Below are 82,407 nucleotides of genomic sequence, written 5' to 3'. Positions count from 1 at the left end.
CGGACCGCACCACCCACGCAACGCAACTCCGCCCAACGCAACAGGCGTGCCATCAACCCGCGTGTGGCGTGGACCCCCAGATCAGATTGGCGGGGGTCTGGGGGCAGCGCCCCCAGGAAACGCACGCAACAGGACTCGCCGCCCGCAAGGTGACCACCCTCAAAGCCCGCGGACCAGCAAAAGCCGCGTCACCACCGCCCAAGCAACAACGCCCCGCCACCCACCAGCGCAGCCGCACTAACGACCCCGAACAACGAAACCCACCCCAAAGCCGGCACCCCGGTCAACCAAGCCAGCTGATCGGCATCACTCCGAGGCGCCTGCCTCCGCCACCTCTTGACCTGCAACTCCCACACCGGCCGCACCCCACCAAGCAGCAAAAACCAAGCAAACACGTACGCAGCAACGTCCCGAACCTCAGCCGAGGCGTAGAACGACACCACCAGGAACGCCCCACCGGTGACGATGATCGACAACACCCCGAACACGTTGCGAATCATGATCAACATAGCCGCGAGAAACCCGATGCTGATCCACAGCATCAGCTGAATCTGCTCGTTGGTGATCAACACAGCCGCCCCGAACCCGAGCAACGACGGCGCGACATACCCGGCCAGCGCGGTGAACACCATCCCAGGCCCGCGAGGCTTCCCCCGCGACACAGTGAGCCCACTGGTGTCGGAATGCAGCTTGATCCCGCTCAACCGCCGCCCGGTCAGCACAGCGACCAACGCATGCCCACCCTCGTGAGCAATCGTGATCACGTTGCGCGTAACTCTCCAGATCCCGTGCAACGCGACAGCCAGGAACGCGGCCAGCGCGGTTCCCCACGTGATCAGCACTTCATGGGTGAGCAACTCAGAAGGCATCGCCACATCGAAACAGACGCCCTGTTAGAGCCGCATGTGGGCTCCAAACAGGGCGTCTGCACCGGACAGGGGGACCATCCGGGGGCCGAACAGCACTCGTGGTGCTCAGATCTGCCTAATGCTTGATCTTGTCCTTGCTCACTCGCTCGGTCTTCGGGTCGACGACCGCCTGCTCCTTGGTGATCGGCTCCCGCTCCCGCGGACTGACGGTCGGATCCATCTCCTCGATCCGGTGCTCACGGGTGTCGCCGCCACGGCTGTCACCAATTCGGCTGTCACGGTTGTCGTCAACCCCGTCGAACGCCGCCGACCGCTGCTCCGGCAGCACCGGCTCCTCCTCCTCGATCAGCTTGCGGCGCGCGGGCAACACCGCGAGCAGCAGGCCGAAGAGCGCGAGGCCGAGGTACAGCCAGTTGTCGTTGGTGTTGAGCGCCAACGGGTTGCCGAACTGCTCGGCCGGGTTCTGGGCCAGGATGCCGGTGATCATCAGGCCCCACACGAAGATCGCGGCGGATCCGATGAACAGCAGCCACCCGTACAGCCGGGCGAGGCCCGACCCGAGAGCCATGAGCAGACCGAGCACGCCGACGGCCACGAGCACCAGGTTGTGCAGCGGGTTCACGGAGAACCCCAGCACGAACGACTGGGCGGCCCAGTCGCCGATCCCGGTGCGGGTGAATCCCACGACGCCGAACACGATGAACGCGATACCGGCCAGCGCGGCCAGCAACTGCACCGGTTGAAGACCGGCGACCTTGACTGTGACGCGGTGGGTCATGACGCCCTCCAGGCTCCGTACTTGTCGCCCGGCGGACTACCCTGTCGCGACCTTCGCCAAACCGTTCACGGAGACGTCGGGCATGCCGTTGCGCGCCACGACGACGTTGCGCTTGCCGATGTGGACCACTCGCGCACGCGCCGGGTTGACCAGGACCGTCATCTCGGCGTTCTGCTCGTTGTACGCCCTGACCTCGACCTGCGTACCCCGCGCGGCGGCGTTGCGCAAGGCGGCGGCCAGGGTGTCCAGGTTCCACGGCTTGACCAGGCGGAACTGGAACTCGTCCACGTTCAGGACGGCCCAGAGCTCGGTGCTGGTGGGTGGATCGATCGGATTCATGGTAAATCCCCCTCGAGAACAGTTGGTGGGCTCCGGGACGCCGCGCCCACCGCTCGGCGCCCCGGATCTGTCCGCAACAAACTGACTGCGGCAGCCGGATCACGAACGCCCGCGGTGGCAGCGGCGGCTCCGCCCCGCAGGAGACAGCCCGCTGGAGACAGCACGGCCGCGAAGCGCTCGATGGTTCATCCGGATCTCCTGCGGCAGGTTTTCTGTTGCCCCTCAATGAGAACCCGGACGGCACCATCCGCACATCCAGAGCAATACCTAGGTTTGGTCGCGGGCCTGGTCGCGCGCGATCCGCGCCGCCTCCGACCTGTTGCTCGCGCCGAGCTTCGCCAGCACGTGCGACACGTGCAGGCCCACGGTCCGCACGCTGAGCACGAGCTCCGCGGCGATCTCCTTGTTGGTGCGGCCCCACCCCAGCAGCTCCAGCACGTCGCGTTCGCGCGGGGTGAGCGTGCCGAGTTGCGGTTTGTCCTCGTGCAGCAACGGAATCCGCAACCGCCGGGCCTGCCGGTCGATCATCTTGGCCAGCGGCAGCGCGCCGAGTCGTTGCGCGGTGCGGTCCGCATGACGCAGCGCTTCCGGTTCGCCAGAACGGGTTCGCGCGTACGCGGCCTGGTACGGCATCTTCAGCCGATCCCACTCGACGGCGATCTCGGCCCACGAGTCCCGGCCGGCCTCCGCGAACGCGACCCTGCGCCACACCTCGTCCTCCGGCCCATGCGGCATCGGCAGCCGGGCCAGCAGCTCCTGTTCCGTCGCTTCCGGATCATCGAGTCTGGTCACCCGGCCGCCCGCCGCCTGCAGATCGCGGGCCGCACCCAGGCCTTCCACGCACAGCCGCAGCACCTCGCCGCGGGTCAGCGCCTCCGGTGGATCGGCCACGGTCTCGCGGCACAGCTCGACCGCCGCCCGGTACTGCCCTTTCGCCCGCGCCGCAACGGCTTTGGCGTACGCGCACTGGGCGGCGAACAACGCGTCCGGCCCGTCGACGGCCTTCGCGGCCTCCTCGATCAGGTCGTCCGGATCCCGCCCGCGCAACGCCGCCGCTTCCGCCTTGCACAGCAGGATCCGCGCGGCCTTGTTGCCGGGGATGGCGTCCGGGACCTCCACCTCGTCCAGCTCCTGCCACCGTCCGAGGGCGAACAGGCTGGTCGCGAGGTTGTAGCGGATCACCGCGCTGAACGTCGGCGCGAGACCCTGAATCCTGAGGCGGGTCAACGCTTCCTTGCCGATGCGCGCGCTGCGTTCGTGCTGCCCGGCGCTGCCGAGCACGTAGGTCAGATTGCCCACGGCCCTGGTGAGCTCCCGGACGCTGCCGCTGCGATGCGCGGCCGTGCGTGCCTCTTCCAACGTGGCGATGCCGAGTTCGACATCGCCGAGGAACGCCTCGCACACGCCTCGGACGCTCAACGCATAAGAGCGGATCTGGTCGTCTTCGCTGACAACGGAACCGGCGAGCGTGATCGCTTCGCGGTACTCGCCCTGGGACATGAGCCAGCTGGCCTCGGCGACGGCGACGCGCCCGACCATCGGCCCCGCGGCGAGTCCCTTGGCCTCCAGCAGGGTCTCGAACGCCGCCGCCCGGTCGCCCATGACGAACTGGCAGTCCCACAACAGGTACAGCAGCTCGCACCGGTCACCGGCACCGGCGAGCGCCTTGCGCAGCTCCAAAGCGGCGTCGGCCGGCCTTCCCGCCGACCGCAACGCCTTCGCCCGCTCCAGCGCGTCCCGCACATTCCCTTAGGACGCGCGAAAGAGCTGTCAGATACGGCCCTTGCGCCCAATGCCGACGTACGCGCCAGGCACGACGGCCGGCGACTCGATCAGCAGCCCTTCCATCAGCTGCTCGACCGGGGCCGGATGCGACACCACCAGGAACCCTCCCGCCGGCAACGCGTGCCGGTACCGGCGCACCACCCGCCCTGGCCCGGTGGCGTCGTCCACGTATCTCAGGACGTCGACCATCAGCACGGCGTACGGCTCACGCAGGTCGAGATGGGACACCACGCCCGGATGCCGCAGCACCTGCTCCGGGCGGCGCAGGTCTGCCTCGATCGCGCACGTCCGCGGCTCGCCGCGGAGCAGCCCGCGGGAAAACGCCACTGTCACCGGGTCCGAGTCCACGTACACGACACGGGCGTCGGGCAGCGTCTGGTGCGTCGCGCCGCACGTCGGAATGCCCGAACCGAGGTCGAGGAACTGACGCACGCCCGCGGCCCAGCAGTGCCGGACGGCCTGCCGGAGGAACGACCGGTGCGCCCGCGTGACGAGCGGCAGTTCCGGGTCGATCCGGACCGCCTGCTTGGCGAACGCCCGGTCGGCGGCGTAGTTGTGCGCGCCGCCGAGGTAGAAGTCGTGGATCCGCGCGGCGTTCGGCCGACGTACGTCGACCTCGTAGCGTGCGAAGGCGGGGACCGCAGCCATTCGCAGAGCGTAACTGGCGCCTAGACCATTCGGGCGAAGTTTTCGAAGATTCTTTGGGTCCGTCTGACATGGACCCGGCGAGAGCGGGCCCAGTCCACCCCACGAAGACCGGGCCACGTAGCGCGTACGGGGATCGAACCCGTGTTTCCGGAGTGAGAATCCGACGTCCTGACCACTGGACGAACACGCCAAGAACGAGCATTGACACAAAATGCTCGCAGAGAATAGTAGAAAGTGAACTAGCTGGTCACAGCTTCGAGGGCGCTCCGGCCCATTCCTCTGCGGTAATCATGGAACAATGATGACCGAGGGCATGCGCACATCGCAAAGCAATTAATCGAGCCACGTGAGCGCGAGCCACAGGGCAGCTCTCGCGTCGGCCGCCGAGAGGTCCCGGCCGAGCAGGCGTTCGACGTGGGCGATGCGGTGCCGGACGCTGTTGCGATGCACGCCGAGGACCGTCGCGGCCCGGTCCCAGCTGCCGTGCTGCCCCAGCCAGGCCCGCAGCGTCTCGATCAACTCCGGGCGTCCGAGCAGTCCCGCGAGCTCCCTCCGAGCGAAGGCGCGGGCTGCCACGGGGTCCACGAGAGAGGCCAGATCAGACGCCGGAAGCGCGGGAGATCCGGTGGCGAGAGCGCGCGGCAGCAACGCCGTGGCCTCCTCCACGGCGGCATCAACGCCCTCTTCCGGGACTTCTGAGGAGACCCCGACCGGCCCCGACACCTCGAACCCCGCCGGCACGAGTGCCAGGAACCCGTCCCCGTCCTTCGACACCAGCGGCCCGTACCGCTGCGCCAGCACGTCGTAGTCCGCTCGCGACTGTCCAGCCACCACCCGGTACGGCCCCGCTCCCAGCACGTTCCCCACCCCCGTCACCCGCGAGCGCAGCAGCGCGGACGCCGCGAGCCGGGCGATCCTGCCGCGTTCGCTCGCCAGGTCGCGGCGCAGCAGCCCGAGCAACGCCAGCGCGACCGCGACCACGGCCCGTTCGGCGGGCGACAACGGCGTGGGTCGGCGCACCACGAGGACTGCGGACTCCACGGGGTCCAGCGTCACGTGGTCTTCACCCAGCTGGGTCGAGGCCGAACGGGGTCCGGTACCGGACGCGACACGTGCCACGAGAGAGGAGAGCTCTGACGGTGCGGACGTGCGATCCACAAGATCGGCCTGGCAGTTCAGCACCACGGCCAACGTCGTCAGCACCGACTCAACGGGACGGACGCGGGTGGCCGCACGGGTCAGCGCGCGCTGGCTGTCCGCGAGCATCCGCTGTTCCCGCACGGCGATCTCGGCGAGCAGCGCCCCGAGGGCCTGGGACACCGCGAGGAAAGGCGTCGACGGCGGCACCTCCAGCAAGGGCATGCCCTGTGCCTCACACGCCTGCACCAGCGAGGACGGCACCTCCGGGAACTCCGGCTCGACGCCGAACCCGATCGCCGAGACACCGGACGCGACCAGACCGGCCACGTACGCGGGGACGTCCGACGGGAACCGCACGCCGGCCGTGAGCAGCAGCTCCTCGCCGACCAGGTACGGCGTCGGGTCCTCCAGCTCGGACACGTGCGCCCAGCGGATCGGCCGGTCCAGCGCGTCGGCTCCACCCAGGACCTTCAACCCGAGATCGACTCGCGCGACAAGATCCCTGAGTGGGACGGTTTGCACAACCATAAGTCCAGGATTGTGCACAACGACCACTTACCAGCGCCAGCACGCGTTCCTACTGTGACCTGCAACCCAAGGAGGTCCGACAGTGGCTCTCGACTACGCGGTGATCGCCGCCTACGTGCTCGGCATGATCGGCATGGGCTGGTGGGGCATGCGCCGCGCCACCAGCAAGAGCGAGTACCTGGTCGCCGGACGCAGGCTCGGCTTCACGATGTACTCCGGCACCATGTCCGCTGTCGTGCTCGGCGGCGCGTCGACCATCGGCGGCGTCGGGCTCGGCTACAAGTTCGGCATCTCCGGCGCCTGGATGGTGTTCGCCATCGGCCTCGGCATCCTGTTGCTCTCCGCGTTGTTCGCGCGCCGGATCGTCAAGTTGAAGGTCTACACCGTTTCGCAGATGCTCGATCTCCGGTACGGCGGCAACTCCAGCATGATCTCCGGCCTGGTGATGGCGGCCTACACGCTGATGCTCACCGTCACGTCGACGATCGCGTACTCCACCATCTTCAACGTCCTCTTCGGACTGCCCAAGTCCGTCGGCGTGATCATCGGTGGCAGCATCGTGGTGCTGTACTCGGTGCTCGGCGGCATGTGGTCGATCACGCTCACCGACATCGTGCAGTTCGTCGTGAAGACGGTCGGCATCCTGTTCCTGCTGCTGCCGATCAGCCTCGCCACCGCGGGCGGCTTCGACGGCATCCAGCAGCGGCTCAACGACCCGGCGATGTTCGACGTCGGCAACATCGGCGCCAGCACGATCATCACCTACCTGCTGATCTACGTGTTCGGTCTGCTGATCGGCCAGGACATCTGGCAGCGCGTGTTCACCGCCAAGTCGCCGAAGGTCGCGACGTGGGGCGGCATCACGTCCGGGCTCTACTGCCTGGTCTACGCGGTCGCGGGTGCGTTGATCGGCCTCGCGGGCAAGGCGTTGTACCCCGGCATCGCGAACAAGGACGAGGCGTTCGCGACGATCGTGGAGAACCTGCTGCCGACCGGTGTGCGCGGGCTCGTGCTCGCCGCCGCGCTGGCCGCGATGATGTCCACGTCGTCCGGCGCCCTCATCGCGTGTGCCACGGTGGCGTCCAACGACATCTGGCGTCGCAAAGCCGAGAAGAACGACAACGCTGCTTCGGACGTGCACAACAACCGGATGTTCACGCTCGCGATCGGTGTCGTCGCGATCGCCATCGCGGTGGCGCTCAACGACGTCGTGGCCGCGTTGACGGTCGCCTACAACATCCTCGTCGGCGGGCTGCTGGTCGCGATCATCGGCGGTCTGGTGTGGAAGCGCGGCACCCGGCTCGGTGCGATGGTGTCGATGGCCGTCGGGTCGCTGACCGCGATCGGGTTCATGGTGTTCGTGGACGTGTACGCCAACGAAGCCATCTACTACAGCCTCGGCGCGTCGTTCGTGACGTACGTCGTGGTCAGCCTCGCCACCCCGGCCACGGACGCGGCCGTGCTCGCGAACTGGGACCGCCGCGTGGCCGGTGAGGGCTCTGACGAAGAGGAACTGGTGCACGCATGATCGGCCCCGTCGACTCCTCGAAGGTCCCGCGCTACGCGGGCCCGGCGACCTTCGCGCGGCTGCCCCGCCTGGACCAGGTGGCGCACGCGGACGTCGCGGTGGTGGGAGTCCCGTTCGACACCGGCGTCTCGTACCGGCCGGGCGCGCGGTTCGCGCCCACGGCCGTGCGCGAGGCGTCCCGGCTGCTGCGGCCCTACAACCCCGGCCTGGACGTGTCGCCGTTCGACCGCATCCAGGTCGCGGACGGCGGGGACATCGCGGTCAACCCGTTCCACATCGGCGAGGCCATCGAGACGATCGAGCAGGCCGCGGCGGACCTGCAGGCCGAGGGCACCCGGCTGGTGACGATCGGCGGCGACCACACCATCGCGTTGCCGCTGCTGCGGGCTGTGTCACGGATCCACGGGCCGGTGGCGTTGCTGCACTTCGACGCGCACCTCGACACCTGGGACACCTACTTCGGCGAGCCGTACACACACGGGACACCGTTCCGCCGCGCGGTCGAGGACGGCATCCTGGACACCGAGGCGATCTCGCACGTCGGCACGCGGGGTCCGTTGTACGGCAAGAAGGACCTCGAGGACGACCGGCGGCTCGGGTTCGGCATCGTGACCTCGTCGGACGTGATGCGGCGCGGGGTGGACGAGACCGTGGACGCGTTGCGGCAGCGGATCGGGTCACGGCCGTTGTACGTGTCGATCGACATCGACGTGCTGGATCCGGCGCACGCGCCCGGGACCGGGACGCCCGAGGCCGGCGGGATGACCTCGCGGGAGCTGCTGGAGATCGTGCGCGGGCTGCGGGGGTTGAACCTCGTGGGTGCGGACGTGGTCGAGGTGGCGCCTGCGTACGACCATGCGGACATCACTTCTGTGGCAGCCTCGCATTTGGCGTACGACCTGGTGAGTTTGCTGGCGTTGAAGGAGGGCGTGTGAGCACCGACGCGGTGACTCGCAACGGCGGCGATGTTGTTGTCGAGACGCTCGAAGCGCTCGGCGCACACACCGTGTTCGGCATTCCCGGTCAGCACGCGCTCGGGCTGTTCGACGCCCTTCGCCGGTCCGACCTGCGGTACGTCGGTTCGCGGACCGAGGTCAACGCCGCCTTCGCCGCCGACGGGCACGCGCGGATCACCGGTTCGGTGACGCCGTTGCTGGTGTCGACCGGGCCAGGGGCGTTGCAGACGTTGGCCGGGCTGCAGGAATCCGCCGCCGCCTCGGCGCCCGTGCTGGGGATCTCGTCGCAGATCCCGTCGGCCGGGCTTGGTGGCGTGCGCGGTGGGTACCTGCACGAGCTGACTGATCAGCTGGCGTCGTTCCGGGACGTCGTCAAGCACGCGCGGGTGGTGCGGCACGCGTCGCAGATCCCGTCGGCTTTGGCTGAGGCGTGGGAGATCGCGCTTACCGCGCCGTTCGGGCCGGTGTGGGTGGAGATCCCGCAGGACGTGCTGCTCGGGCCGGCCTCGGTGCCGCCCGTGACCTCGATGTCGTGGTCGGCGCGTGAGCTTCATCCGCGGGCCGAGCTGGTCGCCGAGGCCGTTCGGTTGCTGGACGGCGCTGCCCGGCCGGTGATCCTGGCCGGTGGCGGTGCAACCGCTGACGAACTGCTGGAGCTGGCCGAGAAGCTGCGGGCGCCGGTCGTCACGACGTTCGGCGGCAAGGGCAACTTCCCTTGGGAACACCCGCTTTCCGCGCAGTCGTGGCTGGAGGACCGGCACACCACGGAGTTCCTGGCCGACGCCGACGTGCTGCTGGTGGTCGGTTCCGGGCTGGGTGAGCTGTCCAGCAACTACCGGACGTTCCGGCCGCGCGGTGCGGTGATCCAGATCGAGGCCGACCTCGGCAAGCTCGAGTCGAACTACCCGGCGCTCGGCATTCACGCCGATGCCCGGCATGCGTTGCGCGCCTTGGTGTCCGGAGTGACGGCCCGGCCCGCGGACGGTGTCGCGGAAGCCGCGGTTCGCTCGCTGCTCGACCGGGTCCGGGAGCGGTTGAGCGCTCAGGAACTGGATCTGGAGTGGCAGGTGCTGTCGGCGCTGCGGTCGGCAGTGCCCGACGGCACCCCCACCTGCTGGGACATGACGATCCTGGCCTACTGGGCCTGGTCGGCGTGGGATCCGCGTGGTGGCGCGCAGTTCTCCGCCCAGGGTGCCGGCGGTCTCGGGTACGGCTTCCCGGCGGCGCTGGGAGTCGCGGCGGCGGTCGAGGGGCCGGTGCTGGCCGTGTCCGGTGACGGCGGTGCGATGTACGGGATCTCGGAGCTGGCCACGGCCGCCCAGCACGGTTCGCGGGTCGTGTGGCTGATCGTCGACGACGGCGGCTACGGCATCCTGCGCGAGTACATGACCGACACGTTCGGCCAGGCCACCGCCACCGAACTGGCCCGCCCGGACTTCGTGGCGCTCGCCGAGGCGTTCGGGGTGCCCGCCACCCGCAGCACGCCCGAGTCGCTGCGCGAAGATCTCGCCAAGGCGTTCACCGGGGACGGCCCGCACGTGGTGGTGCTGCCCGCGGTCCTGCGCATGTTCGCCCCGACGCATCTGGAGCACACGTGACCGTCGCGAACTTCATCAACGGCACCTCGGCCACCGCTGGGGAGACCTCGGCGTTGGTCGACCCCGCCACCGGCGAGGAGTTCGGCCGCGCGGTCATCTCCCGGGCCGCCGAGGTCGACGCGGCGGTGCGAGCCGCCGAGGCCGCCTTCCCCGCGTGGTCGCGCACCACCCCCGGCGAACGCCAGCTGGCGTTGCTGAAACTCGCGGATCTGCTGGAAGCCAACGCGGACGCTGTTGCCGACGCCGAGATCCGCGAGACCGGCAAGATCCGCTCGGTCGTGCTGGACGAGGAGATCCCGCAGTGCGCGGACCAGATCCGGTTCTTCGCCGGTGCCGCCCGCGCGCTGGGCACGGCCGCCGCCGGCGAGTACATCCCCGGCGCCACCTCGTACCAGCGCCGTGAGGCGGTCGGCGTGATCGCGCAGATCACGCCGTGGAACTACCCGCTGATGATGGCCGTGTGGAAGATCGCCCCGGCCCTCGCGGCAGGCAACACCGTCGTGCTGAAGCCTGCCGACACCACGCCGTCGTCGTCCGTGCTGCTGGCGTCACTGGCGGCCCAGGTGCTCCCGGCCGGCGTGTTCAACGTCGTGCTGGGCGACCGCGACACGGGCCGGCTGCTGGTCGAACACCCCGTCCCCGCGATGGTGTCGCTGACCGGCTCCACCAGGGCCGGTGTCGAGGTCGCCCGCAGCGCCGCCGCGACCGTGAAGCGCACGCACCTCGAACTCGGTGGCAACGCGCCGGTCCTGGTGTTCGACGACGTCGACGTGACGGCCGCGGCGGAAGGCATCGTGGGTGCCGCCTTCTACAACGCGGGCCAGGACTGCACAGCCGCCACGCGCGTGCTGGTGCACTCGGGCGTGCACGACGAGTTCGTCGCGGCTCTGGTGAAGGCCGCGTCCGCCCAGGTGCCCGGCCAGGACTTCGGGCCGTTGAACAGCGAAGCCCAGCTGGAGCGGGTGCTCGGTCTTCTCGGCAGGTCGTCCGCGACGGTCCACTGTGGAGGTAAGCGGCACGGTTCGGCCGGGTTCTTCCTGGAACCCACCGTGATCTCCGGACTCGCGCAGGACGACGAGCTGGTCCAGGAGGAGGCGTTCGCGCCGGTGGTCACCGTGCAGTTCTTCGCGAACGACGACGAGGCGATCGCGCTCGCCAACGGGGTGCCGCAAGGGCTCGCGTCCTCGATCTGGACTCGCGACACGAGCCGGGCCGCGTCACTGACCGCGCGGCTCGACTTCGGCATCGTGTGGGTCAACACGCACGGGCTCGTCGCATCCGAGATGCCGCACGGCGGTTTCGGCGCCTCGGGTTACGGCAAGGACCTGTCGATGCACGGCCTTGAGGACTACACGCGCGTCAAGCACGTGATGATCGCGCACTGACCATCGCCCGGTATGGCATCGGGTAGTGCAGCAGGCGGGTCGGGACGACCGCGGAGACCAGGCGGATCGTCCTGATCCACCGGCCCAGCCTGCGCTCGTCGCCGTCCGTCCACTCCAGACCGAGCTTCGCCCGCAGCTCACGCGGCAGTGTGCCGACCGCGAAGTCCGGCAGCACCCGTGCCGCGACGGGCCGGACGAACGGCCACAGCGCGCTCGGCAGGTGCTCACCTCCCGGTGCCCTGCCGGTCCGCAGTTCGAAGGCCTCCAACAGGTCCCGCACGCCGTCGGTGGGCGTCAGCTGAGTCGCGATCACCTCGTCGACGTACTCGTGCAACGCCGCGATGTCGCTCGGCATCGACCTGATGCCGAGCGACCGTCCGGTGTCCCGCCACTCCCGGTACAGCCGCTCTTCGTGGATCGCGGGCAGCCGGGGACGCAGCAGCCGGTACGCCGTGAGCAGCGAGTCGAAGCTGGTGGCGTGCACCCAGCGGAACAACTCCTCGTCCGCACCCGGAATCGAGGCGTGCGTGCGCATCAGCCGTTCCGCTTCGGCAGCGGCCAGTTCGCCGCCGAACAACCGCAGCTGCGACGAGGTGATCGTTCTCGTCAGCCGCGCGAACGGGTCGGCGCGGTAGCGGTCGCTCACCGCGGTGGCGATCACCGGGTGGGCGACCTGCATCAGCACCGCCCTGCCCAGCACCACCAGCTCGAACCGGGTGTACCAGCCGAGCCGCCACGTCACGGAGTCAGGTCCGAGGGTCACGACCTTGATCATTTCGTGCGTCGGCGCCTCTGCCGAGAATCCTTACCCGAACGAGTTAAGCGGCGCGTTTCCCGTTCCTGCCGAGCAATCCCGACACCACCAGGGCCAGCACCACCACGCAGGCCGTTGAGATGAAAACGGGAGCCAGCAAGTTCACCGGTGAGGACGACCTGGTGCTTACGCCGGCCCAGAACAGAGCAACGGCGAACACGACCCCCAGCACCCACCCTCGCAGCACCACCGCGCCGCACGCGGCGGGCATCGCCGTGACGGCCAGCACGGGCACTGCCATGCCCACCAGCACCACCAGTGTTCCCACCACCTGCACCGGCAAGGATTCGCCATGCCTCCACAACACCCAGAGCACAGGCCCGAACCACCCCGCCGCTGCCACGCTCGCCGCCACGACGAGGCTCGCCCGCCTCCGTGCACCGCCCGTGCACGTCAGCACCGCGGCCGCGACCGTCGCCACCGCCATGAGCCCGAACGGCACCAGCACCGCCGGGACCTCCTCGCTGAGCACCAGCGCCGGGACCAGGAGCGTCAACCACAGCGAGGACTGACCCGCGAACGCGTCCTGCCGCCACGCGTGGTGCCGCCGTCCCATCAGGTCCCACGCCGTCCAGAGCTGGTTGATCGCGAGAAAGCCGACCAGCAGCACCGCCACGACACCACCCACCGGCGGCATCAGGCCCAGCACACCGCGTGCCGAAAACGGTCCGCCTCCGCCGGCCGACAGGTCGCCGACCATCTCCCACAAGATCCAGGCGCACAGCGCCAGCACCACCACCAGCAGCCCCAACCCCGCCGCCAGCGCCACGGTGCCCAACGTGAACAGCTTCGGGTCGCGGTGGGTCGGCAGTGACGACGAGTGCAGGTGGAGGTCCCTCATCGACCCGGACTGCACGACGTTGCCGTGGACGTTCCCGCGCATTGTGTTGTGCGTTCGCGTTTCCTCGATCTCGGACATCGGCGCGCCCCCTCGCCATCGGTGGGACCGCACCCTAGGGACGCATCACCCGGGGAGGGGAGGGAAGGGCGACCGGGTCCCCCGGTTGCTTGACCTCCAGTTAGGTGGAGTTCGTAGCGTCGTCGGCATGTTCGCGATTCGGCAGTACGAGTTCGGCCCGGCTTCGCACCTGCTGTTCGAACAGGTGCCCGACCCGGAGCCCGCCGCGGGTCAGGTCCGCATCACCGTGGCCGCCGCCGGTGTCCACCTCGTCGACACCACCATCCGCAAGGGTGGCTTCGGTCCCGTCGACTTCCCGATGACGCCCGGCCGTGAGGTGGGCGGTGTCGTCACGGCGCTCGGCGACGACGTCTCCCCCGACTGGCTGGGCCGCCGCGTCGTCGCGCACCTGGGCCAGGCCAACGGCGGTTACGCCGAACTCGCGGTCGCGGGCGTCACCGCACTGCACCCGTTGGCCGACAACGTGTCGTTCGCGGCGGCGGTGGCCATGATCGGCACCGGTCGCACGGTCGTGGGAGTCCTGGGAGCCGCGAAGCTCACCGCCGACGACGTGGTTCTCGTGACCTCGGCGGCAGGAGGCATGGGCGCGCTGTTCGTGCAGGAAGCGCGCAACGTCGGCGCGCAGGTGATCGGTCTGGCCAGTGGTTCGAAGCTCGACCACGTGATGGACAACGGCGCCGACGCCGCCATCGACTACACCCGGCCGGACTGGGCGGACGGACTCAAGGACATGACCGTGGTGCTCGACGGCGTCGGCGGCGAGGTGGGCGAGGCCGCGCTGAAGACGCTCGGGGTGGGCGGCCGGCAGATCATCTACGGCTGGGCGTCCGGGGCGATGACCCCGATCAGCACGGCGGCGTTGTTCGCCAACAGCCTCACCGCGACCGTGGCGCTCGGGCCGGGGCTGATGCGGCGCGGGCTGCGGGTGCTCGAGGACGAGTCGATGGCGGGGCTCGCGAGCGGGCGGTTCGTGCCGCTGATCAACCCGGCGTTCGCGCTGAAGGACGCGGCGAAGGCGCACGAGGCGCTGGAATCCCGTGCCACGGTGGGGAAAGTGGTGCTGAAGCCCTAACCGGCCTCCACCTCGAAGCCGCGCCAGCGCTCCGCCATCTCGATCAGCTCGTCGACTACCGGCACCAGGTACTCGCGCACCTGCGGGTCGGGCGCGGCCAATGCCTCCGCACGGAGCTTCGTGCGGATCACCCGCACGATCTCCTCGGAGGCTTCGGCGCCGTAGGTCCTGCCGTAGTCCTCCACGAAGACGAGCCCACTAGAGAACGCCCTGAGGTCGGTCGCGACACCAGGAAAAGATGGACGGGGCCGTCCACAAGGGACGACCCCGTTTCTCTTACCCCTCGGTCACGCCTGTACGGGCACCTCGACGAACTTCTTGCCGGCGAAGTTCTCGACCACCACCGACTTGACGTCGGCCGGTGCCACGAGCGCGGAACCGTCCAGGTTCGTGCCCTCGGCGGCGCCCTTCTTGGACACCACCCAGGAACCCGCCTCCTGGCGGCTGCCGTCCTTCGAGACGACGAAGATCCGGCACTTCTCGCCCTCGGGGATACCGCTGATCGCCATGTTCGTCCGCACCCAGCCCGCGGCGGGGACGATCTTGACGACCATGGACGCCTTGGTCACGGGGTCGGTGAAGTTGGCGAGCTTGGTTCCCGACGGATCCGGTGCCACGGTCGGAGTGGGAGCGGCCACGTTCGCATCGGGCGAGGTGGCCTTTCCGACGAAGACACCGGCGCCGAGCACCAGCGCGGCCACGACGGCCGCCGCGGCACCGAGAGCGAACTGACGGCGACGAGCGACGCCGCCTCGTTCGCTGCGCACCTGACGCAGGGTGCGCTGCAACAACAGATCGCCGCCCTCCGGCGGCCCGTCCAGCATGGCCTCCGGCGGCACTTCGCCGAGGAAGGCCTCCATGTCGCGGAGCTCTTCCAGTTCACGCTTGCAGTCAGGGCAGGACGCCAGGTGCTGGTCCATGGCATGCACCTCCTGCTCGTCCAGTGCTCCTAGAACGTAAGCACCGAGCAGTTGCGGGTCGTGCTGCGTGGTCATCCGGCCACCCCCTTCAGTGCGACCTTCTGACCGCCAAAGGTCTCCCTCAAGGCTCGCAACGCGTAATACGATCTTGATTTCACGGTGCCCGGTGGTACCCCGAGCGCCTCTGCCGCCTCCGTCACACTGCGACCGCGGAAGTAGATCTCCATCAGCACGTCGCGGTGGTCCGAGGACAACCTGTCGAGCGCTTCCAGCACCACCACCGAGTCGACGACCTGATCAGCGTGGTCGCGCTCGATCGGTGGCGTCGCCGGAGACTCGGCCACCTCCTGCGGGCGCGCCGCCTTGGCCCGAACCCGGTCGGTGACGATGTTGCGCGCCACTGTCAAAAGCCAGCCGCGCACCGATCCCTTGCCGTTCACGAGGGCGTCGGGGTGGCGCCACGCTCGGACGAGGGTCTCCTGGACCACGTCCTCGGCAGCCGCCCGATCACCGGTCAACCGCGTCGCGTACGCCAGCAGTGCCCGACCGTGCTCCTCGTAGAGCGACCGGATCAGTGCCTCGTCGGCCGCGGTCTCCCGTTTGCGGGAGAACAAAGCCGCCATCCACCCACTCCTCCCCGCCCGCGGAGTACTCGTGCGGGCGCTCTTTTCCCAGACCTCAGCCCAGACACGAGCAGAGACGGGCTTCGGTTCAACGAAAGTGGACTAAAAGATCGTGCGGATGTTAGCGGGAGCGGTTGAGGTGCCCGACCAGCTCACTCATCAACGCCTCCGGCATCACGTTGATGAACATCGCGTGGTCGGTCGCCGGGTCGCGCAGCTCCTCGGGGAAGCTGTCGATCGCGAACGGGCGGCCGGCCGGAATGTCGTAACCAACGGTGACGTGCAGCCGCGGGATCGGGAACGTCCGCGGCGGGCACGCGCCGCCCACCAGCGGAAAGACCACGTGCGTGCGGTGTGACGCGCTGTCGGTGTTGTTGCCGTCCCAGCAACTGCCGAAGTCGTAGCTGCGCAACGTTGTCGCGCTGCCGCACAACGGATATTTCGTCGTGTACCGGCCAGGTTTGTCCGCGCAGCTCCACCGCGCCCGCGTTTTCTCGCCGTAGTTGTTGGTGAACGCCATCGGATCGCCGGTGATCAGGCGCAGGAACCGCGGCATCGGCAGCACGGAGCTCACCGGACTGCCCTCGTACCGGATTTCCACGCTCTTCGGCTTCAGCACCTCGCCGGTGTTGCCGTGCATCCCGCCACCGTCGGCGTGCACGTCGTGGCCCGTGCCGTCGGTCAGGCGCAGCACTGGCCAGTAGTACGTGGACAGGTCGTTCTTCTCGCACGTGCTGGGCGCGGCCGCGAGAGAGGCGTCCGTCGACATCGCGCCTGCCGACTTGTTGCCCACGTACTCGTGCGTGTGGTGCGCGCCGAACGGGATGCCCGGCGAGACCACCGGGTTGTCCGCGTTGAGGTGTCGCTCCTCGTTGGTGCCGCAACGGATGACCACGTTCGGCGTCTCCGGCTCGTTCAGCACCTGGTCGAGCTCGCTGACGTACTGGTCAGAGGCCGGTTTGCCGCTGGACGTGCCGCAGAGCAGGACCGCGGAGACCCCCATGACGAGGACCACGACCGCCGCGACTGCGAGGGTCGTCGGTTTGTTCGGGGCCACGGCTACAGCTTGCCAAGCGGCGTGGTGAGACCAAAGGGGGGTGTCTCAGTTCGGGCGTTCACAGACGATCCGGGCCGGTCTCCTGACACGGCCCGGATCTCCTGCTCTCTAACTGGCGGTCACCAGCGGCTGGTGATCGTGGTTCATCACGCTGACCCCGGCCACGTCGCCGGCCCGCACCATCGCGGACCCGGCCAGAGTCACTTCACCGTCGTGCGCCCTCCACGAGCCCGCGGTGAACTTCCTTCCGTCCTTCGTGTGCACGACGAGCCAGCAGGCTTCCCCGTCCTGCATGCCGTCGACCGTGGCGACCAGCCTCAGGCCGCCCTCGGTGTCGGTGACCTTCACGGCCAGATGCGCTCCCGCGGAGGAGGTCCCCTGCAGGGTCTCGCCGTCGGCGCCGATCTCGCCGACCCCCATGCCCTGACCCATCCAGACGCCCCCAGCGAGCACTCCGGCGACCACGAAGGTCGAGGTCAGAGCTGTTATGCGGCCGCGACGGAGCACGGCCTGGTGTCTCTCCTCGCGGACCGTGCCCAGCGCACGCCGGAGCAGGTGGTCCGCGTTCTGCGGAGGGCCGTCGAGTGCGGCCTCCGGTGGCAGTTCTTCCATCAGCATGTGTCGATCTCGTTCAACTCGTTGGTGCCCAGGGACGTTCGGTGCCTTGCGCTGGCGGACGCGGCAATGGACACGGTCACGCGGAACGATGCACTCATTTTCTCCTTCTCCAGTCCCGCGCTCTTGCGGTGACCGACACCTTCAAAACGAGCCGGCGAGGAACTTGGTTCAAACCAGATACATCGACGTTGCGCAGCCCACAGAAGACGGTTGACCTGGGCCTCCAGCAGCTCCTAAGGTCTCATATATGATGTATGACCGGGCGGAAGCGCCTCCTGCGTCGCGCACGGACTTTGTTCTGGAATCGATCAAAGAAGCGATTCTCAACGGAAAACTGAAGCCCGGTCAGGCGCTCGTGGAAACAGATCTCGCGGCCACGCTCAACGTCTCGAAGACGCCCGTGCGCGAGGCGCTCAAGACGCTCGCCGGCTCAGGGCTCGTCGTGATGAGCCCGTACAAGGGCGCCGCGGTCCGCACGGTCGACGCCGAGATGGCCGCCTCCGTCTACGACGTGCGCATGCTCGTGGAACCCGAGGCGTTGCGCCGCGCGATCCTGCTGGGCGCCTCGTTCGACGAGGCCGCGCTGGCGTTGGAGGACGTCTCGGACCTGGCCCGGCGCTCGCTCGCCAACCGCCGTTTCCACCGCGCGCTGTACGCCGGGTGCGGCAACCCGTTGATGATCCAGATCCTGGACGGCCTGCGCGACCAGGCCGCGCTGATCACCGTCGCCGGCTGGGGCATCTGCCCGACCTGGGACGACGAGGCCGCCGAGCACCGCGCGATCCTCGCCGCCGCCGTGCAGGGCAAGGGCGACCTCGCCTTCGAACTGCTCCGCCGCCACATCCGGACCTTCGCCGACCGAGTAGTTGAGGAGCTTCCCGATGGCGTTCGATGACCTCTCCGAACGGCTCGCGTCCGTCGTGGCGATCACCGTCACGCCGTTCGACGCCGACGGTGCGATCGACGAGAAGAACTACGCCGCGATCGTGGACCGGATGGTGGAGGGCGGCGTCTCGGTCGTCACGCCGAACGGCAACACCAGCGAGTTCTACACGCTGTCCGCTGCCGAGACCGAGCGCGCGCTGTCCATCACCGTGGACGCCGTCGGGGACCGTGCCTCGATCATCGCGGGCGTCGGACATGATCTCGGGTCGGCGGTGGCCGCCGCCCGGTTCGCCGACCGGGCCGGCGCGCAGGGAATCATGATCCACCAGCCCGTGCATCCGTACGTGTCGCTGGACGGGTGGGTCGACTACCACCGGGCGATCGCGTCCGCGGTGCCCGAGCTGAGCGTGATCCTGTACGTGCGCAACCCGCGGATCGGCGGCGCGCAGATCGCCGCTCTGGCGGACGCCTGCCCGAACGTCGTCGGGGTGAAGTACGCGGTGCCGGACCCGGTTCGGTTCGCCTCGGTGGCCCGAGATGCAGGCCTGGACCGGCTGACCTGGGTGGCCGGGCTGGCCGAGCTGTCCGCTCCCGGGTACTTCGCGGTGGGGGCGACCGGGTTCACGTCCGGGCTGGCGAACGTGGCGCCGCAGCTGTCGGTGCAGATGTTCCGGGCGCTGCAGGCCGGTGAGTTCGGTGCGGCGATGGAGTTCTGGGAGTTCATCCGCCGGTTCGAGGAGCTGCGGGCGTTGAACGAGTCCGCGAACAACGTCTCGGTGGTGAAGGAGGCGCTGGCGCAGCTGGGGTTGTGCCGCCGCGATGTCCGGCCGCCTGCTTCTGTGCTGTCGGAGGCTGATCGTTCCGCGGTGGGTGTGCTGCTGAACTCGTGGAGCCTGCTGTGACACCTCCCGACAAAGGCCTGCGCAGCGCGGAGTGGTTCGAGGGTGAGGGGTTGCGGGCGTTCTCGCACAACGCCCGGATGCGCCAGCTCGGCATGAACCCCGAGGAGCACCTCGGCAAGCCGGTCATCGCCATCCTGAACACGTGGAGCGGCATCAACCCGTGCCACATGCACTTGCGCGAGCGGGCCAAGCAGGTCGAGCGCGGTGTGTGGGAGGCCGGCGGATACCCGTTGGAGTTCCCCGTTTCCACGCTGTCGGAGACGTACCAGAAGCCGACGCCCATGCTCTACCGGAACATGCTGTCGATGGAGACCGAGGAGATCCTCCGGTCCTACCCGGTCGACGGCGCGGTGCTGATGGGCGGCTGCGACAAGACCACGCCCGCCTTGCTGATGGGCGCCGCTTCCGCCAATCTGCCCACGGTCTTCGTGCCCGCCGGGCCGATGCTGCGTGGCAACTGGCGGGGCGAGAAGCTCGCGTCCGGCACCGACATGTGGCGGTACTGGGACGAGAAGCGCGCGGGAACGATCTCCGGTGCGGACTGGACGGAGATCCAGTCCGGGCTGGCCCGCTCCCCCGGCACGTGCATGACGATGGGCACGGCGTCGACGATGACCGCCGCGGCCGAGGCGCTGGGGCTCACTTTGCCCGGGGCGTCGTCGATTCCGGCCGTGGACTCGGCGCACTACCGGATGGCGGCCGCGTCAGGCATGCGGGTCGTGGACATGGTGCGCGAGGGGCTGACGATCGGTGACGTGCTGTCTCTTGACGCCTACGAGGACGCGATCCGGACCGTGCTGGCGTTGGGTGGATCCACCAACTCCTACATCCATCTGATCGCGATGGCCGGGCGGTCGCAGATCTCGTTGTCGCTGGACGACTTCGACCGGTTGTCGCGCGAGGTGCCGGTGCTGGCTTCCGTTCAGCCCGCCGGGACCTATCTGATGGAGGACTTCTACTACGCCGGCGGGCTGCGCGGGTTGCTGTCGCGGTTGCGGGATTCGTTGCACCTCAAGCGGATCACGGTGACCGGGCGGACGTTCGGTGAAGATCTCGAGGGTGCCGAGGTCCACGACTCCTCGGTGATTCGTTCGATGGACGACCCCATTTCGGTGGAGGGCGGGTTGGCCGTCCTGCGCGGGAACCTCGCGCCGGACGGTGCGGTGATCAAGTACGTCGCCGCGGAACCCGCGTTGTGGAAGCACACCGGGCCCGCCGTGGTTTTCCACGGGTACAAGGATTTGCAGGCACGGATCAACTCGCCGGACCTGGAGGTCACGCGCGATTCGGTGATCGTGCTCGCCGGTGGTGGCCCCAAGGGCGGGCCCGGCATGCCGGAATACGGGATGCTGCCGATCCCGGACAAACTGCTGCGTGAGGGTGTCCGGGACATGGTGCGTGTCTCCGACGCGCGGATGTCCGGAACTTCTTATGGCGCCTGCGTTCTGCACGTGGCACCGGAAGCGCACGTCGGCGGGCCGCTGGCGTTGGTGCGGGACGGCGACCTCGTGACGCTGGACGTCGAGGCGCGGGTGTTGCGCGTGGAGATCTCCGACGAGGAGATGGAACGGCGTCGCGCCGCGTGGACCGTGCCGCCGCCGAAGTTCGAACGCGGTTACGGTGCCTTGTACTACGAGCACATCACGCAGGCCAACGAAGGCTGCGACTTCGAGTTCCTGTCACGGCCCGGCGCGAACCCCGAGCCCAACGCGCACTAGTTCTTGGACTCGACGTAGCCCGTGGTGAACTTGGCCTCCTGCCAGTCGTCGGTCCCGTGCAGCCGGCTGCGCAGGTACGCCGTGGTGAGCCGCTGCACGTCCGCGACCCGCTCGGGGCTCTCGTCCGTGGTCTCGGCGACGTCGTACCCGGAGACGCCGCCGAACCCGTGCTCCGCGCCGAACAGCACGAGCAGGTCCTTCGGGCCGGGTGCCAGGTGGTACGGGTCCATGTGCCACTCCGGCCCGTTGGTCGTGAGGTGTTCCGACGCGTCCTTGTCGCCGGCCACGACGAGCGCCGGGGTGGTCATGTCGCTGAAGTCCGGGGTCAGCATGAACGAGTAGCTTCCCTGGACGATCTCGGTGAGCCCGTCGCCGCGGCCCGTCGAGCCGAGCAGCACGCCGGCCTTGATCCGCTCGTCCTTGAGGCTGACGCCCTCGGTCGTCATGCCCAGCAGCAGGCTCGCGGTGTGCCCGCCCATCGAGTGACCGACGACCGCGATCTTCGTGCGGTAGAGGCGGTTCCGCAGCTGTGGCACGGCCTTCTCGATCTCGTCGAGCCGGTCGATGATCGCCGACATGTCCTCGGCGCGTTCCTTCCAGAACATCGGCGCGCCGGGAACGTCCGCGAGGTCCAGGGTCCGGCTGCTCAGGTGCGTCGGCTGCAGCACCACGAAGCCCTGCTCGGCCCAGTGGTTCGCGAGCGGCGCGTAGCCGTTCAGGGAGGAGAGGTGGTTCGAGTAGCCCTGCCCGTGGGACAGCAGGATGATCGGCAGCTCGGTGCCCTCGACCGGCGCGGAGACCTTCAACTGCAGGTCAACGGGCCTGCCGGGAACTTCGAGCACGACAGGGCTCACCGTGAAGACGGTCATGGGATTCCCTTCGAGTACGCTTGCGTCGTCTAAGTGGAGCGACGTTCCGGAACGATACGGAGCGCTGTTCCGTTTTGTCAACAGACCCGAGGGGAGCGCGCGTGCCACCACGCAAGCGGGCCGACGCCGTGCGCAACGAGCAGACGCTGCTCGCGGCGGCGGCCGAGGTGTTCGTCAGGTCCGGCGTCGACGCGCCGATCCGCGAGATCGCGGCCGAGGCGGGCGTCGGCATGGGCACGATCTACCGCCACTTCCCCACCCGCGCGGACCTGGTGGTGGCCGTCTACCGGCACCAGGTCGAGGCGTGCGCCTCGGCGGGGCCGACGTTGCTGTCCACTTCGAACTCACCGTTCGCGGCGCTGCGGGCGTGGGTCGACCTGTTCGTAGACTTCCTGGTGACCAAACACGGGCTCGCAAACGCTTTGCAGTCCGACAGCAGCGGGTTCGAGTCGCTGCACGCGTACTTCATCGACCGGCTGGGACCGGTGTGCGGCGAGCTGCTGGAGGCGGCGGCCGCGGCCGATGAGATCCGGGACGACGTGCGGCCGATCGAGCTGATGCGCGGGATCGGCAACCTGTGCATCGGGCGCGACGACGACCCGCGCTACAACCCGCGCCGGGTGATCGAGCTGCTGCTGAACGGGTTGACGGTCAGAAGATCTTGACGATGCGGTCGATCCCGTTCTCGTCCCGCACCACGAGTTCGTTGCCCTCACGCATCTGCGCTTCGACGAACTCGTAGAGTCGCACCGCGCGGTTCACGATGTCGACCTTCTTCATGCCGGTGCGCGCCTGGAGCTTGCCCAGCGCGGCGGCGGTGTCGGCGATCAACGCGACGTTGACGCGCTCGACGACGGCCGGCTTGCGACGGACCATGCGCAAAGCATGTCGCTGCCGACCCGATCCAGGCAGCGGAGAGGCATGCCGTCTTGGCATGTGCGCGACGCGATGGTTGGGCAGGAATGAACATCGCCGAGGTCTCCCGGTCGCCGCGCTCAAGGCGGGCGCAACAATCCGCATCCGGCTGAGGGAAGCACTTCCCATGACAACTGTTGAGACTTCGACCTGAACCGACTCGATGTCGCTGACCATCGCCACCGTTGGTGGCGTGGCCGGGCCGACGCTGGCGTTGGCAGCGATTCCCGAGGGAACGCCGGTGTGGGTGACGGGTGCCGTGGTCGGTGCACAGCTGGTGTTTCTGGCGTACGTGGTCACGACGATCGTCGTGCGCCGCCGGCGGACACGGTCCGCCTAGACGCTGAGGGGCACTCCACCCGGAGTGCCCCTCAAGGCATTTTCCTAGCCCATCAAGAACTTCGCGGCCACCGCCGCCCCGTCAGCCCGGACCTCTCCTGCCACCTCGGCCGCACGGGCCCGGGTCTCCGGAGCCAGTGCGATCTCGAGCGCGGCGGACAGGGACTCGAAGGTCGGCGTCGGGCCGTCGTGTGCCGCGCCGATGCCCAGCTCGGCCACCCGGCGCGCCCAGAACGGCTGATCCACGATCTGCGGCACCACCACCTGAGGCGCACCGCCGCGGGCCGCGGTCGTCGTGGTGCCACCGCCGCCGTGGTGCACGACGGCGGCGACCCGGCGGAACAGCTCCTGCTGGTTGACCTCGCCGACGACGAAGCAGTCGTCACCGGAGTCGATCTGGGCCAGGTCGGCCCAGCCGCGGGCCAGGAGCACGCGGCGGCCCTGGGCGCGGACCGCGTCGACGGCCACCTGGCCGATGTCCTTCGAGGTGTGCATGGGCATGCTGCCGAAGCCGACGTACACCGGTGCTTCGCCCGCTTCGAGGAACGCGACCAGGTCGGGTGCGAGCGGCCGGGTGTCGGGCAGGATCCACGCGCCGGTCTGGGTCACCTCCAGGTTCAGCAGTTCCTCCGACGGCCACAGCAACGGATCCGCCGCCAGCAACAGCTCGCCGGTGTAGACGTGGTCGCGGACGTTGTCCACCGGCGGCAGGCCGAGCGCCTCCCGGTGGGTGTTGAGCGCCGGGCGGTACATCGCGTCGACGTTCTCCGCGTCGATGGCCCACAGCACCCGGTTGTCCGTCTCGTCCGGCGGGAGGGGCTTGCCCGGCCGCCCGGAAGGCCTGCGGTGCGGCGACGGCAGGCTGATGGTGTGGAACATGGCCAGCACGTAGCGCAGGCCCAGGTGCTCGGCCACCGTCCGCGCGCCCGCCGGCATCAGGCCGGTCGCCACCAGCACGTCGCATCCCCCGGCCGCGCGGGCGACCGGGCCGAACCACTCGCCGACCAGTGCGGCCGCGACCGTCGGCGGGTCGGCACGCCCGCTCGTCACCAGCTCGCGCACCGCCTGTCCGAAGGGGACGAACGGCACGTTGTGCTCGGCCAGCCTGTTCTCGAACTCCTCGTCCGGTGGCACGCAGACCACCGCTTCCGCGCCCGCGGTGCGCAACGCCACCGCGAGTGCGATCAGCGGTTCGACATCTCCGCGCGAACCCCACCCTGCCAACAGAACACGCACTTCGCGACTCCCCAGTGTTCGCTGATTCCTGCTGAGGCCGCAGAGTGTGCGTCATGAACGGGGTCTTGCCGCAAGGCCCCCCGTGCGCTATATGTTGAAGTGGGAAGAGGCCCCGGACATCGCGTCCGGGGCCTCTTCCGTTCGTTCAGCTAGTTCAGCGCCACCTTCAACAGCTTGGTGTTGCTGTTGCCCGCGGTGGAGTCCTTGTCACCGTTGGACGTGGTGACCCACAGCGAACCGTCCGGGGCGGGTTCGGGCGTCCGCAGACGGCCGTAGGTGCCCTGGAAGTGCGACGTGGTGGTGCCGAGCGACGAGCCGGTGATCTGCATGCGGTACAGGCGTTCGCCGCGCAGGGCGGCGAGGAACAGCACGTCGTTCACGATCGCGAGGCCGGACGGGGACGCGGAGCCGACCGAGAAGGTCTTCTTCGGTGCCACGAAACCGCCGCACGAGCCGGACGTTCCCTCGCAGGAGGGCCAGCCGAAGTTGCCGCCCTTCTGCAGCAGGTTGACCTCGTCCATGTTCGAGTTGCCGAGCTCGGCCTGCCACATGCGGCCCTGTGAGTCCACGGCGAGGCCCTGGACGTTGCGGTGGCCGTATGTCCAGACGTAGCGCGCGTTGCCGCCCTCGCTGAAGAACGGGTTGTCCGACGGCGGGGTGCCGTCCGGGTTCAGGCGCAGGACCTTGCCGCCCAGGTTCTGCTTGTTCTGGGCGTTGTTGCCGTTCTGGCCGTCGCCGGTGCCCGCGTAGAGCTTGCCGTCGGCGCCGAAGCGCAGGCGGCCGCCGTTGTGGAACTTGTTGCGCGGGATGCCGGTCAGCAACGTCGTCCAGCCCGTGAGCGAGTTGCCCTCGATCTTCGCCCGCACGATCCGGTTGTCGCCGGAAGCCGTGTGGTAGACGTAGATCAGGCCGTCCGAGGCGAACGTCGGCGACAGCTCGATGCCGAGCAGGCCGCCCTCGCCGTTGGTGCCGGAGACGCCGGGAACCTTGCCCAGCGTCGTCTTGGCACCGGACGGGGTGATCCTGACGATGTCCTGCGCGTCGCGGCGCGAGTAGATGCCGTCGCCGTTGGGCAGGAACGCGAGGCCCCACGGCACGTCGTTGTCGGTCGCGATCTGCGTGACGGCACCGACCTGGTCGCCGCCGGACTTGGTGCGCGCGGCGAGCTCGTTCGACGCGGGCGAGGCGTTGCCGACGGCGTCGAAGGCCTTGACGGTGAACTTGTACTCGGTGTTCGCCTTCAGGCCGCCGATGGTCGCCGACGTCGAGGGCGAGTCACCGATCTTGCTGCCACCGCTGTAGACCTCGTAGCGAGTCACGCCGACGTTGTCGGTCGACGCGTCCCAGTTCAGCGTGATGCTGTTCGCGGTCTGCGAGGGCGAGCGCAGGTTCTTCGGCGCGGTCGGCGGGATCGGGTCGTCCTGCGCGGGCGGCGTCTTGAACTCCGCCGTGTTGGACGCCTGCGAGATGTTGCCGGCCGCGTCCTTCGCGTTGACGTAGAAGCCGTACGTGACGTTCGGCTTCAGACCCGTCATGACCGTGGAGGCCGGCGTCGCGGGCACGGACTTCACGAACTGGCCGAGGTTGTAGATCTCGTACGAGGTGACCGCGATGTTGTCCGTCGAGGGCGTCCACGTCAGCTTCGCGGAGTCGGACTTGACGTCGGAGGCGACCAGGTTCGTCGGCGCTGACGGCGGCTCACCGTCGACCGGGCCGCTGTTGCCGAAGACCTGGAACTCCTGCAGGGAGTAGCCGTACGAGGTGCCGGTGCGGCAGCGCGTGGTGCCGTAGACGCGGACATAACGGCCCCGCCCGGCAACCGTCAGGTCCTCGACACCTCCCTTGCCGTCGGACGTGGTGTAGACGGACGTCCAGCTCGAGTCGTTCTCAGAGGTCTCGACGCGGTACGCCTTGGCGCACGAGAGGTCCCACTGCAGCCGGACCCGGCTGATGTTCGCGGACGCGCCGAGATCGACGCGGATCCAGGCCGGATCGGTGTTCGACTTGCTGGCCCAGCGCGTGGCCGTGTTGCCGTCGACGGCGTTCTTGGGCGCGTAGTTCGCGCCGCCGGACGCCGACTCGGTCGTGGGCTTGCCTTGGGACAGCAGGACATCGGCTGCCACCGCCGCGGGTGCGGCGGAAACGAGCGAGGTCACCGCCACTGCGAGCGCAGTGGCCAGGATGCCGGTTCTAGCGACCGGCAACCGCCGTGAACGGGGTGCCACAGGAGCCTCCCACTTTCGTTGGGGATGGGTGGTGCGGCGGCATTGCGTTCGACCAGGCGGCGGGCCAGTCATCGGAGGGATGACTTCCAGCTGTTGACTCGCTGTGGAGTCCAGGTGTAGTCATTCGACCGTTACAGAAAAACCGTAAACGTTTTCGCGCGCCAGGTCCAGAGTCAGTTAGGGAGCCACGAGATGCGCTGGACAAGGAAGTTACAGCTCGTCATCCCCGCCCTGTTGGTCGTCACGGCGTGTGGTGCGCCGGAGACCCCGCAGGCGCAGAACGCACCCACGACAATCCCGGACAAGCCGTCGAAACCGGTCGAGCTCAACGTTCTCGACGTGGCCGGCAACCTGCAGCTCACCCAGGGCATGATCGACGAGTTCGTCAAGGCCAGCCCCGACTTCGTCAGCAAGGTCAACTACACCAAGGCGACCGCGCCGGACATGCCGGGCAAGCTCAAGGCCGAGCAGAACTCCGGCACCTCGCAGACCCACCTGGTTCTTACCGGAACCGACGGCCTGTCGTCGGTCATCGAGCAGAAACTCGTCTACGAACTGCTCCCCGGATATTCGGCGAAGCTGCCGGACCTCGAGAAGACCTACCTCCCGCCCGCGTGGGAGATGCAGAAGCTCGCGCAGGGCCAGGGCGTCGCCGTCACCTACTACCCCGCGGGCCCGCTGCTCGAGTACGACCCGGCGAAGGTCCCGACTCCTCCGACGTCTCCCGCCGAACTGCTGGAGTGGGCCAAGGCGCACCCCGGCAAGTTCCAGTACGCGCGGCCCGCGAACTCCGGTCCGGGCAGGACGTTCCTGATGGGACTGCCGTACCTGCTCGGCGACTCCGACCCGAAGGACCCGGAGAAGGGCTGGGACAAGACCTGGGCGTACCTGAAGGATCTGGGGCAGTACGTCGACAACTACCCCGGCGGCACGACCGACGTCATGAAGAACCTGGCGAACGGCACGTCGTGGATGGTCGCCTCGACCACGGGCTGGGACATCAACCCGCGCGTGCTCGGTTCGGTGCCGGAGGGCATGAAGATCTCGACGTTCAAGGGCTTCCACTGGGTGACCGACGCGCACTACGCGGTGGTGCCCAAGGGAGTGTCCTCCGACGTGCTGGCGGCGAACCTGGCGCTGATCAAGTTCATGCTGGAGCCCAAGCAGCAGGCCAAGGCCTACGACAAGGGCTACTTCTACCCCGGCCCCGCGGTCAAGGACGTGACGCTGCAGATGGCGCCGCAGGAGTCGCAGGACGCGATCGCGAAGTTCGGGCGCGGCGAGTACGACAAGCTGATCGCGGACAACCCCAAGGAGACCTCGCTGCCCGCGGCCCAGCAGGTGAAGGCGTTCCAGCGCTGGGACAGGGAGATCGGCAAGAAATGACGGGACAGCGGTTTGCCGAGCTGCATCTGGATCACGTGCAGCGGGCGTTCGGGGACACCGTTGCCCTCGAGGGCATGGACCTGACGATCAAGGGCGGCGAGTTCGTCGCCCTGCTCGGGCCGTCGGGCTGCGGCAAGTCGACCGCGCTCAACTGCCTGGCTGGTCTGCTGCCGCTCACCGGCGGGCGGATCACGCTGGACGGCAAGCGCATCGACGACCTGCCTCCGGAGAAGCGCGGGTTCGGGATGGTGTTCCAGAACTACGCGCTGTTCCCGCACATGTCGGTGCGACGCAACATCGCGTTCGGCCTGTCCATGCGCAAGACGCCCAAGGCCGAGCTGAACCGGCGGGTGGACGAGGCGGTGCGGCTCGTCCAGCTCGAGGAGCACCAGCACAAGTTCCCGGCCCAGCTCTCCGGTGGCCAGCAGCAACGTGTGGCCATCGCACGCGCCATCGTGCTGGAACCACCGCTGGTGCTGATGGACGAACCACTGTCCAACCTGGACGCGTCTCTGCGGCTGGAGATGCGCACCGAGATCCGCCGGCTGCACCAGTCGCTCGGCCTCACCACCGTCTACGTCACGCACGACCAGGAGGAGGCGCTGGCCCTCGCCGACCGTCTCGTGGTCCTGAGACTCGGCGAGGTGCAGCAGGTCGGGTCGCCGGAGGAGGTCTACGCGCATCCGGTGAACCGGTACGTGGCCGGATTCATGGGCTACCGCAACATGATCTCGGTGACCGTGGCCGACGAGGGTGACGAGCACGCGACCGTCCACACCGAAGCCGGCGTCAAGCTCGTCGGCGTCAAACGGGAAGCGCTCGGGCCGAAAGCCGTGGCGGCGGTGCGGCCAGAGGACTTCACGGTGGTGAGCGAAGCCGGGGACAACACGCTCGAAGCGGTGGTCGAGATCGTCGAGTACCACGGGCGTGAGCAGGCGGTGGAGGCACGGCTGCGCAACGGCGAGCGGCTGCACGTCCGCACCAACTCACGGCTGGCACCGGGCGACACCATCGCGCTGAAGGTGCCGGTCGAACGCGTCCTGGTGTTCGCATGACCGCCACCCAATCGCCGCGCGACGCGAGATCACTGGAGAAGCCCGCCCTCGAACAAGCGTCGCTCAAGCACCGGCTGGCGGAGAAGGGCGTCGACCGCGTCCTCTGGCTGCTGGTGCCGGGCGCGGTGTTCGTGGTGCTGCTGTTCGTCTACCCGTTCCTGTACGGGTTGCAGCTGTCGTTCCAGCCGAAGGGCGGCGGCGGCCCGTTCCAGAACTACATCACCTTCTTCTCCGACGAGTACCTGGCGGAGACCGTCTGGATCACGCTGCGGCTCGGGCTGCCGGCGGCGCTGTTCAACGTGCTGGCGTCCATCCCGATCGCGTTCCGGATGCGCGGCAGGTTCCGGGGCAAGAGGGCGCTCACCACGTTGCTGGTCATCCCGATCACGCTCGGCACCGTGCTGACGGCGGAAGGACTTCTCGCGTTCTTCGGGCCGACGGGGTGGTTCAACCGCATCCTGCTGGCACTGGGCGCGGACGAACCGGCGAAGCTCACCCACAACTACTGGGGCGTGCTGTTCAGCCTGATCATCACGGGCTTCCCGTTCGCGTTCCTGCTGACGCTGTCCTACCTGTCCGGCATCGATCCCACGCTCGAACAGGCGGCGGCGACGCTGGGAGCGTCGAAACGGCAGCGGTTCCGGACGATCACCATGCCGCTGCTCGCTCCTGGTCTGGCGGTCACGTTCTGTCTTTCGTTCGTGCTCGCGTTCTCGGTGTTCCCCTCGGCGGTCATGGTCGGCAACCCCGCCGGCGAGACGCACGTGATGTCGATCGCCGCGTATGAGACCGCGTTGCGGGACAACGACTTCGCGATGGGCTCGGCGATCGCGATGCTGATGGCACTGGTGATGCTGATCGTGATCGGCGTGGTGCTCATCTGGCGCACGACGCTCTACCGAGGCGCGACAGGAGGCAAAGGATGAAACTCACTGCTCGCCCTGTCGTGTGGCTGACCTGGGGCGCGTTGATCTTCTTCATGCTCAACCTGGTGGGCATCGTCGGGGCGGTCGTCACCAACTCGTTCGCCGAGTCGTGGTTCGGCACGTGGTTGCCCAACGGCTACACGGGCAAGTGGTACGGCGAGGCGTGGCGCGACTACCGGCTGCTGGACGTGCTGGTGGTGACGTTCCAGGTCGCGATCGCGGTCGTCGTCATCTCCGTCCTCATCGGAGTTCCTACCGCCTACGCGTTGGCGCGCCGCGACTTCCCCGGCAAGAAGCTGCTCAACGTGCTGTTCCTGCTGCCGATCCTGATGCCGCCGATGACGTACGGCATCCCGCTCGCGACGGTGCTGTACAAGTTCCAGCTGGCGGGCAGCATGTTCGGCGTGATCGCGGCGAACCTGGTGCCGGCCGTGCCGTTCGTGGTGCTGACGATGACGCCGTTCATCGAGCAGATCGACACGAAGATCGAGTCGGCGGCCCGGATGTGCGGGGCCAACACGTTCGCCATCTTCACCCGCGTGCTCGCGCCACTGCTCGTACCGGGCATCCTGGCGGCGTCGATCCTGGTGCTCGTGCGGACGGTGGGCATGTTCGAACTGACGTTCCTCACGGCGGGCCCGACCAGCCAGACGCTGGTGGTGTCGCTGTACGAGGCGATGTCGTCGGCGGGCATCAGACCACAACAGATGGTCGACTCGATGGCCGTGATCTACACCGGGTCGATGCTGCTTTTGCTGGTGATCGCGCTTAGGTTTGTGAACCCGACCCAGCTCGTCACCAGACTCAAAGAACCGTCCTGACGCCTGACCCGTCATGATTGTTTCAACCGGCAGTTGAGGGTGAGGTAACCAGTGGCAGTCACCATCCGCGACGTGGCTCGCAGGGCGCACGTATCGGTCGCCACCGTTTCGCGTGCGCTGACATCCCCCGAGCTGGTCCGCCCGGAGACCAGATCACGGGTGCTGGCTGCTGCCTCCGACCTCGGCTACCAGCCCAACAGGGCGGCTCGAGGGCTGATCACGGGCAAGACCGGCAACATCGGCATCGTCGTGCCCGACCTCGACAACCCGTTCTTCACGGGCGTGCTCAAGGCCGTGCAGGCGCGGGCGATGCAGGCCGACTACGCGGTGTTCGTGGCGGACAGCGACGAGGACCCGGTGGCCGAGGCGAAGCTCGTGCACGCGATGGCCAAGCAGGTCGACGGCGTCGTGCTGTGCGCGCCGGGCCTGGAGGACTCGCAGGTCTACGAGGTGGCGGGCGCGACGTCGCTGGTGCTGCTGAACCGGCGCCTGCCGGGCGTGCCCGCCGCGTTGATGGACTCGGCGGGTGGAATGCACGCGATCGTCGACCATCTCGTCGCTTTGGGACACCGGCGGATCGCCTACCTGAACGGGCCGCGCACGTCGTGGTCCAACCAGGAGCGTCGCCGCGGGCTCATGTCGGCCGTTGCCCAGCACGGCGTGGACCTGGTGGACCTCGGACCGTTCGCGCCGCGCTACGAAGGCGGTTTGCAGGCCGCTGATCTGGCCGTGGCGGCCGACACGACCGCGATCATCGCCTACAACGACATCATGGCGCTCGGCGTGCTGGCGCGGCTGAGGGACCGCGGCATCTCCGTGCCTGGTGACGTGTCGGTGACCGGGTTCGACGATCTGACGTACGCGGCGCTGTGCTCGCCGGCGTTGACAACGGTGGCGATGCCCGTGGCGCAGGCCGGCCGCACCGCCGTGAACCTGTTGCTCGACTGGCTGGACTCGGACAACACCGAGGTGCCGCAGATCGTGGCGGAGACGCAACTCATCGTGCGCGGGACGACCACGCCGCCCAGGCGGTGAAGGTGAAGGGCTGGAGATGAAGGCGGCCCCGGCAAGGGCGTCTGGGGGGAGTACGCCGTAAGCCGGGGCCGCGAAGCGGCTGGGCCCGAGGGGGGAGGGGGCCTGGCACCGCTTGGTGTTCCACTCTGCCCTGAGCGGAAGAAATCCGCCAGGGTGGATGTACCTGTTTTTGGATTTCTCGTACGTACGGGTTACTCGTAGAGGCCTTCGTACAACCCAGAGTGAAGGCGGTGCACCACGTTGCGCTTGACCTTCAACGTCGGGGTGAGCTCACCTTCCTCCTGGGACAGATCGCGGGTGAGCAGCACGAACTTCTTCACTTGGGAAACACTGGCGAAGTGCGAGTTCGCTTCGTCAACAACTTGCTGCACCAGCGTTCGCACTTCCGGGTGACCCACCAAAGATTCGATGTCAGACGGCAAGCCTTTGGCCGTCGCCCACGGCACGATCTCGTCGGCGTCGAGTGTGAGCAGGGCCACACAGTAGGGCTTGCGGTCGCCGAACAGGACGGCGTGCGAGATCCAGCGGGACTGACGCAGCACGTTCTCCACGTTCGCCGGCGCGATGTTCTTGCCACCGGCGGTGATGATGATGTCCTTCTTGCGCCCCGTGATCGTGACGAAACCGTCCGCGTCGATCTCGCCGAGGTCGCCGGTGTGCAGCCAGCCGTCCTGGATCGTGGCAGCCGTCGCCTCCTCGTTGCGCCAGTAGCCGGCGAAGACGTGCGGGCCGCGCATGAGCAGTTCGCCGTCCTCCCCCAGCGACATCTCCAGGCCCGCCACGCCGGACGCGCCGACCGAGCCGAGCTTGAAGCGGCCCAGCGTGTTGATCGTGCCGACCGCGGTGGACTCGGTCATGCCGTAGCCCTCCAGCACCGGCACACCGGCCGCGTGGAAGAACTGCAGCACCTCACGTGAGATCGGCGCGGCACCAGAAAGCGCCTGCACGAGCTGACCGCCGAACACCGCGCGCACGTTGGCGAACAGCGCGTCGACCTGTTCGAACGCCGCCGCCATCTCGGCAGGCACGGGCTCGCCGGCGGCACGCCTGCGTCGCACCTCCAAGCCCAGGGTGACGGCCTGCGCGAGCTGCTCCGGCGGCACGGCAGAGGTGACGAACGTGTAGATCTTCTCGAAGATCCGGGGCACGGAGGGCAGGAAGGTCGGCCGGACCTCGGCCAGCTCCGGCACGATCTTCGTCATGTCGCCGCCGAAGTAGGCCAGCGTCCCACCGCGGTACATGGTGCCGAACATGATGATCTGCGCGAAGACGTGCGCCAGCGGCAGGAACAGGTAGACGGTGCCGGTCATCGCGTCGATGCGGGCTTCTTCGGCGACCCGGCACAGCGCGACCCAGTTCGCGTTGGTGAGGATGCAGCCCTTGGGCGGGCCGGTGGTGCCCGAGGTGTAGATGATCAGGCTCGGGTCCTCCGGCTTGATCGCGCGGCGCCGGTCGTCCAACTGGTCGGCCAGCGGTGAGGTGCGGCCGGTGTCCTGCAGCTCGGCGATCCTGGGGCGGTCACCGGCGGGGTCGATCGTGAAAACTGTTCGCAGCTCTGGGAGTTCGGGGGCGACCACTTCGACCTTGACGCACTGGGCCTCGTTCTCGGCCACCACGATCGACGCGCCGGAGTCGCCGACCACCCAGGCGATCTCCTCCGACGTGCTGGACGGGTAGATCGGCACGACGATGCCGCCCGCCGCGAGCACGGCCAGTTCGATCGCCGTCCACTCAGGACGGGTGTTCGCGAGCACGCAGACCCGGTCGCCCGCCCGCAGTCCGGCGTGGACGAACCCGGACGCGAGGTCCAGCACCAGCTCGGAGACCTCGGCGTAGGTCTGCGTGCGCCACTCGCCGTCCTGCTTGAACCGCCACGCCACCGCGTCGCCGTACGCCTGCTCCGCGAGGAACGGCAGGTCGGCTATCCGGCGGACGGTCTGCACCGCGTTCGGGATGGTGACTCCAGCGGTCATGGCGGCTCCTGCACGTCGGGGGAACGGATCAGGCGGGCACGACCTGCACGCGGGTGCCGTTCAACACGGCCGTGCCCGAGAGCGGGTCGATGCGGAGGTCGTCGGTGAGGAGGTTGACGTTCACGCCGGCGTGCTCACTGGCGACGGTGAGTCGCGTGCCCGGCAGGTCGTGGCCCCAGCCGTGCGGCATCGACACGACGCCGGGCGCGATGTCGTCGGTGACCTCGACCTGGACCTCGATCTTGCCGACGCGCGAGGTGACCTGGGCGGTCGCGCCGTCGGCGAGGCCGATCCTGGCCGCGTCACCGGTGTTGACCAGCAGCGTGCACAACGGCTTGCCCTTCACCAGCGCGGGCACGTTGTGCATCCAGGAGTTGTTGGTGCGCAGGTGCCTGCGGCCGACGAGCACCATCTCGGTCTCGGGGTTCTCCAGCGCTTCGAGCACGCGCGGGAAGTCGTCCACGATCGGTTGCGGGGTCAGTTCGACGCGACCGGACTCCGTGCGCAGGATCTCCGGCAGGCGCGAGGTGAGCGGGCCGAGGTCGATGCCGTGCGGGTTGTCGAGCAACTGCCGCAACGACACCCCGTACGGGCCGGTGCGGAGTTTGAGGTCCAGCAACCGTTCCTCGCGCGTCTCGCCCTCGGGTTCGAAGTCGACGCCGGCCTTCTGCTTCAGGCCCGCCAGCTGCATCGCCGCGATGGCGTCGAGATCGGCCTCCGCGCCCAGGCCGCTGAAGATCGTGGCGAGCCGGAAGAAGATGTCCGTCTCGTCGACCCTGCCTTCCTCCAACGGGATCGCCGCCCGCGAGTACTTCGCGACGTTGCGCACGGAGTTGTTGAGGAACGCGATGTCGTAGTGGTCGCGGCGGGACGGCGGCGGCGTCGGCAGGATGACGTCCGCGTGCCGGGTGGTCTCGTTGAGGTACGGGTCGACGCTGACCATGAAGTCCAAACCGGACAGAGCCTCGTTCACGCGGGCCGAGTTCGGCAACGACAGCGCGGGGTTGCCGCCGATCGTGAACAGCGCCCGCACCTGGCCGTCGCCGGGCGTCTCGATCTCGTCGACCATCGTGACGGCCGGGTACTCCCCCATCACCTCGGGGTGCCCCTTGACCCGGCTGTGCCAACGGCCGATGCCGAAGCCCTTGCCGCGGCCGGTGCCGCGCTTGCTGTGCGCGGGCAACGGCCACATCACGCCGCCCGGCCGGTCGAGGTTGCCGGTGAGGATGTTGAGCGTGTCGACCGCCCACGACGCGACCGTGCCGAACTCCACGGTCGTCGTGCCGATACGGCCGTAGACAGCCGCGCGTTCCGCCTCGGCCAACTGCCGTGCGAGTGCTCGGATCACGTCGGCCTCAACGCCCGTGCGTTCCGCGACGGCCTCCGGGCTGAACGGCGTGACGTGCTGACGGATCGCTGTGTGGTCGGTGACGTGCTCGGCGAGGTCCTTGAGGTCGACCAGGTCCTGCGCGAACAGCTCGTGGATCAACGACAGCAGCAGGAACACGTCCGTGCCCGGCCGGATCACGACGTGCTGGTCGGCGGCCGCGGCCGTGCGGCTGCGGCGCGGATCGACGACGACGAACGCCCCGCCGCGCTTCTGCAGGTCCTTGAACCGGCCCGGCACGTCAGGGACGGTCCACAGGCTGCCGTTGGACGAGAACGGGTCCGCGCCCAGCACCAGCATGAAGTCGGTGCGGTCGATGTCGGGCACCGGGATCGAGAAGATGCTGCCGTACATGTGGCCGCACTGGACGTGCTTGGGCATCTGGTCGACGGTGCTGGCGGTGAAGACGTTGCGGCTGCCCAGCGCCTTGCGCAGCGGTCCGGCGTAGAGACCGCCGGCGAGCGAGTGGACGACCGGGTTGCCCAGGTACATCGCGACGGCGTTGCGGTCCGGGAAGTCCTTGAGCCGTTCGTCGATGTACCGGAAGGCCTCGTCCCAGGTCGCCTCCTGGAACTCGCCGTCGCGCTTGATCAGCGGCGTGGCGAGCCGGTCGGGATCGGCGTCGAGCGTGCCGAGCGAGGCGCCCTTGGGGCAGATGAAGCCCCTGCTGAACTCGTCCTCGCGGTCGCCGCGCACCTTCGTGATGCGATCGCCCTCGACCGTCAGCTCCAGCCCGCACGTCGCTTCGCACAGCGGGCAGGTCGTGAACACGGTCCTCATGGGTCCCCTCACACAGCTTGTTACTAACGGGTACTAGTTGTCGGCGGTCGGGCGCAATCGCCCAGCCGAGGTCAACCCGAACAGCTCACTGACAGCCCTCGCGATCATGTCGGGCCGTTCGAGGGTGTGCTCGAACCGGAATCCGATGACCGCGCGCGAGCCGCCGAGCAGACCGGTCAGCTTGACGGATTCGTCCTGGTCAGCGCCGTAGCAGACGATCCTGCCGAACGGCGCGAGGGCGTCCAGCGAGGCCTGGAGAGCGCCTCCTGGATCGAGCACCACGTCGACCTGTTTGCCCTCGTTCGCCTCGATCAGCCGTTCGGCCAGACCGTCTCGATCGGATTCGACGGCGACGTCGGCGCCGAGCTTCATCGCCCTGCGCCGGCGGGCCTGGCTGGAGTCGGTCGCGATGACCCGGCCGGCGGCGAAACTGCGGGCCAGCTGGACCGCGATCGCGCCGACCTCGCTCGCGGCGTCGTGTACGACGATCGACTCGTCCGGCCTGAGGTGCGCGCACGTGCGGAGGAGGTGCCACGCCGTTGTGCCTGCTCTGGCCAGTGTCAGCGCCTGGGCGTCGGTGACTCCCGCGGAGACCGGGAGGTGCAACCGGCCGGCGACCACCACCACGCGACGTCCGCCGTCCTCCACCCGGACCTCGTCGATCGCCTCGGCTGTGCGCATGTCGTCCATCTCACGTTCTCGCGGCGACGGTCTGTAGTGAGGCTTCCACAACAGCTAAGAATCCGCGCTGCTCAGAGGCTCGGCCCGCGATCGCGACCTACGGGTGAGTCCGAGTGGGTACGCCCTGGTGCGGGGTCTGGCGATCCTGTGTGCACGGGTGGAGCATGTGCCGGTGAACGCCGCACTCCGCACCACCCTCACCATGCTCGCGGTGGCGGTCGCCTACTACGCGACGGCCAGGGTGGGACTGGTCCTGGCACTGGTCAAGGGCCAGGTCACCCCGCTGTGGCTGCCGACGGGCATCTCGGTCGCGGCGCTGCTGATGTCGGGCCCCAAGATCTGGCCGGGCATCGCCCTCGGCGCGCTCACCGCCAACCTCGCGCTCGGCGCGGGCCCGTTGGGGATCGTGATCATCACCATGGGCAACACCGCCGCCCCGCTGGCCGCCTGGTACCTGCTGACGCGGTTCGGGTTCCGGCCCCAGCTCGACCGGTTGAAGGACGCGGTGCTGCTCGTCTTCGCGGCCGCGCTGGGCGCGATGCTGATCAGCGCGCTGGTCGGCACGGCGGCGTTGAAGGTCGGCGGCGACATCCCGTGGCACGACGTGCCGGCCGTGATGGCGGTGTGGTGGACCGGTGACGCGATGGGCGTGCTGGTGTTCACGCCTCTGCTGCTCACGCTGCCCCGGCAGTGGAACGCCCCGCCGCGCAAGCTCGCGGAGGCTGGCGCGCTGCTGATCGCAACCGCGAGCCTCGCGGTGTTCGTGACGATGGCGGAGCCGCGGTTGCTGTTCCTGGTCTTCCCGATGCTGATCTGGGGAGCGCTGCGGTTCCAGCACGCGATCGCTGCCCCGTGCGCGGTGATCATCTCGGTGGCCGCCGTGATGTCCGCGGCCGGCGGGCACTTCGCCACGAACGACCTGCTGACCACGATGATCGTGCTGCAGGCGTTCAACGGGTCGGTGGCGCTGACCGGGTTGATCCTCAGCGCGATCACCAGCGAGCGCAACGAGGCCAGGCAGGCCATCGAGCGCGCGTGCGAGCAGCTGGCCGAAACCGTTGCGCGCTATCAGGAAGACGGCGTGCGCAAGCGGCTCGGCAAGGTCGTGCCGCCGGGATAACGCTGCTGGGTCAACGCTGCTGCATGGCGTCCAGCACGCGGGCGAGCTCCAGCCGTGACGAGACGTGCAGCTTCGCGTAGATCCGCGACAGGTAGACCTCGATCGTCCGCGGGCTGTAGTGCAGGGCGGAGGCGATGTCGCGGTTGCGCATTCCCTGCTGCACCAGCCGTGCGACGTTCTCCTCGGCCTCGGTCAGCAGGCCCGGCGCCTTCGACCGCGCCCTGGGCACCTTGGCCCCCAACGTCCGCAGCCGGTTGCCCGCCTGGCGCCGCAACCCGTGCGCGCCGAGCCGTTGGAAGGTCGTGTAGGCCTCGACGAGCACCGGCACCTCGTCGGCGGAGACCTCCCCCAACGCGAGCTGTGCGCGGGCCTTCTCGAACTCCAGCCCACCGAGAGCGGCCTCGGACACCGCTTCCTTGAGCAGGTCCACGTCCTGCCTCGCCACCCCGGACACCCTGCGGATCGTGGTGCGCGACCACGGCGAAACCCGCGTCGCGGACACCTCGGACAGCCGGTCCAGCGCTTCCTCGGCCTCCTTCGTGCGGCCGCGTTCCAGGTCGAGTTCGATCATCCTCGCGACCAGCACGCAGGAGTAGGCGGCCTCGAGCCGTTCGCCCACGGCGTCCGCGAGCAGGTCGTAGGCCTCGGTCAGCTCTCCTCTGGCGATCAGGTACTCGGCCAGCGCGATCGCGTGCAGCTTCGAGATGTTGATCGACTGCGGCGCGGGCATCGCGGCCAGCCGTGCCGCCACGTCCAGCTCGCCGCGCCAGGTGCGGATGGACAGTTCGATCGCGTGCAGCACGCCGAGCGCCTGATCGGCCTGGGCGGCCTCGACGTCGGGCAGCCAGCGGCCGATGCCATCCAGCGCCGCGTCCCAGTGCCCGCCCAGCCAGTCCAGCGCCACCCGTGACGCGGCCCGTTCGGCGCGAAATCCGTGCGAGCCCACCTGATCGACGAGTTCCTCGGCCCGCCGCACCCGCCACGACGCGTCGTGCACCAGCCCGGCGAGAGCCGTGATCGACGCGCAGACCGAGAGCGCCTGGAGTTCGAGCATCGGCTGCCCGTCACTGCACAACAGGGCGCGGTTCGCGTACTCGACCGTCTTGTCGTGCTGGAACAACAGCGACGTCAGCATCGCCAGGTGTTCGAAGACGATCACGCCCTCTGCTGGCGAACTGATCGGCAACGCCTCAATGCGCGCGACTTCCTTCGCCGCGTCCTTGTACCGGTCGTTGTAGAGGAACAACACGGCACGCTGAGCTTCCAACGACGCCGGTACCGACCCGCGCGCGACCTCAACGTCTGCCAGTTCCATGGCTTCTGCCGTGCGCCCCACCGAGAAGAGCGACGAGATCACCGCCGTGGCAACACGCGCACGTTCCGGCCCCGCTTCCAACGACTCCAACGCCGCCAGCCCCGGCTCGATCGCCAGCGCCGGCCGAGAAGCCCGCGCCAGCACCCGGCACTGCAACGCCAGCAACTCGGCACGCTCAGGTGCGTTGCGCGGCAACAACTGCAGAGCCCGAGCACACAACGCGGCAGCCGTCTCAGGCGCCGTAGCCCGAGCCACCGAGGCCGCCTCGGCAAGCACTCCCACAGCCACCCGATCACCAGGCGCCGCGGACTCGGCCAGATGCCAGGCGAGTTGCAGAAGGTCGACAGACAACCCCTGCGCCCGATCCTCCAACAGCCGCGCCGAGATCAGCGAGTGCAGGTGACGCCGTTGCGCCGGCCCGACCTCGTGATAGAGCGCCTCCCCGACCAAAGCATGCGAGAAGCGATAACCCCGCTCGTCGTCGTGCACCACGATGTGCGCACGCAACAACTCGTCGAACGCAGCAACCACAGTCTGTTCCGGCAACGACGCAACACGCGCCAGAAGAGAAATCTGATCAAGCCGAACCCGCCGAAACACCGCCACCGCACGCGCCACCAGCCGCGTGTCGTTCTCCAGCGGCGCCACTCTCCTGAGCACCGCCTCGCGACGCGTCAACCGAATCGCGTCCGGCGACACCGCCAGCCGCGCCCGATTCCCGTCGACCGTCACCAGATCGAGCTCTCTCAACGACCGCGCGATCTCCGTGACGAAGAACGGATTCCCGTCGGATCGCTGCTGGACCTCACGCGCCAGCCCTTCGTCCACCGCCGTCTGCAACACCGACTCGACAATGCGCGCGACGTCCGCACCGGACAGCGGCGCGAGGTCGATGCGCATAACCTCGGCATGCTGCTCAACGCGATCCAACAAACCTTCAGCCCCAGGTTCGCTGATGTGCGAACGGCTAGCGGTGACCAGCACCAGCGGCGCGGCCGACACCCGCCGCAGCACCAACGTGAGCAACGCCAGGGAATCATCATCGACATGGTCGAGGTCGTCGATCAACAACGCCGCCGGACGCGTGGCCGTCAACTCGGCCAGCAACCGCACCACCCGATCACACGCACGCCCGAACCACGCCCCGGAATCCTCGGCAACCGAGATCTCCAACGCCGCCAAGGCATCCGACCGCCCCTTGTCCGCCCCCAACGACCGGATCAACGCCACCACAGCGCCATACGGGATCCGCTTGCCCAGAACATCCGACGCCGACGTCAACACGGCACAATGCCGCTCCCGCAACCGCCGCGCGATCTCCGCGAGCAACGACGTCTTCCCGATCCCCGGCTCACCACTGACCTGAACCACCACAAGCCCGGTGGCAGGCGCTTGGTCCACACACTCGAGCACAGCGCGCAGCTCCGGTTCCCGCCCCCACAACTCGGGGACAGCACGGAGCGGAGTGTCGGCGATGACGGCCTCCCGGCAACTTCAGCGGAGCTGCCCAGAGTCTTCCATGTGGGTGTCCATCCAAGCCAAGACCCGCGTTCCGTACCGGATCACTCACTCCGCGTAACAGTTTTCCCTCATACGAGGCCCAACACGTTAGCCACTGAGTGTTCCCTACTAATCCGTGGTTCCTCTCAGTGATGCCCTAAAGGGGCCCAGCCGCCGCCCGAGGAGGGTCAATGTCGATCCAAGGAACCTGCGCCCCGCAGTTCGCCGAGGTCCGCACCGAGTTCGAACGCAACTTCGCCGAACGCGGCGAGGTAGGCGCCTCCGTGCACATCACCCTCGACGGCACCCCGGTGGTAGACCTCTGGGGAGGCCAAGCCGACCCCTTGACCGGCCAGCCCTGGTCAGAAGAAACCATCGTCCACGTCTGGTCCTGCACCAAGGCCGCAACCTCCCTCTGCGCCCACATCCTCGCCTCCAGAGGCGCCCTGGACCTCAACGCCCCAGTAACCCACTACTGGCCCGAATACGGCGCCGAAGGCAAAGAAACCACCCTCGTCCGCCACCTCCTGTCCCACCAAGCAGGCCTCCCGGCAGCCACCACCTGGCTACCAGCCAACGCCTTCTACGACTGGGACCTCATCACCTCAACCCTCGCCGCCCAAAAACCCCTCTGGCAACCAGGCACCCGCCACGGCTACCACGGCCTGACCTTCGGCTTCCTGATCGGCGAGGTGATCCGCCGCACCACCGGCCTCTCACTCGGCCAGTTCTTCGAAAAGGAAGTCTCCGGCCCCCTGGCCCTGGACTTCTGGATGGGCCTCCCCGAAGACCTGGAACCCCACGTAGCCCCAACAATCCCAGTAGACCCAACCCAACCGGGCATCCTCCTCCCGTCCCTCTTCATCACCGCCATGACCCAACCCGAATCCCTCCCAGGCCTGATGCTCCTCAACAACGGCGGCTACATGGCCCCAGGCGAATCCGACTCAAGGTCCGCCCACACAGCCGAAATGGGCGCAATCGGCGGCATCAGCAACGCCCGAGGCCTAGCAGGCATGTACCGCCCCCTAGCCCTGGGCGGCACCTACAACGGCGTACGCCTGGTAGAAGAATCCCAAATCCCCCAGATGTCCATCACCGCCGTCTCCGGCCAAGACGCCGTAGTAGGCGTCCCCTCCCGCTTCTCCCTGGGCTTCCAGAAACAGGTCAACAACTCCCACCTCCCGCCAAACGACGCCGAGGGTCTGCAAATGCCAGAAGACGCCTTCGGCCACACCGGCATGGGCGGCTCCCTCGGCTTCGCCGACCCCAAAGCGCGCATCTCGTTCGGCTACACCATGAACAAGCAGGGCCCAGGCCTAGCCCTGAACTCACGCGGACAGTCCCTAGTGGACGCTCTCTACCGCTCACTCGGCTACCACCAAAGCAACGGCACCTGGTACGCCTAACGCGATGCCGCTGCCCTCACCTCCATGGCGTCTGCAAGTACTACCAACTCAAGATCATCCAGCACTTTCCTACCACCAACTCGCCGACCCCGGCCGGGTTCCAGGGCAGTTGGGTGTAGTTAGGGGCGATTCGATCAAGAGTTGGCGGTACTTGCAGACGCCAACAGCGCCATCCCCTTGGAAGCAGCCTTCTAGAACGGCTTGGTCTCCGCAGCGATCTCTCCGAGGATGTCGCTCAACGGGCGAGAAGACTGCACCGAGAGCGAAGCGGCCTGACCCGGCGGCACAGTTTCCGCAACATCCGTCCCAGCACAGGTAACCCGAGACGCCGGCAAGATCCCCGACACCAAGTACTTGTTGACCAACGCATCCACACACCCGTTGCGCCGCAACGCATAGTGCCCATGCTGCCCATCATTGGCCACACTGATCAACGGCTCATTCAGATGCTCAGCCATGACCCGCCCATTGGCCAACGGAGTCTGAGTGTCCCCATCAGAGTTGACCACGACCCCAGCCGGGTACTTCCGCGTGATCGCCGGAATCTTCTCCGGCCTCTGAAACGCCCGGAACGTACAGTTAGTAGGCGCCATGTAGTCCACCGTGCCACCGAACGGGTTCGTGTCCCGCCACCGCTTCATGTCGTTGTAGTAGGTAGTGACATCACTGAACCAGTCCCACTCACACGTAACAGCCTGGTACGTACCGGCCGAGGTCGGCTCAATGTCACCCTTCTTCAGAGCAGCGACAATCGCCGAAGCCTCCCCAGAGTCAGCAGACCCAGCCACGACCGACGCGATGTGCCGCGAGAACGCAGCCCAAGACCGCCGATACCGAGTAGCCCCAACCGCATAGTCAAACGAGCTCACATCCGCATACCCGCCATACGGACCAGCCTTCAACTTCTCCGCGATCGCATCCAACTCACCACGCACCGCAGCAGCAGTGGTCCCAAGCCCATACGTCCCATGCCGAGCCGCAGTCCACTCAGTCCACTTCTTCAAGTTGTCCGTGATCGCATCGACAACATCGACATCCTGCTCATGCCAAGTCTTCAACGGATCCAACGCGGAATCCAACACACTGCGATCCAACGACTTGGGGAACAGAGTCCCGAACACAGCCCCGAGCTGAGTCCCGTACGAGTACCCGACGTACGAGACCTTCTTCTCCCCCAACGCCCCGCGGATCACATCCATGTCCCGAGCAGTGTTCATAGTGGAGACGAACCGCCGCATCTCCCCACCACCACGCTGACAGTTGGCCTCAACCGCCCGCGCGTAGTCCGCCCAGTTCGCCAACTGCGAATCCTTAGGCCGCGTAGGAAACTCGTCATCAGACGGCGTAGAGATGCACCTCAGCTGCGTGGACCGCCCAACCCCACGAGGATCCATCCCGACAACGTCATAAATCTTCAACACCTCAGCCTGAGCGTTGAACCAGTGCACAGCCCCGAGCCCAGACCCACCCGGCCCACCGGGGTTCGTCAGCAACACCCCTCTACGCCGAGCCGGATCAGTAGCCTTCTTCCGCGAGATGGCAACTTCAAGATTCCCGTTGCCAGGATTCTTGTAGTCCATCGGCACGACAACGGTGGCGCACTCAACGCCAGTCGACGGTGTGACCCACCCAGCCGGACACTCAGCCCAGGCGACGGTCTGCCCATAGTATTCGTCCAACGGCCCGGGAGCCGCCTGAGCCGTTCCCACCAAGGACACGAACAACGGAGCGACCAAAGCCGCCGCGCCCCAACGCTTGTTCACCGCGTACCCCTCCCGATCGGTCAGCGGCTGACGCTTCCGCAGCAGCTGACCCGATCGACACCCCCGAAGGTCGGGTGAATTTCACCGCACCTCGCACACTTCGTAGGTGAGCTCCAAACCCTCAAGGACGCCCTTCGCGACCGCCTGCACGCGGTTCAACCAGCGGTAGCGGTCGTCGCCGGTCTCGAAAAGGGGCGCCGCGTACAACGGCGCGTCGAAGCCATTCGAGACGTCAACCCGTCCTGAGTAGTGCAAGAACACGTACGCGCCGTCATAAGTGCGCAACACAGACCGCACGTCCAACGTCGCGGTGCCGTCCGGCCCGATGGTCAGCCAGTCCGCGGTCGAGGTCCCGTGCATCTCCCCGCGCAACCGGTCGCCGACGAACGAACCAGACTCGACCTCGTAGATCAACCGATCACCAACGGGCGTTTTCGGGAGCAGGTAAGGCTTTCGCAGCCGGGCAGTCATCGTCCCCAACGGCACGAGCTCCATCACGCCACCGTCCCGCCGTCAACCACGAGGATCGAACCGGTGGTGTAAGCAGCAGCCGGAGAAGCCAGATACGCCACCGCGCCGGCAACTTCGCACGCCTCACCCACTCGCCCCAATGCGGTCTTGGCGACGACCGACGCGTGCAGCCGCTCATCCCCTACGATCGCGGCCGAAAAATCGGTCCGGATCACCCCCGGCGCCACGGCGTTCACCCGGATCCCAGCCGGACCGAGCTCACGAGCCAACGTCCGGGTGGCGCTGATCATCGCCGCCTTGGCCGCCGAGTACAGCCCCATGAACGGCTCCGCCTTCAGCCCGGCCGCCGACACGATGTTGATGACCGACCCACCCCCAGCACCCAGGCCGGCCGCGACCGCAGCTCGCGTCAACGACAGCGGCGCCCGCACGTTCACCGCCATGATCTTGTCGAACGCCTTCGCCGAAACGTCGATCAACGGCCCGAACGGCGGCGCCGCACCAGCGTTGTTGACCAGCACGTCGATCCGCCCGAAACGATCGACAACAGCCGACACGACACCAGGAATCTCATCTTCGTGCCCGATGTCGGCGACCAGTGGCAACGCCTCGACCTCGAACTCGCGCTCGACCGCCGCCGCGACCTCCTTGGTGGTCTCAGCAGTGCGCGCGACGACAGCAACGCTCGCCCCAGCACGAGCCAGCGCGCGCACCGACTCCAGACCGATGCCACGGGTGCCGCCGGTGACCAGTGCGACGTGTCCGACCAGCGAAAACGGGTTGCTCGACATACTGGCGAAATTATTCGACACACTGTCGAGAAAGCAACGAGCACCGCTTATCTACTGGGGAACCCCATACACGGCCCGCAGCCACACAGCAGTCAGCGTGTCGACGACTTCACGGTCGCGAGCGGCCGACTTCCGGGACAGCGACAGGCTGTAACACATCGACTCGTTCATCGAGACCAGCACAGTCGCCAGAGCCCGCGCGGTCGGCGGGCCAGACACGGCAACACCGGCCTCACGTTCGATCTCGATCTGCGTCGCCGTCGACTCGATGAACTTGCGGGCGACCCCGGACCAGAACCCGCGCACCAGCTCACTCGTGTCGCGAGCCCGAACCGCCGCGCGCAGGACGGGACCGTGCGCCCGCCACAACGAGACGGTCCCCGCGATCGCCCGCCGGATCGAGTCCGCCGGCGGTTCACTGCCGCGCCGCAACCACAGCGCCGCGGAGTCGTAGAGGCTGTCCGCGACCCGTTCGGACAACGCGAGGAGCACCGCCTCGCGCGACTCGAAGTGGAAGTAGAAGGTGGACCGGGAGATTCCGGCGCCGGAGGTCAGCTCGTCGACGGCGATGTCGTCCAGCGCCCTCGTCTCCAGCAGCTGCTCCGCGGTGTCGAGAATGGCCTGCGACGTCAGGTCACCCTTGCTCCGCTTGCGCCGCGAGCCGGCTCGGTTCATGGCGGACATCATTGTTGATCGATGCGTCTCCAACAACAGAAGGCGTACCGGGAGTCGATGAGGTAGGAAGAAGTATGGATCCGGTCAAGGCGTTGAAGCAGGTGGCATTCCACCTCGAGCGGGCGGGCGAGCCGACCTACCGCGTCCAGGCGTTCCGCAACGCGGCCGCCGTTCTCGCCGATCTGGACCCCGCTGACGTGGAGAAGCGCGCTGAGCTCGGCACGCTCACCGACCTGAAAGGCGTCGGGAAGTCCACCGCGGGCGTGGTCCAGGACGCGCTCGCGAACCGGGAACCCGCCTATCTCGCGAAGCTCCGGCACGTCGACATCACCGGCGGCGAGGAGATGCGCGCGAAGCTCAAGGGCGACTGCCACGTCCACTCCGACTGGTCCGACGGCGGCAGCCCGATCAGGGACATGGCAGAGGCGGCTCGCGATCTCGGCCACGAGTTCATGGTGCTGACCGACCACTCGCCGCGCCTGACCGTCGCGAATGGACTGACCAGGGAACGTCTGGAGAAGCAGCTCGAGGTCGTCGCGGAACTGAACGTGGACCTGGCACCGTTCCTGATCCTCACCGGCATCGAGGTCGACATCCTCGACGACGGCTCGCTCGACCAGGACGAGGACCTGCTGGCACGGCTGGACGTCGTGGTCGCGAGCGTCCACTCGAAACTGAAGATGCCCAGGGCCGACATGACCAAACGGATGCTGAACGCGGTCGCGAACCCGCACGTCGACATCCTCGGTCACTGCACGGGACGCCTGGTCGTGGGCAAGGGCCGGCCGGAGTCGCAGTTCGACGCGGAACGGGTCTTCGAGGCCTGCGCCGAGCACGGCACCGCGGTGGAGATCAACTCACGGCCCGAGCGGCTCGATCCGCCGCGCCGGCTGCTCAACCTCGCCGTCGACGCGGGCTGCACGTTCTCGATCGACAGCGACGCGCACGCGCCCGGTCAGCTGGACTGGCTGAACTACGGCTGCGCGCGGGCGGAGGAGTGCGGCGTCACGCCGGACCTCGTGATCAACACGAGGTCCGCATCTCAGCTGCTGTCCGGGTGAGGTGCTCGTACCAGGAGACCAGGGGCCCGGTGTCGGCCAGCGCGCGGGTCAGGGCGACCCGGCACAGGTCCCGGACGGGCTCGGGGTCCCACGAGGACACCAGCTCGTCCATCGACGGCCCCAGGGCGCCCAGCGCGTACCGTTCCAGCCCGGCGCAGATCGGCACGACGGTCCCGTCCGCCTTGACCACCAGCGGATCCACCCGCACGAACGCCGCCGGATCCGCCCGCAGCAGGGCGGCGGACGTGACGTCGAACTGGACTTCGATCGCGTCGTCCTCAGCGACCCGGTTCAGTTCGACGGCCGCGTAGACCAGATCGATCCGATCCACGCCGTACGGCCGCACCCGCACCTTGCGCGCGCCCTCGCCCACCGCCTCGGCTGCCATACCCCGAAGCAATGGCACGGTGTCCGGCACGAGGTCGATCAACACCGTCGCCCGGTGCCCGTTGGCAGCGCATTCCCCCACCTCGTCCAGCCCGACCACGAGCTCGGCGCCCGGCACGGCCGTGAGCCAGCGAGGATCGTGGACCTCGACTCCCATACTCGGTAGGAGCGTCCATTCGGCTGACAAATACCTCCGTACCGCTCACCGGTCCATTTGGAATTTCCATCTGGCTGTATCACGGCGACCGGCGCTTCCATCAGAGTGCAAACGACCTGTCGCCCACGCCCGCCGGCGGGGGCGAATGGGCCGATCAGGGGACTTGCCGTCACACCATCGGGAATGCCGGAAACGGGTGCTGACGCGCGGACGACGTCATAGTTGGAGGGGAGGCAGCATGCGCCGCCAGTTCATCGTGCCCGCGGAGTCATGCGCCAGGAGTGCCGCAGAGGCGCGCCGCACAGTGCTGCGCGACCTTCACGACGGTGTCGGCCCATCACTCGCCGCGGTCGCACTCGGGCTGCGGTCGGCACGGCAGCTGCTCACCTCCGACCCCACCGGCGCGGCCAGGCTGCTCGCGCTGCTCGAGGACGAGATGCACTCCGCGATCGGCGACATCAAGGCGCTGGTCGCGAACGAGAGCCCGTCCTCGGTGACGAAGCTCGGGCTGGTCGGCGCGGTCGAGCAGTTCGTGGCCGCCCTGCGGTCCAGGCTGCACGTCGCGATCGACGTCGTGGTGCTCGGCGAGATCCCGCCGCTGCCCGACGCGGTGAGCGTGGCGGCGTACCGGATCGTCCGCGAGGCACTGACGAACGTCGTGACGCACGCCGACGCGCGCACGTGCCAGGTCCGGCTGTGGTTCGACGTGGAGCTGCACGCCGAGGTCGTCGACGACGGTGTCGGAACCGCCGAGGTGTCGCACGGCGTCGGGCTCGCGTCGATGCGGCAACGTGCCAGCGAGCTCGGCGGGAACTGCCGGGTGGAATCCGGCCGCGACGGCGGCACCAGGCTCGCCGCGGCGATACCCCTCAGATGAAAGCGCGGTCATGACCTTGCGCGCACTCGTCGTGGACGACCACCCGCTCTTCCGCCGCGGCGTCATGGCGGCCCTGACCGACAGCGGCATCGACGTGGTCGGCGAAGCTTCCGGTGGCACGGCGGCGATCGAACTGGCCGAACGGCTGCAACCGGACGTGATCGTGATGGACCTCAACATGCCGGACCTGGGCGGGATCGAGGCGACGCGCCGGATCGTGGCCGCACGGCCGTCCGCTCACGTGCTCGTGCTGACCATGTTCGAGGACGACGAGTCGGTGTTCGCCGCCATGCGTTCCGGGGCGCGGGGCTATCTGGTGAAGTCCTCGCGGCCTCAACAGATCGTGGACGCCGTGCGCGCGGTCGGCGAGGGTGAGGCGATCTTCAGCCCTGCCGTCGCCACGCGGTTGCTCGACTTCTTCGCCACGGCACCACGTCCGAGCACGCTCCCGGAGCTGACCGGGCGCGAACGCGAGGTCGCTCGTCTCATGGCGGCGGGCAAGGGCAACGCCGTGATCGCCAAAGAATTGTTCCTGAGCACCAAAACCGTGCGCAACCACGTGTCCAACATCCTTCGCAAGTTGCAGGTCGCAGATCGCTCGCAGGCGATGAACCTGTTCCGGGACAGTTCGGGATAACTGCCCCTGCCAGCCGGGACATCCCGCGCAGGATGATTGCTGTGATGCCTTTTTTTGGGCCGACGTCAGAAGGGGAGCTGATGAACGCCGAACCCGTAACCGTTGTCCTGCACGCCGCCGACTCGATCACCCGCGCGGGCGTGATCGTCGCGTTGCGCTCACGTCCGGAGATCCGGCTCGTCGAACCGGAGACCGCGGAGAGCTGCGTCGCACTCGTCGTCGCCGAACGCCTCGACGAGAACGTCCTGCAACTGCTGAGAAAGCTGCAGTGCCAGCCCAATCCCGGCATCGTCCTCGTCACGGGCGACGTGGCCGACTCCGAACTGCTCGACGTCGTCGGCAGTGGTGTGTCCGCCGTGCTGCGCCGCGCCGAGGCCACCCCGGACACGCTGGTCCGGCTGATCCGCGCCGCCCACGTCGGCGAGGGCTCGTTGCCAGCCGACCTGCTCGGACGACTGCTCGGCCGGGTGTCCCAGCTGCAGCGCAACGTGTTGCGCCCCAACGGGCTCAACCTCGCCGGCATGTCCAGCCGGGAGACCGAGGTGCTGCGGATGATCGCCGACGGCCTGGAGACCAGGGAGATCGCGGAGCGGCTGTGCTACTCGCAGCGGACGGTGAAGTCGATCCTGCACGACATCACCAACCGCTTCCAGCTGCGCAACCGCGCCCACGCCGTGGCCTTCGCGCTGCGTGAGGGCCTGATCTAGGGCGAAGGCCTGATCTGAGGTCATTCCGCCCGCCCGTTGAGGACGACCGAGGGCGTGCAAGCGCCCTTCGGTTGCGGGTTCTGGCAGCTCACCCGCAACACGATCTTCTCGCCGGGCTGGAACCGCAGCGGTTCCTGGAAGTGCTCGTCGCGGTCCCGGAAGTTCCCGAGCCCGATGACCCTGATCACGCTGCGGGTCCCGCCCGCGTCCCGGATGAGCTGGGCGGTGCCCGTGTCGCCCTTGGCGTTCTCGAAGAAGATGTCCTTGAACAGCAGCGTCTTCTTGTCGTCCGGCGGCGTGAAGGTCACCTCGGTGAACGCACCGGCGTTCGCGACGATCGGTGAGGTGGCGTCGATCCGGAACGTCACCGGATCGCCCTTCTCGGCGGGCTTGGGCAACGTCGGTGTCGAGCTGGTGTCGCCCGGCTTGATGCCCAGTGCGTCCAGGGCCTGACCGGCGTTGGCGGCCGCCTGCTTCGACTCGTCCTTGGCCGCACCGGCCGCGCTGGCCGCCTCGTCGGCCTTCTCCTTGATCTCCTTGCTCTCCTGCTGCATCGCCTCGCGGGCCGCCGACTTCACCGCGGGCGCCAGCACCGAGAACCACAGCGCCACCAGGGCTCCCGCGAGCAACAGGAGCGCGATCAGGGCCGGCAGCAACCACCTCGGCAGCAGCTGGCGCTGGACCATGCTGCCCTGGGCGACGAGCGGCTCGCCCTGTTCCGGGGTGATCTCGACCTGGAACGGGTGCCGCTTCGGCTCACCCCGCAGGAACGTCTTGCGCGGCCTGGCCTGCAGCCGCACGAACGTGGTGGTGCCCGGCGGCAGCGAGATCTCGGTGCGGTCCAGCCGGAAGTCGAGCTCGTCCTCGGGATCGACGGCTCGCAGCCGCAACATCGCGGGCGCGTTGCCCACGTTGTCGACGGCGACCTCGTACTTGGCCTTCCTGGCGCCCTCCGCCTTGGCCGGCACCAGTTCCGCGGCCACGTCGGTGAAGGCGCCCACCACCACGACGCCCTCTTCGACGACTGAGCCGTGCGGATCCTCGCGTGAGATGACCCGCACGCCGAACGGGACCGGGCCCGCGTGGACGCTCGCGTCGCGGGGTGGCGCGAACCGGATGAGCACGGGCGCGGACTCACCGGGGTTGAGGTTGACCGCGGCGGGTTCGGCCTGGCTCCACGACGTGGCATCGCCGACGACGTCGATCGTGAACTGGTCCACCAGCTCGCCCGCGTTGCGCACCATCACCTGGCAGGTGACGTCCCCGCCCGGTGCGACCGCGAGGTCCGAAGTGGACAGTGTCGCTGTTGCTCCCATGACTTGAAGTCTCCTTCTTCTGCTCTGCGGTCGCAGTGGCGGTTCAGGCGTGACCGGGTGCGCTCATCACTGCCCGTAGGTGCAGTTGAGGTGCGGTTCAGCCGCGCTCGACGAAGTTCGACGGCTGCGAGGTGTTCGGCAGCGCGAGGAAGTCACCCGACTTCACCTCGCCGAACCGCGTGCCCTCGACCGTGATCGCCTGCGCCTGCCGGACGCCCTCGGTGTCGTTGTGGAAGACGAGCATCTGCGTGGTGAACGTGCCGTCGGCGGTGGTGATCTCCCCCGGTGTCTCGGAGATGCCGATCGTCCAGCCGAGCCGGATCTTCGCTCCCGGCGGGAAGTCCTTGCCCTGCAGCGAGACCACCCCGCCGAGCGGCCCTGCCTGCTGGTCGGCGGTCAGCGTGGGCTGCTTGATCACGATCTGGGTGGATGCCACGTTGTCCAGCGAGTTCTCGTCCGGTCCGGTCGCGATCACGACGCCGACCAGCTCCCGGTCGACGGCCTGGGTGGCGGGGATCGTGAACTTGACCTCGGCCTGACCGTCGGGCCCGAGCGTGCCGACCGGGCAGTCCGGCTGGCAGCCGAACGCGGAGGCGACCACCCGCACGTCGGTCAGCGTCGAGCCGGAACTGTTGAGCAGCTTGAAGGTCACGCTCACGTCGTCACCACCGACGAACGCCGGCCGCGGGCCCGCCGACAGCGCGAGCGAGAGGGATCCGGTTCGTTCCAGGACTTTCACGGTGACGCGGGACGTGATCGTGCCGACCGCGGCCGTCACCACGTGCTCTCCCGCCGTGACACCGGTGGCCTCGCCGCTCACGACTTTCCGTTCTCCTGGGGCGATCGGGCCGAGGTTGGTGCTGGCCGGTCCGCCCTGCAGTCCGGGCGGCGTCGTCACGGTGAGCGCGGCGGGTGCGGGCGCGAAGCCGGAGTTCGTGACGGCGACCTCGATCGTCGTCCTGCCGTTGAACGGGATCTCGGCGGGGGTCGCGGTGGTGGTCACGGCGAGCCTGGGCAGTCGTCGCACGGCGGGCTGGCTCGCGTTGCGGGTCAGCAGCCGCGGGGTGCCGTTCTGGACGGCGACGGTCCACAGGTCCGGTGGCGCCTCGCTGTCGGAGGACTGGAACACCAGCCTGGTCCCGTCGGGCAGCCAGGCGGCGTCTCTCGGACGGACGATGGTGCCGACGTCCTCCACGATCACGCGAAGGCCCGTGCCGTCCGCGTTGACCGTGCAGATCCGCTCGTCCTGGGTGAACGCCAGGCTCTTGCCGTCCGGGGACCACGCCGGGAACTCGTCGTCGCGGCCGCCGCACGGGTCGTCGAAGCGTGACGACAGGTCGACCTGGTTGGTGCCGTCCGGTGACACCAGCCAGATCTGGGAGCCCTCGGGATTCTGCGCGGTGATGGTGATGACGGCGGTGTCGGTGCCGGTGTTGCCCTGGGCGTCGGTCGCGGTGCAGGTCACCGTCGTGATGCCGATCGGGAACCTGGTGCCGGACGGCGGCGTGCAGACCGGGGTGAGCGGCTGGCCCTGGCTGGTGGTCGCGCTCGCCTGGTAGGTGACGGTCGCGCCGGTGCCGTCCTGCGCCTGCGTGGTCACGTTGTCGATGCGCACCACCGGTTCGACGAGGTCGGCGACGCGGACGGTGACGGTCTGGGTGTGGCCGGGGCGTGCCTGGGGCTCGTTGTTGAGGCGGAACTCGATGGTGCAGCGCAAAGTGCTTCCGGGCGTGGCGGTCGCGGCCACGCTGAACTTCTCGGCGAACTTCACGTCCTCACCGCTCGGTCCGGTGGCCGGGCCCGGCGGGGTGAGTTCGACGGTGAGCCCGGTGTCGCACTTCGGCACCGGGGTGACCGTGATGTCGAGGTCCTTGATGCCGTCGAGGATCGCCGTCCGGATCTGCTCGGACCCGTTCTTGACGTACTTCTGCAGCGATCCCTTGGGATCCACGATGATCTGGCTGATCTGGCCGCGCGAGTTGAGGCCGACCTCCGCGCCACCGCTGTCGACGCCGACCACGCGGACGTTGGCGCGCTTCAGTTCGGTGATGGCGTTGGCGACGGTGTCGTTGCCGGTCACCAGTCCTTCCTCGGTCGGCTCGTCGCCGATGATCACGAAGACCTTGCTGGCGTCCGGGCGGAACTCGAACGCGCGGGTGGAGGACTCGATCAGCGCGTTCGCCCAGACCTCCCTGGAGGTGAGGTCGGTGACCAGGTCGATGTCCTTGACGGCCTTCACCGCCTCGTCGACGCTGCCGGTCAGCGGGATGTCGACGGTGAACACCTTGCCCTTGTTCTCCGCGCCGGCGTAGGTGGCGACGCCGAACCTCGTCTCCGGCTGCTGCGTCTTGACCTCGCCGATGATGCTTCCGAGCTGTTCCTGGACGCCCACCAGTTCGTCGCGCATCGAGCCGCTGATGTCGATCAGCAGCACCACGTCCGGCTTCGGCGGGACACGCGGTGTGTGCACGACCTGCTCGAGGTCGAACGTGCTGCCCTTCCTGGCCGGGCGGTCGGTCTCGGGCTGGGTGATCTGCGGCGGTGGCGGGGTCTTGTTGCTGGAGCGGCGGGTGATGGCGATGGTCTTGCCGTCCGGTGACCAGTCCGGCTGGGTGTCCTCGGCGGTGAGGTGGTCCGGGATCGGGATCCCGCCCGTCTTGACGCCGTCCGCCGAGCGGTAGATCTCGATGAACGGGCGTTCGCCGTCGCCGTTCGGGATCCAGGTGACGAGCGCGATCATCGTGCCGTCCGGGGACCACGCCGGTTCCGTCTGGGTGAGCGTCTCGTTGTTGAGCCGCTTGGGGTTCGTGCCGTCGGCGTTGGCGATCACGACGCGGCCGCCGTCGACGTAGGCGAGCTTGGTGCCGTCGAGCGAGAACGCCGGGTCGTACTGCTCCTGGCGCGGGCTGTTCGTCAGGTTGGTGCGCGCGTTTCCGGAGCTGTCGACGGTGAAGAGGTCGTTGTCACTGGTGAAGCCGATGGTGAACGGCTCTGGTTGCGGCTGGGCGAGGGACACCGGGTTTGGCGCCGCCAGCAATGCCACCAGCAGCAACGGAAGTGCGCGCACGGTCATTTCACCTGCTTCTCGAACAGTTCGATCTCGCTGATCACGGTGTCGGTGCTGTCGGCGGACGGGTAGACGCCCGCGATGAGCACCTGGACCTGTTTGACGCCGTCACCGTTCTTGATGGAGTGCTGTTGCTCGTCCGGCTTGTCGGTGAGCGTGATGTCGTGGGTCTTGCCGGTGTCGAAGACCAGCGTCAGGCGCTGCGGCCGCTGGGAACCCAGGTACTTCTTGGGGTCGCCGCTGTGCACGATCATCCGGCGCAGGTCCGTGACGCGGTCGAACTGGATGGTCAGCGCCGCGGTCTTCGAATCGGTCTGGGCGGCCCAGAAGGTGGCGGTGTTGTTGTCCATGGCGAGCTCCGCCGGATGGTCGGGGAGTTCCCGCCCGGCCGAGATCGAGCTCTGCCGCACCGGCACCCAGTCCTCGAGGAAGATGCCGGCGACCGTGTCCTTCGCCTCGACCACTCGGGTGTTGACGTTGGTGCGGAACGGTTGCGAGAACCCGTACAGGCCACCGAACAACAGCACCGCGATCGCCAGCATCCACCGGAACGCCATGCCGATCCCCTGGCGGATCTTGGCCGCTCTACTGGTGCGGCGCGGACGACTGCCGTGTTCCCTGACCTTCGGGCCTTTGGCAGGCAGCCAGCGCTTCCACCACGGCTGCTTCTGCGTGATCGCGTCCTGCAGCGAGTGGCCGCAGACGTTGCAGAAGTTCCTGGTGGGCACGTTGCCGGACCCGCACTGGCCGCAGATCAGGTCACCGGGCTGCGGCTGGCGTCTCGCAGTCTGTTGTGGACGGTGGTGCGGCTGCTGCTGCGGCGCGGCGTCCGGGCGCACTGGCCCGGCCTGCACCTGCGCCCCGGTCCACTTCAGGAAGTCGCCGCAGTTGCCGCAGAACTCGGCGTTGGGCGCGTTGTGCTCCCCGCAGGTCTGACAGACGATCATGTGGTCACCTCGATGGTCGTGGCGACGTGGGCCGGCACCATCCGGCGCACCGCCGCGGTGATCCGCGCCCGGTCCACCGCTTCCGGGTCAGCCACCCGAATCCGGATCAGCACGTGCGCGGGCGAACTGCCCGGCATCGGCCCGTCCGGACGCGAGGACGTGGAGATCCCGCCGCTGTCCGCGATGTCGACCCGGCCGCCGGTGAGCAGCCAGACGTGTTCCGCCAGCCCCCGCCTGGTGCCGCGGAACCGGTGCAGCCGCACGGCGCGTGCCACCAGCTCGCGGCGCTGGCCCGCGGACCAGCTCTCGTCCAGGTCGAGCGCCACCCAGCCGGCCAGCCAGTCGACGAAGTCCGCGGGCGCGAGCCGCGGGTCGAGGTAGGCGGCGAAGCTGTCCAGCACGGTGAAGATCGGGGCCAGCACGCCGTCCAGGGCCTGGGTGAAGCGCTGGGCGAAGTCGTCGTCGGTGTAGACGGCGGGCATGCGCTCGCCAAGGGGGTGCGGGGAGATGAGGTCGTCAACCGCGGTGCGCATGGTCAGCCCTTCACCACCCTCACCTGATGTCCGTACGAGAAAGCCAGCCCGTTCGGCGGCAGCTCCACCCGCTGCACCGCCTGCCCGCGCTCCCCCGTCACCAGGTTCGCCGCGAACAGCCGGACGTCCTCCACCAGCTCCACACCCGCGATCCGTTGCAGCACCGCGTAAACCTCCCCGGAGTGCACCGGCCGCCCGAACGGCCACCCGTCGCCGTCCGCGCCCCCGCGGATCGGGTCGAGGTAGTTCCCCAGCGCGTCCATCGCCCTGGCGCGCACGGCCTCGGTCGGCGCGCCGGTCCGTGCCTTGAGGTCCGCGACCACCGTGATTCCCTGGTAGAACGGCGGCTCGACGCTCACCCGTGCCCCCACACACCGCCGTGCATCGAGGTGACGCGCGATCCGTTCGAGCGTCTCCTGATCTACCTGGAGGGCCGCGAAGTTCGGTTCCTCGTGCTCCGGAACGGCCGGCACGATCAGCACGCGCACCCCGTCGTCCCCTGGCGCGCAGCGGACCCTGGCGACTTCCGGGGCGGCCTCACGCGCGAGGATCTCGTAGTCCTCGGCCGTCACCGCCCGATCCCGCGTCCGCAACGACAGCGGACCTCGCAGGGCCGCGTCCTCGACCGACTCCCCCGCGACACCACCACGCCCGGCCTTGCGGTTCGTCACGTTGCTGACGAACGGCACCGGGTCCCGTTGCACGACCACGAGGTTGCGTGCCACGTTGCCCCGGACCCCGCCTCCGGTGCGGTACTCGGGGACGCGGATCGCCGCTGACTTCGCGGGTACCGCGCCGTAGTGCCTCAGCGTCCCGTCCTGCTGGCGGACGGCCGGGCCGAAGATGATCTGGCCCTCGATGTTGTCCAGCAGGAAGTGCCGGTCGTCCGGGCCCGACTCGACGAACGTGGGGACCTCGGTCCACTCGTCCCAGCCGTCGGTGGTCGCGACCTCCACGGTGATCGGCGCGCCCGCGACGACCGGGGTGCGCGCGAGCGGGAACCGTTGCCCGGCCACGCCTTCCGAGACACCGATGGTCTCGGCCTTGACCACGTCGGCGTGCACGGCCTCGGTGGTGCCGCCGATCGTCGCGGCGGTGACGTCGCGGATCTTCGGTGAGCGCTGGTAGAACGGCTGGTCCTGCCACAGTTCGGCGGCGCGGCAACGCAGCCAGCCCGCGCGTTGCCTGACCAGGATCGACGTCGTGTGCTCCGGCGGGACGTGCACGACGACGTCGCCGGAGGAGTTGAAGCCGCCGTTGGTGAAGTGGTCGACCTCGCAGGCGGTCCAGCCCTCGCTGGTCCAGGCCTCCCACACCCACGGCGGGTCGGCAGGGTTGATGCCGGAGCCCATCGGTTCGCAGTCGAACCTGAACAGCACCGCGCAGCCCGGGATCGCGGCGGACAGGCCGAACAGCACGGCGTCGCCCGGTTCCGGCTGTTCGCTGAACGCCGCCGGCTCCTTCAGGGCCTTGAGGTCGTCGGTGCGGTCGATCGGCTGGCCGTTCGCGGTGGCGGTGGCCAGATGCGTGAGCTCGCAGGACACGATCGTGAGCGGGCGGTCGACCGTGAACACCACCGCGTCCTCGAGGCCCTTGCGCTGGGTCGCGACCTGGTTGCCCAGCGGGACCTCGACCGGGGCCGGCTGGGGTGCCGAGAGCCAGTAGGTGACGTCCACGCGTGCGGCGGTCGGGGCGAACAGCTCGACGCCGATCAGGTCCAGGAACTTGAGGTAGTGCAGTCGCGGCACGCGGTTGAGCCGGTACATCAGCTCGTCGACCATGTGCGCGAAGGCCTCGATCAGCGTGACGCCGGGGTCGGAGACGTTGTGGTCGGTCCACTCCGGACAGTGCTGCTGGACGCGGCGCTTGGCCTCGTCGACGAGCTGCTGGAAGCGCCGGTCGTCCAGGTTCGGCAAGGGAAGCGGCATCACGCACCGTCCTCGTGCGGCGGGATGACGTAGAACGGGAAGACGAGGTTGCGCGGGTCGTTGGTGGTGCGCAGGGTGTAGCGGATGTCGATCAGCAGGGTGCCGTTGTCCGCCTCGGCGAAGTCGACGACCACGTCGGTGACGTCGATGCGCGGCTCCCACCGCTCCAGCGACTGCCGCACCTCGTAGGCGATCTGCCCGGCCGTCGTGGAGTCGGCGGGCGCGAACACCAGGTCGTGGATCGCGCAGCCGAACTCGGGCCGCATCGGGCGTTCCCCCGGCGCGGTCGCGAGGATCAGCCGGATGCTCTCCACGATCTCGCGATCGCCGCCGACGAGCGCCACCGAGCCCGTCGCGTCGGTGCCGACGGGAAAGCTGAGGCCCCTGCCGATGAAGTCCACTTCACCCTCCAATGAGGACGGTCGGAGCGCCGGGCGGCAGGATCGGCGCGCCACAGCCGCTCATGTCACCGACGCGCGCCGCGGGCTTGCCACCGATCAGCACGGTCGGGCAGCCCGGCGGGATGATCGGCGTCGGCGGGTGCACGGCGGGCGGCGGGAACGAGCACGCGTGCATGTCCCCGACCGTCGCCGCCGGCTTGCCGCCGATGAGCACGGTCGGCACACCGGGCCCGGTGATGACGCCCGGATGCCCGGTCAGGTCGCCCATTCTCGCTGCGGGTGGCATTTCGCGTTCCCCTAGTTGATCTTCACGATGGCGCCCTTGACCGTGAGCGGGCCACTGGCCGTCACCTCGGTCTGCGCCTGGCCTGCGATCTTGACCTGGGCGCCTTCCGCCTTGAACTCGGTCTGCGCCTTCACGGTCACCTTCTGGCCCTTGAGCTCCAGCGGCCCGGTGCCGGCGTCGACGGTGATGCCGTTCTGCGCCTTGACGGTGATGGACTTGCCGCTGGTGATCTCGATGTGCTGAGCCTTCTGGTCGAGCTTGACGACGAACTTCCCGTCACCGCTGGAGATCACTACGCCGTCGTCCTCGACGAACTCGACCTTGTGCCCCTTGCGGCTCACGAACCCCCTGGCCGCGATCTCGCCGCTGGCGCCGTCGACCGGAGGTTTGGTCAGCTTCGGCGGCTTGTCCTTGCCGTTGTGGAGGCCGCCGAGCACGTACGGCGCGTCGAAGTCGCCGTGCTCGAAGCCCACCAGCACCTCGTCGCCGACCTCCGGCAGGATCATCGTGCCGCGGTTGGCGCCGGCACCCTGTTGCACGGTCCTGGCCCAGACGCTGGTGAAGTCGTTGGCAAGCCAGGGGAACTTGACCTGGACGCGGCCGAGTTGCAGTGGGTCCTTCGCGTTCGTGACGATCGCGGGAACGAGTCCGTTGAGCTGCTTGGTCTTCGTGCTGTGGACCAGTCCGTAGAGCGAGCGTTCCTGCCTGCCGGAGACGGTGAACTCCGTGGTGTAGCCGACGTGTTCTGCGAACAGGTGCCGGGTGCTGGTCAGCGTGTACTTGCCCTGGAACGGCTCGCCGACGTTGGTCAGCGCCACGGCGGTTCCGGCCTTCAGTTCGGGGTTTCCCTTGGCCACGCCGGTGAGTTCGGCGCAGGATCCGCCGAGCTGTGCCGCGAGCGCTTCCGCCGCCGTCTTGGCTTCGGCGTGCGTCCGGTAGGGCAGGCCGGCTTCGAGGTGCGGCGGTGCCTTGAACTTGCCGGCGAGCTCGACCGGGTTCGCCTGCGGTACCTCGACTCCCGCGGTGTTCGGGACGGCGGTGGCGAGCACCTCCTGCTTGTTCTCGAAGTCCCAGCCCCTGACCTGGACCTCGGGAACCTGGCCCGCGGTCGTGATGCCGGCCCGCAGCGCCACGAGGGTGCTGTGCATCTCGAGGACGAGCGGGTTCGTCTGGGCCTTGGCGCCGGGTTTCGGCGCGGTCGCCGGTGGTTCGGGCAGCTTGAAGTCGAGCTTGCCGTCCCTCACGGCGATCTGCGCGCCGACCGTGCGCGCCAGGCGGCTCAGGAACTCCCAGTCGCTGACGTTGTCCTGGCTGAGCTGCGTGTCCGGCCGTCCGCCGAAGCCCGGCACGTTGTCGATCTCGCCCGGCTTGATCTTCGCGCGTTCGGCGACCTTCTTGACGACGTCGCTGACCGTCATGTTCGGATAGACCGCAACCCTGGTGCCGCGGAACAGCCGGTGTGCCTCGTCGTAGCCCCGGACCTCGGTGAACGTGCCCTGCGCGTCCAGCTCGACGCCGACCGCCGTGATCTCGCCGCTCATCAACGACTTCGGGCCGCCCGGATCAGCCGTCTGCACCTTCAGCGCGGCCTTCGCGCCGATGGTGAAACGGCCCTTGGCGAGCACGACGTGGCCGGGATCGCGGAACCGGAGCACGAACATGTCCGGCAGGTTCCGGCTGTCGTCGACGTAGGCGTAGGTGAGCAACAGCCTGACGTCCGCGGGCAACGGCTGGCCCTCGACCTCGACGACCAGGTTGTTCGCGAAGCTCTCGTTAGCCATGGTGGACCTCCTCCAACGCCGGGACGAGGATCGTCGTGCCGAGCTTGAGGCGCATCGGGTCGTCGATGTCGTTGGCCTCGGCGATGTGCCGCCACAACTCCGGGTTGCCGTACGCCTGGTACGCCAGGCTTTGCAGCGAGTCGCCCGCGGTCAGGGTGTGCGCATCGCGTGCCGCCAGCGCGCCACTCGTCGGGTTCTGGCCGCCCGGTTCTCCGCTGACCTCTTCCAGGTTGACCGTGCACACCGCCCTGACCGGCATCCCGCCGGGCGTGAAGAGCGTGTACTTGGCCGTGACGCTGGCGACGTAACTCGGGAAGGCCGTCGTGGTGCCCCACTTGAAGATGACCCACGGCGGGCTGCCCTTGCTGTCCTTGCGGCTGGCCTTCGTGGGCACGGTGAGGTTGAACAGCAACTCGACCGTCTTGATGGTCGAGTCGCCCATGTCGCGCGTGGAGTCGAGGAACATCTCCAGACTCAGCTTGGCGGGCTCGGCCCCCTTGAACTCGGGCACCCCGGCCTTCGCCGCGTTGGGCTGACTCTGCCGCTGCCACTTGGCGTTCTTGGCGAGCGTCAACTCCTTGGGATTGAACTGGAACTCGATGTCCGTGATCCAGGCCCCCGGCTTCTGCACACTGCCGCGCTTGGGCGGCTCGTACACCTTGAGCGATGCGTGCACCATCTTCTTGGACGTGGTCGCCGGCCCGGCGCTCGTGAACGTGACAGTCATCGCGCGTCCAAAAACCCGTGGTGTGCCAACTCGAGCGTCTCGGTGGCGACCTTGGTCTGCTCGGCGCTCAACTGCGGCCCGGTCCACCTGACCGGGATGACCTCCGACAGCGACCAGCTCGCGATCGTCTTGCCTTCCAACGTCTTCGCCTCGATGACGGCCGTGCGACGCTTGACCCCCGCCGCCATGCCCGAGATCCAGCGCGTGATCTTCTGGCTGTCCCTGGTGACCGGCCGGGACAGTTTCACGTTGGGATACTTGATCCGCGTCGGCAACTGCCACACCATCCCGTTGTTGCCGCCCTCTTCCCGTTGCTCGATGACGAACTCGCACCCGAGCCCCTCACAGCTGTTGAACGACCCCAGGTCGTCCTTGTCCACCGACACGCTGAAGCAGACGGCGACGGCTTCCTCTGGTGCGGTCATGGCATGTCCTCACAGGTCGGTGAGCGCCCCACGACGCTCACGGTCGAGCCACAGATCGGCCTTGAGCCGGCGCAGCAGGGGGTCGTACAGCTTCCTCAGCAGCTCTTCTGGGTTCTGCGCCGGGGTTTCGGGCTGGGGTGCTTCGGCGCGCTGGACCTCCGCGGTCCGCTGGACGGGTTCCGCTGGTGGTGGGCTGGGTGCCGGGTCCGGGGTGCGGGCGAGCACAGGTGCGGGTTCCGGGGTGGGTTCTGGGGTGGGGAGGGTGACGACCGGCAGGGCCGCGGCTGCCTGCGCTGCGGTTGGTTGTGCTGCGGTTGGCTGCGCTGCGGTTGGTTGTGCGGCGGTTCGTTGCACGAGAGCTAGGTGTGCGGAGGCTGGGTATGCGGGGGCGACGGGGCTGGGGGCAGGCGGGCTGAAAGCGGGAGAGCTGAGTGCAAGGGATCCGGAGGCAAGCGATCCGGATGAAGCGCGCACTGCTTGGGGTGTTGTGGTGGTTCTTTGGATCACCGCGGGCTCGGCGGTGTGGACGCCGCCCCTGCTGGGTGGGCTTTCCTGGTGGGCTGAGGAGTCGACGCCGGCGGCCCGTTGGATGATCGGCGGGGCGGAGCCGACCAGGCGCTGGGCGACCGGTTCGGTGAAGTCGGCTCGGGTCAGGGTGGGCGTCGCGGCGGAGGGCAGGTCGGGTGCGGGCTGGCTGTGGGCGGTGGTGACCTGCGGTGCGAAGGCGGCGGCGGTTGATTCGGTTCGGGCGACGACCGGCAGACTCGGCTCACTGCCGACAACCCGCTGCGCGACCGGCTCGGCGAAGTCCGCTCGGGTCGCAGACTGATTTGGGGCGTCAGCAGATTCGGTTTCCGTCACGACCGTCAAGCCGGGCTCACCACTGACGAGCCGCTGCACGATCGGTTCGGCGGGCCGGCCGGGGGCGGTGGTTGCCCGCGGAGTGGAGGGGCCGACAACCGGCAGGCTGGGCTCACCACCGACGAGGCGCTGCGCCACCGGCTCGGCGGAGTCCGCCCGGGTCGCAGACTCTCGCGGTGTGGAAGGAGCGGCGACCGGCAGGCTCGGCTCGGTACCGACGAGGCGCTGCGCAACCGGCTCGGCGAAGTCCGCCTGGGCCGCAGCGGGCGGATTTGGGCCCGCAGACCCCCGCGGTGCGGAAGGAGCGGCGACTGGCAGGCTCGGTTCACTACCGACAAAGCGCTGCGCAACCGGCTCGGCGAAGTCCGCTACGGCCGCGTCGGGTGGACTTGGGGCGGCAGACTCTCGCGGTGTGGAACGGGCGGCGACCGGCAGGCTTTGTTCACTGCCGACAAGGCGCTGCGCCACCGGTTCAGCGGAGTCCGCACGGGCCGTGGCGGGCAGATTTGGGACGGCAGACTCCGACGCGCTGGAAGGTGCGGCAACCGAGTCGGTTCGGCCGACAACCGGCAGCCCGGACTCTGTACCGACAAGACGCTGCGCGACCGGCTCGGCGAAGTCTGACTCGGCCACGGCAGGCGGACTGGGGTCCGCAGACTCCCGCACGGTGGAGGGAGCGGCGGCTGAGTCGGTTCGGGCGACAACCGGCAGGCTCGGCTCGCCACCGACAAGACGCTGCGCGACCGGCTCCGCGACGTCCGCTCCGGCTGCGGGCGGCGGATTTGGGGCCGCAGACTCCCGCGCAGCGGAGGGAGCGGCGGCTGGGTCGGTTCGGCTGACGACCGGCAGGCCGGGCTCACCACCGACCAGGCGCTGCGCGACCGGTCCGCTGGTGTCCGCCTTGGTCGGCGGAGCCGCACTGAAGTTCGTCCCTGCCTGGTTGGACGACGCCGCGGTACCGGAGTCCGCGACGTCGTCCTGGCGGACGTCGGTGGAACGCTGCAACACCGGGGAGATCGGCTCGCCGAGGCCCAGCTTTCGAGGCCGTGATGCCGGGGCCGGCAGCGGCAGGTCTTCCGACGCGGAGCGCTGCACAGCAGCAGAACCACTCGCAGGTACGACGTCCGGAGAGCTGGCCGGAGGAGCTACCGGAGCCTCCAACGGGCCCACGTCAGGCTCCGGTTCCGCGACGCTGCGGGAAACCACCGAAGCCTCCGAAACCACCGAAGCCGCTGGAGCCTCCGAAGTCGCTGGAGCCGGTGGAGCTGCCGAAACCACCGGCGGCGACTCGGCAATGCGGGCGATGACCGGCCCATCGCTGACAGGCTCGCGGCCCCGCACCGACGTCCAGCCACCAGACGGCTCCACCGCAGGCGCCGCCACGTCCGCGATCGACCCGGAAGGCTCAGCCGGCCCCACCGCGTGGGCGAGCGGCGCCAGGAACGAAGGGTTCTGCCATGAGGTCAGCCGCGACGAGAAGTCGGAGACCGGGTTGATCAGCGGGTGTGCGGAGACGACGCGCTGCAGAGGCGGCAACGTGCGCCAGTCGGCCCGGACCACGGGCAGCGGAGCAGAACGCCGTCGAAAGGGCCACACAGCAAGTCACCTCCTCGAACCGAACCCGGAACCCAGGCCCGAACCTGAACTTGAACCAGCGGAAATCCGCGTGTTGATGCGGCCGATCTCCTCCACGTACCGCAGCCGCTCGGCGTGCTCCAGGTCCAAAATGGAGTCCAGCGACCAGTGGAAGTGGTAGGCGACGTACGCGACCTCCGAGTAGAGCCGGTCCGGCGCGTACGTCACGATTCCCCCAGGCGCCCGCCCGAGATGTCGACCTCGAAGCCGTGCCCGCAGGAGGGGCACAGCACGGCGGACCTGGTGTGTCCCTCGCTGTTGATCCGGCGGTACATGTCCTGCAGGAAAGCCAGATCGGACGCGAACAGGTTCTCGATGATCCCGGCGTGCACGTCGGCCACCGAGCCGATGCGGACCACCACGCGGCCGAGCAGCACGACGGTCAGGAACGCGGCGTTCTCGCGGACCCGGTCGTCCCGCAACGGGATCAGCTCGTCGCGGGCGGTGGCCAGGCGCATGACTCCGGACTTGTGCACCGCGCCGGAGTCGTCCACGTAGCCGCGCGGGAGTTCGAACGCGAACTCCGTCTGCATCACGGCAGTAGCACCGGCGCGCCTCACTCGACGTCCATCTCCTCGTAGGTGACCGTGAGCTTCTCGGTCAGCACGGAGGTGTCGCCGGCCTTCAGCGTGCCGATCTCCAACGCCTTCGGCCACGCGCGCATGATCTTGTAGCGCTTGATGGCCACGCCCTCGTAGTCGTAGACGACGACCACGCCGTTCTTGCGGGCGGCGCCCATCTTGCCGAAACGGGAGTCCTTCACCCACTTCTCGAAGGAGTTGTCGGCGGTCAGGCCTCGGGTGAAGACGACCTCGCCGGCCTTCATGCGGCCCGGGAGCTTCTTCACGACGTACTTGCCGTCGGCCATGTTCTGCTTGAGCTCGATGACGTCCTGTTCCATCTTCAGGCCGGTCACCTCGGAGATCTGCTTGATCGTGATGCCGTCGACCTCAAGGCCGAACGAGTGGCCTACCGACGTGTCGAGATCGGGGAGTGCCATGCCGATGAACCACCTTTACTCGTTGACCAGACTGGTGCCGCCCTGCAGCTGCGCGAGACGGAAGATGACGAACTCCGCGGGCTTCACCGGCGCGATGCCGACTTCGCAGACGACCTGGCCGAGATCGATGCCCTCGGCCGGGTTGGTCTCGCGGTCGCACTTGACGTAGAACGCCTCGTCCGGCGTCAAGCCGAACAGCGCCCCCTTTCGCCACTCCATGACCAGGAATGCGGCGATGGTGCGACGGATGCGCGCCCACAACGCGTCGTCGTTCGGCTCGAAGACGACCCACTGGGTTCCGTCCAGAATGGACTCTTCCAGGTAGTTGAAGAGCCGCCGCACGTTCAGGTACCGCCACGCCGGGTCGGAGGAGAGAGTCCGCGCACCCCACACGCGGATGCCGCGGCCGGTGAACGAACGGATGCAGTTCACGCCGATCGGGTTCAGCAGCTCCTGCTCGGCCTTGGTGAGCTGGGTCTGCAACGCCACGGCGCCGCGCACGGTCTCGTTCGCGGGGGCCTTGTGCACGCCGCGGGTCGCGTCGGTGCGGGCCCACACGCCGGCCATGTGGCCCGACGGCGGCACGAAGATGTTGTCCGAAGTGGACGGGTCGTAGACCTTGATCCACGGGTAGTACAGGGTCGCGTACTTCGAGTCGTAGCCCGCCTCGACCTGCTTCCAGTTCTTCACCTGGTCCGGCGAGAGCTCCGGCGGCGGGTCGAGGATCGCCATGCGGTCGCCCATGAGCTCGCAGTGCGCGATCATCGCGGTCTGCACGGTCTTCACGGCTTCCAACGTGATCAAGCCACGCTGGTAGGAGCTCATCAGGTCGGGCACCGAGACCATGGTGACCTCGTCGATCGCCTCCAGGCCACCGAAACCGGTGCGGTCGGAGACGTCGCCCACGTAGTCGTCCGCGACGACCTTGCGCGGCACGGGTGGGGGCGCGGGAGCCTCGCGCAACGCCACCGAAGCCTTGTCCGGACGCGTAGCGGCAGTCCCGGCGACCTCTTCGACCGTGATCAGCTTCGACGCCGTGTTGACGACGGTGACCACGTTCTCCTTGCCGCGCTTGGCGGAGACCTGGTGCGTCTCGACGACCTTGCCGTTGTCCTTGACCAGCAACGAGAAGCGGTCGTCCGGCGCGTTCTCCCCCGCCGCGTCGCCGACCTCGACCGACAGCGAGCCGGCGGTGAGCTCACGAGCCGAGACCCGGTACGCGCCCAGCTGGGCCTGCGGACCCGCGGGCAGGGCGGCGGTGGACCGCGACCCGCCAACGCGCACGACGTAACAGTTGGTGCCACCGTTGAGGAAGTAACCGTAGACGGCCAGCGGCAGGTAGCAGCCCTCGGCGAAGTCACCGAACTTCTCGGTGTACTGCGCCCAGTTCGACACCAGCGTGGCGATGTTGTAGTCGCCCTTGGCCGCGAACCCGACGAACGCGGCGACGGCGGTGCCCACGCCCTCGATCGGGCGAGCACCAGCCTCCACCTCCTCGACGTACACGCCCGGCGAGAGATAGGTGGGCATCGACGGCCTCCCAAGTCGTACGGAACCCTGTTCGACACATGCTGCTGCGACCTGGGAAAACTCGACACGACCACGCGACGGTGCCGGAGGGAGCCGGTGGCTGCCCGAAAGGGCAACGGTGAACCGTCAACGCCGTTCGTCTGCAGTTCACCAATCCGCCTTCGGACGATGATGGGACGACGTCCAGGAACGCTCTAGCGTCTCCAGGCGGCCCATGTCCGCCCACCACACCGAGGACAGGCATGTCACGTCGCAGGGCTCCCCTAGCCGTGCTCTCCACCGTCATCGTCACGGCGGCCACACTCACCGCCTCCACCGCCGCTCACGCGGCCACGACCACGTTCCTCCCCGCTGCCGACACCTTCGTCGACAACTCCGCCACCGGCACGAACTACGGCACGTCCGGCCAGCTCGGCACCGACAACTCGCCGGTCAAGCGGACGTTCCTCAAGTTCACCGTGTCCGGGATCAGCGGCTCGGTCAGCAACGCCAAGCTGCGCATCCACACCGACGACGTCTCCGGTGCGGAAAGCCCGAACGGCGGCACGTTCCGGTCCACGTCGAACGTCAGCTGGACCGAGACCGGTGTCACCTGGAACAACCAGCCCGCCGTCGACGGCGCCACGCTCGGCTCACTCGGGTCGGTCGTGCGCAACGCCTGGTACGAGGTCGACGTCACCAGCTACGTCACCGGCAACGGCACGTACAGCATCGCGATCACCTCCAGCAGCACGGACGGTGCCGACTACGACTCCCGCGAGTCCGGCACGACCGCGCCGCAGCTCGTGGTCACCGACGGAACGACGCAGCCGCCGGGCGACCCGGTGTTCGTCGGCGCAGGCGACATCGCCGACTCGGGTTCCGGTGACACCGCGACCGCCGCGCTCCTGGACAACATCGAGGGCACGGTCTGGACCACGGGCGACAACGTCTACCCGAACGGCACCGCGTCGGAGTTCAACTCCTACTACCAACCCACGTGGGGCCGGCACAAGGCGCGCACCAAGCCCTCCCCCGGCAACCACGACTACAACACCAGTGGCGCCACGGGGTACTACAACTACTTCGGGTCGCTGGCCGGACCGTCGGGGCGGGGTTACTACTCCTACGACATCGGCAACTGGCACATCGTGTCGCTGAACTCCAACATCAGCATGTCCGCGGGCAGCGCGCAGGAGCAGTGGCTGCGACAGGACCTCGCGGCGAGCACGAAGCCGTGCACCGCGGCGTACTGGCACCACCCGCTGTTCACCAGCGGTGCCAACCACGCACCCTCGACGGCCACCAGGCCGTTGTTCCAGGCGCTGTACGACGCCAACGCGGACGTGGTGCTCACCGGGCACAACCACCAGTACGAGCGGTTCGCCCCGCAGAACCCGAACGGCGGGCTGGACAACGCACGCGGCATCCGCTCGTTCGTCGCGGGCATGGGCGGTGCGGGCGCTTACGGCTTCGGCACGATCAAGCCGAACAGCGAGGCGCGCAACACCGGTACCCGTGGCGTGCTGAAGCTGACCTTGCACAGCAACAGCTTCGACTGGCAGTTCGTCCCCGAGGCGGGCAAGACCTACACCGACAGCGGCACCACCAACTGCCACTGACGGACTGCTGGAGGCCGATGTGTACCTGTCCACGATCGACAAACCCAAGACGGCGAACTGGAAAGGGCTGAGCGGCAACGTCTTCGCGCTCGGCACGGTCAGTCTGATCACCGACGTCTCGTCGGAGATGGTGACCGCGATCCTGCCGCTGTACCTGGTCATCGGCCTCCAGCTCAGTCCGGCCGCGTACGGGCTGATCGACGGCGTCTACACCGGCGCCACCACGTTGCTCAGACTCGCCGGCGGTTACCTCGCCGACCGGACCAACAGGCGCAAGGCGGTCGCGGGCTTCGGTTACGGGCTCTCGGCCGTGGCCAAGCTCGGGCTGCTGGCCGCGGGCAACTCCCTGACCGCGCTCGGATTCGTGATCACCGCGGACCGTGCGGGCAAAGGCCTTCGCACCGCGCCACGGGACGCGTTGATCACCCTCTCCACCCCGAGCGGTGACCTCGGACGCGCGTTCGGCGTGCACCGGGCGATGGACGGCATCGGCGCGTTCGCGGGGCCGCTGGTCGCCATGGCCGTGCTCGCCGCGTCCGCCCAGTCGTTCGACGCCGTGTTCGTCACCAGCTTCTGCATCGCCGCGTTCGGCGTGCTGGTCCTGGTCCTCTACGTCAAGGACCGGCCAGAACCGGTAGAGCGCAAGGAACCCCTGAAGCTCGTCCTGCTCAAGGACCCGGCCGTCCGCAAGATCGTGGCGGCCGCGTCCCTGCTCGGCCTGGTCACCATCGGCGACGGGTTCGTGTACCTGTTGCTGCAGAAGCGGGAAGGGCTGGCGTTCGGCTGGTTCCCGTTGCTCGCGGTCGGCACGAGCCTGGTCTACCTGCTGCTCGCCGCACCGCTGGGCGCGCTGGCCGACCGGGTGGGCAGGCTGAAGATCATGCTGTGCGGCTACGGCGCGCTGACCCTCGTCTACCTGCTGCTCTTCGGACCACTGGGCGGCTGGCCGCTGCTGGTCCTGGTGGTGGTGCTGTACGGCGTCTTCTACGCGGCCACGGACGGAGTGCTGATGGCACTCGCCGGGCCGGTCCTGCCGGAACGCCTGCGCACCACCGGCATCGCGCTGATCCAAAGTGGACAGGCGCTCGCCTACCTGGGCTCGTCCGTGCTGTTCGGCCTCGCCTGGCAGTTCTGGAGCCCAGAGGCCGCCACCAGGATCGCCGCGGTCGCGGTCGTCCTCGCCCTGATCACCACCGCCGCACTCCTGGGACGTCGCCGCTCATGAAGAACCGCCTGATGATCACCCTGATCGCCGCCGTGCTGCTCGGCGGCGTCGCGGTCGGCTACACCGTGCTGTCCGGTGCTTCTCCCGACGATGCCGCGCATGCCGTCACGACGGGCACCGGCCCTCGGCTGATGATGCTCAGCAACGGCAAGCTGTCCACGGTCTCCCGCACCGACCCCGCTGGTTCGCGAGAGGTCACCGAACAGCGCTGCGACCGCGTGTACGCCGCCGCCGGCACGATCTCCTGCCTTCGTCCGGTCGGCGCGTTGAAAGCAGGCGAACTGGCCGTGCTCGACACCAACCTCAAGGAACTGAAGACCGTTCCGCTGACCGGTTTCCCGAACCGCACGCGGGTGTCCGCCAGCGGCCGGATGGTGGCCTGGACGCTGTTCGTCGACGGGCATTCCTACGCCGCCAACGGGTTCTCCACGAGCACCGGCATCCTCGACACGAAGACTGGCACGCTGGTGCAGTCGCTCGAGGAGTTCGCCGTCGAGGGGCTGCCCCAGCTGCCGGTGGACACGAACTTCTGGGGCGTCACGTTCACCGCCGACGACAACCGCTTCTACGCCACCATGTCCACCGGCGGCCACCGCTACCTGCTCGAAGGCGACTTCGCGGCGCGCAAGGTCCGCCCCACAGATCTGGACAACGTCGAATGCCCGTCGCTGTCCCCTGACGGCACCCGCATCGCCTACAAGGCCGCGGTCAACGGCGATCCGCAGCAGGGCTGGCGGGTCTCCGTGCTCGACCTGGCGACGAAGAAGATCACCCCGCTCGCCGAGACCCGCAGCGTCGACGACCAGCCGGCGTGGCTCGACGACAGAACCGTGGCGTACGGGATCCAGCGCGACGACGGCCTCAACGACGTGTGGTCCGTGCCCGCCGACGGCACCGGCACGCCCGCGGTGCTGGTCCCCGAGGCGAGTTCTCCGGCACCGATCAGCTGACTACTCGGCCGCGGCTTCTTCCTCCTCCTCCGCTCGCTGAACGTAGGTCTGCGCCGTCTCTTCTTCCTCCGCAGGCGCTTCCTCGCGCTGCACGGAAGCCTCACCGTGGCTGCCGTGGTCTTCGCAGCGCTGCACAGGAGCGGCAGGCGCCGACATCACGCGATCGGCGTTGGCCACGGCGTCCCGTTCGAACCGGTCGGACGGGTCGCTGACCTTCACGCCGGATCCGTTGTCGGTGCCGTCGACCGGGCCGGACCGCTGCTGCACCACGTGCGTCAGTTCGTGCGCCAGCATGTGCTTGCCGGAGTCCGAGGCGGGGTTGTACTTGTCGCGCTGGAACACGATGTTCGATCCGACGGTGTAGGCCTGCGCGTTCACCGACTTCGCCGAGTCGTGCGCCTCCGACCCGGTGTGCACCCGCACGTCCGAGAAGTCCTGCCCGAACCGGCCCTCCATGTCCTCGCGCACACCGGCGTCGAGCGGCGAGCCACCGGACGAGACGACGTCGCCGACGCTCGCGTTGCCCACGGCCCGTTGCAGACCCAGCATGCCGGACGGGCCGAGCACGTCAGGTCGTCCGGCGGCGGCCGCGCGGCCCATCAGGTCGGTCTCCTCGTGCGGCGCCCGGTCGCCCTTGGGACGCACCGACGTCTCGTACTCATGTTCGTGCCCGTGCATCACAACCATCTCTCTCCACAGCGAGGTCGAAGTAGCGGCCGAACTCGCGCTCGCCCACCAGCCTGCCGAGCTTCCGGTACTCGCGCGCCACGGCACCGATCAGCTCGACCATGCCGACGACGTGCCCGGCCGCGGCCGCCAGATAGGCCGCGGTCACCGCCGCCGACCGGATGTGCCCGCCGGCCAGTTCGAACGAGTCCGCCAGGAACTCCAGGTCCACATCGGACGCTCGTGGTACCGCTCCGCCCAGGCAGCGGTCCCACAGCCCGCGGCGCAGATCCGCGTCGGGCAACGGGAAGTCCACGATCACGTCGATGCGACGGGTGAACGCGTCGTCGAGGTTCGCCCGCAGGTTGGTGGCCAGCACCGCGATGCCGTCGAACGACTCCATGCGCTGCAACAGGTACGCGCTCTCGATGTTCGCGTACCGGTCGTGCGCGTCGCGGACCTCCGACCGTTTGCCGAAGATCGCGTCGGCCTCGTCGAACAGCAGCACGCCGTTCACACCGGCCGCTTCGACGAAGATCCGTTCCAGGTTCTTCTCGGTCTCCCCGACGTACTTGTCCACGACCGTCGCCAGGTTGACCGTGTAGAGGTCGAGGCCGAGCGACGCCGCGATCACCTCGGCCGACATCGTCTTGCCGGTACCGGAATCGCCCGCGAACAACGCTGTGACGCCACGGCCACGGCCACCGCCGGGTCGCATCCGCCACTCGTCGATCACGCGGTCGCGGTGCTTCGCCCTGGCCGCCAGCTCGTGCAGCAGCGCCGTGACGGTCAACGGCAGCACGAGATCCGGCCACGACACGGCCGGTTCGATCCGCCGGGCCAGCCGTTGCAGCCCGCCCGCGTTCTGACTGCGCGCACCAGCCCGCAGATGTGCGACGTCGATCAGGCCGTCGTCGGCGAGCGCCGAGACCGTGGCCGCGCTCGCCGCCCGGCTGATCTGCGTGGGGCCCAGCACGAAGTGCGCGGTCACCTCGGCGGGGTCGATCCCGTCGGACAGCTTGCCGTCGAGTTCGCTGCGCCACAACGCCACCCGCACGTCGAACGGCACCTGCACCGCGTCGTGCTGCAACGGCGGCATCCGCGTCCAGCGCGGTTCCCACGACCCGGACCCGTACACGATCACCGGGATCTCTTCGTGCAGCAACGGATCGAGCGCGAAGTTCGCGTCCACCGGCCCGATGACGATCCCCGCGCCCCGCAGCAACGCCTCGCGTGTCACCGCGAGCGGATCGGTCATGCGCGCCGCGTCCACCAGCAGCGCCGGGAAACCCGCCTGGGCCAGCGCCGCCACCGCCAGTTCCGCCGCGCCACCACCAGGATGCTCGCGCAGGTAGACCAGCCGCACGCCGCGTTCGACACCGCGCGCCAGCCGTTCCGAACCCGGCATCCGCACCGGATCTCCCGGCAGCGTCACGAAGTCGACGAGCGACGGATCCGGCCGATCATCCCCGAGCAGGTGCGCCCCGACCCGGTCCGGCACCCGCAGCGACCGGCTGAGCAACGGCCGTTCGTGGTCATCCACCGTGACGAGGCCGCAGCGGACGAGCGGGCTGCCCTGGTCGAGCCGCGCTCTGCCCCGCGCCGATGCCTCCGCGAGCCCGCACAGCCGCAACGCCAGCCCGACCGTGGCCCTGCGCCGTGTCACGTCGTCGTTCAGGTACCCGTAGAACTGCTCGAACCTGCTGTCGACGTCCGGTGCCAGCGCCACGAGGAGCAGTTCGACGTCCACTTCGGACAGTTGTGCCTTGCGGGCGAGCTGCCCGAGCCGGCCGTCGGCGTTCGTCTCGGTGAACGACCCGAACGGCTCGCGCCCGCTGTCCAGCAACGCCTCGATGACCTCGTCCGACAGGTACAGCCCGCGAAACGGGTCGTCGGGGTTCGGATCCGTGGCACGGCGAGCCGCCACCGCCATCCGGATCCGCCGCTCCAGCCCCGCCATCCGCTCGAAGATCATCGCGCCGCCCTGCGCATCGAGACGCCGTCCGGGTCGACGTTGTGCCGCACGCGATCGCCCCCGGTCTGCAGCTGCACGCCTTCCTTCGCGGGCGGTCCGGCGGCGAACTTGCGCCCGGACGACATCGGGGCCGACACCACGACGTCCAGCGACGGCTTCAACTCGCCGCCCAGCGCACTCCACACGTCCGCGAACGCGCGATCCTCCGGCGGCGGCAACGCGACGGTCATCGGCACCGGCAACGCTAGCTCTTCCAGCGTCCCGCTCAACAGACCGGGCGGCACGGCGTCGTAGCGGATGAATCCCATGAGCAGGTCCGAAAGCAGCCGGTGCTCGTCCTCCGGCCGCTGCGTCCACGCCGTGACCAGGTACGACAGCTTCATGTGCCGCGGCGGCAGATGCCGTGCCGCGACCTGCCCCTGCGCGTCGTACTCGTTGAGCAGCCCGCGCTGGCGGCGTCTGATGTCCTCGCGGATGTCGTAGAGGTAGATGTTGACCGTGGGCGCGTTGCGGCGCGCGGCCCAGTCCTTGGTCGGCGCGTCGAACGCGACGTCCAGGTCGGAACCGCGCAACGCCTCGTCCCGGACCAGGCGGCGCAAGGCCTCGTCAACCTCGTGGATCACACCGTCCACGATCGCGCGCCACCGCACCGGGAACCATCAGCGCACCGACGTCCCCGCGGACACGGTTGGCTGCCCCAACGGGCAGTCACCCCACCCCGTCACCCCAGCCGGACCGCCGAGATCGTGCCCAGCCGCCGGTGCGGGGGCTCGTCGCGCGCATGCCGTCCCGTGACGGTGAACCCGGCTTCCTCGACCACGCGGGCGAGCTCGTCGACCGGCCAGTAGTACGCGGTGATGATCTTGTGGTCGAACGGCACGAGCTCCGGACCCTCGAAGAACCCCAGCATCAGTCCGCCACCGGGTTCGAGGCAGCGGGCGAACTGGGTCAGGACAGCCGGCACCTCCTGCGGGGGCGTGTGGATCAACGAGAACCAGGCGAGGATGCCGGCGAGCCCGGCGAAGTCGAGTGATTCGGCGCGGCCCGCGACGAACCGGGCGTCCGGGTAGTCGCGCCGGGCCCTGTCGACGAACTCCGGCGTCGGGTCGACGCCGATCACGTCGATCCCCTGCTCGTGCAACCAGCTCGTCCACTGCCCCGGCCCACAGCCGACGTCGAGGATCTGCCCGCCGGCGTGCTCGCGAGCCCAGGCGCCGACCCGCTCGCGGTCGATCGGCGAGGTGTCCGCCATGGTGCCGACGACCTCGATGTACTCGTCAGCCCGCTTTCCGTACGCCTGGCTCGTCTGTTCGGTAGTCACCCGGCAGATCATGCCCATCGGCAGGATCGGGCAAGAGATCGACAGCATCGCTCTCCCATCACCCCTGTTCAGACTGATCTGATTGCTTCATCGCCAGCGAGGCGAGAGCAACGAGAGGTAGGAACAGATGAGTGTCGAGCACGGTTTCCACGCCACCATGACCGCACGGCCCGGCAAGGGCGACGAGGTCGTCGAGCTTCTGCTCAACGCGCCCTCCCTGAAGAACGACACCTGCGTGGTCTTCCTGGTCGGACGCTCGGCCGGCAATCCCGACATCATCTACGTGACCGAGGGCTGGACGACGGCCGAGGCGCACAGCACGTTCTTCGCAAGCGAACCCGCGCAGGCGTTGGTCGCCAACCTCCAGACGTTGCTCGTCGGCGAGTCGACGTACGCGGACGAGGTTCCCGTCGGCGGCAAGGCGGCGTTCTGATGAGCCGCCCGGCCTTCGACCCGGAGCTGCGGGCGCTCCTCGCGGACATGCCGCTCTCGACCGAACTCACCTACGAGATGCTGGTGCAGATACGGCAACTGCCGTCACCGCCGTTCCACACCCGCGCCGAACGGCGTGACGTCACCGTTGGCGACATCCAGCTCACCGTCTTCAGCCCCGCAGGTCTCGAACGGCCGGCGCCGTGCGTCTACTGGATCCACGGTGGCGGCATGGTGATGGGCGACCGCTTCTCACAGATCGACATTCCACTGGAATGGCTGGAGAAGCTCGGCGTCGTCGTGGTCACCGTCGAACACCGGCGGGCACCGGAAGCGACCGGGACAACGCTCGCCGACGACTGCTACCACGGTCTGTTGTGGACAGTCGAAAACGCGGAAGCCCTGAACATCGACCCGAAGAAGCTCGTCGTGGCCGGCATCAGCGCCGGTGGAGGTCTGGCCGCCGGAGTCACGCTGATGGCCCGCGACCGGAACGGACCCTCGATCGCCGCGCAGGTCCTGATCTGCCCGATGCTGGATCACCGCAACAACACCACGTCCAGCAGGCAGTACTCCGGCGAACCCGGCGTGTGGACGCGGGAGATGAACGAGTTCGGCTGGCGTTCGGTGCTCGGTGACCTGAAAGACGTGCCCGTCCACGTGTCACCGGCACTGGCCGACGACCTGTCCGGGTTGCCCGCCACGTACGTCGACACCGGGACCGCGGAGGTGTTCCGCGACGAGGACGTCGACTACGCCACCCGGATCTGGGCGGCGGGCGGACAGGCCGAGCTGCACACGTGGGCAGGCGGCTTCCACGGGTTCGACGCGATCTTTCCCGACGCGCGGCTTTCCGTTGCCGCACGGCGTACGCGCACCGACTGGCTCGCGCGCACGATCAGTGCCTGAGCAGGCAGTGTCTAGACGGGCAGGGGTCGCATCCGGTCCGGCATGTGCGCACGGAGGGTGTCGTGCAACAGCGACACGTCGTCCGCGTCCAGCAGAACGGACCCGTTCTCACACGCCAGCACAGCCTCGCCGGTGCGCTGGTCGGGCACGTACGTCAACGCCACGCCCGGCACCGTGCACGACTCGGCCTGACGAATCGCGGTCAACAACTCCGACACCAGTTCGTACCCCAGCCGCGCATTCCAGCGCAGCGCGGCTGGGGGACGAACGAACAATCGGAGACCACCCGCAGCACGGCGAACTTCAACGCACGTCAACACCGCTGCAACCTCCTAGCAAACTTCTCAAGGCGAGACTAGCTAGGAATCAGCAGTGTCAGAGGTACGTGTCACCCGTTCGGTTCATTGGTAGCAAGGCTTCTCGAACTTGAAATCTTTTGCGGTCGAGCCGGTGAAGAAGTCCTCTACCAGCGTGACTCCGGTCGGAGCGGCGTCGTCCGGGCGGTAGATGAGTGTCTGACGGAACAGGGCATCCTGCGCAGAAGCGGAGAAATTGCCTGCACCCGAAGGGAGCATGCCTTCGTAGTCCACTGAGGTGAGCTGGCGCACAGCGGCGAGCAGACCGGCTCGCGTCAGGTCCTTGTTGGACGCCGCCTTCTCCAGCGCGGCCTTCAGCGGATACGCCCACACCCAACCGGCGGTGTAGCCGTCGTTCGGCGTCACGCCGGGCAGCGCGGCACGCATCGCGGTGTGGCCGACGGACTCGGTGCCCCAGGCCTTCCACGGCGCCGACTGCATGTACAGCGCCTTGATCGCGGGCGCGGCCGGCGACTTCAGCAGGCCGGGGTTCCACGTCGGCGAGGTGCCGATGAACTTCCCCTTGTAGCCACGGGCCGCGGCCTGTCCGACGATCACGGCCGCGTCGGTCGGACCGGTCGTCAGCACCACCAGATCGGGCTTCTTCGACACCACCGCGTCGATCGCGCCGCCCTGGTTGTCCTGGCCGCTCTGCGTGGTCACGTTCTCGAACGTGAGCCCGCGCTTCTCCGCGGCGTACTTCGCCCCGGCGGCGGCGTCGTCGCCGTAGTCACCGGCGAGGTGCACGGCCATCACGGACTTCACGCCCATCTTCTCGACGGCGTAGTCGACGGTGTTCATCGACTCGACGCAGTAGTTCGCGCCGGACTCCAGCACGACCTCCTCGAAGCCCCACAACGAGGTCCAGGACGCGGGCACCGACACCATCTGGGTGTTCTCGAGGTCCGGCAGGATCGCGACGGTCGTCGGGGAGCCCAGCGTCTGGGTCAGCGCCAGGATGTTGCCCTTGATCTCCTGGTAGACCTGGTTGTGGATCTGCGGGTTGTACTTGTTGTCCTTGACGTACTTGGTGACGTCGATCTCGTAGCCGCCGATGCCGCCCTTGTCGTTGACGCGCTTCCAGAACGCCTTCTGCGAGTCCGTGATCGGCACGGCCAGCGTCTTGAACGGGCCCTCGGTGAGGTCCGAGATGGTGCCCAGGTAGATGCAGCCCTTGGACTTGTCGACGGCGTTGGGGCACGCCTCCTTGGTCACCCCGGCGTCGATCTTGATGCCGCCCGCACCCTCCTGCGGTGCCGCGCCGTCCCCGCCACGACAGGACGCAAGAAGCAATGCCCCGACGAATATGACTGAAAGTCTCTTACCAGACATGGGGATTCTCTCCTCAGTACGAGAACGGCCAGGTGCGCCAGTAGTTGCGGACGCGGACCCAGATGCCGAACAACCCGCGTGGCTCGACGATGAGGAACACGATGATGAGCACGCCGTAGAGCACGGCTTCCAGCTGGAAGACCGTGATCACCCCGGTCGCGTCACCACTGATGAACGGCAGCACCGCGGGCAGTTCCCTGGTGATGCGTGGCAGCAGTGTGATGAAGAGCGCGCCCATGATCGCCCCTGAGATGGTGCCCGCGCCGCCGATGAGCACCATCGCGATGTACTGCACTGACAACAGAAGACTGAACGAACCGGGATCGAAGAACCCGTTCATCACGAACAGCAACGAGCCCGCGACCCCCGCGTAGAACGAGGAGATCGCGAACGCCAGGACCTTGTACTTGGTCAGGTCCACGCCGATCACCGACGCGGCCAGGTCCCGGTCCCGCACCGCCGCGAACGCCCGCCCTACCCGCGAGCGCACCAGATTCCGTGCCAGCACACCGAATATCACCAGCAGCACGAACATCACGAGGTACAGCTGCTGTGGTGCCGTGAACAGCGCGTTGTCCCGGTCCAGCCGCACCCCGAACAGCTCGGGCACGGCAGCGGGCCGCCCGACACCGGGCCCGCCGGTCAGCGACGTCCACTCCCGGAACACGTGCTCTCCCAGGAAGACCAGCCCCAGCGTCACGATCGCGAGGTAGAGCCCGCGCAACCGCACCGCCACCGGCGCCACCAGGACGCCGAAGAACGCGGCCACCAGTCCCGAGGCCAGCATCCAGATCGGCAGCGACGTGATGCCGAACCCGATCACCCGCCCGGTCTCGGAACCGCTCAACGCCGCACCCGTGTACGCACCGATCGCGAGGAAGAACGCGTGTCCCAGCGAAACCTGGCCCGCGTAGCCCGTGACGATGTTCAGCCCGATCGCGCCGATCGCCGCCACGAACCCGGTGGCGAGCAGCTGCAGCAGGTCGTCGGTGATCATGAACGGCATCAGCAACGCCAGCACGACCAGGCCGCCCGTCCACGCGCGTTTGGGACGCGTGTTCAGGAATCCCATGTCCTGCCCGTATGAGGTGTACAGCTCAGGTCGACCCTTCACAGCCGTTCCACCTCCCGTTTGCCGAACAACCCGTACGGTCTGACCAGCAACACGAGCAGCATCAACGCGTACGGCGCGACCAGCCCGAAGTTCGGTCCGAGCCACGGCGCGAAATCACCCTGGTACGTCCCGAAAAGCGACTCGACGACACCGACCGCGAGCCCGCCGACGACCGCGCCGCCCAGCGACTCCAGGCCGCCCAGGATGATCGCGGGCAACGCCTTCAGCGCCACGATCCACAGCTGCTGGTCGACACCGGCGCCGGTCGCCACGAACACCCCGGCCAACGCCGCGAGCCCGCCGGCCAGCGCCCACGACAGCGCGAACACCGACCCGACCGAGATCCCCTGTGCCAGCGCGACTTCCTGGTCGTAGGCGACCGCCCGCATCGCGAGCCCGATCCGTGAATAACGGAAGAAGGCGAACAGCGCGACGGTGACGACAGCGGTGGTCGCGATCATCACGAGATAGCGCTGCTGCACCTCCGCGCCCAGGAACGACACCGTGTTCAGGCCCCACGGATCGCCGACCTGCCGCACGTCCAGGCCGATGAACGCGTTCGTCACGACCCTGACCACGACGTCGACGCCGATCGTGATGATCGCGACCACGAACACCGGCTTGCCGACCATCGGCCGCAGCACCGTGCGTTCAACGCCCAACGCCAGCACCGCGATCACCACGGCGGCCACCAGCACCGCCCCGACGAACGACACCGCGGGCGAGAGGTACGAGACCAGCACCGCGCCCGCCAGCATGAACGCCGGCTGCGCGAAGCTGATCACCTGCGTCGACTTGTAGATGATCACGAAGCCGAGCGCGAGCAACGCGTAAATGGACCCGGCGCCGAGACCCCGGATCAACGACTGGAGAAACTCATCCATACATGCTCTCCACGAGGTCGTCGAACATCTTGCCCAGCGCGGATCTCTTCACCTTCTGGGTCGCGGTCAGCTCGCCGTCCTCGTGGTCGAGCTCCTTGGGGAACATCCGGAACTTCTTGATCTGCTCGACCGTGGCGAACTTGGCGTTCGTCTCGGTCACGATCTTCTGCACCAGCTCCAGGACCTCCGGTTTCTCCGACAGGTCCCGGTAGGTGGTGTAGGTGATCTTGCGCTGCTGCGCCCAGTGCCCGACCGTGTCGAGCTCGATGCCGATCAACGCCACCAGGTACGCCCGCTGGTCGCCGATCACCACGGCTTCCTTGATGTACGGCGAGGTCTTCAGCGCGTTCTCGAGCTCGGACGGCGCGATGTTCTTGCCGCCCGCGGTGATGATGATGTCCTTCATCCGGTCGGTGATCTTCACGTGCGTCTCGTCGACCCACTCGCCGACGTCACCGGTGTGCAGCCAGCCGTCGGACAGCACCCGTTGCGTGGACTCGGGGTCCTGCCAGTAGCCGGCGAACGTGCCGCCGTGCCTCGTGAGGATCTCGCCGGTCTCCTCGTCGATCCGCAGCTCGATGCCGGGCTGCGGCTCGCCGACCGTGCCGATCTTGACCCGGCCCGGCCGGTTTCCCGTTGCCACGGCGGTGTTCTCGGTCATGCCGTAGACCTCGTGCATCGGCACCCCGATGCCCATGAAGAACTTCAGCACGTCCGGTGCGATCGGCGCGGCTCCGGACGCGGCATACCGGACGTACCGCATGCCGATCCGGGCTTTCAGCGCGCGGAAGCAGAACAACCAGCCCAGCGCGTAGATCAGCCGGCTCTTGCCGGTGTGCTTGCCGCCGGTCCGCACCAGCGATTCGCCGATGCCTTCCGCTCTCCGCAGCCAGAACCGGGTGACCGAGCGTTTGAGCCAGGACGCCGACGAAACGCCGATCGTGACGCCCGCCAGCACCTTCTCCCAGATCCGCGGCACTCCGAACAAGATCGTCGGCTGCACCTCGCGCAGGTTCGCCTGCACCGTCTCGATGGACTCGGCGAAGTGCACCTGCACCCCGCTCGCCGCGCTGAACCAGGTGGTGAAGATCCGTTCGGCGACGTGGCACAACGGCAGGTACGACAACGTGACATCGGTGGAGGACGGCGGTGGCGAAGTGAACCCGCCGCCCTCCACCAGCACGTGGACGGCGAACTCGACGTTCGCCACGGTGAGCATCGCGCCCTTGGGCGGCCCGGTGGTGCCGGACGTGTAGATCAACGTCATCACGTCGTCCGGCTCGGTCCGCGCCATCCGCCCGGCCAGCTCGTCGCCGTGCTCGTCCCGGTGGCGCGCGCCCAGCGCCAGGAAGTCGTCCCAGGCCATGAGCTTCGGGTTGTCGTAGCGTCCTTTGATGCCACGCGGTTCGAGGTAGACGATCCACTCGAGGTCAGGCGTGTCCTCCAGCACGAGCAACGCCTTGTCGACCTGTTCCTGGTCCTCCGCGATCAGGATGCGCGCGCCGGAGTGGGACAGGAGGTACGCGACCTCGGAGGCCGGGTTCGTCGGGTACAGCCCGACCGTGATGCCGCGAGCCGCGACGATGCCCAGGTCTGCGTAGAGCCACTCGCGGCGGTTCTCGGAGTGGATCGCCACCCGATCGCCCGGTTGCAGTCCCAACGCCAGCAGCGCGTCGCCGACCAGTTCGACGTTCGCCCAGTAACAGGCCCACGAGACTTCCTGCCAGATGCCGAAGTCCTTGGCGCGCAACGCGATCTGGTCGGGCGTGGTGGCCGCCCTGTTCTTCACCCTGGTGACGACGGTCGTGATCATTTCGGGTGTGGTCATGACGCCACGCTCCGGTGTTGCTCGCCGAGGTAGGCGCGGATGACGTCCGGGTCCTCCTGCACCTCGGCAGGGGTGCCGGTGCGGATCGGGCGGCCGAAGTCCATGACCATCACGCGGTCGGCGAGGTCCATGACGAGGCCCATGTCGTGCTCGACCATGATCATGGGGATGTTGAGTTCCTCGCGGACGTCGAGGATGTACCGGGCCATGTCCTCGGTCTCCTCGACGTTCATGCCCGCGACCGGCTCGTCGAGCAGCAGGAGCTTCGGCTCCATCGCGAGCGCCCTGCCCAGTTCGACGCGCTTCTGCACGCCGTAGGGCAGCAGGCCGACCGGGTACCGGCGCCACTGCTCCAGTTCCAGGAAGTCGATGACGTCCTCGACCGCGGCCCGGTTCTTCAGTTCGTCGTTGCGGGCCTTGCCGAGCCAGAAGAACGCGCTCAGAGCGCCGTAGTTCATGTGGTTGTGGCGGCCGAGCATGAGGTTGTCGACGACGGTGAGGTGGGAGAACAGCTCGATGTTCTGGAACGTGCGGGCCATGCCCCGCGCCGCGATCCGGTGCGGGCGCATGCCGAGCAGGTTCTCCTCGTGGAACCGCACGGTGCCCTGCTGCGGCCGGTAGACGCCGCTCAGGACGTTGAAGATGGACGTCTTGCCGGCGCCGTTCGGTCCGATGATGGCGAAGAGCTCGCCCTCCTCGACGCTGAACGACACCCCGTCGACGGCCACGACCCCGTCGAACGCGAGCCTGACGTCGGTGACTTCCAGAACGCTCACGACAGCCACCGCTTCCTGCGCTTGTAGTGCTTGACCGCACGGAACGAGGAGGTGCCGAGACCGAGGTAGAACTCGCGGATGTCGTCGTCGGCGAGAAGTGCCGCGGCGGGCTTGTCCATGACGACCTTGCCGGTCTCCAGCACGTACCCGTGGTCGGCGATGGAGAGCGCCATGCTGGCGTTCTGCTCGACCAGCAGGACCGTGGTGCCCTGTTCGTTGATCTTCACGACGAGGTCGCGGATCTGCTGCACGAGCAGCGGCGCGAGGCCGAGGCTCGGTTCGTCCAGCAGCAGGTAGGAGGGTTCGGACATGAGCGCCCTGCCGATCGAGAGCATCTGCTGCTCACCCCCGGACAGGTAGCCGGCGCTCTGTCTTCGCCGTTCCTCCAGCCGCGGGAAGAGCTCGTAGCAGCGTTCGAGGTTGCTCTTGAGGCGCTTGGGGCGGGCGTGCCCGCCGACCTTGAGGTTCTCCTCCACGGTGAGCTCGGCGAGGATCCTCCGGCCTTCCAGCGCCTGCTTGATGCCCCGGTCGGCGATCTTCGCTGGTGAGAGGCGGTGAATCGGTTCACCGTCGAGCGTGATCGACCCCTTCGTGACCTTGCCGTCGTGCACGTCGAGGAGCCCGCTGAAGGCCCTCATCAGCGTCGTTTTCCCAGCTCCGTTGGCTCCGAGCAGGGCCACCACCTTGCCCTGGGGAACCTTGAGGCTCACGCCTCGGAGCACCAGCATCACGTCGTCGTAGACAACCTCAAGGTTGTTCGCCTCGAGCACCAGCGCCTCCTAGGGGCCCCTGACATACCGAGCAGTATGCCCGGGCTATGACTTGGATCACAGACGGTTTGCCCACTACGGGCGATTTCGTGATGCGCAGATCGCAATTGGTCCAGCACTCTCCGTGTCCGTCCAGAGTGGACTGGTGACGGATGTGTAACGGGCCGTGACGCGGGTACTCACTCTTCGAACGGCAAGAGATGAAAACGAGGAGGAGGTTTCGTGACCACCATTGAGAAGTCGGTGGACGT

General features: G+C 68.2%; 79 protein-coding genes, 1 tRNA gene and 1 pseudogene (1 of these 81 running past the window's edge). 28 read left to right on the top strand and 53 right to left on the bottom strand.

The window, feature by feature from the left end; genetic code table 11:
* Window positions 1–188: 188 nt before the first annotated feature.
* From ACWGE0_RS24830 to ACWGE0_RS24800, 7 genes are all read right to left on the bottom strand, one after another.
* Entirely contained in the window at window positions 189–869 is a 681-nt protein-coding gene (locus ACWGE0_RS24830; RefSeq protein ID WP_452263285.1) for a M50 family metallopeptidase, read from the bottom strand.
* 115 nt (window positions 870–984) lie between these two features.
* On the bottom strand, window positions 985–1,647 hold the full coding sequence (locus ACWGE0_RS24825) for a DUF4383 domain-containing protein (protein WP_452263284.1): 663 nt from the start codon (window positions 1,645–1,647) through the stop codon (window positions 985–987).
* Window positions 1,648–1,683: 36 nt separating this feature from the next.
* Entirely contained in the window at window positions 1,684–1,986 is a 303-nt protein-coding gene (locus ACWGE0_RS24820) for a hypothetical protein (RefSeq protein WP_452263283.1), read from the bottom strand.
* 267 nt (window positions 1,987–2,253) lie between these two features.
* A complete protein-coding gene (locus tag ACWGE0_RS24815) occupies window positions 2,254–3,729 on the bottom strand; it encodes a LuxR C-terminal-related transcriptional regulator (protein WP_452263282.1) in 1,476 nt (491 codons plus the stop codon).
* A 27-nt stretch (window positions 3,730–3,756) separates the two neighbouring features.
* A complete protein-coding gene (locus ACWGE0_RS24810) occupies window positions 3,757–4,419 on the bottom strand; it encodes an SAM-dependent methyltransferase (protein WP_319969418.1) in 663 nt (220 codons plus the stop codon).
* A 118-nt stretch (window positions 4,420–4,537) separates the two neighbouring features.
* A tRNA-Glu gene (locus tag ACWGE0_RS24805) sits at window positions 4,538–4,609 on the bottom strand.
* Window positions 4,610–4,752: 143 nt separating this feature from the next.
* Window positions 4,753–6,081: a PucR family transcriptional regulator gene (locus ACWGE0_RS24800; RefSeq protein ID WP_452263281.1), complete on the bottom strand. Its 1,329-nt coding sequence runs from the start codon at window positions 6,079–6,081 to the stop codon at window positions 4,753–4,755.
* A gap of 88 nt (window positions 6,082–6,169) precedes the next feature.
* Here ACWGE0_RS24800 and ACWGE0_RS24795 point away from each other — a divergent pair, with 88 nt between their 5' ends.
* Genes ACWGE0_RS24795 through ACWGE0_RS24780 form a run of 4 tightly spaced genes read left to right on the top strand, consistent with a single transcriptional unit; the run spans window position 6,170 to window position 11,554 of the window.
* Window positions 6,170–7,615, top strand: a complete 1,446-nt coding sequence (locus tag ACWGE0_RS24795; RefSeq protein WP_452263280.1) for a sodium:solute symporter — start codon at window positions 6,170–6,172, stop codon at window positions 7,613–7,615.
* The gene (gene speB, locus ACWGE0_RS24790) at window positions 7,612–8,550 is read left to right on the top strand and encodes an agmatinase (protein ID WP_452263279.1); all 939 of its coding nucleotides are present in this window, start codon (window positions 7,612–7,614) and stop codon (window positions 8,548–8,550) included. Before ACWGE0_RS24795 ends, speB begins: the two co-directional genes overlap by 4 nt.
* Window positions 8,551–8,561: 11 nt before the next feature.
* Window positions 8,562–10,169 carry a thiamine pyrophosphate-binding protein gene (locus ACWGE0_RS24785; protein ID WP_452263288.1) on the top strand — a complete coding sequence of 536 codons (1,608 nt, stop codon included), beginning with the start codon at window positions 8,562–8,564 and terminating at the stop codon, window positions 10,167–10,169.
* A complete protein-coding gene (locus tag ACWGE0_RS24780) occupies window positions 10,166–11,554 on the top strand; it encodes an aminobutyraldehyde dehydrogenase (protein WP_452263278.1) in 1,389 nt (462 codons plus the stop codon). The genes ACWGE0_RS24785 and ACWGE0_RS24780 overlap by 4 nt, the downstream gene beginning before the upstream one ends.
* Here the strand turns inward: ACWGE0_RS24780 and ACWGE0_RS24775 are convergent.
* The gene (locus ACWGE0_RS24775; RefSeq protein WP_452263277.1) at window positions 11,529–12,317 is read right to left on the bottom strand and encodes an oxygenase MpaB family protein; all 789 of its coding nucleotides are present in this window, start codon (window positions 12,315–12,317) and stop codon (window positions 11,529–11,531) included. The two genes, ACWGE0_RS24780 and ACWGE0_RS24775, sit on opposite strands and share 26 nt — an antisense overlap.
* A gap of 55 nt (window positions 12,318–12,372) precedes the next feature.
* Window positions 12,373–13,287: a hypothetical protein gene (locus tag ACWGE0_RS24770; RefSeq protein ID WP_452263276.1), complete on the bottom strand. Its 915-nt coding sequence runs from the start codon at window positions 13,285–13,287 to the stop codon at window positions 12,373–12,375.
* A 127-nt stretch (window positions 13,288–13,414) separates the two neighbouring features.
* On the opposite strand from ACWGE0_RS24770, the gene ACWGE0_RS24765 reads away from it, so the two are divergent.
* Entirely contained in the window at window positions 13,415–14,359 is a 945-nt protein-coding gene (locus ACWGE0_RS24765) for a zinc-binding dehydrogenase (RefSeq protein WP_452263275.1), read from the top strand.
* Here ACWGE0_RS24765 and ACWGE0_RS24760 read toward each other — a convergent pair.
* From ACWGE0_RS24760 to ACWGE0_RS24740, 5 genes are all read right to left on the bottom strand, one after another.
* Window positions 14,356–14,544 carry a hypothetical protein gene (locus ACWGE0_RS24760; protein WP_452263274.1) on the bottom strand — a complete coding sequence of 63 codons (189 nt, stop codon included), beginning with the start codon at window positions 14,542–14,544 and terminating at the stop codon, window positions 14,356–14,358. The two genes, ACWGE0_RS24765 and ACWGE0_RS24760, sit on opposite strands and share 4 nt — an antisense overlap.
* A gap of 102 nt (window positions 14,545–14,646) precedes the next feature.
* A complete protein-coding gene (locus tag ACWGE0_RS24755; protein ID WP_452263273.1) occupies window positions 14,647–15,354 on the bottom strand; it encodes an anti-sigma factor family protein in 708 nt (235 codons plus the stop codon).
* Window positions 15,351–15,902, bottom strand: coding sequence for a sigma-70 family RNA polymerase sigma factor (locus ACWGE0_RS24750; RefSeq protein ID WP_089953784.1), 552 nt, complete (start codon window positions 15,900–15,902; stop codon window positions 15,351–15,353). Before ACWGE0_RS24750 ends, ACWGE0_RS24755 begins: the two co-directional genes overlap by 4 nt.
* Window positions 15,903–16,023: 121 nt before the next feature.
* Window positions 16,024–16,959 (bottom strand): DUF1996 domain-containing protein, encoded by a 936-nt coding sequence (locus tag ACWGE0_RS24745; protein WP_452263272.1) that lies wholly within the window; start codon window positions 16,957–16,959, stop codon window positions 16,024–16,026.
* 108 nt (window positions 16,960–17,067) lie between these two features.
* Window positions 17,068–17,577 carry a hypothetical protein gene (locus tag ACWGE0_RS24740; protein ID WP_452263271.1) on the bottom strand — a complete coding sequence of 170 codons (510 nt, stop codon included), beginning with the start codon at window positions 17,575–17,577 and terminating at the stop codon, window positions 17,068–17,070.
* Window positions 17,578–17,824: 247 nt separating this feature from the next.
* On the opposite strand from ACWGE0_RS24740, the gene ACWGE0_RS24735 reads away from it, so the two are divergent.
* From ACWGE0_RS24735 to araD, 3 genes are read left to right on the top strand one after another with little or no spacing between them, the layout of a single operon-like run.
* Entirely contained in the window at window positions 17,825–18,472 is a 648-nt protein-coding gene (locus ACWGE0_RS24735; protein ID WP_452263270.1) for a GntR family transcriptional regulator, read from the top strand.
* Window positions 18,459–19,364 (top strand): dihydrodipicolinate synthase family protein, encoded by a 906-nt coding sequence (locus tag ACWGE0_RS24730; protein WP_452263269.1) that lies wholly within the window; start codon window positions 18,459–18,461, stop codon window positions 19,362–19,364. Before ACWGE0_RS24735 ends, ACWGE0_RS24730 begins: the two co-directional genes overlap by 14 nt.
* Window positions 19,361–21,082 carry an L-arabinonate dehydratase gene (gene araD / locus ACWGE0_RS24725; RefSeq protein ID WP_452263268.1) on the top strand — a complete coding sequence of 574 codons (1,722 nt, stop codon included), beginning with the start codon at window positions 19,361–19,363 and terminating at the stop codon, window positions 21,080–21,082. Before ACWGE0_RS24730 ends, araD begins: the two co-directional genes overlap by 4 nt.
* On the opposite strand, the gene ACWGE0_RS24720 is transcribed toward araD, so the two are convergent.
* Window positions 21,079–21,951, bottom strand: a complete 873-nt coding sequence (locus ACWGE0_RS24720) for an alpha/beta hydrolase family protein (protein ID WP_452263267.1) — start codon at window positions 21,949–21,951, stop codon at window positions 21,079–21,081. The genes araD and ACWGE0_RS24720 overlap by 4 nt on opposite strands.
* 101 nt (window positions 21,952–22,052) lie before the next feature.
* Between ACWGE0_RS24720 and ACWGE0_RS24715 the strand changes: the two genes are divergently transcribed.
* Window positions 22,053–22,616: a TetR/AcrR family transcriptional regulator gene (locus ACWGE0_RS24715; RefSeq protein WP_452263266.1), complete on the top strand. Its 564-nt coding sequence runs from the start codon at window positions 22,053–22,055 to the stop codon at window positions 22,614–22,616.
* On the opposite strand, the gene ACWGE0_RS24710 is transcribed toward ACWGE0_RS24715, so the two are convergent.
* On the bottom strand, window positions 22,603–22,827 hold the full coding sequence (locus tag ACWGE0_RS24710) for a hypothetical protein (protein WP_452263265.1): 225 nt from the start codon (window positions 22,825–22,827) through the stop codon (window positions 22,603–22,605). The genes ACWGE0_RS24715 and ACWGE0_RS24710 overlap by 14 nt on opposite strands.
* Before the next feature lie 202 nt (window positions 22,828–23,029).
* On the opposite strand from ACWGE0_RS24710, the gene ACWGE0_RS24705 reads away from it, so the two are divergent.
* A complete protein-coding gene (locus tag ACWGE0_RS24705; RefSeq protein WP_452263264.1) occupies window positions 23,030–23,206 on the top strand; it encodes a hypothetical protein in 177 nt (58 codons plus the stop codon).
* A gap of 44 nt (window positions 23,207–23,250) precedes the next feature.
* Here ACWGE0_RS24705 and ACWGE0_RS24700 read toward each other — a convergent pair whose 3' ends face one another.
* Window positions 23,251–24,441: a glycosyltransferase gene (locus tag ACWGE0_RS24700; protein ID WP_452263263.1), complete on the bottom strand. Its 1,191-nt coding sequence runs from the start codon at window positions 24,439–24,441 to the stop codon at window positions 23,251–23,253.
* Window positions 24,442–24,590: 149 nt separating this feature from the next.
* Entirely contained in the window at window positions 24,591–26,597 is a 2,007-nt protein-coding gene (locus ACWGE0_RS24695; protein WP_452263262.1) for a PQQ-dependent sugar dehydrogenase, read from the bottom strand.
* A gap of 261 nt (window positions 26,598–26,858) precedes the next feature.
* On the opposite strand from ACWGE0_RS24695, the gene ACWGE0_RS24690 reads away from it, so the two are divergent.
* From ACWGE0_RS24690 to ACWGE0_RS24670, 5 genes are read left to right on the top strand one after another with little or no spacing between them, the layout of a single operon-like run.
* Complete coding sequence (locus ACWGE0_RS24690) at window positions 26,859–28,052, top strand: extracellular solute-binding protein (RefSeq protein ID WP_452263261.1); 1,194 nt, start codon at window positions 26,859–26,861, stop codon at window positions 28,050–28,052.
* On the top strand, window positions 28,049–29,107 hold the full coding sequence (locus ACWGE0_RS24685; protein ID WP_452263260.1) for an ABC transporter ATP-binding protein: 1,059 nt from the start codon (window positions 28,049–28,051) through the stop codon (window positions 29,105–29,107). The genes ACWGE0_RS24690 and ACWGE0_RS24685 overlap by 4 nt, the downstream gene beginning before the upstream one ends.
* The gene (locus tag ACWGE0_RS24680) at window positions 29,104–30,033 is read left to right on the top strand and encodes an ABC transporter permease (RefSeq protein WP_452263259.1); all 930 of its coding nucleotides are present in this window, start codon (window positions 29,104–29,106) and stop codon (window positions 30,031–30,033) included. Before ACWGE0_RS24685 ends, ACWGE0_RS24680 begins: the two co-directional genes overlap by 4 nt.
* The gene (locus ACWGE0_RS24675) at window positions 30,030–30,854 is read left to right on the top strand and encodes an ABC transporter permease (protein ID WP_452263258.1); all 825 of its coding nucleotides are present in this window, start codon (window positions 30,030–30,032) and stop codon (window positions 30,852–30,854) included. The genes ACWGE0_RS24680 and ACWGE0_RS24675 overlap by 4 nt, the downstream gene beginning before the upstream one ends.
* Before the next feature lie 51 nt (window positions 30,855–30,905).
* Window positions 30,906–31,889 (top strand): LacI family DNA-binding transcriptional regulator, encoded by a 984-nt coding sequence (locus ACWGE0_RS24670; protein ID WP_319969395.1) that lies wholly within the window; start codon window positions 30,906–30,908, stop codon window positions 31,887–31,889.
* A gap of 191 nt (window positions 31,890–32,080) precedes the next feature.
* Here the strand turns inward: ACWGE0_RS24670 and ACWGE0_RS24665 are convergent, their stop codons facing one another.
* Genes ACWGE0_RS24665 through ACWGE0_RS24655 form a run of 3 tightly spaced genes read right to left on the bottom strand, consistent with a single transcriptional unit; the run spans window position 32,081 to window position 36,710 of the window.
* On the bottom strand, window positions 32,081–33,862 hold the full coding sequence (locus tag ACWGE0_RS24665) for an AMP-dependent synthetase/ligase (protein ID WP_452263257.1): 1,782 nt from the start codon (window positions 33,860–33,862) through the stop codon (window positions 32,081–32,083).
* A 28-nt stretch (window positions 33,863–33,890) separates the two neighbouring features.
* Complete coding sequence (locus tag ACWGE0_RS24660) at window positions 33,891–36,029, bottom strand: molybdopterin oxidoreductase family protein (protein WP_452263256.1); 2,139 nt, start codon at window positions 36,027–36,029, stop codon at window positions 33,891–33,893.
* 33 nt (window positions 36,030–36,062) lie between these two features.
* Window positions 36,063–36,710 (bottom strand): quinone oxidoreductase family protein, encoded by a 648-nt coding sequence (locus ACWGE0_RS24655; RefSeq protein WP_452263255.1) that lies wholly within the window; start codon window positions 36,708–36,710, stop codon window positions 36,063–36,065.
* Between the two features lie 172 nt (window positions 36,711–36,882).
* Between ACWGE0_RS24655 and ACWGE0_RS24650 the strand changes: the two genes are divergently transcribed.
* Window positions 36,883–37,830: an MASE1 domain-containing protein gene (locus ACWGE0_RS24650; protein WP_452263254.1), complete on the top strand. Its 948-nt coding sequence runs from the start codon at window positions 36,883–36,885 to the stop codon at window positions 37,828–37,830.
* A 10-nt stretch (window positions 37,831–37,840) separates the two neighbouring features.
* Here the strand turns inward: ACWGE0_RS24650 and ACWGE0_RS24645 are convergent, their stop codons facing one another.
* Window positions 37,841–40,588, bottom strand: coding sequence for a helix-turn-helix transcriptional regulator (locus tag ACWGE0_RS24645; RefSeq protein WP_452263253.1), 2,748 nt, complete (start codon window positions 40,586–40,588; stop codon window positions 37,841–37,843).
* Between the two features lie 248 nt (window positions 40,589–40,836).
* Here ACWGE0_RS24645 and ACWGE0_RS24640 point away from each other — a divergent pair, with 248 nt between their 5' ends.
* The gene (locus ACWGE0_RS24640) at window positions 40,837–42,054 is read left to right on the top strand and encodes a serine hydrolase domain-containing protein (protein ID WP_452263252.1); all 1,218 of its coding nucleotides are present in this window, start codon (window positions 40,837–40,839) and stop codon (window positions 42,052–42,054) included.
* A gap of 191 nt (window positions 42,055–42,245) precedes the next feature.
* Here ACWGE0_RS24640 and ACWGE0_RS24635 read toward each other — a convergent pair whose 3' ends face one another.
* From ACWGE0_RS24635 to ACWGE0_RS24620, 4 genes are all read right to left on the bottom strand, one after another.
* Window positions 42,246–43,634, bottom strand: coding sequence for an alpha/beta fold hydrolase (locus tag ACWGE0_RS24635; RefSeq protein WP_452263251.1), 1,389 nt, complete (start codon window positions 43,632–43,634; stop codon window positions 42,246–42,248).
* A 264-nt stretch (window positions 43,635–43,898) separates the two neighbouring features.
* Window positions 43,899–44,312 carry a DUF3237 domain-containing protein gene (locus ACWGE0_RS24630; RefSeq protein WP_452263250.1) on the bottom strand — a complete coding sequence of 138 codons (414 nt, stop codon included), beginning with the start codon at window positions 44,310–44,312 and terminating at the stop codon, window positions 43,899–43,901.
* Entirely contained in the window at window positions 44,312–45,079 is a 768-nt protein-coding gene (locus ACWGE0_RS24625) for an SDR family NAD(P)-dependent oxidoreductase (RefSeq protein WP_452263249.1), read from the bottom strand. The genes ACWGE0_RS24630 and ACWGE0_RS24625 overlap by 1 nt, the downstream gene beginning before the upstream one ends.
* A gap of 51 nt (window positions 45,080–45,130) precedes the next feature.
* On the bottom strand, window positions 45,131–45,754 hold the full coding sequence (locus ACWGE0_RS24620; RefSeq protein ID WP_452263248.1) for a TetR/AcrR family transcriptional regulator: 624 nt from the start codon (window positions 45,752–45,754) through the stop codon (window positions 45,131–45,133).
* Window positions 45,755–45,828: 74 nt separating this feature from the next.
* Here ACWGE0_RS24620 and ACWGE0_RS24615 point away from each other — a divergent pair, with 74 nt between their 5' ends.
* Window positions 45,829–46,815 carry a PHP domain-containing protein gene (locus ACWGE0_RS24615; RefSeq protein WP_452263247.1) on the top strand — a complete coding sequence of 329 codons (987 nt, stop codon included), beginning with the start codon at window positions 45,829–45,831 and terminating at the stop codon, window positions 46,813–46,815.
* On the opposite strand, the gene ACWGE0_RS24610 is transcribed toward ACWGE0_RS24615, so the two are convergent.
* Window positions 46,778–47,359: a hypothetical protein gene (locus tag ACWGE0_RS24610; protein WP_452263246.1), complete on the bottom strand. Its 582-nt coding sequence runs from the start codon at window positions 47,357–47,359 to the stop codon at window positions 46,778–46,780. The genes ACWGE0_RS24615 and ACWGE0_RS24610 overlap by 38 nt on opposite strands.
* A 238-nt stretch (window positions 47,360–47,597) precedes the next feature.
* Here ACWGE0_RS24610 and ACWGE0_RS24605 point away from each other — a divergent pair, with 238 nt between their 5' ends.
* From ACWGE0_RS24605 to ACWGE0_RS24595, 3 genes are all read left to right on the top strand, one after another.
* Window positions 47,598–48,236: a sensor histidine kinase gene (locus ACWGE0_RS24605; RefSeq protein ID WP_452263245.1), complete on the top strand. Its 639-nt coding sequence runs from the start codon at window positions 47,598–47,600 to the stop codon at window positions 48,234–48,236.
* Window positions 48,237–48,246: 10 nt separating this feature from the next.
* Window positions 48,247–48,873 carry a response regulator gene (locus ACWGE0_RS24600; protein ID WP_452263244.1) on the top strand — a complete coding sequence of 209 codons (627 nt, stop codon included), beginning with the start codon at window positions 48,247–48,249 and terminating at the stop codon, window positions 48,871–48,873.
* Between the two features lie 80 nt (window positions 48,874–48,953).
* Window positions 48,954–49,580 (top strand): response regulator transcription factor, encoded by a 627-nt coding sequence (locus tag ACWGE0_RS24595; RefSeq protein ID WP_452263243.1) that lies wholly within the window; start codon window positions 48,954–48,956, stop codon window positions 49,578–49,580.
* A gap of 20 nt (window positions 49,581–49,600) precedes the next feature.
* Here ACWGE0_RS24595 and ACWGE0_RS24590 read toward each other — a convergent pair whose 3' ends face one another.
* The 11 genes from ACWGE0_RS24590 to ACWGE0_RS24540 form a co-directional block, all read right to left on the bottom strand.
* Window positions 49,601–50,896 (bottom strand): COG1470 family protein, encoded by a 1,296-nt coding sequence (locus tag ACWGE0_RS24590; RefSeq protein ID WP_452263242.1) that lies wholly within the window; start codon window positions 50,894–50,896, stop codon window positions 49,601–49,603.
* A gap of 97 nt (window positions 50,897–50,993) precedes the next feature.
* The gene (locus ACWGE0_RS24585; RefSeq protein ID WP_452263241.1) at window positions 50,994–53,969 is read right to left on the bottom strand and encodes a VWA domain-containing protein; all 2,976 of its coding nucleotides are present in this window, start codon (window positions 53,967–53,969) and stop codon (window positions 50,994–50,996) included.
* On the bottom strand, window positions 53,966–54,910 hold the full coding sequence (locus ACWGE0_RS24580; protein ID WP_452263240.1) for an NADase-type glycan-binding domain-containing protein: 945 nt from the start codon (window positions 54,908–54,910) through the stop codon (window positions 53,966–53,968). The genes ACWGE0_RS24585 and ACWGE0_RS24580 overlap by 4 nt, the downstream gene beginning before the upstream one ends.
* Entirely contained in the window at window positions 54,907–55,443 is a 537-nt protein-coding gene (locus ACWGE0_RS24575; RefSeq protein WP_452263239.1) for a phage tail protein, read from the bottom strand. The genes ACWGE0_RS24580 and ACWGE0_RS24575 overlap by 4 nt, the downstream gene beginning before the upstream one ends.
* Window positions 55,444–55,445: 2 nt before the next feature.
* Window positions 55,446–57,371 carry a putative baseplate assembly protein gene (locus ACWGE0_RS24570; protein WP_452263287.1) on the bottom strand — a complete coding sequence of 642 codons (1,926 nt, stop codon included), beginning with the start codon at window positions 57,369–57,371 and terminating at the stop codon, window positions 55,446–55,448.
* Window positions 57,371–57,772 carry a GPW/gp25 family protein gene (locus tag ACWGE0_RS24565; RefSeq protein ID WP_452263238.1) on the bottom strand — a complete coding sequence of 134 codons (402 nt, stop codon included), beginning with the start codon at window positions 57,770–57,772 and terminating at the stop codon, window positions 57,371–57,373. The genes ACWGE0_RS24570 and ACWGE0_RS24565 overlap by 1 nt, the downstream gene beginning before the upstream one ends.
* 1 nt (window position 57,773) lies before the next feature.
* Complete coding sequence (locus tag ACWGE0_RS24560) at window positions 57,774–58,058, bottom strand: PAAR domain-containing protein (RefSeq protein ID WP_452263237.1); 285 nt, start codon at window positions 58,056–58,058, stop codon at window positions 57,774–57,776.
* A gap of 11 nt (window positions 58,059–58,069) precedes the next feature.
* On the bottom strand, window positions 58,070–59,839 hold the full coding sequence (locus tag ACWGE0_RS24555) for a VgrG-related protein (RefSeq protein WP_452263236.1): 1,770 nt from the start codon (window positions 59,837–59,839) through the stop codon (window positions 58,070–58,072).
* A complete protein-coding gene (locus ACWGE0_RS24550) occupies window positions 59,832–60,566 on the bottom strand; it encodes a CIS tube protein (protein WP_452263235.1) in 735 nt (244 codons plus the stop codon). Before ACWGE0_RS24550 ends, ACWGE0_RS24555 begins: the two co-directional genes overlap by 8 nt.
* Window positions 60,563–60,991 (bottom strand): phage tail protein, encoded by a 429-nt coding sequence (locus tag ACWGE0_RS24545; RefSeq protein ID WP_319969369.1) that lies wholly within the window; start codon window positions 60,989–60,991, stop codon window positions 60,563–60,565. Before ACWGE0_RS24545 ends, ACWGE0_RS24550 begins: the two co-directional genes overlap by 4 nt.
* 9 nt (window positions 60,992–61,000) lie before the next feature.
* Window positions 61,001–61,345 (bottom strand): hypothetical protein, encoded by a 345-nt coding sequence (locus tag ACWGE0_RS24540; RefSeq protein ID WP_452263234.1) that lies wholly within the window; start codon window positions 61,343–61,345, stop codon window positions 61,001–61,003.
* Window positions 61,346–61,481: 136 nt separating this feature from the next.
* Here ACWGE0_RS24540 and ACWGE0_RS24535 point away from each other — a divergent pair, with 136 nt between their 5' ends.
* Window positions 61,482–61,820 (top strand): hypothetical protein, encoded by a 339-nt coding sequence (locus tag ACWGE0_RS24535; RefSeq protein ID WP_452263233.1) that lies wholly within the window; start codon window positions 61,482–61,484, stop codon window positions 61,818–61,820.
* A 1,682-nt stretch (window positions 61,821–63,502) separates the two neighbouring features.
* Here the strand turns inward: ACWGE0_RS24535 and ACWGE0_RS24530 are convergent.
* The 4 genes and pseudogenes from ACWGE0_RS24530 to ACWGE0_RS24515 form a co-directional block, all read right to left on the bottom strand.
* Window positions 63,503–63,655 (bottom strand): annotated as a pseudogene (locus ACWGE0_RS24530) (DUF6760 family protein); the annotation flags it as partial.
* Window positions 63,652–64,020 (bottom strand): hypothetical protein, encoded by a 369-nt coding sequence (locus tag ACWGE0_RS24525; protein WP_452263232.1) that lies wholly within the window; start codon window positions 64,018–64,020, stop codon window positions 63,652–63,654. The pseudogene ACWGE0_RS24530 and the gene ACWGE0_RS24525, both read right to left, overlap by 4 nt.
* Window positions 64,021–64,043: 23 nt before the next feature.
* Complete coding sequence (locus ACWGE0_RS24520) at window positions 64,044–64,487, bottom strand: phage tail protein (protein WP_319969367.1); 444 nt, start codon at window positions 64,485–64,487, stop codon at window positions 64,044–64,046.
* A 15-nt stretch (window positions 64,488–64,502) separates the two neighbouring features.
* Window positions 64,503–66,017 carry a phage tail sheath family protein gene (locus ACWGE0_RS24515; protein WP_452263231.1) on the bottom strand — a complete coding sequence of 505 codons (1,515 nt, stop codon included), beginning with the start codon at window positions 66,015–66,017 and terminating at the stop codon, window positions 64,503–64,505.
* Between the two features lie 242 nt (window positions 66,018–66,259).
* Between ACWGE0_RS24515 and ACWGE0_RS24510 the strand changes: the two genes are divergently transcribed.
* The 3 genes from ACWGE0_RS24510 to ACWGE0_RS24500 are packed head-to-tail and all read left to right on the top strand — an operon-like array spanning window position 66,260 to window position 69,793.
* Window positions 66,260–67,618 (top strand): CBM96 family carbohydrate-binding protein, encoded by a 1,359-nt coding sequence (locus ACWGE0_RS24510; protein WP_452263230.1) that lies wholly within the window; start codon window positions 66,260–66,262, stop codon window positions 67,616–67,618.
* A 19-nt stretch (window positions 67,619–67,637) separates the two neighbouring features.
* Entirely contained in the window at window positions 67,638–68,843 is a 1,206-nt protein-coding gene (locus ACWGE0_RS24505) for an MFS transporter (RefSeq protein WP_452263229.1), read from the top strand.
* Window positions 68,840–69,793 (top strand): TolB family protein, encoded by a 954-nt coding sequence (locus ACWGE0_RS24500; RefSeq protein WP_452263228.1) that lies wholly within the window; start codon window positions 68,840–68,842, stop codon window positions 69,791–69,793. The genes ACWGE0_RS24505 and ACWGE0_RS24500 overlap by 4 nt, the downstream gene beginning before the upstream one ends.
* Here the strand turns inward: ACWGE0_RS24500 and ACWGE0_RS24495 are convergent, their stop codons facing one another.
* The 4 genes from ACWGE0_RS24495 to ACWGE0_RS24480 form a co-directional block, all read right to left on the bottom strand.
* Window positions 69,794–70,471, bottom strand: a complete 678-nt coding sequence (locus tag ACWGE0_RS24495) for an eCIS core domain-containing protein (protein ID WP_452263227.1) — start codon at window positions 70,469–70,471, stop codon at window positions 69,794–69,796.
* Window positions 70,452–72,434, bottom strand: a complete 1,983-nt coding sequence (locus ACWGE0_RS24490) for an ATP-binding protein (RefSeq protein WP_452263226.1) — start codon at window positions 72,432–72,434, stop codon at window positions 70,452–70,454. Before ACWGE0_RS24490 ends, ACWGE0_RS24495 begins: the two co-directional genes overlap by 20 nt.
* The gene (locus ACWGE0_RS24485) at window positions 72,431–73,057 is read right to left on the bottom strand and encodes a DUF4255 domain-containing protein (protein ID WP_452263225.1); all 627 of its coding nucleotides are present in this window, start codon (window positions 73,055–73,057) and stop codon (window positions 72,431–72,433) included. Before ACWGE0_RS24485 ends, ACWGE0_RS24490 begins: the two co-directional genes overlap by 4 nt.
* A 98-nt stretch (window positions 73,058–73,155) precedes the next feature.
* On the bottom strand, window positions 73,156–73,755 hold the full coding sequence (locus tag ACWGE0_RS24480; RefSeq protein ID WP_452263224.1) for a class I SAM-dependent methyltransferase: 600 nt from the start codon (window positions 73,753–73,755) through the stop codon (window positions 73,156–73,158).
* A gap of 127 nt (window positions 73,756–73,882) precedes the next feature.
* Between ACWGE0_RS24480 and ACWGE0_RS24475 the strand changes: the two genes are divergently transcribed.
* Together ACWGE0_RS24475 and ACWGE0_RS24470 are read left to right on the top strand one after the other, a co-directional pair.
* A complete protein-coding gene (locus ACWGE0_RS24475) occupies window positions 73,883–74,188 on the top strand; it encodes a putative quinol monooxygenase (protein ID WP_452263223.1) in 306 nt (101 codons plus the stop codon).
* Complete coding sequence (locus ACWGE0_RS24470) at window positions 74,188–75,096, top strand: alpha/beta hydrolase (protein ID WP_452263222.1); 909 nt, start codon at window positions 74,188–74,190, stop codon at window positions 75,094–75,096. Before ACWGE0_RS24475 ends, ACWGE0_RS24470 begins: the two co-directional genes overlap by 1 nt.
* An 11-nt stretch (window positions 75,097–75,107) precedes the next feature.
* Here the strand turns inward: ACWGE0_RS24470 and ACWGE0_RS24465 are convergent, their stop codons facing one another.
* From ACWGE0_RS24465 to ACWGE0_RS24435, 7 genes are all read right to left on the bottom strand, one after another.
* Window positions 75,108–75,371 (bottom strand): hypothetical protein, encoded by a 264-nt coding sequence (locus ACWGE0_RS24465; RefSeq protein ID WP_452263221.1) that lies wholly within the window; start codon window positions 75,369–75,371, stop codon window positions 75,108–75,110.
* Between the two features lie 126 nt (window positions 75,372–75,497).
* Window positions 75,498–76,745, bottom strand: a complete 1,248-nt coding sequence (locus ACWGE0_RS24460) for an ABC transporter substrate-binding protein (protein ID WP_452263220.1) — start codon at window positions 76,743–76,745, stop codon at window positions 75,498–75,500.
* Between the two features lie 52 nt (window positions 76,746–76,797).
* Complete coding sequence (locus tag ACWGE0_RS24455) at window positions 76,798–77,898, bottom strand: branched-chain amino acid ABC transporter permease (RefSeq protein ID WP_452263219.1); 1,101 nt, start codon at window positions 77,896–77,898, stop codon at window positions 76,798–76,800.
* Window positions 77,895–78,782 carry a branched-chain amino acid ABC transporter permease gene (locus ACWGE0_RS24450; RefSeq protein ID WP_319969353.1) on the bottom strand — a complete coding sequence of 296 codons (888 nt, stop codon included), beginning with the start codon at window positions 78,780–78,782 and terminating at the stop codon, window positions 77,895–77,897. The genes ACWGE0_RS24455 and ACWGE0_RS24450 overlap by 4 nt, the downstream gene beginning before the upstream one ends.
* Window positions 78,775–80,610 carry an AMP-dependent synthetase/ligase gene (locus ACWGE0_RS24445; RefSeq protein WP_452263218.1) on the bottom strand — a complete coding sequence of 612 codons (1,836 nt, stop codon included), beginning with the start codon at window positions 80,608–80,610 and terminating at the stop codon, window positions 78,775–78,777. Before ACWGE0_RS24445 ends, ACWGE0_RS24450 begins: the two co-directional genes overlap by 8 nt.
* Window positions 80,607–81,386: an ABC transporter ATP-binding protein gene (locus ACWGE0_RS24440; protein WP_452263217.1), complete on the bottom strand. Its 780-nt coding sequence runs from the start codon at window positions 81,384–81,386 to the stop codon at window positions 80,607–80,609. The genes ACWGE0_RS24445 and ACWGE0_RS24440 overlap by 4 nt, the downstream gene beginning before the upstream one ends.
* On the bottom strand, window positions 81,383–82,159 hold the full coding sequence (locus tag ACWGE0_RS24435; RefSeq protein ID WP_406601596.1) for an ABC transporter ATP-binding protein: 777 nt from the start codon (window positions 82,157–82,159) through the stop codon (window positions 81,383–81,385). The genes ACWGE0_RS24440 and ACWGE0_RS24435 overlap by 4 nt, the downstream gene beginning before the upstream one ends.
* A 219-nt stretch (window positions 82,160–82,378) precedes the next feature.
* On the opposite strand from ACWGE0_RS24435, the gene ACWGE0_RS24430 reads away from it, so the two are divergent.
* Window positions 82,379–82,407: the 5' end (the start) of an SRPBCC family protein gene (locus ACWGE0_RS24430; RefSeq protein WP_452263216.1), read on the top strand. Its footprint extends 436 nt past the window's final position; 29 of the gene's 465 nt are visible here — the first part of the coding sequence; its start codon is at window positions 82,379–82,381; its stop codon lies beyond the right edge, outside the window.

The organism is Lentzea sp. NPDC054927, assembly GCF_053610285.1.
Note: the sequence above shows the minus strand (reverse complement) of the source record. Positions and strands in the feature narration are given on the sequence as shown.

Coding starts and splice junctions, on each gene's coding strand:
- ACWGE0_RS24830 (WP_452263285.1), bottom strand. CDS start 869: ATGCCTTCTGAGTTGCTCACCCATGAAGTGCTGATCACGTGGGGAACC.
- ACWGE0_RS24825 (WP_452263284.1), bottom strand. CDS start 1,647: ATGACCCACCGCGTCACAGTCAAGGTCGCCGGTCTTCAACCGGTGCAG.
- ACWGE0_RS24820 (WP_452263283.1), bottom strand. CDS start 1,986: ATGAATCCGATCGATCCACCCACCAGCACCGAGCTCTGGGCCGTCCTG.
- ACWGE0_RS24810 (WP_319969418.1), bottom strand. CDS start 4,419: ATGGCTGCGGTCCCCGCCTTCGCACGCTACGAGGTCGACGTACGTCGG.
- speB (WP_452263279.1), top strand. CDS start 7,612: ATGATCGGCCCCGTCGACTCCTCGAAGGTCCCGCGCTACGCGGGCCCG.
- ACWGE0_RS24770 (WP_452263276.1), bottom strand. CDS start 13,287: ATGTCCGAGATCGAGGAAACGCGAACGCACAACACAATGCGCGGGAAC.
- ACWGE0_RS24765 (WP_452263275.1), top strand. CDS start 13,415: ATGTTCGCGATTCGGCAGTACGAGTTCGGCCCGGCTTCGCACCTGCTG.
- ACWGE0_RS24755 (WP_452263273.1), bottom strand. CDS start 15,354: ATGACCACGCAGCACGACCCGCAACTGCTCGGTGCTTACGTTCTAGGA.
- ACWGE0_RS24750 (WP_089953784.1), bottom strand. CDS start 15,902: ATGGCGGCTTTGTTCTCCCGCAAACGGGAGACCGCGGCCGACGAGGCA.
- ACWGE0_RS24740 (WP_452263271.1), bottom strand. CDS start 17,577: ATGCTGATGGAAGAACTGCCACCGGAGGCCGCACTCGACGGCCCTCCG.
- ACWGE0_RS24735 (WP_452263270.1), top strand. CDS start 17,825: ATGATGTATGACCGGGCGGAAGCGCCTCCTGCGTCGCGCACGGACTTT.
- ACWGE0_RS24730 (WP_452263269.1), top strand. CDS start 18,459: ATGGCGTTCGATGACCTCTCCGAACGGCTCGCGTCCGTCGTGGCGATC.
- ACWGE0_RS24720 (WP_452263267.1), bottom strand. CDS start 21,951: ATGACCGTCTTCACGGTGAGCCCTGTCGTGCTCGAAGTTCCCGGCAGG.
- ACWGE0_RS24710 (WP_452263265.1), bottom strand. CDS start 22,827: ATGGTCCGTCGCAAGCCGGCCGTCGTCGAGCGCGTCAACGTCGCGTTG.
- ACWGE0_RS24705 (WP_452263264.1), top strand. CDS start 23,030: ATGTCGCTGACCATCGCCACCGTTGGTGGCGTGGCCGGGCCGACGCTG.
- ACWGE0_RS24690 (WP_452263261.1), top strand. CDS start 26,859: ATGCGCTGGACAAGGAAGTTACAGCTCGTCATCCCCGCCCTGTTGGTC.
- ACWGE0_RS24685 (WP_452263260.1), top strand. CDS start 28,049: ATGACGGGACAGCGGTTTGCCGAGCTGCATCTGGATCACGTGCAGCGG.
- ACWGE0_RS24680 (WP_452263259.1), top strand. CDS start 29,104: ATGACCGCCACCCAATCGCCGCGCGACGCGAGATCACTGGAGAAGCCC.
- ACWGE0_RS24675 (WP_452263258.1), top strand. CDS start 30,030: ATGAAACTCACTGCTCGCCCTGTCGTGTGGCTGACCTGGGGCGCGTTG.
- ACWGE0_RS24665 (WP_452263257.1), bottom strand. CDS start 33,862: ATGACCGCTGGAGTCACCATCCCGAACGCGGTGCAGACCGTCCGCCGG.
- ACWGE0_RS24660 (WP_452263256.1), bottom strand. CDS start 36,029: ATGAGGACCGTGTTCACGACCTGCCCGCTGTGCGAAGCGACGTGCGGG.
- ACWGE0_RS24655 (WP_452263255.1), bottom strand. CDS start 36,710: ATGCGCACAGCCGAGGCGATCGACGAGGTCCGGGTGGAGGACGGCGGA.
- ACWGE0_RS24640 (WP_452263252.1), top strand. CDS start 40,837: ATGTCGATCCAAGGAACCTGCGCCCCGCAGTTCGCCGAGGTCCGCACC.
- ACWGE0_RS24635 (WP_452263251.1), bottom strand. CDS start 43,634: ATGGACTACAAGAATCCTGGCAACGGGAATCTTGAAGTTGCCATCTCG.
- ACWGE0_RS24630 (WP_452263250.1), bottom strand. CDS start 44,312: ATGGAGCTCGTGCCGTTGGGGACGATGACTGCCCGGCTGCGAAAGCCT.
- ACWGE0_RS24625 (WP_452263249.1), bottom strand. CDS start 45,079: ATGTCGAGCAACCCGTTTTCGCTGGTCGGACACGTCGCACTGGTCACC.
- ACWGE0_RS24620 (WP_452263248.1), bottom strand. CDS start 45,754: ATGAACCGAGCCGGCTCGCGGCGCAAGCGGAGCAAGGGTGACCTGACG.
- ACWGE0_RS24615 (WP_452263247.1), top strand. CDS start 45,829: ATGGATCCGGTCAAGGCGTTGAAGCAGGTGGCATTCCACCTCGAGCGG.
- ACWGE0_RS24610 (WP_452263246.1), bottom strand. CDS start 47,359: ATGGGAGTCGAGGTCCACGATCCTCGCTGGCTCACGGCCGTGCCGGGC.
- ACWGE0_RS24605 (WP_452263245.1), top strand. CDS start 47,598: ATGCGCCGCCAGTTCATCGTGCCCGCGGAGTCATGCGCCAGGAGTGCC.
- ACWGE0_RS24600 (WP_452263244.1), top strand. CDS start 48,247: ATGACCTTGCGCGCACTCGTCGTGGACGACCACCCGCTCTTCCGCCGC.
- ACWGE0_RS24595 (WP_452263243.1), top strand. CDS start 48,954: ATGAACGCCGAACCCGTAACCGTTGTCCTGCACGCCGCCGACTCGATC.
- ACWGE0_RS24590 (WP_452263242.1), bottom strand. CDS start 50,896: ATGGGAGCAACAGCGACACTGTCCACTTCGGACCTCGCGGTCGCACCG.
- ACWGE0_RS24585 (WP_452263241.1), bottom strand. CDS start 53,969: ATGACCGTGCGCGCACTTCCGTTGCTGCTGGTGGCATTGCTGGCGGCG.
- ACWGE0_RS24580 (WP_452263240.1), bottom strand. CDS start 54,910: ATGATCGTCTGTCAGACCTGCGGGGAGCACAACGCGCCCAACGCCGAG.
- ACWGE0_RS24575 (WP_452263239.1), bottom strand. CDS start 55,443: ATGCGCACCGCGGTTGACGACCTCATCTCCCCGCACCCCCTTGGCGAG.
- ACWGE0_RS24570 (WP_452263287.1), bottom strand. CDS start 57,371: ATGCCGCTTCCCTTGCCGAACCTGGACGACCGGCGCTTCCAGCAGCTC.
- ACWGE0_RS24560 (WP_452263237.1), bottom strand. CDS start 58,058: ATGCCACCCGCAGCGAGAATGGGCGACCTGACCGGGCATCCGGGCGTC.
- ACWGE0_RS24555 (WP_452263236.1), bottom strand. CDS start 59,839: ATGGCTAACGAGAGCTTCGCGAACAACCTGGTCGTCGAGGTCGAGGGC.
- ACWGE0_RS24550 (WP_452263235.1), bottom strand. CDS start 60,566: ATGACTGTCACGTTCACGAGCGCCGGGCCGGCGACCACGTCCAAGAAG.
- ACWGE0_RS24545 (WP_319969369.1), bottom strand. CDS start 60,991: ATGACCGCACCAGAGGAAGCCGTCGCCGTCTGCTTCAGCGTGTCGGTG.
- ACWGE0_RS24525 (WP_452263232.1), bottom strand. CDS start 64,020: ATGCAGACGGAGTTCGCGTTCGAACTCCCGCGCGGCTACGTGGACGAC.
- ACWGE0_RS24520 (WP_319969367.1), bottom strand. CDS start 64,487: ATGGCACTCCCCGATCTCGACACGTCGGTAGGCCACTCGTTCGGCCTT.
- ACWGE0_RS24515 (WP_452263231.1), bottom strand. CDS start 66,017: ATGCCCACCTATCTCTCGCCGGGCGTGTACGTCGAGGAGGTGGAGGCT.
- ACWGE0_RS24510 (WP_452263230.1), top strand. CDS start 66,260: ATGTCACGTCGCAGGGCTCCCCTAGCCGTGCTCTCCACCGTCATCGTC.
- ACWGE0_RS24500 (WP_452263228.1), top strand. CDS start 68,840: ATGAAGAACCGCCTGATGATCACCCTGATCGCCGCCGTGCTGCTCGGC.
- ACWGE0_RS24495 (WP_452263227.1), bottom strand. CDS start 70,471: ATGCACGGGCACGAACATGAGTACGAGACGTCGGTGCGTCCCAAGGGC.
- ACWGE0_RS24490 (WP_452263226.1), bottom strand. CDS start 72,434: ATGATCTTCGAGCGGATGGCGGGGCTGGAGCGGCGGATCCGGATGGCG.
- ACWGE0_RS24475 (WP_452263223.1), top strand. CDS start 73,883: ATGAGTGTCGAGCACGGTTTCCACGCCACCATGACCGCACGGCCCGGC.
- ACWGE0_RS24470 (WP_452263222.1), top strand. CDS start 74,188: ATGAGCCGCCCGGCCTTCGACCCGGAGCTGCGGGCGCTCCTCGCGGAC.
- ACWGE0_RS24450 (WP_319969353.1), bottom strand. CDS start 78,782: ATGGATGAGTTTCTCCAGTCGTTGATCCGGGGTCTCGGCGCCGGGTCC.
- ACWGE0_RS24445 (WP_452263218.1), bottom strand. CDS start 80,610: ATGACCACACCCGAAATGATCACGACCGTCGTCACCAGGGTGAAGAAC.